The 109,597-nt window shown below is 67.9% G+C and carries 117 protein-coding genes and 1 tRNA gene (2 of these 118 running past the window's edge); 46 read left to right on the plus strand and 72 right to left on the minus strand.

All coding sequences use genetic code 11. The annotated features are described in order from the left end of the window. The 3 genes in view from MNR00_RS13775 to MNR00_RS13785 are tightly spaced (each overlapping or abutting the next) and all read right to left on the minus strand, a layout consistent with a single transcriptional unit that may run on beyond the window. A protein-coding gene (locus MNR00_RS13775; RefSeq protein ID WP_241926486.1) for a DUF5684 domain-containing protein crosses the window boundary here: on the minus strand, nt 1–140 show its 5' portion. The gene continues 256 nt to the left of window position 1, outside the view; the window shows 140 of its 396 coding nt (coding positions 1–140); the start codon lies at nt 138–140; the stop codon falls past the left edge of the window. Continuing rightward, on the minus strand, nt 121–459 hold the full coding sequence (locus MNR00_RS13780) for a transcriptional regulator (RefSeq protein WP_241926487.1): 339 nt from the start codon (nt 457–459) through the stop codon (nt 121–123). The genes MNR00_RS13775 and MNR00_RS13780 overlap by 20 nt, the downstream gene beginning before the upstream one ends. Then, complete coding sequence (locus MNR00_RS13785) at nt 440–1,288, minus strand: hypothetical protein (RefSeq protein ID WP_241926488.1); 849 nt, start codon at nt 1,286–1,288, stop codon at nt 440–442. Before MNR00_RS13785 ends, MNR00_RS13780 begins: the two co-directional genes overlap by 20 nt. A 116-nt stretch (nt 1,289–1,404) precedes the next feature. On the opposite strand from MNR00_RS13785, the gene aspS reads away from it, so the two are divergent. Together aspS and MNR00_RS13795 are read left to right on the plus strand one after the other, a co-directional pair. After that, nucleotides 1,405–3,204 (plus strand): aspartate--tRNA ligase, encoded by a 1,800-nt coding sequence (gene aspS, locus MNR00_RS13790; protein ID WP_241926489.1) that lies wholly within the window; start codon nt 1,405–1,407, stop codon nt 3,202–3,204. 112 nt (nt 3,205–3,316) lie between these two features. After that, nucleotides 3,317–3,829, plus strand: a complete 513-nt coding sequence (locus tag MNR00_RS13795) for a GNAT family N-acetyltransferase (protein WP_241926490.1) — start codon at nt 3,317–3,319, stop codon at nt 3,827–3,829. 43 nt (nt 3,830–3,872) lie between these two features. Here MNR00_RS13795 and MNR00_RS13800 read toward each other — a convergent pair whose 3' ends face one another. The 4 genes from MNR00_RS13800 to MNR00_RS13815 form a co-directional block, all read right to left on the minus strand. Next, the gene (locus tag MNR00_RS13800) at nt 3,873–4,697 is read right to left on the minus strand and encodes a carbohydrate ABC transporter permease (RefSeq protein ID WP_241926491.1); all 825 of its coding nucleotides are present in this window, start codon (nt 4,695–4,697) and stop codon (nt 3,873–3,875) included. Further along, the gene (locus tag MNR00_RS13805) at nt 4,694–5,587 is read right to left on the minus strand and encodes a sugar ABC transporter permease (protein WP_241926492.1); all 894 of its coding nucleotides are present in this window, start codon (nt 5,585–5,587) and stop codon (nt 4,694–4,696) included. The genes MNR00_RS13800 and MNR00_RS13805 overlap by 4 nt, the downstream gene beginning before the upstream one ends. Then, on the minus strand, nt 5,587–6,846 hold the full coding sequence (locus MNR00_RS13810; protein ID WP_241926493.1) for an ABC transporter substrate-binding protein: 1,260 nt from the start codon (nt 6,844–6,846) through the stop codon (nt 5,587–5,589). Before MNR00_RS13810 ends, MNR00_RS13805 begins: the two co-directional genes overlap by 1 nt. Before the next feature lie 111 nt (nt 6,847–6,957). Then, nucleotides 6,958–7,779, minus strand: a complete 822-nt coding sequence (locus MNR00_RS13815; protein ID WP_241926494.1) for a TSUP family transporter — start codon at nt 7,777–7,779, stop codon at nt 6,958–6,960. 80 nt (nt 7,780–7,859) lie between these two features. Between MNR00_RS13815 and MNR00_RS13820 the strand changes: the two genes are divergently transcribed. Next, nucleotides 7,860–8,042, plus strand: coding sequence for a YegP family protein (locus MNR00_RS13820; RefSeq protein ID WP_241926495.1), 183 nt, complete (start codon nt 7,860–7,862; stop codon nt 8,040–8,042). A gap of 46 nt (nt 8,043–8,088) precedes the next feature. On the opposite strand, the gene MNR00_RS13825 is transcribed toward MNR00_RS13820, so the two are convergent. The 9 genes from MNR00_RS13825 to MNR00_RS13865 all read right to left on the minus strand — a co-directional run bounded on the left by MNR00_RS13825 (nt 8,089) and on the right by MNR00_RS13865 (nt 13,175). Next, complete coding sequence (locus MNR00_RS13825; protein ID WP_241926496.1) at nt 8,089–8,844, minus strand: amino acid ABC transporter ATP-binding protein; 756 nt, start codon at nt 8,842–8,844, stop codon at nt 8,089–8,091. Then, the gene (locus MNR00_RS13830) at nt 8,841–9,632 is read right to left on the minus strand and encodes an amino acid ABC transporter permease (RefSeq protein WP_241926497.1); all 792 of its coding nucleotides are present in this window, start codon (nt 9,630–9,632) and stop codon (nt 8,841–8,843) included. The genes MNR00_RS13825 and MNR00_RS13830 overlap by 4 nt, the downstream gene beginning before the upstream one ends. 13 nt (nt 9,633–9,645) lie before the next feature. After that, nucleotides 9,646–10,461 carry a transporter substrate-binding domain-containing protein gene (locus MNR00_RS13835; protein WP_241926498.1) on the minus strand — a complete coding sequence of 272 codons (816 nt, stop codon included), beginning with the start codon at nt 10,459–10,461 and terminating at the stop codon, nt 9,646–9,648. A gap of 141 nt (nt 10,462–10,602) precedes the next feature. Continuing rightward, entirely contained in the window at nt 10,603–10,905 is a 303-nt protein-coding gene (locus tag MNR00_RS13840; RefSeq protein ID WP_241926499.1) for a Dabb family protein, read from the minus strand. Further along, a complete protein-coding gene (locus MNR00_RS13845) occupies nt 10,902–11,171 on the minus strand; it encodes a glutaredoxin family protein (RefSeq protein ID WP_241926500.1) in 270 nt (89 codons plus the stop codon). The genes MNR00_RS13840 and MNR00_RS13845 overlap by 4 nt, the downstream gene beginning before the upstream one ends. A gap of 63 nt (nt 11,172–11,234) precedes the next feature. Further along, complete coding sequence (locus MNR00_RS13850; RefSeq protein WP_003792170.1) at nt 11,235–11,333, minus strand: AURKAIP1/COX24 domain-containing protein; 99 nt, start codon at nt 11,331–11,333, stop codon at nt 11,235–11,237. A gap of 111 nt (nt 11,334–11,444) precedes the next feature. Then, a complete protein-coding gene (locus MNR00_RS13855) occupies nt 11,445–11,930 on the minus strand; it encodes a hypothetical protein (protein WP_241926501.1) in 486 nt (161 codons plus the stop codon). A 17-nt stretch (nt 11,931–11,947) separates the two neighbouring features. Beyond that, nucleotides 11,948–12,139 (minus strand): helix-turn-helix domain-containing protein, encoded by a 192-nt coding sequence (locus MNR00_RS13860; protein WP_241926502.1) that lies wholly within the window; start codon nt 12,137–12,139, stop codon nt 11,948–11,950. Between the two features lie 109 nt (nt 12,140–12,248). Further along, nucleotides 12,249–13,175: a TetR/AcrR family transcriptional regulator gene (locus tag MNR00_RS13865; RefSeq protein WP_241926503.1), complete on the minus strand. Its 927-nt coding sequence runs from the start codon at nt 13,173–13,175 to the stop codon at nt 12,249–12,251. A gap of 85 nt (nt 13,176–13,260) precedes the next feature. On the opposite strand from MNR00_RS13865, the gene MNR00_RS13870 reads away from it, so the two are divergent. Continuing rightward, a complete protein-coding gene (locus MNR00_RS13870) occupies nt 13,261–14,202 on the plus strand; it encodes an ATP-binding cassette domain-containing protein (RefSeq protein ID WP_241926504.1) in 942 nt (313 codons plus the stop codon). After that, nucleotides 14,199–15,002, plus strand: coding sequence for an ABC transporter permease (locus MNR00_RS13875; RefSeq protein ID WP_241926505.1), 804 nt, complete (start codon nt 14,199–14,201; stop codon nt 15,000–15,002). Before MNR00_RS13870 ends, MNR00_RS13875 begins: the two co-directional genes overlap by 4 nt. 46 nt (nt 15,003–15,048) lie before the next feature. Here the strand turns inward: MNR00_RS13875 and MNR00_RS13880 are convergent, their stop codons facing one another. Continuing rightward, on the minus strand, nt 15,049–15,465 hold the full coding sequence (locus MNR00_RS13880; RefSeq protein WP_241926506.1) for a metalloregulator ArsR/SmtB family transcription factor: 417 nt from the start codon (nt 15,463–15,465) through the stop codon (nt 15,049–15,051). A 103-nt stretch (nt 15,466–15,568) separates the two neighbouring features. Between MNR00_RS13880 and MNR00_RS13885 the strand changes: the two genes are divergently transcribed. Together MNR00_RS13885 and MNR00_RS13890 are read left to right on the plus strand one after the other, a co-directional pair. Beyond that, entirely contained in the window at nt 15,569–16,999 is a 1,431-nt protein-coding gene (locus tag MNR00_RS13885) for a potassium transporter TrkG (RefSeq protein WP_241926507.1), read from the plus strand. Continuing rightward, nucleotides 16,992–17,663: a TrkA family potassium uptake protein gene (locus MNR00_RS13890; protein WP_241926508.1), complete on the plus strand. Its 672-nt coding sequence runs from the start codon at nt 16,992–16,994 to the stop codon at nt 17,661–17,663. Before MNR00_RS13885 ends, MNR00_RS13890 begins: the two co-directional genes overlap by 8 nt. 11 nt (nt 17,664–17,674) lie before the next feature. Here the strand turns inward: MNR00_RS13890 and proC are convergent, their stop codons facing one another. After that, a complete protein-coding gene (gene proC, locus MNR00_RS13895; RefSeq protein WP_241926509.1) occupies nt 17,675–18,511 on the minus strand; it encodes a pyrroline-5-carboxylate reductase in 837 nt (278 codons plus the stop codon). 78 nt (nt 18,512–18,589) lie between these two features. On the opposite strand from proC, the gene MNR00_RS13900 reads away from it, so the two are divergent. Next, nucleotides 18,590–19,561: a cation diffusion facilitator family transporter gene (locus tag MNR00_RS13900; RefSeq protein ID WP_241926510.1), complete on the plus strand. Its 972-nt coding sequence runs from the start codon at nt 18,590–18,592 to the stop codon at nt 19,559–19,561. Nucleotides 19,562–19,574: 13 nt separating this feature from the next. Then, entirely contained in the window at nt 19,575–20,465 is an 891-nt protein-coding gene (locus MNR00_RS13905; RefSeq protein WP_241926511.1) for an alpha/beta hydrolase, read from the plus strand. A gap of 27 nt (nt 20,466–20,492) precedes the next feature. On the opposite strand, the gene tadA is transcribed toward MNR00_RS13905, so the two are convergent. Continuing rightward, complete coding sequence (gene tadA / locus MNR00_RS13910) at nt 20,493–20,948, minus strand: tRNA adenosine(34) deaminase TadA (protein WP_241926512.1); 456 nt, start codon at nt 20,946–20,948, stop codon at nt 20,493–20,495. A gap of 134 nt (nt 20,949–21,082) precedes the next feature. On the opposite strand from tadA, the gene MNR00_RS13915 reads away from it, so the two are divergent. Continuing rightward, nucleotides 21,083–21,232: a hypothetical protein gene (locus tag MNR00_RS13915; protein WP_241926513.1), complete on the plus strand. Its 150-nt coding sequence runs from the start codon at nt 21,083–21,085 to the stop codon at nt 21,230–21,232. 9 nt (nt 21,233–21,241) lie between these two features. Beyond that, nucleotides 21,242–21,874 (plus strand): uracil phosphoribosyltransferase, encoded by a 633-nt coding sequence (upp, locus tag MNR00_RS13920; RefSeq protein WP_241926514.1) that lies wholly within the window; start codon nt 21,242–21,244, stop codon nt 21,872–21,874. A 35-nt stretch (nt 21,875–21,909) separates the two neighbouring features. Here upp and MNR00_RS13925 read toward each other — a convergent pair whose 3' ends face one another. From MNR00_RS13925 to nadE, 3 genes are all read right to left on the minus strand, one after another. Next, a complete protein-coding gene (locus MNR00_RS13925) occupies nt 21,910–22,680 on the minus strand; it encodes a hypothetical protein (protein ID WP_241926515.1) in 771 nt (256 codons plus the stop codon). Nucleotides 22,681–22,724: 44 nt separating this feature from the next. Further along, complete coding sequence (locus MNR00_RS13930; RefSeq protein ID WP_241928856.1) at nt 22,725–26,165, minus strand: bifunctional RecB family nuclease/DEAD/DEAH box helicase; 3,441 nt, start codon at nt 26,163–26,165, stop codon at nt 22,725–22,727. 255 nt (nt 26,166–26,420) lie between these two features. Then, the gene (nadE, locus tag MNR00_RS13935; RefSeq protein WP_277884370.1) at nt 26,421–27,233 is read right to left on the minus strand and encodes an ammonia-dependent NAD(+) synthetase; all 813 of its coding nucleotides are present in this window, start codon (nt 27,231–27,233) and stop codon (nt 26,421–26,423) included. 66 nt (nt 27,234–27,299) lie between these two features. Between nadE and MNR00_RS13940 the strand changes: the two genes are divergently transcribed. After that, nucleotides 27,300–27,857 carry a nucleoside phosphorylase gene (locus MNR00_RS13940; protein ID WP_241926517.1) on the plus strand — a complete coding sequence of 186 codons (558 nt, stop codon included), beginning with the start codon at nt 27,300–27,302 and terminating at the stop codon, nt 27,855–27,857. Nucleotides 27,858–27,860: 3 nt separating this feature from the next. Here the strand turns inward: MNR00_RS13940 and MNR00_RS13945 are convergent, their stop codons facing one another. From MNR00_RS13945 to MNR00_RS13960, 4 genes are all read right to left on the minus strand, one after another. After that, nucleotides 27,861–30,839, minus strand: a complete 2,979-nt coding sequence (locus tag MNR00_RS13945; protein ID WP_241926518.1) for an SMC family ATPase — start codon at nt 30,837–30,839, stop codon at nt 27,861–27,863. Next, the gene (locus MNR00_RS13950) at nt 30,839–32,017 is read right to left on the minus strand and encodes an exonuclease SbcCD subunit D (RefSeq protein WP_241926519.1); all 1,179 of its coding nucleotides are present in this window, start codon (nt 32,015–32,017) and stop codon (nt 30,839–30,841) included. The genes MNR00_RS13945 and MNR00_RS13950 overlap by 1 nt, the downstream gene beginning before the upstream one ends. A gap of 243 nt (nt 32,018–32,260) precedes the next feature. Next, complete coding sequence (locus tag MNR00_RS13955; protein ID WP_241926520.1) at nt 32,261–32,725, minus strand: DIP1984 family protein; 465 nt, start codon at nt 32,723–32,725, stop codon at nt 32,261–32,263. 11 nt (nt 32,726–32,736) lie between these two features. Continuing rightward, complete coding sequence (locus MNR00_RS13960) at nt 32,737–33,045, minus strand: GNAT family N-acetyltransferase (RefSeq protein ID WP_241926521.1); 309 nt, start codon at nt 33,043–33,045, stop codon at nt 32,737–32,739. Between the two features lie 339 nt (nt 33,046–33,384). Here MNR00_RS13960 and MNR00_RS13965 point away from each other — a divergent pair, with 339 nt between their 5' ends. Together MNR00_RS13965 and MNR00_RS13970 are read left to right on the plus strand one after the other, a co-directional pair. Further along, a complete protein-coding gene (locus MNR00_RS13965; protein ID WP_241926522.1) occupies nt 33,385–34,074 on the plus strand; it encodes a winged helix-turn-helix domain-containing protein in 690 nt (229 codons plus the stop codon). A 123-nt stretch (nt 34,075–34,197) separates the two neighbouring features. Further along, complete coding sequence (locus tag MNR00_RS13970) at nt 34,198–35,142, plus strand: DNA-3-methyladenine glycosylase 2 family protein (RefSeq protein ID WP_241926523.1); 945 nt, start codon at nt 34,198–34,200, stop codon at nt 35,140–35,142. 16 nt (nt 35,143–35,158) lie between these two features. Here the strand turns inward: MNR00_RS13970 and MNR00_RS13975 are convergent, their stop codons facing one another. The 4 genes from MNR00_RS13975 to MNR00_RS13990 form a co-directional block, all read right to left on the minus strand. Continuing rightward, nucleotides 35,159–35,914 carry an ATP-binding cassette domain-containing protein gene (locus tag MNR00_RS13975; protein WP_241926524.1) on the minus strand — a complete coding sequence of 252 codons (756 nt, stop codon included), beginning with the start codon at nt 35,912–35,914 and terminating at the stop codon, nt 35,159–35,161. Beyond that, the gene (locus MNR00_RS13980; RefSeq protein ID WP_241926525.1) at nt 35,911–36,951 is read right to left on the minus strand and encodes an iron chelate uptake ABC transporter family permease subunit; all 1,041 of its coding nucleotides are present in this window, start codon (nt 36,949–36,951) and stop codon (nt 35,911–35,913) included. The genes MNR00_RS13975 and MNR00_RS13980 overlap by 4 nt, the downstream gene beginning before the upstream one ends. Before the next feature lie 9 nt (nt 36,952–36,960). Then, complete coding sequence (locus MNR00_RS13985) at nt 36,961–37,971, minus strand: iron chelate uptake ABC transporter family permease subunit (protein ID WP_241926526.1); 1,011 nt, start codon at nt 37,969–37,971, stop codon at nt 36,961–36,963. A gap of 61 nt (nt 37,972–38,032) precedes the next feature. Further along, nucleotides 38,033–39,040, minus strand: coding sequence for an ABC transporter substrate-binding protein (locus MNR00_RS13990; protein WP_241926527.1), 1,008 nt, complete (start codon nt 39,038–39,040; stop codon nt 38,033–38,035). A 123-nt stretch (nt 39,041–39,163) separates the two neighbouring features. Between MNR00_RS13990 and MNR00_RS13995 the strand changes: the two genes are divergently transcribed. The 5 genes from MNR00_RS13995 (at nt 39,164) to MNR00_RS14015 (ending at nt 41,633) form a co-directional block, all read left to right on the plus strand. Next, a complete protein-coding gene (locus MNR00_RS13995) occupies nt 39,164–39,937 on the plus strand; it encodes a siderophore-interacting protein (RefSeq protein WP_241926528.1) in 774 nt (257 codons plus the stop codon). 92 nt (nt 39,938–40,029) lie between these two features. Continuing rightward, on the plus strand, nt 40,030–40,437 hold the full coding sequence (locus MNR00_RS14000) for a VOC family protein (protein WP_241926529.1): 408 nt from the start codon (nt 40,030–40,032) through the stop codon (nt 40,435–40,437). A 42-nt stretch (nt 40,438–40,479) separates the two neighbouring features. Next, nucleotides 40,480–40,887, plus strand: coding sequence for a VOC family protein (locus tag MNR00_RS14005; RefSeq protein WP_241926530.1), 408 nt, complete (start codon nt 40,480–40,482; stop codon nt 40,885–40,887). 49 nt (nt 40,888–40,936) lie between these two features. Further along, nucleotides 40,937–41,341 (plus strand): VOC family protein, encoded by a 405-nt coding sequence (locus MNR00_RS14010; protein ID WP_241926531.1) that lies wholly within the window; start codon nt 40,937–40,939, stop codon nt 41,339–41,341. Between the two features lie 58 nt (nt 41,342–41,399). Next, a complete protein-coding gene (locus MNR00_RS14015) occupies nt 41,400–41,633 on the plus strand; it encodes a hypothetical protein (protein WP_241926532.1) in 234 nt (77 codons plus the stop codon). Between the two features lie 10 nt (nt 41,634–41,643). Here MNR00_RS14015 and MNR00_RS14020 read toward each other — a convergent pair whose 3' ends face one another. Next, a complete protein-coding gene (locus MNR00_RS14020) occupies nt 41,644–42,075 on the minus strand; it encodes an NUDIX domain-containing protein (RefSeq protein ID WP_241926533.1) in 432 nt (143 codons plus the stop codon). A gap of 465 nt (nt 42,076–42,540) precedes the next feature. On the opposite strand from MNR00_RS14020, the gene MNR00_RS14025 reads away from it, so the two are divergent. Then, the gene (locus tag MNR00_RS14025; RefSeq protein WP_241926534.1) at nt 42,541–43,710 is read left to right on the plus strand and encodes an RtcB family protein; all 1,170 of its coding nucleotides are present in this window, start codon (nt 42,541–42,543) and stop codon (nt 43,708–43,710) included. 92 nt (nt 43,711–43,802) lie between these two features. On the opposite strand, the gene MNR00_RS14030 is transcribed toward MNR00_RS14025, so the two are convergent. From MNR00_RS14030 to thrC, 3 genes are all read right to left on the minus strand, one after another. Beyond that, nucleotides 43,803–45,263 (minus strand): MFS transporter, encoded by a 1,461-nt coding sequence (locus MNR00_RS14030; protein WP_241926535.1) that lies wholly within the window; start codon nt 45,261–45,263, stop codon nt 43,803–43,805. A 28-nt stretch (nt 45,264–45,291) separates the two neighbouring features. After that, nucleotides 45,292–46,644 carry a M20/M25/M40 family metallo-hydrolase gene (locus MNR00_RS14035; RefSeq protein WP_241926536.1) on the minus strand — a complete coding sequence of 451 codons (1,353 nt, stop codon included), beginning with the start codon at nt 46,642–46,644 and terminating at the stop codon, nt 45,292–45,294. 193 nt (nt 46,645–46,837) lie between these two features. Then, the gene (thrC, locus tag MNR00_RS14040; protein ID WP_241926537.1) at nt 46,838–48,256 is read right to left on the minus strand and encodes a threonine synthase; all 1,419 of its coding nucleotides are present in this window, start codon (nt 48,254–48,256) and stop codon (nt 46,838–46,840) included. A 132-nt stretch (nt 48,257–48,388) separates the two neighbouring features. On the opposite strand from thrC, the gene MNR00_RS14045 reads away from it, so the two are divergent. Together MNR00_RS14045 and MNR00_RS14050 are read left to right on the plus strand one after the other, a co-directional pair. Then, entirely contained in the window at nt 48,389–48,847 is a 459-nt protein-coding gene (locus MNR00_RS14045; protein ID WP_241926538.1) for a carboxymuconolactone decarboxylase family protein, read from the plus strand. 39 nt (nt 48,848–48,886) lie between these two features. Further along, nucleotides 48,887–49,786, plus strand: coding sequence for a sigma-70 family RNA polymerase sigma factor (locus MNR00_RS14050; protein ID WP_241926539.1), 900 nt, complete (start codon nt 48,887–48,889; stop codon nt 49,784–49,786). Between the two features lie 3 nt (nt 49,787–49,789). Here the strand turns inward: MNR00_RS14050 and MNR00_RS14055 are convergent, their stop codons facing one another. Together MNR00_RS14055 and MNR00_RS14060 are read right to left on the minus strand one after the other, a co-directional pair. Next, nucleotides 49,790–50,539 (minus strand): AAA family ATPase, encoded by a 750-nt coding sequence (locus tag MNR00_RS14055; RefSeq protein WP_241926540.1) that lies wholly within the window; start codon nt 50,537–50,539, stop codon nt 49,790–49,792. Between the two features lie 20 nt (nt 50,540–50,559). After that, complete coding sequence (locus MNR00_RS14060; protein WP_241926541.1) at nt 50,560–51,048, minus strand: methylated-DNA--[protein]-cysteine S-methyltransferase; 489 nt, start codon at nt 51,046–51,048, stop codon at nt 50,560–50,562. Nucleotides 51,049–51,141: 93 nt separating this feature from the next. Between MNR00_RS14060 and MNR00_RS14065 the strand changes: the two genes are divergently transcribed. After that, on the plus strand, nt 51,142–52,050 hold the full coding sequence (locus MNR00_RS14065; protein ID WP_241926542.1) for an alpha/beta hydrolase: 909 nt from the start codon (nt 51,142–51,144) through the stop codon (nt 52,048–52,050). Here MNR00_RS14065 and MNR00_RS14070 read toward each other — a convergent pair. The 4 genes from MNR00_RS14070 to folE form a co-directional block, all read right to left on the minus strand. Next, complete coding sequence (locus MNR00_RS14070; RefSeq protein WP_241926543.1) at nt 52,008–52,799, minus strand: pyrimidine reductase family protein; 792 nt, start codon at nt 52,797–52,799, stop codon at nt 52,008–52,010. The genes MNR00_RS14065 and MNR00_RS14070 overlap by 43 nt on opposite strands. 10 nt (nt 52,800–52,809) lie before the next feature. After that, a complete protein-coding gene (gene folP, locus MNR00_RS14075; RefSeq protein ID WP_241928857.1) occupies nt 52,810–53,688 on the minus strand; it encodes a dihydropteroate synthase in 879 nt (292 codons plus the stop codon). Nucleotides 53,689–53,759: 71 nt separating this feature from the next. Further along, on the minus strand, nt 53,760–54,899 hold the full coding sequence (locus MNR00_RS14080; RefSeq protein WP_241926544.1) for an FAD-dependent oxidoreductase: 1,140 nt from the start codon (nt 54,897–54,899) through the stop codon (nt 53,760–53,762). A gap of 52 nt (nt 54,900–54,951) precedes the next feature. Next, nucleotides 54,952–55,593, minus strand: a complete 642-nt coding sequence (gene folE, locus MNR00_RS14085) for a GTP cyclohydrolase I FolE (RefSeq protein WP_241926545.1) — start codon at nt 55,591–55,593, stop codon at nt 54,952–54,954. Nucleotides 55,594–55,666: 73 nt separating this feature from the next. Between folE and MNR00_RS14090 the strand changes: the two genes are divergently transcribed. After that, nucleotides 55,667–56,125 (plus strand): NUDIX domain-containing protein, encoded by a 459-nt coding sequence (locus tag MNR00_RS14090; protein ID WP_241926546.1) that lies wholly within the window; start codon nt 55,667–55,669, stop codon nt 56,123–56,125. Between the two features lie 10 nt (nt 56,126–56,135). On the opposite strand, the gene MNR00_RS14095 is transcribed toward MNR00_RS14090, so the two are convergent. Both MNR00_RS14095 and MNR00_RS14100 read right to left on the minus strand, forming a co-directional pair. Continuing rightward, nucleotides 56,136–56,675 carry a putative immunity protein gene (locus MNR00_RS14095; RefSeq protein ID WP_347271913.1) on the minus strand — a complete coding sequence of 180 codons (540 nt, stop codon included), beginning with the start codon at nt 56,673–56,675 and terminating at the stop codon, nt 56,136–56,138. After that, the gene (locus MNR00_RS14100; protein WP_241926547.1) at nt 56,672–57,115 is read right to left on the minus strand and encodes a DUF6194 family protein; all 444 of its coding nucleotides are present in this window, start codon (nt 57,113–57,115) and stop codon (nt 56,672–56,674) included. The genes MNR00_RS14095 and MNR00_RS14100 overlap by 4 nt, the downstream gene beginning before the upstream one ends. 60 nt (nt 57,116–57,175) lie before the next feature. On the opposite strand from MNR00_RS14100, the gene MNR00_RS14105 reads away from it, so the two are divergent. Next, on the plus strand, nt 57,176–57,904 hold the full coding sequence (locus MNR00_RS14105; protein ID WP_241926548.1) for a MerR family DNA-binding transcriptional regulator: 729 nt from the start codon (nt 57,176–57,178) through the stop codon (nt 57,902–57,904). Here MNR00_RS14105 and MNR00_RS14110 read toward each other — a convergent pair. Both MNR00_RS14110 and MNR00_RS14115 read right to left on the minus strand, forming a co-directional pair. Continuing rightward, entirely contained in the window at nt 57,888–58,166 is a 279-nt protein-coding gene (locus MNR00_RS14110) for a hypothetical protein (protein ID WP_241926549.1), read from the minus strand. The genes MNR00_RS14105 and MNR00_RS14110 overlap by 17 nt on opposite strands. A gap of 43 nt (nt 58,167–58,209) precedes the next feature. Beyond that, nucleotides 58,210–60,546 (minus strand): arylsulfatase, encoded by a 2,337-nt coding sequence (locus MNR00_RS14115; protein ID WP_241926550.1) that lies wholly within the window; start codon nt 60,544–60,546, stop codon nt 58,210–58,212. A 185-nt stretch (nt 60,547–60,731) separates the two neighbouring features. Between MNR00_RS14115 and MNR00_RS14120 the strand changes: the two genes are divergently transcribed. After that, nucleotides 60,732–61,046, plus strand: a complete 315-nt coding sequence (locus tag MNR00_RS14120; protein WP_241926551.1) for a hypothetical protein — start codon at nt 60,732–60,734, stop codon at nt 61,044–61,046. A gap of 57 nt (nt 61,047–61,103) precedes the next feature. Here MNR00_RS14120 and MNR00_RS14125 read toward each other — a convergent pair whose 3' ends face one another. The 4 genes from MNR00_RS14125 to MNR00_RS14140 form a co-directional block, all read right to left on the minus strand. Next, complete coding sequence (locus MNR00_RS14125; RefSeq protein WP_241926552.1) at nt 61,104–63,365, minus strand: LuxR C-terminal-related transcriptional regulator; 2,262 nt, start codon at nt 63,363–63,365, stop codon at nt 61,104–61,106. A 122-nt stretch (nt 63,366–63,487) separates the two neighbouring features. Continuing rightward, complete coding sequence (locus MNR00_RS14130) at nt 63,488–64,582, minus strand: AI-2E family transporter (RefSeq protein ID WP_241926553.1); 1,095 nt, start codon at nt 64,580–64,582, stop codon at nt 63,488–63,490. A gap of 69 nt (nt 64,583–64,651) precedes the next feature. Beyond that, nucleotides 64,652–65,413, minus strand: coding sequence for a 23S ribosomal RNA methyltransferase Erm (erm, locus tag MNR00_RS14135; RefSeq protein ID WP_241926554.1), 762 nt, complete (start codon nt 65,411–65,413; stop codon nt 64,652–64,654). Between the two features lie 260 nt (nt 65,414–65,673). Then, nucleotides 65,674–67,422, minus strand: a complete 1,749-nt coding sequence (locus tag MNR00_RS14140; RefSeq protein ID WP_241926555.1) for an FAD-binding protein — start codon at nt 67,420–67,422, stop codon at nt 65,674–65,676. A 70-nt stretch (nt 67,423–67,492) separates the two neighbouring features. Between MNR00_RS14140 and MNR00_RS14145 the strand changes: the two genes are divergently transcribed. Beyond that, nucleotides 67,493–68,440: a LysR substrate-binding domain-containing protein gene (locus tag MNR00_RS14145; protein ID WP_241926556.1), complete on the plus strand. Its 948-nt coding sequence runs from the start codon at nt 67,493–67,495 to the stop codon at nt 68,438–68,440. Between the two features lie 79 nt (nt 68,441–68,519). Here the strand turns inward: MNR00_RS14145 and MNR00_RS14150 are convergent, their stop codons facing one another. Both MNR00_RS14150 and MNR00_RS14155 read right to left on the minus strand, forming a co-directional pair. Next, on the minus strand, nt 68,520–69,608 hold the full coding sequence (locus MNR00_RS14150) for an acyl-CoA desaturase (RefSeq protein WP_241926557.1): 1,089 nt from the start codon (nt 69,606–69,608) through the stop codon (nt 68,520–68,522). Between the two features lie 478 nt (nt 69,609–70,086). Continuing rightward, entirely contained in the window at nt 70,087–71,586 is a 1,500-nt protein-coding gene (locus MNR00_RS14155; protein WP_241926558.1) for an arylsulfatase, read from the minus strand. Between the two features lie 165 nt (nt 71,587–71,751). On the opposite strand from MNR00_RS14155, the gene MNR00_RS14160 reads away from it, so the two are divergent. Together MNR00_RS14160 and MNR00_RS14165 are read left to right on the plus strand one after the other, a co-directional pair. Further along, nucleotides 71,752–72,882 (plus strand): MerR family transcriptional regulator, encoded by a 1,131-nt coding sequence (locus tag MNR00_RS14160; RefSeq protein ID WP_241926559.1) that lies wholly within the window; start codon nt 71,752–71,754, stop codon nt 72,880–72,882. Between the two features lie 9 nt (nt 72,883–72,891). Continuing rightward, a complete protein-coding gene (locus tag MNR00_RS14165) occupies nt 72,892–74,115 on the plus strand; it encodes an MFS transporter (protein ID WP_241926560.1) in 1,224 nt (407 codons plus the stop codon). A gap of 2 nt (nt 74,116–74,117) precedes the next feature. Here the strand turns inward: MNR00_RS14165 and MNR00_RS14170 are convergent, their stop codons facing one another. Genes MNR00_RS14170 through idi form a run of 8 tightly spaced genes read right to left on the minus strand, consistent with a single transcriptional unit; the run spans nt 74,118 to nt 81,209 of the window. Further along, nucleotides 74,118–75,593, minus strand: a complete 1,476-nt coding sequence (locus MNR00_RS14170) for an SDR family oxidoreductase (RefSeq protein ID WP_241926561.1) — start codon at nt 75,591–75,593, stop codon at nt 74,118–74,120. Beyond that, on the minus strand, nt 75,590–76,480 hold the full coding sequence (locus MNR00_RS14175; protein WP_241926562.1) for a prenyltransferase: 891 nt from the start codon (nt 76,478–76,480) through the stop codon (nt 75,590–75,592). The genes MNR00_RS14170 and MNR00_RS14175 overlap by 4 nt, the downstream gene beginning before the upstream one ends. Continuing rightward, the gene (locus MNR00_RS14180; protein WP_241926563.1) at nt 76,473–76,808 is read right to left on the minus strand and encodes a lycopene cyclase domain-containing protein; all 336 of its coding nucleotides are present in this window, start codon (nt 76,806–76,808) and stop codon (nt 76,473–76,475) included. The genes MNR00_RS14175 and MNR00_RS14180 overlap by 8 nt, the downstream gene beginning before the upstream one ends. Further along, on the minus strand, nt 76,805–77,143 hold the full coding sequence (locus MNR00_RS14185) for a lycopene cyclase domain-containing protein (protein ID WP_241926564.1): 339 nt from the start codon (nt 77,141–77,143) through the stop codon (nt 76,805–76,807). Before MNR00_RS14185 ends, MNR00_RS14180 begins: the two co-directional genes overlap by 4 nt. Beyond that, nucleotides 77,140–78,735, minus strand: a complete 1,596-nt coding sequence (gene crtI, locus MNR00_RS14190; protein ID WP_241926565.1) for a phytoene desaturase family protein — start codon at nt 78,733–78,735, stop codon at nt 77,140–77,142. The genes MNR00_RS14185 and crtI overlap by 4 nt, the downstream gene beginning before the upstream one ends. Continuing rightward, nucleotides 78,732–79,598 (minus strand): squalene/phytoene synthase family protein, encoded by an 867-nt coding sequence (locus MNR00_RS14195; protein WP_241926566.1) that lies wholly within the window; start codon nt 79,596–79,598, stop codon nt 78,732–78,734. The genes crtI and MNR00_RS14195 overlap by 4 nt, the downstream gene beginning before the upstream one ends. Further along, nucleotides 79,595–80,674: a polyprenyl synthetase family protein gene (locus MNR00_RS14200; RefSeq protein ID WP_241928859.1), complete on the minus strand. Its 1,080-nt coding sequence runs from the start codon at nt 80,672–80,674 to the stop codon at nt 79,595–79,597. Before MNR00_RS14200 ends, MNR00_RS14195 begins: the two co-directional genes overlap by 4 nt. Then, nucleotides 80,667–81,209: an isopentenyl-diphosphate Delta-isomerase gene (gene idi, locus MNR00_RS14205; protein WP_241928860.1), complete on the minus strand. Its 543-nt coding sequence runs from the start codon at nt 81,207–81,209 to the stop codon at nt 80,667–80,669. Before idi ends, MNR00_RS14200 begins: the two co-directional genes overlap by 8 nt. Nucleotides 81,210–81,313: 104 nt before the next feature. Between idi and MNR00_RS14210 the strand changes: the two genes are divergently transcribed. The 3 genes from MNR00_RS14210 to MNR00_RS14220 all read left to right on the plus strand — a co-directional run bounded on the left by MNR00_RS14210 (nt 81,314) and on the right by MNR00_RS14220 (nt 83,128). After that, nucleotides 81,314–81,871: a MarR family transcriptional regulator gene (locus MNR00_RS14210; RefSeq protein WP_241926567.1), complete on the plus strand. Its 558-nt coding sequence runs from the start codon at nt 81,314–81,316 to the stop codon at nt 81,869–81,871. Nucleotides 81,872–81,898: 27 nt separating this feature from the next. Continuing rightward, the gene (locus tag MNR00_RS14215; protein WP_241926568.1) at nt 81,899–82,285 is read left to right on the plus strand and encodes a UBP-type zinc finger domain-containing protein; all 387 of its coding nucleotides are present in this window, start codon (nt 81,899–81,901) and stop codon (nt 82,283–82,285) included. Nucleotides 82,286–82,390: 105 nt separating this feature from the next. Continuing rightward, a complete protein-coding gene (locus MNR00_RS14220) occupies nt 82,391–83,128 on the plus strand; it encodes an SDR family NAD(P)-dependent oxidoreductase (RefSeq protein ID WP_241926569.1) in 738 nt (245 codons plus the stop codon). Nucleotides 83,129–83,222: 94 nt separating this feature from the next. On the opposite strand, the gene MNR00_RS14225 is transcribed toward MNR00_RS14220, so the two are convergent. Continuing rightward, nucleotides 83,223–84,284 carry a hypothetical protein gene (locus MNR00_RS14225; RefSeq protein ID WP_241926570.1) on the minus strand — a complete coding sequence of 354 codons (1,062 nt, stop codon included), beginning with the start codon at nt 84,282–84,284 and terminating at the stop codon, nt 83,223–83,225. Between the two features lie 54 nt (nt 84,285–84,338). Between MNR00_RS14225 and MNR00_RS14230 the strand changes: the two genes are divergently transcribed. Genes MNR00_RS14230 through MNR00_RS14245 form a run of 4 tightly spaced genes read left to right on the plus strand, consistent with a single transcriptional unit; the run spans nt 84,339 to nt 86,269 of the window. Further along, on the plus strand, nt 84,339–84,737 hold the full coding sequence (locus MNR00_RS14230) for a VOC family protein (protein ID WP_241926571.1): 399 nt from the start codon (nt 84,339–84,341) through the stop codon (nt 84,735–84,737). Continuing rightward, a complete protein-coding gene (locus tag MNR00_RS14235) occupies nt 84,730–85,026 on the plus strand; it encodes a hypothetical protein (RefSeq protein ID WP_241926572.1) in 297 nt (98 codons plus the stop codon). The genes MNR00_RS14230 and MNR00_RS14235 overlap by 8 nt, the downstream gene beginning before the upstream one ends. Before the next feature lie 36 nt (nt 85,027–85,062). Then, nucleotides 85,063–85,788 (plus strand): tyrosine-protein phosphatase, encoded by a 726-nt coding sequence (locus MNR00_RS14240; protein WP_241926573.1) that lies wholly within the window; start codon nt 85,063–85,065, stop codon nt 85,786–85,788. Nucleotides 85,789–85,819: 31 nt separating this feature from the next. Then, nucleotides 85,820–86,269: a GNAT family N-acetyltransferase gene (locus tag MNR00_RS14245; protein WP_241926574.1), complete on the plus strand. Its 450-nt coding sequence runs from the start codon at nt 85,820–85,822 to the stop codon at nt 86,267–86,269. A gap of 1 nt (nt 86,270) precedes the next feature. Here the strand turns inward: MNR00_RS14245 and MNR00_RS14250 are convergent, their stop codons facing one another. Then, nucleotides 86,271–86,885 (minus strand): hypothetical protein, encoded by a 615-nt coding sequence (locus tag MNR00_RS14250; RefSeq protein WP_241926575.1) that lies wholly within the window; start codon nt 86,883–86,885, stop codon nt 86,271–86,273. Nucleotides 86,886–87,150: 265 nt separating this feature from the next. Between MNR00_RS14250 and MNR00_RS14255 the strand changes: the two genes are divergently transcribed. From MNR00_RS14255 to hrpB, 4 genes are all read left to right on the plus strand, one after another. Beyond that, nucleotides 87,151–87,582: a MarR family transcriptional regulator gene (locus MNR00_RS14255; protein ID WP_241926576.1), complete on the plus strand. Its 432-nt coding sequence runs from the start codon at nt 87,151–87,153 to the stop codon at nt 87,580–87,582. A 121-nt stretch (nt 87,583–87,703) separates the two neighbouring features. Next, the gene (locus tag MNR00_RS14260; RefSeq protein WP_241926577.1) at nt 87,704–89,050 is read left to right on the plus strand and encodes an HNH endonuclease signature motif containing protein; all 1,347 of its coding nucleotides are present in this window, start codon (nt 87,704–87,706) and stop codon (nt 89,048–89,050) included. A gap of 181 nt (nt 89,051–89,231) precedes the next feature. After that, nucleotides 89,232–90,803 carry an SPFH domain-containing protein gene (locus MNR00_RS14265; protein WP_241926578.1) on the plus strand — a complete coding sequence of 524 codons (1,572 nt, stop codon included), beginning with the start codon at nt 89,232–89,234 and terminating at the stop codon, nt 90,801–90,803. A gap of 76 nt (nt 90,804–90,879) precedes the next feature. Further along, nucleotides 90,880–93,432, plus strand: coding sequence for an ATP-dependent helicase HrpB (gene hrpB, locus MNR00_RS14270; RefSeq protein WP_241928861.1), 2,553 nt, complete (start codon nt 90,880–90,882; stop codon nt 93,430–93,432). Here hrpB and MNR00_RS14275 read toward each other — a convergent pair. The 8 genes from MNR00_RS14275 to dgoD all read right to left on the minus strand — a co-directional run bounded on the left by MNR00_RS14275 (nt 93,407) and on the right by dgoD (nt 99,891). Next, complete coding sequence (locus tag MNR00_RS14275; protein ID WP_241926579.1) at nt 93,407–94,141, minus strand: ABC transporter permease; 735 nt, start codon at nt 94,139–94,141, stop codon at nt 93,407–93,409. The genes hrpB and MNR00_RS14275 overlap by 26 nt on opposite strands. Then, the gene (locus MNR00_RS14280) at nt 94,138–94,944 is read right to left on the minus strand and encodes an ABC transporter ATP-binding protein (RefSeq protein WP_241926580.1); all 807 of its coding nucleotides are present in this window, start codon (nt 94,942–94,944) and stop codon (nt 94,138–94,140) included. Before MNR00_RS14280 ends, MNR00_RS14275 begins: the two co-directional genes overlap by 4 nt. A 50-nt stretch (nt 94,945–94,994) precedes the next feature. Then, nucleotides 94,995–96,488 (minus strand): L-serine ammonia-lyase, iron-sulfur-dependent, subunit alpha, encoded by a 1,494-nt coding sequence (locus tag MNR00_RS14285; RefSeq protein ID WP_241926581.1) that lies wholly within the window; start codon nt 96,486–96,488, stop codon nt 94,995–94,997. A 114-nt stretch (nt 96,489–96,602) separates the two neighbouring features. Next, nucleotides 96,603–96,675, minus strand: a tRNA-Arg gene (locus MNR00_RS14290). Nucleotides 96,676–96,743: 68 nt separating this feature from the next. Continuing rightward, complete coding sequence (locus tag MNR00_RS14295) at nt 96,744–97,388, minus strand: asparagine synthase (protein WP_241926582.1); 645 nt, start codon at nt 97,386–97,388, stop codon at nt 96,744–96,746. Between the two features lie 30 nt (nt 97,389–97,418). Continuing rightward, complete coding sequence (locus tag MNR00_RS14300) at nt 97,419–98,066, minus strand: GntR family transcriptional regulator (RefSeq protein ID WP_241926583.1); 648 nt, start codon at nt 98,064–98,066, stop codon at nt 97,419–97,421. Between the two features lie 47 nt (nt 98,067–98,113). After that, complete coding sequence (locus tag MNR00_RS14305; protein WP_241926584.1) at nt 98,114–98,758, minus strand: bifunctional 4-hydroxy-2-oxoglutarate aldolase/2-dehydro-3-deoxy-phosphogluconate aldolase; 645 nt, start codon at nt 98,756–98,758, stop codon at nt 98,114–98,116. Next, nucleotides 98,752–99,891: a galactonate dehydratase gene (gene dgoD / locus MNR00_RS14310; protein ID WP_241926585.1), complete on the minus strand. Its 1,140-nt coding sequence runs from the start codon at nt 99,889–99,891 to the stop codon at nt 98,752–98,754. The genes MNR00_RS14305 and dgoD overlap by 7 nt, the downstream gene beginning before the upstream one ends. Before the next feature lie 85 nt (nt 99,892–99,976). Between dgoD and MNR00_RS14315 the strand changes: the two genes are divergently transcribed. Both MNR00_RS14315 and MNR00_RS14320 read left to right on the plus strand, forming a co-directional pair. Then, nucleotides 99,977–100,765, plus strand: coding sequence for an SDR family oxidoreductase (locus MNR00_RS14315; RefSeq protein ID WP_241926586.1), 789 nt, complete (start codon nt 99,977–99,979; stop codon nt 100,763–100,765). Beyond that, nucleotides 100,762–101,439: an FCD domain-containing protein gene (locus MNR00_RS14320; RefSeq protein ID WP_241926587.1), complete on the plus strand. Its 678-nt coding sequence runs from the start codon at nt 100,762–100,764 to the stop codon at nt 101,437–101,439. The genes MNR00_RS14315 and MNR00_RS14320 overlap by 4 nt, the downstream gene beginning before the upstream one ends. Nucleotides 101,440–101,451: 12 nt before the next feature. On the opposite strand, the gene MNR00_RS14325 is transcribed toward MNR00_RS14320, so the two are convergent. Beyond that, entirely contained in the window at nt 101,452–102,522 is a 1,071-nt protein-coding gene (locus MNR00_RS14325) for a LacI family DNA-binding transcriptional regulator (RefSeq protein ID WP_347271914.1), read from the minus strand. A gap of 98 nt (nt 102,523–102,620) precedes the next feature. On the opposite strand from MNR00_RS14325, the gene MNR00_RS14330 reads away from it, so the two are divergent. The 4 genes from MNR00_RS14330 to MNR00_RS14345 all read left to right on the plus strand — a co-directional run bounded on the left by MNR00_RS14330 (nt 102,621) and on the right by MNR00_RS14345 (nt 107,658). Beyond that, a complete protein-coding gene (locus MNR00_RS14330; protein ID WP_241926588.1) occupies nt 102,621–103,535 on the plus strand; it encodes a sugar ABC transporter permease in 915 nt (304 codons plus the stop codon). Nucleotides 103,536–103,644: 109 nt separating this feature from the next. Further along, complete coding sequence (locus MNR00_RS14335; protein ID WP_241928863.1) at nt 103,645–104,454, plus strand: carbohydrate ABC transporter permease; 810 nt, start codon at nt 103,645–103,647, stop codon at nt 104,452–104,454. Nucleotides 104,455–104,508: 54 nt separating this feature from the next. Continuing rightward, on the plus strand, nt 104,509–105,873 hold the full coding sequence (locus MNR00_RS14340; RefSeq protein ID WP_241926589.1) for a sugar ABC transporter substrate-binding protein: 1,365 nt from the start codon (nt 104,509–104,511) through the stop codon (nt 105,871–105,873). A gap of 66 nt (nt 105,874–105,939) precedes the next feature. Next, nucleotides 105,940–107,658 (plus strand): beta-galactosidase family protein, encoded by a 1,719-nt coding sequence (locus tag MNR00_RS14345; protein WP_241926590.1) that lies wholly within the window; start codon nt 105,940–105,942, stop codon nt 107,656–107,658. 22 nt (nt 107,659–107,680) lie between these two features. Here MNR00_RS14345 and MNR00_RS14350 read toward each other — a convergent pair whose 3' ends face one another. The 3 genes in view from MNR00_RS14350 to MNR00_RS14360 are tightly spaced (at most 49 nt apart) and all read right to left on the minus strand, a layout consistent with a single transcriptional unit that may run on beyond the window. Then, the gene (locus MNR00_RS14350) at nt 107,681–108,745 is read right to left on the minus strand and encodes a DUF916 domain-containing protein (RefSeq protein WP_241926591.1); all 1,065 of its coding nucleotides are present in this window, start codon (nt 108,743–108,745) and stop codon (nt 107,681–107,683) included. Nucleotides 108,746–108,758: 13 nt separating this feature from the next. Beyond that, complete coding sequence (locus tag MNR00_RS14355) at nt 108,759–109,394, minus strand: hypothetical protein (RefSeq protein ID WP_241926592.1); 636 nt, start codon at nt 109,392–109,394, stop codon at nt 108,759–108,761. Between the two features lie 49 nt (nt 109,395–109,443). Next, a protein-coding gene (locus tag MNR00_RS14360; protein WP_241926593.1) for a family 43 glycosylhydrolase crosses the window boundary here: on the minus strand, nt 109,444–109,597 show its end. 4,118 nt of this gene lie beyond the right edge of the window; only the last 154 of its 4,272 coding nucleotides appear in the window; its start codon lies off the right edge, out of view; the stop codon is at nt 109,444–109,446.

Here is a 109,597-nt window from a genome sequence, read left to right on the forward strand (position 1 = left end):
GCCTTGCTGAAGACCTTCCACAGTGCGACGGCGTAGAGCACGTAGAACACCAGCGCGACCACTCCTCCCACACCCGAGAAGATCAGCTCGTACATGCGGTTGACGGCGTCAGTGGCGTTCTCAGTCAGGGCGACGTGCATGAGTGTGAGTGTAGTCGGCCGTGTCCACTGCGCCGATGATGGCACGCAGGGCGTTCATGTGCCGCTCCAGCGCACGACGCCCCTTCACCGTCGAGGTCACCCAGGTGCGCGGCCGAGCGCCGGCGTACCCCTTGGTGACCTTCACGTAGCCGAGGTTCTCGAGGTGAGCGATCCCCTTCGACACCACGGAGTCGTCGGCTTCGATCAGGTCACGCAGAGTCGCGAAGTCGAGCTCCTGGTCCTCCGCTAGTGCGGCGAGCAGCGAGAGGCGCACCGGCGTCATCAGCGCCGGGTCGAGGTCATGCCTGGGGTGCGCCATCGCCGTGTCCGGGAAGGAAGGCGGCGCCGACGAGGGGCATCGCGGCGAGCGCCGCCGCGACGCCTGCCATCAGGAGTGTGGCCGCGACACCGGCGACCATGAGGACGGCGAAGAGGAACATCACCCCGGCCGCGACGCCGAACGCCGTCCACTGCGCCCACGCCCATTCGTAGCCGACGTGATGCAGACTCCAGGTGGTGCCGCGCGCGGCGAGGACGATGATGGCACCGAGGAGCACGAGCATCGTGATCGCCCACATCAGCACGGGCACGAGCACGCTCAGACACAGCGCACCGAATCCGACTCCGAGCAGCAGTGTGATGACCCGGACGCCGCGGGACAGTGGCCCTGGTTCGAGCCTCACGCGCGAGCCACTTCCCCCTCGCGCGATGAGCATCAGCGGGCGGGCCCCGAACACGGCGAATGTGGCCGCGGCGTAGACGAGCGACAGCCACCACGGATAGCCGACGCGCAGTCCCCACAGCAGCACAGCGAGGAGCGCCGCCGCAAAGACGCCGATCGCCCACCACTGCCCTCCGAGAATCCGCGACCGGCGCCTGTGGCGCTCGCCGGCACCGCTGATCAGCGCCGAAGAGATGATCATCGGGGGCAGCACCATCGCCATGGTGTTCCCTCCCAGCACAGCACGACCGCCGTCGATCGATCCCGTATAGACGAAGATCCCGACGTATGCCGCGAACATCACCGAGTACAGCAACTGCAGCACGGCATCACCGCGGGGCTCCTGGGCCACGCGCGCCCGCACCCGCTCGACCGCGCGCACGGCGTCGACAGCATCCGCCCTGGGCAGTCCAGAATCACTTTCCATCTGGAAACTATATGCCGCACGGCAAGTAGGTACAACCCGCATGCCCCCCCCAGCAGCGCGGTTCGCACCGCCACGTAGACTGGGCAGGTTCCATTTCCCGATCAGGAGGAAGTTCCGTGCTTCGCACACACACGGCAGGCTCATTGCGAGCCGAGCACATCGGTCAGACCGTCACCCTCACGGGTTGGGTCGATCGTCGCCGCGATCACGGAGGCGTCGCGTTCATCGATCTTCGGGATGCGTCGGGAATCACCCAGGTCGTCATCCGCGACGAAGAGGTGGCGCACCCGCTGCGCAGCGAATTCGTGCTGCAGGTGACCGGCGAGGTCTCGCGTCGCCCCGCCGGCAACGAGAACCCGAACCTCCCCACCGGAGAGATCGAGCTCATCGCATCCGACGTCGTCGTGCTCAACGAGTCGGCGCCCCTGCCGTTCCAGGTCTCGAGCGGTCTCGCCGAGACCGACCCGATCGGCGAGGAGGTGCGCCTCAAGCACCGCTACCTCGACCTGCGTCGCCCCGCCCCTGCCGCCGCGATGCGCCTGCGCTCGAACGTCTACAAGGCGATCCGCGATGAGCTGCACAAGCGCGAGTTCGTCGAGGTCGAGACCCCGACACTGACCCGCTCCACCCCTGAGGGCGCGCGTGACTTCCTGGTGCCTGCGCGCCTGCACCCCGGCAGCTGGTACGCACTGCCGCAGTCGCCGCAGCTGTTCAAGCAGCTGCTGATGGTGGGTGGCCTGGAGAAGTACTACCAGATCGCGCGCTGCTACCGCGATGAGGACTTCCGCGCCGACCGCCAGCCCGAGTTCACGCAGCTCGACATCGAGATGAGCTTCGTCGACCAGGAGGACGTCATCGAGATGATGGAGTCGCTCATCGTCGCGATGTGGAAGACCATCGACGTCGACGTGCAGACCCCGCTGCCGCGGATGACCTACGCCGATGCGATGGCCAAGTACGGCTCGGACAAGCCTGACCTGCGCTTCGGGCTCGAGCTCGTCGAGGCCACCGACTACTTCAGCGAGACCCCGTTCCGCGTGTTCCAGTCGGAGTACGTCGGCGCGGTGCTGATGCCCGGCGGCGCCTCACAGCCCCGCAAGGTGCTCGACGCCTGGCAGGACTGGGCCAAGCAGCGCGGCGCTCGCGGTCTTGCGTACGTCCTGTTCAACGAGGACGGCACGCTCGGCGGTCCCGTCGCGAAGAACCTGTCCGAGGCTGAGCAGGCGGGTCTCGCCGAGCTCGTCGGCGCGAAGGCTGGCGACTGCGCGTTCTTCGCCGCCGGGTCCGCGAAGGACTCGCGCGCTCTGCTCGGCGCCGCACGCGTCGAGATCGGTCGCCGTCTCGGCCTGCTCGACCCGAACGTCTTCGCGTTCACCTGGGTCGTCGACGCACCGATGTTCGAATCGGCGTCGGATGCTGTCGCATCGGGTGACGTCGCCGTCGGCGCCGGCGCCTGGACGGCCGTGCACCACGCGTTCACCGGCCCGAAGCCGGAGTTCGCCGACACGTTCGACACGGATCCTGCTTCGGCTCTCGCCTACGCGTACGACATCGTCTGCAACGGCTCTGAGCTCGGCGGCGGCTCGATCCGCATCCACCGCGAAGACGTCCAGAAGCGCGTGTTCAAGGTGATGGGCATCAGCGAGGAGGAGGCTGACGAGAAGTTCGGCTTCCTGCTGGAGGCGTTCAAGTTCGGTGCTCCCCCGCACGGCGGGATCGCGCTGGGCATGGACCGCGTCATGCAGCACCTGACCAAGACGGAATCGATCCGCGAGGTCATCGCGTTCCCGAAGTCGGGCAACGGCTTCGACCCGCTGACCGAGGCGCCCGGCACCATCACGCCAGAGCAGCGTGCCGAGGCCGGCGTCGACTTCATGCCAGAGGACGAGACCGAGGAGGCTCCGGCCGGAGCCTGACGCCGACGCGCAGCATCCGCTTCACCGAGACCCCCAGTCGCCGCGCTGGGGGTCTCGGCGTCTGCGGGCGAGCTGAGAGACTGAGCGGCTGAGAGACTGAGAGACTGAGGGCATGCTGGCATCCCTACCCGTTCCCCACCCGTTCGACTCGCGGGCCGGGCGCGCAGTGCTGCGTCGCGCGGAAGTGGCTGACACCGATGCGATCATCGGGCTGCTCGCAGACGATCCGATCAGCGCAGCGCGGGGCGATCAGGCGGTCGAGGCCGATCGGCCGGCCTATGCCGCCGCGCTCGGCGAGATCCTCGACGACCCGTCCAATGACCTCGTCGTCATCGAGCTCGACGGCACCGTCGTCGGCACCCTGCAGCTCACGCTCATCCCCGGGATGGCCCGACGCGGCGCCAAGCGCCTGCTCATCGAGGCGGTGCGGGTGCGCAGCGATCTGCGCTCATCGGGCATCGGATCGGCATCGATGCGCTGGGTCTCAGAAGATGCCGCGCCCGCACTCGGTGCCGCATTGATCCAGCTCACCTCGGACGCCGCCCGCACCGACGCTCACCGCTTCTACGAGCGCCTCGGCTACACCGGATCGCACATCGGGTTCAAGTACGCCGTTCCGCGCTGAGACGGAGGTAGTCCGAGCCGCACTCGCGACGACATCGGTGGCGTCACTTCATCGCGCCGGCGACCATTCCCTTGATGAAGTTGCGCTGCAGGAACAGGTAGGCGAGCAGCACAGGCACGACCGACAGCAGGGACGCCGCCGCTGCCGCGCCCGGATTGCTGCCCTGCGAGGCGAAGAAGTTCGCCACTGCGGGGGCGATCGTGCGCGTCGCGGGCTCGCGCAGGAAGTACGTGCTCAGCGCGAACTCGTTCCAGATCGCGACACCGGCGAGGATGGCGACCGTCGCCGTGACGGGCTTGAGCATCGGGAACACGACGCGGAAGAGCACCTGCAGCGAGTTCGCGCCGTCGACGGTCGCTGCCTCTTCGATCGAGATCGGCAGGCTGCGCATGAACGCGGTGTACAGGAACACCGCCAGCGGCAGGTTGCCCGTCACCATCACCAGGATGATCCCCCAGTGCGTGTTCAGCCCGCCGATGCCCTTCATCAGCGTGTACAGCGGCACCAGCACTGACAGCGGCGGGATCATGATCAGCGCGATGATCCCCGCATAGACCAGCTGGTTCCCGCGGGTGATGCGACGGGCCAGCGGGTACGCGGTGAGTGCGCCGAGCACGCACACCAGCACCGTCGAGATCACCGTCACGATCGCGCTGTTGCCGATCGCGGTGAGGATCTGCCCCTGCTCGAGAGCCGTGGCGAAGTTCTGCCAGTAGATGTCGCTTGGGAGAGTCCAGGGCGAGGACAGATCCGACTTCGGCTTGGCCGCCGTGGTGATGCCGAAGTAGAAGGGCAGCAGCTGCAGCAGCGCGACGAAGCCCAGCGCGATGTAGATCAGCACCCGTGAGGGCGTCGAGGCGTCCTTCACTGCTCCACCCGCTTTCGGTTCAGCAGACTGTTGAGCACGAAAGTGGCGACCGCGATCAGGATGAACAGCACCACACCCATCGACGCGGCGTAGCCGGCGGCCTGACTGGAGAAGTAGGTCTCGCCGATCAGCGTCGACACCGAGTGGGTCGAACTGCCAGGGCCTCCCCCGGTGAGCACTTGGATCACGTCGAACAGCTTCAGTCCGCCGATGAGGTTCAGCACGATGCTCGTCGCGAAGGCCGGCTGCAGCAGGGGCACGGTGATGCTGCGGAACCGCTGCCACCACCCTGCTCCGTCGAGCTGCGCCGCCTCGTAGTACTCGGTGGGAACGGCCTGGAGCCCTGCGAGATAGATGACCATCGAGATGCCGACGAACTGCAGCGAGTTCACCGCAACGATCACAGTGACGCCCACGGACGCATCCGCGAGCCACGCCACCTTGTCGGCACCCCACAGGGCCCGCAGGTCGTTGAGCGCCCCGTTGTTGTACCGGAAGATCAGGTAGTACATCGTGCCGAGCACGACGGGCGAGACCATCACCGGAAGGTAGATGATCGCGCGCATCAGCGATGCCCCTCGAACGATCCGATCGAGCACCACGGCGAGCCCGAGTCCCAGGATCTGCTGGATGATCGTGCTGCCGACGCCGTAGATGAACGTGTTCAGCAGCGCGGTTCGGAACACCTCGTCGCTGAGCAGCCGTGCGTAGTTGTCGAACCCGACGAAAGCCCTGCTCGGGCTGTAGCCGTTCCAGTTCGTCAGCGACAGGCCCATGCCGCTGATCAGCGGATAGATCGAGAACACCGCGAACAGCAGCAGCGCAGGCGCATACAGCCAGTTGAGCCTGCGAGGGAAGAGGGTGTGTGCTCGAGGGCGCCCCGACTGCACTACTTCTGCCCGTACAGCGTGCCGAAATCAGCCTTCGTCTGCGACACCGCGGAGTCCACCGTGGTCTGCCCTGTGATGATTCCGCTTGTCGTCGTGATCAGCGTGTTCCACATGCCGTTCGGCAGGTACGCACGGTCGAAGTACGGAACCATCCGCACATCTCCCGGGGTGAAGAACTGGGCGTAGCTGTCGGAGAGATCGCCCAGATCGACATCAACCCCGGTGAGCCCGGCCGGATTGCCGTCGTCGCCGGCGAACTTGCCGATGTTGTCCGGCTGGGCGAGGAAATCGAGGAAGTCGAGCGCCTGCTCCTCGTTCTTGCTGTCCTTCCACACGCCGAGCGCGACGCCCTCGCCGCCGATCAGGTACTCCGGATCGCCGTTGACGGCCGGCACCGGGATGAATCCGAGCTGGGCGTCGGGCACGAACTCCTGAGCGCTGAGGACGAGGTTGTTCTGGATCATCACGAACGCTGTGGTTCCCTGACCGAGCGCAGTGGCGATGTCATCACTGGTGGCAGCAGAGAAGTCAGGGTTGAAGTAGCCCGCCTTGGTCCACTCCTCGATCTTGTCGAACATCGCCGTGAAGCCGCTGTCCACGAAGGTGCCGTCGGCGAGCTCGTCGGACTCCTCGTCGTTGAATGAACCTGAGCCCAGCCAGTCGGCGATGTCGCCGGCGAACCAGTTGTCCTTGCCCGAGCTCGAGATGGGAACGATGTCGGCGGCCTTCGCCTTCGCGAGGGCGTCGTCGAAGGCGTCGATGGTGCCGAGCGAGGCCGGGTCGACGCCGAGATCCTTCAGCACCGTCTTGTTGTAGAGGATGCCGGCGACGTCGGTTGTCAGCGGCAGCGCGAAGAACTCGCCGTCGTCGTTCTTCATCGTCGTGTCGAGCACGGGGTTGAGCTTGTCGGCCCAGGGCTGATCCTGCAGCGGCTCGAGGAACTCGCTGTAGCGCAGCAGCGACCAGCCGTGCGTGGCCCAGATGTCGGGCAGATCCCCCGAAGCCATCCGCACCTTCATGTCGCCCTCGTAGTCCTTGCCCATCGGCGCGACATCGATCTTGACGTTCGGGTTGTCGGCCTCATAGGCCTTCGCCAGCGCGCTGAGGGACTCGAACCGTGGCGAGTCCGCGGCCATCGCGGACTGCAACTCGAGAGTCACGTCCCCGCCGCCATCACCGGAACTCGAACATCCGCTCAACGCGATTGCTGCGACGATGACGCCGGCCACCCCGACCATCATCTTCCTGCCCTGCGACATCATTGTCCCTCCTCGATCGGCTGACGATAGCGCTGCCCCTGCGCACGCTCCGGAGTCTACGCGGGGAGACTCGCGCCGGATAGCCCCGTGACGCGCGAGTCCGATTCCGCATCACATGCCGAGCGCAGGCACGATGTTCTCGTTCCACACGTCGACTCCGAGCTTGCCGATCAGCGCCACCACGACGATCAGGAACACCACGCGGATGAACTTCGTGCCGTTCGAGATCGCCATGCGCGAGCCAAGGTAGCTGCCCGCCATGTTGGCGAGGGCGAGAATGCCGCCGAGCAGCCACAGCACGGCGCCGTGCGGAATGAACAGCAGCAGTGCGCCGAGATTGGTGGCGAGGTTGACGATCTTCGCCTTTGCGCTCGCCTGCAGGAAGTCGTAGCCGAGCAGACTCACCAGGGTGATCACGAGGAACGTGCCGGTGCCAGGGCCGATCAGCCCGTCGTAGAAGCCGATCATCAGTCCGGCCGCACCCGCGGCGATGTGGTGCTTATGCCCGTGGAAGCGCAACATCGTCGTCGCGCCCATCTGGGGCCGGAAGGCCGTGAACAGCGCGACGGCAAGCAGCGCGATGACGATGATCGGCTTGAACGCGGATGCCGGAAGCACGATGGCCACGGCGGCTCCGCCGAACGATCCGAGCAGCGCGATCAGTGCCATCGGAATAGCTGTGCGCAGATCGGGCTTCGCGCGACGGTAGAAGGTCGCAGCGCTGGTGCTCGTGCCGAACACCCCTGCCAGCTTGTTGGTCGCCAGCGCCTGCACGGGGCTGATGCCGGGGATCAGCAGCAGCGCCGGCAGCTGCAGCAGGCCGCCACCGCCCACGACGGCATCCACCCAGCCGGCTCCGAATGCGGCGATGACCACGAGCGCGAGCACGCCCCACGTGAGCTGTTCCAGGCCGAGAAGCGCTCCGATTTCCATCACCTCTCAGGATGCCAGATCCGCTAACGTGAGCGCAGGAGCGAAGATGCTCCGCACCCGCGAGAGACGAGGTGCCCTTTATGGCAGGCAAATTCGAGCTTTACACAGACAAGGACGGCGACTGGCGCTTCCGGCTGAAGGCAGGCAACGGCGAGGTCATCGCGACCGGTCAGGGCTACGCCTCGAAGTCGAGCGCTCTGAACGGGATCGACTCCGTTCGCCGCAACGCCGCCGACGCAGAAGTCGTCGAGACCGAAGGTTGAGAACAGCGGAGGGCGGGATGCTGTCGCATCCCGCCCTCCGGCATGTTCACAGCACGCGTGAGAGGAAGTCCTGCGTCCTCGGATGCTGAGGATTCCCGAGCACCTCGCGCGGGTCGCCCTGTTCGAGGATGTGGCCGCCGTCCATGAAGATCAGGCGATCGCCGACTTCGCGGGCGAAGCCCATCTCATGCGTGACGACGAGCATGGTCATGCCCTCTTCTGCGAGTGAGCGCATCACCTGCAGCACCTCGCCGACGAGCTCGGGGTCGAGCGCCGAGGTGGGCTCGTCGAACAGCATCATGTCGGGGCGCATGCACAGCGCACGCGCAATGGCCACACGCTGCTGCTGTCCACCGGAGAGGTGACTGGGGTAGGCATCCGCCTTCTCAGCCAGCCCCACCCGCTCGAGCATCTCCTTCGCGATCTGCTCGGCCTCTGCTTTCGAGCGCTTCTTGACCCGGCGCTGCGCGAGCGTGAGGTTGCCCAGCACGTTCAGGTGCGGGAACAGATTGAAGCTCTGGAACACCATCCCGATGCGCGTGCGCACCCGATCGATATCGGTGTCCTCGTCGGTGATGTCGATGCCCTCGATGAGGATCTTGCCGCCGGTCGGATCCTCGAGCAGGTTCACCGAGCGCAAGAGCGTCGACTTGCCAGACCCCGACGGGCCGATGATGCACACCACCTCACCCGCCGTGACGGTCAGGTCGATGCCCTTGAGCACCTCGTTGTCGCCGAAGGACTTCACGAGGCCCTGCACGTCGATCGCCGGGGCGCTGATGTCGATCATGTCGGTTGTCATCGCTGCCTCGCCATCCTTCGCTCCAGCCACGCGACGTAGCGCGTCAGCGGGATCGTCACCACCAGGTACAGCAGCGCCGCCATCACGAACGGCGTCGAGTTCGCGAACTGAGAAATGCCGTCGCGGGCGAAGGTGGTGAGCTCCTTCGTGAACAGGGTCGATCCCGCGATGAACATCAGGGACGTGTCCTTCAACAGCAGCACGAACTCGTTGGTCATCGGCGGGATGATGATGCGGAAGCCCTGCGGCAGCACCACCCAGAACATCGTCTTCATCGGAGACATGCCCAGCGACCGGGATGCCTCGCTCTGCCCCTTGGGCACCGCCTGGATGCCGGCGCGGATCGTCTCGGCCATGTACGCCGACGAGACGCAGATCAGACCGATCAGACCGGCGCCGACCGAGCCGCCGGGAAACTGCACCTGCAGCGCGATCGGCAGCATGAAGGCGAACGCGAAGATCGTCATCAGGGCCGGCAGTCCTCGGAACAGCTCGATCCAGACCGTGGCGATCCACCGGAACGGCCCGACGCTTGACAGCTTCATCAGCGCGAGCACGATGCCGAGCAGAAGGCCACCGACGAAGGCGACCAGCGTGAACACGATGGTGTTCTTCAGGCCGATCGTGATGATGCCTGGCAGCATCTTCATCGCGATCTCGGGGTTCGCGAACTGCTGCTGCACCGCCGACCAGTCGGTCGCGAGCAGCATCCAGATCAGCAGCCCGCCGAGGACTACATAGACGGTGCCCTGATAGAGCCGGCTCCGTGTTCGCTTGCGCAGCGCCATTGCCGCCTCCGGATTACTTCGCGCTGAAGTACGAGTCGTAGATGGTGTCGTACTCGCCGCTGTCGCGCAGCTCGCCGAGAGCCTCGTTCACAGCCTCGCGCAGTTCGGTCTTCTTGTCCTTGGCGAACGCGAAGCCGTACTGCTCGTCGGTGTTGTACTCCTCGACGATCTGGTACGTCGAATCAGCCTTCTCGTGCTCGATGTTCACCGGCTGGTCCTGCAGGATCGCGTCGATCTGCTTGGCCTGGATCGCCGGCCACAGCTCACCGTCGGAGGGGAACTGCACGAGCTCAGCACCCTTGGCGTTCTCCTTGGCGTAGTTCTCGCCGGTCGTGCCCTGCTGCACGCCGACCTTCTTGCCGTCGAGATCGTTGATGCTCTTGATGCCGGAATCCGTGCGCACCAGCAGCGACTGCAGCGAGTCGTAGTAGGGGTCGGCGAAGTCGATGTTCGCCTTGCGCTCATCGGTGATCGTCATCGCGGATGCACCGAGGTCGCACGTGCCGGCAGCCAGAGTCGCGCCGGACTGCAGGGCGTCGAAACCGGTGTCGATCACCGCGAGCTTCAGATCGAGCTTCTTGGAGATGGCGTCGAGCAGGTCGATGTCGAAGCCGGTGTAGCCGGTGCCGTTGTCACCGCCCTCGAACTCGAACGGCGCGTAGGGGATGTCGGAGCACACGGTCAGCGTGCCCGCGGTGACCAGACCGTAGTCCGGGCCGGAGGGCGCGGTGTCGCCACCGGCGCCGGCATCGTTGCTGGCGCAGCCGGTGAGGGCGAGAACGGCGGTGGCCGCAATGGCAGCACCGAAGAGAAGAGGACGGCGGTTCATGGCCACTCCTTCGTGACAGGGGGCTTGCGCCCACAGACGGGTAGGTCTCATCTTGTCACGCGGTGCGCGGCATCGACGCACGAGGAGCGGACTCGGTATCACATTTGCGTTGCGAACCCGCACATGTTCCGAAGCGACCGGTCAGACCTCGAAATCGACAGCGACGCGCGAAACCACGACGGACTTGATGTAGCCGCCGACTTCCTGGTGCGCTGGATGCACCTGATAGGCCGCCAGGTCGTCGAGCGAGTCCACGTCGGCGACCAGAGTGACATGCCAGTTCACGTCGGGATGAGCGATGTTGGCTCCGGCCGACACCGCGCGCAGCTCTGGGATCACGCCCATCAGCGCGTTCAGCCGGCGGGCGACCTCTGCGGCCTGCTCACCCCGCACAGCAGCATCCGATTCGGCCAGCTTCCAGCTCACAACGTGACGAATGCTCATGCGAGCTTCTCCTTCAGCGCAACGCGCAATCGGTCGGGCGAGACGCGCCAGTGCGCGTGCAGCTCGCCATCGATCAGGACTACGGGGATCTTCTCCCACCACTTCTCGAACAGAGTCGGATCTTCGGCGATGGACTGCTCGACGATCTCGAGGCGGTCGGCCTCTGCATCCGACAGTTCGGCGACGACGGCGTCGACGACATCGTGAGCGACGTCGCAGAGGTGGCAGTCGGGCTTGCCGATCAGGGTCAGTGTGGTCGATCCCATGGGGTTCTCCTGCGGCCGAACACAAAGCGCCCGTCCGAGGACAGGCGCTTGGTGTCGTGCCGCTTACTTCTTGTTGCGGCGCTGGTGGCGAGTCTTGCGAAGCAGTTTGCGGTGCTTCTTCTTCGCCATGCGCTTGCGGCGCTTCTTGATGACTGAACCCACGGAAACCTCACTAAGTCAGGGGTTGGATGCCCGGAAGGCGGCACCCGGGTACGGGCATGGATAAAAATGCCTCGGATGATTCTAGCAAACGGAAAGCGCGCGCCCGCACCTTCACTCGTCCACGCGGTCTGTGACCATGAACCGCCACACCAGAGCATGCCCGAGCGCGACCAGCACGATCAGCAGCAGCGCCTCCACCTGGATCCCCTTCAGACCCAGCGGCTCGGCAAGCTGAGGGGCGGCCCCGATGACGGCGATCGCCGCGTACACGACGGTTATGCCGATCTGGGTCCACAGGACCGATGCGGTGGCGCCGTCGCGACGACCGAGCGAGACGAGTCGCAGCATCGACAGTCCGCCGACGATCGCGATGACGACGAACGACATCCGCCAGAGCAGAGGGCTTTCGGTGCCGCCGACCTGCGCGAACAGCCCCATCAGAGCCGGCAGCAGGAACGACAGGTAGATGCCGCCGATCGTGCGTCGCATCGGCGGATCGGAAGTCCAGTCCTTGCGTGCGCGGACGACGTTCCACCAGAGCCCCGTGAGCGTGAAGCAGGTGGTGGAGAAGAGTGCGTAGAACGTGCCGACGTCCACGATCTCGTCCCGGTCGATCAGCCTGCGTCGGCGATCGGCTTGTTCATCACGTCAGCGACAGCGGACTCGGGCACGCGATAGCTGCGCCCGAAGCGAATGGCCGGCAGCTCCCCAGCATGCACGAGTCGGTACACGGTCATCTTGGACACGCGCATCAGCTCGGCGACCTCGGCCACCGTCAGGAATCGAACATCTTGAACCTCGGGCATCCCACGTACCCCTTTCTGCTGAACCACAGCATATGGGTTGGGTGCGACGCGTGTAAACAGGCGTGACGTGTGTGATTGCTGTGATCAGCTTGTGCGGATGCTGAAGGCGTCACTTCGGCGCGTCGCGCGTGACCCGTGCCCTGGCATCGCGCAACGCGACGCGCTCCTCCTTGCGGGCGGTGCGCAATGCCTTCTCGGCGTCGCGCACGGCCTTGCGCGACTCGCGCACGCGCTTGTCGGCGAGCACCTGCTCCGCCTCGCCCTCGACCCATGCGGCCTCAGCCTCGGCCGGTTCGCCATTCTCGCGTCGGTCGATGTACGTGGCCACACCATCGAGGATGCGCTGCAGGCCGAACCGGAACGGATCGCCCTCGTCGGTGAAGACCCCGGCGTCGATGGCGTGGCGCAGCGCAGGGAACTCCTCGTCCGTGATCACCCGATCGAACAGTGCGGCCTCCCGCGCCGAGACGTCCTCGGGCGACAGGCCGGTCAGGCGGGCCTGCTCGGCATAGCCGGCGAGCACGATCCCGTACCAGCGCGACTGTCCCATCACACTTAGAGCCGTCGCCAGACGCTCGGTGTCGCTCAGGGGTGTCCCCTCGAGAACGGCCAGGGCGGCGTCGAGCCATGCGGAGCTGCTCGGAGTGATCGGCGCGCCGGTGATGGGCAGCGACAGGATCCACGGGTGCTCGAGGTAGACGAGCACCTGCGCCTCGAAGAGGGCGGTCATCTTCGCCTGCCACGTGTCGTGGTCGCGATGCGCTTCAGGTGGCAGGCCGGTCGCCTGCTCCTGCATGAGCAGCAGTAGGTCGTCCTTGGCGCTGACGTAGCGGTACAGCGACATCGGCGTGAAGCCCAGTTTTGCCGCCACCGCCGCCATCGAGACCGCTCCGATGCCGTCGGCGTCCGCCAGGGCGACGGCGGTCTCGACGATGCGCTCGACGCTCATCTCGCGCTTCGGGCCGCGCTGCGGATTGGCAGCGACTCCCCACGCCAGGGCGATGCCGCGGGGAAGCTCCGTCTCGTCAGCCGTCATATCTTCAGCATAGGTTGTGTACGTGATAAACAGTGTGTTAGCGTCATAAACAGTTTCGTACATACACAGAAGAACGGAAACTGCGATGCCGATGCCAGACACCTCACCGCCGGTGATCCGCACCACCGCGCTGCGCAAGACCTACAACGGCCATCCGGTCCTCGACGCACTGGATCTCGAAGTGCACCCCGGCGAGATCTTCGCCCTGCTCGGCGCGAACGGCGCTGGCAAGACGACGACCATCAACATCCTCACGACACTGATCGCGCATGACGCCGGTGCCGCACAGGTCGCCGGCTTCGACGTGGCCTCCGCACCGGACGAGGTCAGACGCCGCATCGCGCTCACCGGACAGTCGGCTGCCGTCGACGACATGCTGACCGCGGCGGAGAACGTCACGATGTTCGCGCGCCTCAGCGGCATGAGCACCCGTGCGGCCCGACGTCGCGCGACCGCCCTGCTCTCGGATTTCGACCTCATCGACGTCGCCGCCCGGCGGGTCAGCACCTTCTCGGGTGGCATGCGGCGCCGCCTGGACCTCGCCGTGAGTCTCGTCGTGGCTCCCACGGTGCTCTTCCTCGACGAGCCCACCACCGGCCTCGACACCCGCAGTCGACGGGCACTGTGGCAGACGATCCGCTCTCTCGCGACGGCCGGCACCACGATCTTCCTCACCACGCAGTACCTCGAGGAGGCCGATCGGCTCGCTGATCGGATCGCGGTGCTCGACGCCGGCAGGATCGTCGGCCTCGGCACACCGCAAGAGCTCAAGTCACGGGTCGGCGGAACCTCCGTGCAGCTGCACGGAGCCGACGGAGAGGTCCTGCGCTCGGTCGCGACCGACGGCTCGGTCGGCGGCATCAGAGCTGCACTCGACACCATCGACGACACCGGGATCACCGGCACCGTCAGCCTGCACAGCCCCACGCTCGACGACGTCTTCCTCACTCTCACCGGTGACCGTCCGCACGACTCATCGGTCGCCGGCACCTCGTCCGCTCCCACTCGAATCGAGGAGTCCGCATGAGCGCCACCGCCCTCACCCCAGCGCCAGCGACACGTCCGCGACTGCGCGGCATCGCCGCCGAATCGGTGTTCGTCGGACGCAGTCTGCGCCGCTCGCTCCGGGACGGCGAATCGCTGCTGATGGCGATCCTGCTGCCGGTGATCCTCATGCTGATGTTCACGTGGGTCTTCGGCGGAGCGATCGATCCTTCGGGCGGGTACGTCGACTATGTCGTGCCCGGCATCGTGCTGACCTGCGCCGGTTTCGGCGCATCCTCCACGGCCGTCTACGTCGCCACCGACATGTCGGCCGGCATCATCGACAGATTCCGCACCCTGCCGGTGCGCTCGTCAGCCGTGCTCACCGGGCATGTCGTCGCGAGTCTGGTTCGCAACATGATCGCCACCGCGATCGTCGTGGGCGTGGCTCTGCTGGTCGGCTTCCGACCGACAGCATCCGCTCTGGAATGGGTCGCGGCCGCCGCGCTGATCGCGCTGTACATCCTCGCCCTCACGTACCTGTTCGCGGCGATCGGACTGGCGGCCGGCAGCGCCGAAGCCGCCAACGGGTACGGCTTCATGCTGCTCTTCCTGCCGTACATCTCCAGCGGATTCGTGCCGGTCGAGAGCATGCCGGCATGGCTGCAGCCGATCGCCACCTATCAGCCGCTCACGCCGATCATCGACACGATCCGCAGCCTGCTGCTCGGCACGCCGATGGGCTCCTCCGCGATCTGGGCGGTGGCGTGGTGCGTCGGCATCCTCGCCGTGGCCGTCGTATGGGGCAGCACGCAGTACCGGCGTCGCGGCGGGCGTCGGTAGTCGCGTCAGGCCTCGGCGGCCGGCCCGGCTCCGCGCAGCGCCCGGGTCAGTTGCCGAGTCGCTTCAGTGCCGACGTGACGGCATGCTTCGCGGTTGCCGCCACTCGGCCGACTGTCTCCGCCGCATGCACGGTCGCCGACGGCAGCGGTGCGAACGAGATGTCGATGTCAGGTGCCTGGTCGCCGTACGCGTCGGGGAGGAACGGCACCAGCCAGTCGTCGACCACCTCGAGCGGGGCGACGGCGATGCTGTAGAACCGGCGCTGACCGTCTTCGCGCACGGTCACCAGCTGCGCGTCGCGCAGCACCTTCAGGTGCTTCGAGACCGTCGGCTGGCTGATGCCCAGTTCACTCACGATCTCGGTGACACTGGTGCCGTCCTCGCTCCGGCCGGACGCGTCGAGCAGCAGTCGCAGGATGTCACGCCGCGTGCCGTCCGCGATCACATCGAAGATGTCGGTCATGCCATCAGGGTAGTCGGCACAGGCACGGAGTACCATGACGAAGGCTCGGCGATCGACGTCACGCCGGCCGAAGACGCAGCGGGAGCAGCCAGAAGGGGGATCGATGTCGGGCATAGTGTCGGCGTCCTCTCCTCGAAGCAACCTGCACAGTGCGGGTCGCCGACTAAAGCACATCGTCACCTCATCGCCTTCGCGGTTCGCGATCGTCATCTTCGCGGCGCTGATCCTGCTGTTCACGGCGCTGCTGTCGCTGCCCATCGCATCGGCCTCGCGCACCATCACCCCGCTCAGCGATGCGCTGTTCACGGCCGTGTCGACGATCTGCGTGACGGGCCTAGCCACCGTCGACATGGCGAACCACTGGTCGGCGTTCGGCCACGTCGTCATCTTCATCGGCGTGAACATCGGCGGTCTGGGAGTGCTCACCCTGGCATCCCTGATGGGCATGGTCATCTCCAAGCGCCTTGGGCTGCGCGCCAAGCTGCTCGCGGCCGGCGACACCAACCCGCTGCGTGCGCACGGCGGCCCCGTGAACGAGAGCCAGACTGTGCGCCTCGGCGAGGTCGGCCAGCTGCTGACCACCGTCGCAGTGTCGGCGGCCATCATCGAGATCGCCCTCGCTGTGCTGCTCTACCCCGCACTCGTGCTGGCCGGGGTGAACCCGATCGCTGCACTGTGGGAGGCACCGTACTTCGCCGCGATGGCGTTCACGAACACCGGCTTCGCCCCCAACGACGGCGGCGTCGCGGCTTTCGCCGACGACTACCTGGTGCTGATTCTGTTGATGACCGGCGTGTTCCTCGGCAGCATCGGATTCCCGGTGATCTACGCCCTCGCCAAGAACGTCTGGCACGTCAAGCGCTGGTCGCTGCACACCAAGCTCACTCTGATCACGACCGTGCTGCTCTTCGTGCTCGGAGCGGTGGTGTTCCTCGTGCTCGAGTACAACAACCCGGAGACGTTCGGGTCGATGGACGCCTCCGAGACCACGATGAACGCCTTCTTCCTGTCGGCGATGACCCGCTCGGGCGGGTTCAGCGTGATCGACATCTCCGATCTCAACGGCTCGTCGATGCTGGCGGCCTGCATGCTGATGTTCGTAGGCGGCGGCTCAGCATCCACCGCCGGCGGCATCAAGGTGACCACCCTCGCGGTGCTCGCCATCGCCGTCTGGTCAGAGGCCAGGGGCCGTCAGTCGGTCGAGGCCTTCGGCCGTCGCATCCCGAGCGATGTGCAGCGGGTGGCGCTCAGCGTCGTCGCGTGGGGTGCCACGATCGTCGCCCTGTCGACGATCGTGATCGCCCAGATCACGAAGTCGCCCATCATCGACGTGCTCTTCGACGTCATCTCGGCGTTCGGCACCGTCGGGCTCTCGTCCGGCCTCACCGAGACGCTTCCTGACAGCGCCTCCTATGTGCTGGCCGCGACCATCTTCATGGGGCGCGTTGGTACAGTGACTCTCGCCGCGGCGGTCGCCGCGACGTCCCGATCGCAGCTCTACTCGCTGCCAGTGGAAAGGCCGATCGTTGGTTGAGATGGTGCGGGGCGACGCCCCAGTGCTCGTGATCGGACTCGGCCGCTTCGGCGCGGCCTGCGCCGGAGAGCTCGACCGGCTCGATCGCGAGGTGCTCGCGATCGACGAGAGCCTCGAGCTGGTGCAGAAGTGGTCGGATCGCGTCACGCACACTGTGCAGGCGGATGCCAGGAACATCGATGCCCTGCGCGCCATCGGCGCACAGGACTTCCAGGTCGCGGTCGTCGCCGTCGGGTCGCTCATCGAGGCATCCGTGCTCATCACCGCCAACCTCGTCGACCTGAAGGTGCCGCAGATCTGGGCGAAGGCGGTCTCGCAGTCGCACGGCAAGATCCTCGCGCGCGTGGGTGCGAACCACGTCATCTACCCCGAGCGAGAGGCGGGCGAGCGCGTCGCTCACCTCGTCAGCGGTCGGATGCTGGACTTCATCCGCTTCGACGATGACTTCGTCCTGGCGAAGATGTATCCGCCGAAGTTCATCCGCGGCGTCGGCCTGAACGAATCGGGCGTGCGCACGAAGTACAAGGTCACGGTGGTCGGCGTGAAGAGTCCTGGCAAGCCGTTCCGCTACGCCGAGGCCAACACCATCGTCACCAACCACGACCTGATCATCGTCTCTGGCACCAACAGCGACATCGAGCGCTTCGCGGGTCTCGACCGGTAACGATCGGCTGGTCAGCCGGCGGCGAGCTCCTTCGCGCGGGCCAGCGCAGCGGCGGTCGCCCGGGCGAACATGTCGTCGAGACCGGCGTCCTGCATCACCGCGATCGCGCGTTCGGTCGTGCCCTTGGGACTCGTCACGCGTCGGCGCAGCTCGGCGGGGTCGACATCGGATGCCTCCAGCAGGGCCGCCGCGCCGATGAATGTCTGCTCGGCCATGAGGCGCGCGTCAGCATCCGAGAATCCCATCCCGCGCGCCGCCTTCGTGAGCTGCTCGATGAGCAGGAACACGTAGGCGGGGCCCGATCCCGACACCGTCGACAGCGCGTCGATCTGCGATTCGGGCACCTCGATCACCGCACCGACGGTCTCGAACAGGGCGCGCACGAGCGCCATGTCGTCGGCGGTCGCTGCGGCGCCTGCGGCAAGGCCCGTGACAGCACGCCCGACGGTGGCCGGCGTGTTCGGCATGGAGCGGATCGCATGGACGTCAGCGCCGAGGGCATCCGCGAAAGTGGCCAGGGTGACGCCGGCGGCGAGGCTGACGACGATCGCGTCATCGCGCAGGACCGGCGCGATCTCGCGGAGCAGGTCTGGCACCATCACCGGCTTCACGCCGACGAGGATGATGCGGGCGGATGCTGCCGCCTCGAGGTTCCCGTCGGGATTCTCTGCGAGCGCGATGCTGCGCACGCCGGGGAGCGTCGCCAGGGCATCCGATTTCTCGCGCGAGCGGTTCGTCGCGACGATGCCGCCGTCGACCGCCGCCCCAGAGGCGACGACCCCCTGCAGGATCGCACCTCCCATGGAACCTGCGCCGAGGAATGCGAGGGAGGGAAGCGTGTCGACCATGCCGCCATCCTACGAGGCGCCCCGTGCCCGTCCATCGCGCTCCCCGGCCTGTGCGTCCGGTCGTCGTAGACTCTGAGCATGAGCGCAACGGGTGGCAGCAAGGCGATCATCGCGGCACTTCTGGCGAACATGGGCATCGCCCTCGCCAAGTTCATCGCCTGGGCGCTCTCCGGCTCCGCGTCGATGCTCGCAGAGGCCATCCACTCGGTCGCCGACTCCGGCAATCAGCTTCTTCTGCTGCTCGGCGGTCGCAAGGCCAAGCGCGCGGCCGACCGCGACCACCCGTTCGGCTACGGCCGCGAGCGGTATGTGTCTGCGTTCGTCGTGTCGATCATCCTGTTCTCGCTCGGCGGTCTGTTCGCGGTCTACGAGGGCGTGCAGAAGCTCATCGACCCGCATGCGCTGGATGAGAAGTGGTGGTGGCTGCCGCTGGCCGTGCTGGTGATCGCGATCGGCCTGGAGTCGTTCTCGCTGCGCACCGCCATCAAGGAGAGCAACCTGGTGCGCGAGAAGGGCCAGTCGTGGATGTCGTTCATCCGCCGGTCCAAGGCGCCGGAGCTGCCCGTCGTGCTGCTGGAGGACACCGGCGCGCTGGTCGGCCTCGTGTTCGCGCTGTTCGGCGTCGGGCTCACTCTGCTCACCGGCAACTCGATGTACGACGCTCTCGGCACCCTGATGATCGGCCTGCTGCTGATCCTCATCGCGATCGTCCTCGGCATCGAGACCAAGAGCCTGCTGGTCGGCGAGGGCGCGAATCAGGCCGACTTCGATCGGATCGTGGACGCCATCGCCGGCGGACCGGACGTGCAGAAGATCATCCACATCAAAACGCTGTACCTGGGCCCTGACGAGCTGATGGTGGCGGCGAAGATCGCATTGAAGGCCGACAAGACGGTACGTGAGGCGGCTGCAGACATCGATGAGATCGAATCGCGGATCCGCGATGCCGTGCCTGCTGCGCGCGTGATCTACCTGGAACCCGACGTGTATCGGCCGTCACTGGATCCCGAGCCGCCCACAGACGCGTTCGTGCTGAAGTCGTCCGACTGATTTCTCGGTCGACGTGATCGACGCACTTCGCGCTGAGCTTGCGCGCAGCGATCTGCCTGAGGCGACCCGGCACAAGCTGCAGCAGGTGCAGACTGTGCTCGACGGCGATCCGCAGGCGCGTCTGCAGTCGTTCTCGACAGCCGGCGGCGAGCCTCGAGCCGTGGTCTCGTTCGGCGATGTCGAGCGGGCCGATCTGGTGGTGTACCTGCTGCACGGCATCGACACCGGGCTGGACGATTTCGGCCCGTGGGCGGGTGCCGCCCAGCGCGTCTGCGCGGATGTCATCCGCGCATGCGTGCTGAGGGGCGAACCGCGCGACGTCGCGACGATCGCGTGGTTCGCGTGGGACTCCGGCACGCACGTGTCGGCACTGGCCACACGGCACGCCACGGTGGGCGCAGCGCAACTGGCCGTCGACATCGACAAGCTGGTGGCGCGCAATCCCACCGCGCACATCGCGCTGGTCACCTACTCGTACTCGTCGACCCTGCTCGGCGAGCTGTTCGCCATGAACATCGCGGGCGTCGTGCGCACCGCGTTCTCGTTCGCGTCGGCCGGTGTGACGCATGCGGCCAGCTCTGCGCTCGGGCAGGCGAACACCCGCGGCGACCTCGTCCTGTACGCCACCGAGGGTGCAAACGACAGCATCGCTCCCCTTGGTCGACTGGGACAGCATCCGATCGACCCCCGCGACATCCCCGGCGTCATCGGCTTCGACTGCGACGGGGGCGAAGCGCCGGGACCGGACGGCTCGACCGTGGTGGGCGTGCCAGTCGAAGGGCATGCCTCGCAGAGCACGGTCGATGAGCACGGAGTGCGGCACATCGGGTACTACGACGGGCGCGCGCAGGGATATCTGACGATGGTCTCGCTGCTGGCGGATGCTGCAACCGGCGGGCGCTGAGAGGTTCTGCCCGCGATCGTCCGGCGTTCAGCGCCTGGCGTCGAAGAACTCCTGCAGAAGGGCGATGGCAGCATCCGACTGCACCCCGCCGACCACCTCGGCACGATACGGCAGGCGGCGGTCGCGCAGCAGATCGTGCATCGAGCCTGCGGCGCCGGCCTTCTCGTCCCATGCGCCGAACACGACCCGGCCGATGCGCGCCTGCAGGATCGCCCCTGCGCACATCACGCACGGCTCGAGCGTGACGACGAGGGTGTGGCCCTCGAGGTTCCAGCCGCCATGCGCCTCGGCGGCGGCGCGCAGTGCGACGACCTCGGCGTGGGCCGTGGGATCGTGCGTCTGCTCACGCAGATTGCGTCCCTCGCCGATGATCGTTCCGTCGGCGTCCAGCACCACTGCGCCGACCGGCACGTCGCCCGCTGCGCCCGCCTCAGCGGCCAGCACGAGCGCGCGGCGCATCGGGCTGTCGTACGCGGAGGTCATGCGGTTGAGCCTAGTTGGGAAGAACACCCGGTGCGCAGCATCCGCCTCGCGGGGGACGAGGCGCCGCGGGGGGACGAGAAGTTTCCTCCGGACGGGGGATGCCCGAGTCGCGCATCCTCCGTAGCGTCGAAGACATGGAAAACCCCGGTCTGTACATCATGATGATCGTCACCCTTCCGGCGCTGCTGGTCGCAGTCATCACGACCCTCAACGCCAAGAAGACGAACGCGATGTGGCGCGCCCGTCGCGAAGCTCGTGCTGCTGCGAAGGCCGCAGGCCAGTAGCCTGTATTCATGCGCGTTCATGTGGCCGATCACCCGCTCATCACTCACAAGCTCACGGTGCTGCGGGATGAGAACACTCCGTCGCCCGTCTTCCGTCAGCTGACCGAAGAGCTGGTGACCCTGCTCGCCTATGAGGCGACGCGCAACGTTCGCGTCACGCCCGTCGAGGTGAAGACTCCGGTGACCACCACCATGGGCGTGAAGATCTCAGAACCGCGCCCCATCGTGGTGCCGATCCTGCGCGCCGGTCTCGGCATGCTCGAGGGTCTTGTGAAGCTGCTGCCGACCGCCGAGGTCGGATTCCTCGGCATGGTCCGCGACGATGAGACCTTCGAGCCCACGACGTACGCAGAGCGGCTGCCGGTGGACCTCAGCGACCGGCAGTGCTTCGCCATCGACCCGATGCTCGCCACCGGCGGCTCGCTGGGCGCGGCGATCCAGTTCCTGTTCGACCGCGGGGCGAAGGACGTCACTGCCATCTGCCTGCTCGGCACCCCGGAGGGACTCGAGGCCATCGAGAAGCTCGTCGGAGACCGCGACGTCACGCTCGTGCTCGGCGCCGTCGACGAGCGCCTCAACGAGAAGGGCTACATCGTGCCCGGCCTCGGCGACGCCGGCGACCGGCTCTACGGCACCGTCTGAGTCCTTCTCGGCGCCGTGTGCACGGCGCTGGTGCGCTAGACCGTTAGCCGGTAGCCGCGCTCGTCGCCGTAGTGCGCGAATCCTGCGCGGGCCAGTATCGGGGCTGACGTCGAGATCCGCCCCTTCACGAGCGCCGTCTTCGCGCCGAACTCGGCGCCGAGGCGCATGCGATCGGCCAATACGGCGCGATACGCGCCCCGGCCGCGGGAATCCGCAAGCGTCGCTCCTCCCCAGAGCCGCACGAATCCGTCGATCACGGTGCATCCGCCGGTGCTGACGGCGACGCCGTCGACCTGGGCGAGGATTCGCCCGCCTTCGCCGGATGCCAGTGCGGCCTCGACCTCGGCAAGCTCGTCGGCGAGGCCCCGCTCGGTCAGCGGATCCTGGTGCTCCCACACCGCGACGTTGATGGCGTCGAGCTCACGGATCTGATCGAGAGTGCTCACCACTTCGGATGTCACATCCGTCGGCACGTCGATCGGCGTGCCGACGATCGGGCGGGCGAGCACGGCGAGCGTGTCGAAGTGCTCGGCACCGCGCCGTCGCAGCTCGTCTTCGAGATCCGGCCGGTCGGACGCGTTCGTCCAGAACATCAGCTCGGTCTCACCCCACGCCCGCGTGCGTGCGATGGCGTCCTCGAGCACAGCCTCAGCGTCGAGGTCGGAGTCGACCTGCGAGGCCTTCACGCCACCGCCGAAGCGAGCGGGATAGCGGACAAGCTGCAGTTCGCCCTTGTGCTGCTCGCTGCCACGGGGGAACCACACCCACGCGGCGGAAGCCCGCATGACGTCATCAAGGCTGTGCATGCTAGCAATTTAGCATTCGCCGAGCTCAGTGCACTCCGACGGGCTCAGTGCACTCCGGCGAGCACCTCACTGTCACGATCCGCTCCGACCAGGTGCGCGAACGCGCTCAGCCTTGCCACGCCCTCGGCAGTCCAGGGCAGATCATCGAGCAGCGCAGGTGAATGCACCAGGTACGCCACGCTCATCGCCCGCGAGATCGCCACGTTCAGACGGTTCTGCAGCAGCAGAAACTCCGGGCCGCGGGGCGCGTCGCGCCCGCTGGAGGCTGCCAGCGACGTGATCGAGACGACCGCCTCCTTGCCCTGGAAGTTGTCCACCGTGCCGACCGCCACTCCCCCGTACCCGGCGGCCATCAGCTGCTCATGGATGAGCTGCTTCTGGGCGTTGTACGGCGCGACGACGATGATGTCCGCCTGTTCGAGCGGCCTCGGCGCAGCATCCTCCATCCCGTCGACGTATTCGCGGCCGATCAGATCGCGCACGATGCGCACGACCTCCTCCGCTTCTTCCGGCGACTGGGTCGCGTTGCCGCGGTGCCGCACTGACACGACGTGCAGGCCGGGCGCGATGCCGTCGACCACGCGCGTCTCGGCGCCGGCCGCTGACGCCAGCCGTCCGGCGTAGGCGAGGTGCGAGACGGGAGCGGCGACGGCCGGATGCATGCGCCAGGACTGCGCGAGGAAGTACCCGTATGCGGGGTCGATGACGGACGAGCCGTCCATCACCCAGCCGAGCGCCGACGTGTCCACCGGCTCGGGGTGGACGCCCTGGCTCACCTGCGGCAGCTGCTGGGGGTCGCCGAGCAGCAGCAGCCGCTTCGCCCCGGCCGCGACGGCGATGGTGGATGCCAGCGAGAACTGTCCCGCCTCATCGATCACCAGCAGGTCGAGCCCTCGCCTGTCGACGCGACGGGTGTTGCTGAAGTCCCAGGCCGTCCCTCCGACGACCGCACCGCCCAGCGGATGCTCGGCGAGGAAACCGGCCATGCCGTCCTTGCGGATCACGGTGTAGCTGGGCGCTGCGGCATCCGGGTCCTTGGGCGCCTTCGCGACCTGCGTGGCGGGCACGCCATCGGCGACGACCCGCTCGAGCAGGTTCTCGACGATCGCGTGCGACTGCGCGACCACGCCGATGCGGAAGCCGTGCTCGCGCACGAGCCGCGCGATCACCCGTGACCCGGTGTAGGTCTTGCCGGTGCCAGGGGGACCCTGCACGGCCAGATAGCTGTCGTCGAGGTCGAGGATGCCGCGCACGATGGCGTCGATGGTGTCGTCGCCGGCTTCGGGGAGCCCGGCGCCCGAGAGCGTGCGCGGGGCGATGCGCCGAAGGATGTCAGTGGCGGCGCCTCGGGGGAAGTCCGGTGCCGCCTGATGCACCGCCCCCGCCCACTCCTCGATCGCCTGCTGCTGCGAGGCGACGCGCGGTGGGGCGGCCGGGGCGAGAGCAAGAGGCAGTTCATCCCAGATCTGGCCATCGATCGCGCGCTCGCGCACCACGTAGCCGTCGTCGAGAACCTCGATCACCTCCACGGCATGCGGCACATGGATCACCCGCGACGGGGCATCCGCCGCGAACGGCGTCGGCACGGCGTACAGGGCGAACGGACTGCCGCCGGCGCTGATCGTGCTGCCCGGTGCGATTTCGCCCCGCAGACGGATCACGCGGGTCTGCGAGCGCTGGCGCTCGCCCACACCCCAGTCCTCGTCGACCGAGCTCGCTCCTGCGTCGATGCGCAGCACGTCACGCGTGGACTCCCAGATCGAGAGCGGTTCGCGCAGCCGCTGGAAGTGTCCCTGCCAGAAGCTCTTCGCTTCGCGCGGGTAGTAGTCGATGGCGGCCGCCGCGACGCGGAACTCGGCGCCGCTGCGTCCCTCGTGCTCGGCACGCAGCGCCTCGGCCTGCAGGGCGAGCGAGAGCGGCGAGGGCTCGTACGCTGCGGTCTCGGGATCGTCCGGCGGCGCGGGAAGCACACCCTCCTGCTTGGCGAGGCCGATCAGCCAGTCGCGCAGCCGCCTGGTCGAGACGCAGTCGTACCGGTTGTAGTCGGCGAGGTCGTCGAGGATCCGCTGCCCATCGGCCTGCTGTCCGGTCTCGATCAGCCCTCTGGCCTGCACGTACTGAACGATCGAGTCGTCGCCCTTCTGCACGTCGCTGGTGCGCACCTCTTCGCCCATGTACAGCGGCTCGAGCTTCTTGATCGAGTACGAACGCGACCCGATCCGCACCGAGCGCAGCACGATCGGATACAGGTCGACGAACACCCCTTCGCGCAGCAGCCGGTCGACATCGGCCTCGCCCACACCGTGCCGCGCGGCCATCGCCGCGAGGTGAGAGGTCTCGTACGGCGCGTAGTGGTAGATGTGCAGGTCGGGATGGGTCTGCCTGCGCAGCTTCACGAACTCGAGGAAGTCGAGCAGCGCCTGCTTCTCGTCGGCGAACGTGTGCGCCCACAGCGCCGAGTACTGCTCGGCGTTGTCGGTCCAGCCGAACAGGTAGTCGATTCCCCACTGCGCGTTCTCGCCGTCGGCAACAGGCTCGGTGTAGAGCGGATCTCCTTCGAAGTCGAAGAAGATGTCGCCATGGCTGGGCCGGGGCATCAGCCCGATCGCGTTCGGCGAGATGAGTTCGAACGGTGGCACGTCGGATGCCACAGGCACGCCGACCTGCAACCGTGCCTGTGCGCGCAGCGCCGCGAATGCGTCGTAGTTCATCCCCTGCGGCGCGTCGGATGCCATCGCGAGATCATCGATCGTGGTGATGCCCGCGGCACGCAGCCGCTGGCGCTGCGCCGGCCGCATGCGCGCCACCATCAGCAGGTCGCGGTGTCCGATCACCTGCTCGTCGCACGTGGCGCAGCGGCCGCAGGCTGTGATCTGCAGGTCGCCTCGGTCGTCACCCCAGGCGAGCGGCTCTCCTGTCGCGCCGGCGTCGGCATCGCGATCGGCGATCAGCGCGCGCAGGCGGGCGCGTCGCACGTGGAACAGCGGCAGCAGGTCGTCGACGCGGTGCGTGCTGATCGTGCCGTCGCCGAGGATGAGGTCGACCTCATCGCTGCGCGGGATGCCGAGGCGGTCGAGCTGGTCGACATATGCCCCCAGCTGCATGAGCGCGGTGGCGCGGGCCGTTCGGGCGAGTTTGGAGTCCTGGACGCGCCATCGGCCGTCGGCGTCGCGCAGCAGGAAGTCGGCGAAGCCGACGAACTCCGGGGTCGAGAATGCGGCCTGGAAGATGACTGTGGCTTCCGTCGACAGTGCGCGCTCGGTGTCGGCGACGACGGATGCCAGCGCCTCGGCATCCGTCGAATTCACCTTCGGCAGCACGGCGACACCCGCACCGCCGTCGACCGACTCGCTGTGCTCGGTCAGGTAGTTCTGCAGCACGGCCAGCTCGTAGGCGTCGCCGAGCTTGGCGGCGCGAGCGAGCGTGGCGTCTTCGGGCTCTTCGACCGCAGGAACGCGGCCCAGCTTCGCGTCGAGCGCTCGCATCCACGCGAACTCGCACTCCGCCGCGAGTTTCAGGTCGCTGGCGCTCCAGACCACGCGATTCTCTGCTGCAATGACCCGCACCGTGCCACCTCTCCCTTGCCTGCTCCGAGACTATCCCCGGCCGCCGACACTGCCCGGCCCACTACCTGCGTGGCCACTACTCGCCGTACTCGCGTCGCATATGGTCGCCAGACATGCCACCAGACGACAATCTGCGACGCCATTGCCTCCCGCGGGGTGAGCAACAGAAGCGACTCAGCGCCACCAGGTGTCGTGCGGGGTGACAGGCAGGTTCCGCTTGTGGCGCGTGGCCAGGTACTTCGACTCGATGCGCGCGGCCGCCTCGGCCGGCACGTCGCCGCCCTCGAGGTACGTGTCGATCTGCTCGTAGGTCAGTCCGAGCTCGTCCTCATCGGCGCGGCCGGGCTGCCCGTCGAGCAGGTCAGCGGTGGGCACCTTCAGATACAGCCGCTCGGGGGCGCCGAGGTGCTGCATGAGGGCACGTCCCTGCCGCTTGGTGAGCCCCGCGAGTGGCAGGACGTCGGCGGCCCCGTCGCCGAACTTCGTGTAGAAGCCGGTCACCGCTTCAGCGGCATGGTCGGTGCCGATGACCAGCATCCCGTCGTGCCCGGCCAGTGCGTACTGCGTGACCATGCGGATGCGAGCCTTGATATTGCCCCGATTGAAGTCCGAGATATCCGAGTCGAAGGCGTGCTCGATGTCGGTCTCAACCCCGTCGACCCCGTGCTGGATGTTCACCTCTACCGCACGGTCTGCGGCGATGAACGCCAGCGCCGCCTCAGCATCCGCCGCATCGGCCTGCACCTTGTACGGCAGGCGCACGGCGAGGAACGACGCCGCACCGCCACCGGCGCGCACGCGCTCGACCGCGAGCTGGGCGAGCCGCCCGGCGAGCGTGGAGTCCTGACCACCCGAGATGCCGAGCACGAATCCCTTCGCGCCGGTCGAGCGCAGGTACTCCACGAGGAAGTCGATCCTGGCATCCGATTCCGCAGCCGGATCGATGTCGGGCTGCACGCCAAGGTCGGCGGCGATCTGCTGCTGCATGCTCACGGATTGTCCTCTCGTCGGGGCGTTCACCTGCACCCAGTCTCCACCTGAAAGGATGGACACGTGAAACTCCTCGTCGCCGCCCTCGCCTCCGAACTGCAGGCCTTCCCCGCCGAGCTGCCCGGGTTCGACCGGCTCGTCACCGGCCCAGGCAAGATGATGGCCACGTACGGCCTGACCCGCGCGCTGGACGCTGCGCAGTACGACGAGATCGTCGTCGTCGGCACGGCCGGCACTGTGTCGGATGCCGTCGCCTCTGGCATCCACGATGTCAGCGCCGCGATCCAGCACGATGTGCAGGATCTCGATGGGGTCATCGGCCAGCACGTCTCGCTGCCGGCACGAGTGGAGACGGGGCGCGCCGGCGTCACGATCGCGACGGGCGACATCTTCGTCGACGACGCGGATGCTGTCGCGCGGATCAGCTCGCTTGGCGGCGTGCTCGTCGACATGGAGACGTTCGCGTTCGTCTGGGTGGCGCAGCAGTTCGCGGTGCCGATCCGCGTGGTCCGCGTCGTCTCCGACAGCGCGCAGGACGGCGCGACTCAAGTGTGGGACGAGGTCGTCGCAGCCTGCAGCGCGCAGCTGTGGGACTTCATGCAGCGCGAGTACGCGCTCTGACGTTCAGCCCCTGGCCCCTTCGATCACGCTCGGCCCGTCGGGCAGCGCCCGCACCGTGAGCTGTGCCGGGATCTGCTCCTGCATGGCCTCGACGTGACTGATCACACCGACCGTGCGGCCGCCCTGACGGAGTTCGTCGAGCGTGCGCATGGCGGTCTCGAGAGTGTCGGCGTCGAGCGAGCCGAAGCCCTCGTCGATGAACAGCGTGTCGAGTCGGATGCCACCGGCGCGCGCCGTGACGACCTCGGCGAGGCCGAGCGCGAGTGCCAGCGATGACAGGAAGGTCTCGCCGCCCGAGAGCGACTTCGCCGGTCGGGTGTGCCCGGTGAACGCGTCGAAGACGACGATGCCCAGCCCCGATGCCGCACCTCTCGCTGCCAGCGCGTCGGAGTGCTGCAGCTGGTAGCGTCCCGCCGACATGTCATGCAGGCGCAGGTTGGCGGCGGCGACGATCTCTTCGAGCTCAGCGGCGAGCACGAAGGTCTCGAGGTTCATCTTGTGCGTGTTGCCGGAACGCCCGGCCAAGGCGTCGGCGAGCCCTCGGAGCACCTCGAACTCCTCCGCGACGGCCGCTGAGGCTGCATGCTCGGATGCTGCGGAGTCGACGGTCGCCGCCAAGCTCTTCTGCACGCCTCGCGCCAGACTGTCGGCGTCGACCGCTCGCTGCCACGTCGCTCGGGCAGAGGCGGCGGACTCTTCTGCAGGGGCGAGGGCGATCGGCTCTTCGGGCAGAACGCGCATCTCGAGGTCGAGCAGCAGTGCGCGCTCCTTCTCGCGGGCGATGCGATGCGCGGTGACCCGGTCATCGAGGGCGGCGATCTCCGCAGCGCCGAGCAGCGACTGCTCAGCCGCGGTCACATCGTCGAAGATCGACGCCGTGAGCGCCTCGTCGCGCTCGTGCAGCCCAGCTTCAGCCCGTTCCGCGAGGTCGAGATGTGCGTCGATCGCGTCGGCGGCAGAGTTCGCCGCCCCGATCTGACGCCGTGCCTCGCCGAGGCGCTCGGCGACGGTCGCGTGGTCGCCGCGGGCGGTCGCGATGGCTCTGTCGGCGTCGGCAATCCGCTGCTCGACGAGCGAGAGCGCCGTGCAAGCAGCGCCCAGTGCGTCGGATGCCACGGTGCGGCGCTCTTCGAGATCAGCCTGCCGCAGCGTCAGTGCCTCGAGATCGCGGGTCAGCGCGGCGGCGCGCTCGGCCGCCACGACCGCCGCGTCGTTGGCGGTGCGTGCGGTCTTGAGCTCAGCGGCCGCCTGCTCCACGCTCAGCCCCGCGGAACGCTCCGCTGCGGCAGCGAGCGCAGCGGTGTGGGTCGCGAGATCGCGAGAGACCGCGCGCTCGGCCTCAGCCGCCGCATCGCGGATGCGCTCTGCCGCGGCGACGTCGTCGGCGGAGACCGGGTCGGCGTGCTCCGCCGGTGCTGGGTGCTCTGTCGATCCGCATACGGCGCACGGCTCACCCGGCACGAGGGCCGACGCCAGCTCTCCCGCATATCCGTCCAGCCGCCGCCGTCGCAGCTGGGCGAGTTCGGCCTGCGCGCTGGTGTGCGCCTCGGTGGCGTCAGATTCTGCACGCGCGGCGACGGCGATCGCCTCGGCGAGCCGCGTGCTCTCCTGTGCCGCAGAGCTGCGCTGCTCAGCCAGGGCGACTGCCTGCGCGGCGGTTTCGACGCGGTCGGCGTCGCGCCGTGCGGCATCGCGCACCGCGGTGAGATCGGCGACTTGCGCGGGGATCGTGTCGCGCTCGGTGTCGAGAGCAGCAAGGGTGTCGGATGCTGATTCTGCAGCGCGCTGCGCAGAGGCCAGTGCTGCCGCACGCGCTGCCGTCGACGATTCGAGGTCGGCGGCCTGCTGCCAAGCTCCGCTCTCACGCGTGCGCTCTGAGGCGAAGGTGCGGAATTGCTCTGCGCCGTCCGCCTGCACACCGGCTGCCGACGCCGCGGCGACAGCATCCGTCTCCGTCTGTGCAGCCGCGGCCACCGCTGCCGCTGCCCGCGTCGCGGCGGTGATCAGACTGCGCAGCGACTCGGCGGCACGCCCGCGGTCACGCCGCGCAGCGGCAGCCGAGATCTCGTCGGCTTGCCCGTCGAGAGCCGCCAGCGCCGCCCGCGCCCGATCGCGATCCTGCTGCGCCTGCCGCTGCTCCTTCAGCACTGCCAGGGCGGTGTCGGCCGCGGCATGCGATCTCTCAGCCTCAGCGCGCTCGGTGCCAAGACGCTCGACCTGGTAGTCCGCGCGGGTGATCGCGCGGCGCAGCAGGGCGATCCTGGCATCCGTCGTATCCGGTGCAGCATCGGAGTCGTCACCCCACAGCTCAGCCTCGGCGACGACGCGCTCGGCCTCGTCCAGCCTGGCATCCACCGTCGCCCGACGTCCGCTGAGGGCCTGCTCGGCCGCACGTCGGCGCTCGTCGAACCGCGATTGGAAGTCAGAGAAGCGCCCGGTGCCGAACAGTCGCCGCAGCAGTGCCTGGCGCTCTTTGCTGTCGGCCAGCAGAAAGTCGGCGAAGCGATTCTGCGCGAGTAGGATCACCTGCAGGAACTGCTCCTGACTGAGTTGCAGGATGTCATCCAGCTCGGTCGCGACGTCGACCACTCTGGCCGCGAGGCCGATCCACTCGTCGTCGATGAGCTGCTCCAGCAGCGCCGACGGCTGCTGGGTGGTCATGCCGCCACCGCGCTTGGCCGGCCGCTCGTACGCGGGTGACCGCGTGACGCGGTAGCGCCCGGCGACGGTGCTGAACTCCACGACGATCTCGGTCGGATCCTCTGGTTCGCAGTGGTCGCTGCGCAGGCGCTTCTCGCCGCCGTCGTAGCGCGGCACTCCGCCGTACAGACCGAAGCACACCGCGTCGAGGATGCTGGACTTGCCCGCGCCGGTGCGACCGGCGATCAAGAAGATGCCGTCATCGGCATATGTGTCGAAGTCCACGACTTGACGCGTGCGGAACGGTCCGAAGCCCTCGACTTCGAGACGGTGCAGCCGCATCAGACGAGCGCCTCGGCGCGCACCCGGTCATCCAGCACCTCGCGGATCAGCTCGGCCTCGCGCTCAGTCGCGCCGTGGCCGGCGCGCACGTGCACGAGGAACGCCTCGATGCGCTCGATGTCGGTGACCGCCGTGCGCAGCCGCTGCGCGTAGGAGCGCTCGTCGGCGGCCCCTGACGTCTCGGGCTGGTGCTGCACCAGCGCGCAGAACGGGAACCGCTCGCGCAGCCGCCGCATCGGCTCGTGCTGCGGCACGGCGTCGGTGTAGATCGCGCACACCCAGTCATCGGCATGCTGGACGACATTCGCGTCGGCGAGGATCTCGTCGAGGGTGCCGGTGAGTGTCGCCAGCGCTCGAGGCACCGGCAGCGCCAGCCACTCGGTCGACACAAGGCCGTCGGCGTCGAGATCGATCAGCCACGAGCCGCGCTCCTTGTGCTGCTCGCCGAAGCTGTAGTGCAGGGGTGCCCCCGAGTACCGCACGCGGTCGCTGAGCTGCTGACGTCCGTGGATGTGACCGAGTGCCACATAGTCGGGGCCGTCGAAAGACGTCAGGGGCACCAGGTCGAGTCCGCCCTGACGCACCTCGCGCTCGAGTCCTGCGGTGACATCGACACCTGCGGCGAAGCAGTGCGCGACGGCGACCGACCGCCCGGGGTTCGCTGCCATTCCTGCCCGCACCAGATCCATCGCGTGGTGCATCACCTGCGCCTGCGTGCGCAGCGCGGGCGCCTCGCCCGTGGCATCCGATTCCGCCCGCCAGTGCTGGCGGACGATGGCCGGCTCAAGATACGGGATGCCGAAGAACTGCACCGGTCCGTGTGCATCGTGCACGGTGATCGGCGTGGAGATCGCGAGAGGGTCGGTGAGCACATGGATGCCGTCGCGCAGCAGCCGGGAGTGGAAGCCGAGTCGCGCGGCCGAATCGTGATTGCCGCTGGTCATGATCACCGTGGCACCGGTCTCGTGCAGCGCGAGCAGCGCCTCATCGAGCAGCGTGTACGCGGGCGCTGCGGGCGTTGCGGAGTCGAACACATCGCCGGCGACGATCACCACGTCGACCGCGTTCTCGCGAACCTGGGCGACCAGGGCGCCCAGCACGCCGGTCAGCGCCACGAGCGTGGAGTGCCCGTGGAACGTGCGACCGATGTGCCAGTCGGAGGTGTGCAGGATGCGCATACTCACACGGTACGGACGGCCTCTGACATTGCCCCTGAGGCGTGCCGTCCGAGCGGAAGGTCCCCTGACCCACCCTCATCACGACGACCGGCACGAGGTGATGCGACGTGCGCTGTGCGCTGTCACCGGTGCAGGGTGCGGGGCTGCATCATGCGATGGATGGGCTGCCCTCCGCCCTGCAGACCGACTTGCCCCGTCGGTCAAGGGGGTGTGCCCGCTTCGTCTTGACTACCGACTTCCGCTCTATGCCAGGTCGTTCCCCCAGTTCGCCTGTTGGATCCGACTGTCGAGTTCGCGCAGTTCGCGCGCGACGTCGTCCGCGCGGGTGCGCAGCTCTGCCACCGGCAGCGCCGAGAACTGGCGGAGCTCCGAGCGCATCTGACGCATGTAGCCGCTGCCCGCACCGGATGCGGCGGCCGCAGCATCCGTCAACAGCGAGTGCCGCATGCGCAGCACGTCGCGTGTCGCCAGCGCATCGGTCATCGTGCCATTTTCGTCGACGACGACGCTGCTGTTGGTCGCGTTGATGCGGCGGATGAGATCGCGCAGCTGGTCGAGTGCAGCATCCGCCTCCGCGAGCAGCGCCGCGGCGTCCTCGGCCGGCTCCTCGCCCTCTTGGTAACGGGCGTTGTCGCCGATCCGCGCGCGCAGCTGCTCGATGCGGCGCTGCAGGTCAGCGCGGGCAGCAAGGGCTTCGGCGAGTCTCATGGGCCGCTCCTTCATCGGGTGCGCAGCAGGTGCTGCTTCTCGGGGTGGTCTTCGAACCATTCGGCCACGTACCAGCAGACCGGATCGACACGACGGTCGCCACGGGTCTCGATATCGGCGACGGCGCCGGCCGTGACCATCGCAGCGTACCCGTGGCCACGGTAGGTCGGGATCGTGAACGCACGCGTCAGAGCCACGGTGGATCCGTCGTCGCGGTAGTCCAGCACGCTCACCAGCACCCCACCTCTGGTGAGGGTGAAACGACCGGCATCCTTCTCATTGACAAGCACGAAATCAGTAGCAGCAGCGGGAGATGTCACGCCTCCACGTTACGTCGTGTTTCCGACACTGGATCGTCACGTTTTGACACGGCGGGTTAATTTCAGTCATAATCGCCCCCATGACCACCAACGCACGCCCCATGTCCGCCCAGGAGGCGAACGGGACTGCCGGGATGATGATGCCCGGTCGCGTTGGCATGTGTTGCCGAATGTGTTGCTAAGGCGCAACCACCCAGCCTGACTCGCTGTTGATCCCTTCATCTGAGGGACGAGTCTCGAGCGCCCACCCTTCGCGCTCATTCCCTACCGGCTCCGCCCGGTCATTCGTGCATCACATCCAGAGCCGCCGGCTCTCGCATCCTTGAAGGATCCATCATCATGTCGACCACCGCACTTCTCGATCGCCCCGTCACCGCTCCCGTCCGCGTCATCTCCCCCGCCGACGCCGCAGCCGACCTGCCCTCCGTCAGATCGCCCAGAGGCTTCGCCCTGTACGTCGGCATCGACGAGATCAAGGCCGCCGCAGCCGGTGTGAGCCTTCCCGTCCTCGTCGACGCTCTGCGTCGCACCATCGCCGAGCTCGCCCCTGGTGCCGAGACCCACGCGACCGTGGCACTCGCACCGCAGGCATCCGGCGGCCGCGACCTCGACGTCGTCCGCCTCGCCCTTCACGAACCAGGCGCGATCGCCCGCGCCAAGGCCGCCGTCGAAGAGGAGAAGGACGAGGATGCCGGCGTCGTCGTCGACATCTCCCGCAAGCGCGTGCTGCTCGATGGCGACTCCGCCGCATTCACTTACAAGGAGTTCGAGCTGCTGCAGTACCTCGTCCTGCGCGAGGGGCGCACCATCGAGCGCAGCGAGCTGGTCTCGGCGCTGTGGCAGGCATCGTCCGACGAGGAGGCCCCTGGCGAGCGCACCATCGACGTGCACGTGCGTCGCCTTCGCGCCAAGCTCGGCCGCCACGAGGACATCGTGCGCACCGTGCGCGGCGTCGGCTACCGCTTCGACCGCCACGCCGACGTCGTCATCCGCTACGGCCACGGCACCCCCTCGCCCGACCGCTTCTGACCCGTCCGGCTTCAGTTCCGCCGAGACCCCCAGGTGTTGTCGACACCCCCAGCTGCGGACGTCCGCGAGCAGGGGTGTGGACGATAGGCAGGGGTGTCAGGAACCGCGCGTAGGGTTGCCGACATGACTCAGACGGCGGATGCTGCGCAGCACCAGCACGCGCAGCAGACCGTCTACCGCCCTGGGCATCCGCTTGACCTCCTGCAGACAGTCGGGATACTGGTGCGCGGCCCAGGGGATCCGACCATGGTCATCGACGGGGCGCGAATCTGGATGGCGTTCCGCACGGATGCCGGGATCGCGACGCTCTGCCTGCGCCAGGCATCCGACGGCGTCCATGCCGCCGCGTGGGGCGACGGTGCCACCGAGGCCCTCGACGCCGCGCCCAGGCTCTGCGGGTCCGACGACGACCCGACCGGGTTCGATGTATCGCAGCATCCGATGCTGACGGACGTGGCGCGCCGGAATCCGGGCATCCGACTGCCGCGCACCGACCGCGTCTTCGACGCCGTCGCCGGCGCGACGCTCGAGCAGAAGGTCACCGGGCTGCAGGCGTTCGGCGCGTGGCGACACGTGGTGAGCCGTTTCGGCGAACGCGCGCCGGGTCCAACGCCGCGACCGATGTTCGCGGCGCCCCCGCCCGAGATCTGGCGCACCATTCCATCGTGGGCATGGCAGCGCGCCGGTGTCGAGCCGCCGCAGTCGCGCACCATCGTGCAGGCCGCCGCACGTGAGCCGAGCATCGTGCGGGCGCTGACGCTGGCATCCGACGGCGCCGGCCGCGACCGGGTGCTGACGAGCCTGCCCGGCGTCGGCCTGTGGACCTCGGCCGAGACGCGCCTGCGCGCGCTCGGCGACCCCGACGCCGTCGCCATCGGCGACTACCATCTGCCGCACGAGGTCGGCTTCGCTCTGACCGGTGCGCGCACGGATGACGCCGGGATGCTGGAACTGCTGGCGCCGTGGGCAGGGCACCGGCAGCGGATCATCCGGCTGATCTATGCCTCCGGCATTCGCGAGCCCCGCCGCGGCCCTCGTCTGGCCCCCGAGGATCACCGCCGCCGCTGAGCGAAACGCGGACGCGTCAGTAGTAGACGGCGAGGGGCCCGTGCGGGCCGTCGACCACCTGCACCGGGGTATCGAAGACGCCGGTCAGCACGGCGTCGTTCATGATCTCGGCCGGCGGGCCGAACTCCACCACTCGTCCGTCGCGCATCGCGCAGATGTGATCCGCGTATCGTGCGGCGAAGTTGATGTCATGCAGCACGATCACGATCGTGCGTCCGAGTTCGTCTGCGGCACGTCGCAGCTGCGTCATCATCGTGACGGCGTGCTTCATGTCGAGGTTGTTCAGCGGCTCGTCGAGCAGCACGACCTCGGTGTCCTGCGCTAGCACCATCGCGACGTACGCCCGCTGACGCTGCCCGCCCGAGAGCTCATCGAGGTAGCGACCCTCCAGCTCGCTGAGCGCCAAGAAGTCGATCGCACGGCTGATGATCTCCTCATCAGCCGTGTTCAGCCTGCCCTTCGTGTAGGGGAAGCGTCCGAAGCCGACCAGCTGCCGCACGGTCAGCCGCGTGACGAAATGGTTCTCCTGCCGCAGGATCGAGACGATCTTCGCCAGGTCAGCCGACTTGGTCTTGGTGATGTCGTATCCGGCCACCTCGATGGCTCCGGCATCCATCCCCATCAGCCGCCCGACCATGGTCAGCAGCGTCGACTTGCCGGCACCGTTCGGACCGATCAGCGCCGTGATCCCCCCTGCAGGGATGATCAGGTCGACGGGCCCGATCGTGACCTCGTCGCTGTATTCGCGGCGCACGCCCTCGATGGTGATCACAGTCGGCCCTTTCTGAGGATGACGATGAGGAACACGATGCCGCCGACGAGCTCGATGATGATCGAGACGACGCCCTCGGCGTAGAACACGTTGCGCATCAGGAAGTACGCACCCGCGATGATCGTGAAGGCCGTCAGCACGGCCACTGGCAGGATCAGTCGATGATCGTGCGCGTCGACGAACTGGTACGCGAGCGTCGCGACGAGGAACCCGAGGAACGTCATCGGCCCGACCAGCGCCGTCGAGGTCGCCATCAGCACAGCGACGAGGAACAGCACGATCATCAGCTCACGACGGTGGTTGATCCCGAGCGAGTTCGCGGTATCGGAACCGAGCGCCATCACGTCGAGTCGTCGCGCGCGCATCCACAGCAGAGCGGATGCCCCGACGCACAGCGGTATCGCGAGAGGCAGGTACGACGCGTCGGCGTTGGAGATGTTGCCGAACAGCTTGGCTGCCAGCACGTCGAACTCACTCGGCGTGAGCAGGCGCTGCATGAAGGTGGCGATCGCGCCGAGTCCGCCGCCTATGACGATGCCGATCAGCAGCATGACCTCGAGGTTCGCGTAGCGCCCGGTCAGCAGCCAGCCGTACAGCAGCATCGCGAGACCCACCATGATCGCGACCTGCAGTCCGAACTGCCACAGCCCCTGGAACGCCACCAGCCCCGCGATGCCGAACAGGTACACCGAGCCGGTCTGCACCACGCGGTACAGCGACTCGAAGCCCATGATCGACGGGGTGATGATGCGGTTGGTCGTCACGGTCTGGAAGCTGACGGTGGCGACCGCCTGGCAGACGGCGACGACCAGCATGACCGTCACGTTCGTGAAGCGCAGCTCGGCGATGCGCCAGAATCCGTCGGTGCCGAACGGCATCGGGTTGCCCCAGGCGAGCAGGCCCACAGCGAAGAACACCGACAGCGCGATGAGCACCGAGAGCACGAGAATGTACCGGCGACGCTTGGCCGGGGTCGCGAACGTGCCGGCACGACCGGAGTGGGCACGTGCCGGCATCCCATTCATCTTCTTCAGCATCCGCGCCACCTACCCGCGCCGCCGCTGCTTCAGAAGAAGAAGCACGAAGACGATGGCGCCGACGACGCCGAGGATCAGCGAGACGGGCACCTCGAACGGCATGATGATGGTGCGCCCGATCAGATCGCAGACCGTCACGATGGCGATGCCGAGCAGTGCCACCCACGGCAGGTTGCTTCGCAGGTCGTCACCGCGCACCATCGAGACGATGTTCGGCACGATCAGTCCCAGGAACGGCAGCATGCCGACGACGACGGTCACCACTCCCGTCACGACCGCGATCAGGACGGTGCCGAGCAGGATGATCCGGTTGTAGTTCAGGCCGACGTTGGTGGCGATCTCCTCACCGAGGCCGGCGACGGTGAGCCGATCCGCGACGATGAAGATGACGACCGCCGCGATCGCGACGATCCAGAGCATCTCGTACTGTCCGCGCAGCACCGATGTGAAGCTGCCGGCGAACCAGACGCCGAGGCTCTGCAGCATGTCGGTCGCGAGGGCGAGGTAGGTCGAGATCGCCCCGACCACCGCGCCGAGCATGATCCCGACGATCGGCACGATCAGTGACGAGCGCAGCGAGACGCGGCGCAGGAACAGGAAGAACACCATTGTGCCGATGAACGCGGCGATCACCGCGGCGGTCATCCGCAGCGGGATCGACGGCTGCGGCACGAGGATCATCACGGTGAGCAGCCCGAGGCCGGCCCATTCCGTCGTGCCCGTGGTCGTCGGCTCGACGAAGCGGTTCTGCGTGAGCAGCTGCATGACGAGGCCGGCCATCGCCATCGAGGCGCCGGCGAGGACGAGCGCGATGGTGCGCGGAACGCGGGTGATCAGGAACATCTCGCCGCCGTCGCTGCTGCCTGCGATGTCGTAGACGCCGGTGAACAGCGACGCGACCAGCAGGGCTGCGACGAACAGGATGCCAATCAGCAGTTTGACGTCGAAAAGCCGCCCCTTGGTCGATCGGGGCGGCGGCGTGGTCGCGTCCTGCGACGCGATGGCACTTGTCGTGGTCATGAGATGTGGCGACGGCATCCGATACCGAGTGCTTCCCGGTCGGATGCCGTCGCCGAGCGTGTCAGTTCTTCGCAGCCTTCTCGCCCGACTTCTCCAGCGCGTCGGCGAAGTCGTTGAGGAAGGTCGTGTACGTCTGGATGCCCTCGTTGAGGTACGTGTCGGTGGGCATGTAGACGATCTGGTCGCTACCAACGGCGGTGACGGATGCCAGCGCCTCGGAGTCCTCGAGGATCTCGGCGGCCTGCACGTAGCTCGCGTCATCCGCGGCGAACACGGCGTCGCGGTCCATCACGAGGATCCAGCTCGGGTTCGACTCGGCGATCGCCTCGACCGAGATGTCGTCGCCCTGGTGGTCGTCGGTCGCTCCCTCGACCTCGAGCGCAGGCGTGAGCCCGATGAGGTCGAAGATCGGACCGAGCGTGCGGCCGACGCCGGGGGCGATGTAGCCGATCTCTCCGCCCGAGGTGGTGACGGCCATCACCGTGTCGGTGTCGCGGTAGGCGGCCTTCGCGCGCTCGACGGCGGCATCGAAGTCATCCGTGAGCTTCTTGGCTTCGTCCTGCTTGCCGAAGACCTCGCCGAGCACCGTGATCTGACGCTTGAGCTCGGCGTCGAGGGGCTCACCTTCGCGCGGGTCGAGCTGCAGCACCGTGGCGTCCGGCACGAGCTTCTCGAAGTCCTGCTGGTACTGCGTGAAGCGCTGGCCGTTGATGATCAGATCGGGGGCGGCCGCGACGACGGACTCGAGGTCGGGCTCGTTGTGCGTGCCGAGGTCGATGATGTTCTTGTCATTGACGTAATCGACCGTCTCGGGCATCAGCGCGACGGCTGCTGCGGTCAGCTCGATGCCCCAGTCCGACAGCGTCTGGAACGTGCGGTTGTCGGTGGCGACGACCGACGTCGGCGGAGTCGCGATCTCGTGCGAGCCGTTGTTGTCCTCGACGGTGACCGTGCTCGCCTGTTCCGCCTTTTCTGCGGGTTCCTCGGCGGTCGCGCCGGCACAGCCGACGAGTGCGAGCAGGCTGACGAGGCCGAGACTGGTTCCGGCGAGGATTCGAGGCACGGACATGCGGGGAACTCCGTTTCTGCTCCGAGGAGCGGGGGCGGGGTGCGCTGGCACGGGGCACTAGGCACGGATGCGGCCGGAGTTAGGGCACCCTGACTTCGGCCAGAATTAGGTTAGCCTTACTTTATGAGCGAAGTGAAATCGAGTTTCATGCTGGAGCGTCACGGACTGGATCTGCGGTTCAGATTCGTCACGCTGAGCGCGCGCGAATGGCTGGCGCCGAACTACGTGCGGGTGCGGCTGACCGGTGCGGATCTCGAGGGGTTCGCTTCGCTCGGCTCCGACGACCACATGCGACTGTTCTTCCCAGCGGGCGGCGCCGAGCCGACATCTGTCGACGAGATGCGCGCCGCACCGAGCCGCGAATACACTCCGCTGGCCTGGGGCGATGACTGGCTCGATGTCGAGTTCGCCGTGCACGGCGATCAGGGCGTGGCGGCGCCATGGGCAGCATCCGCGCCCCTCGGTTCGCTCGTCGGCGTCGGTGGCCCTCGGGGCTCCGCGGTGCTGCAGGGCGAGCCTGGTTCGTGGATGCTGGTCGGCGACGAGACGGCGATCCCGGCCATCCGCCGCTTCGCAGTTCTGATCCCGGCTGGCGTGCCGGCGCGGGTCGTGATCGAGGCGCCGTCGGCCGCGGATCAGGTGCCGCTCGACGCTCCCGTCGAGGTGGAGTGGGTTCACCGTGGCGAGGCTCCGGCCGGCTCCGCGCTGGTCACGTTCCTGGACGGGCTGACGGCGTCGGATGCTGTCGGCGAGGATCCGTTCTGCTTCATCGCTGCGGAACAGGCCATCGTCAAGCCCGGCCGCGCATTGCTCGAGCGGTGGGGCGTCGACGTGTCGAAGGCGGTCGTGAAGGGGTATTGGAAGCGCGGCGAAGAGGAGTACCACGCACCGCACTGAATGGGCTTGTATCGGCCGGCGCCCGGGGTGAGAATGATGCCCTGCCGCAGTCGCGGCGGGCATCCACAATTCTGGCGCCGAAGGAGCCGACCGTGGCCATTCTCAACCCCTATCTCTCGTTTCGCGACAACGCGCGCGAAGCCCTCGAGTTCTACCAGCGCGTGCTCGGCGGCACGCTCGACATCTCCACTTTCGGGTCGATGCCCGGCATGGGATACGACCCGAGCGAGGCCGAGCACGTGATGCACGGACAGCTCATCACCGACGACGGCATGGTGCTGATGGCATCAGATACCCCGAGCAGCATGGAGTACCAGGCCCCGCAGGGCGTCTCGGTGTCGCTCAGCGGCTCCGAAGCCGACCGCCTGCGCGCAGCGTGGGATGGACTGTCGGACGGCGCATCGATCACCGTGCCGCTCGCCGCCGCGCCGTGGGGCGGCGACTTCGGCATGCTCACCGACCGCTACGGCGTGGCGTGGATGGTGTCGGTCGACGGTTGACGCTCGATTGTGATCGCCCACGGCATCAGGAATACTGCCTGAATGCCTGTTCTCGATCACCTCGGAATCACCGTCACCGACCTCACCCGCGGCATCGCGCAGTTCGACCCGGTGCTGAAGGCGCTCGGGTTCGAGTGGGAGGGCTCGAAGGTCGACTCGGCCGCCTGGTACCGCGAGGGTGAGACCGAGATCATCGTGTTCGCGCCGCGCGACGAGGGCGCGGACCCGCACGTGCACGGGCGAGTCGGGTGGCAGCACCTCGCGTTCGCGGTGGACTCGCGCACTGAGGTCGAGCGGATGCATGCGGTCGCGCTCGACGCCGGGTGGACGGCGGTGCGCGACCCGAAGCTCTACCCCCGCTTCAACGAACGGTACTACGCGTCATTCGTCGAGGACGCCAGTGGCATCCGCATCGAGTTCATGCACAATCCGCCACGCGACGACGGGTGAGTTATCGGCTCAGGCGTCGAATGTCGGCGGCATCCGACACACTGTGATGATGGCGACAATAGATCACCTCGGCATCAGCGTCGATGACGTTCCCCGGGCATCCGCGCAACTCGATCCGGTCTTCTCGGCCCTGGGATACACCCGCGCGTACAACGCACCCGACCACGCGTACTGGCGGCAGCCGGGGCAACCCGAGCTACTCCTGTATCCGGCGCGGGAGCCCGGCCCGCACGTGCACGGAAGGATCGGCTGGCAGCACTTGGCATTCGCCGTCGACTCCCGCGACGAGGTCGATCAACTGCACCAGGTCGCACTGGATGCCGGGTGGACAGCGGTGCGAGAGCCCAAGGAGTACCCACGGTTCACCGAGCGCTACTACGCCTCATTCGTGGAGGACGACAACGGCATCCGCATCGAGGTCATGCACAACCCGGCCGGCTGGGACGGGAGCTGACTCGGCGCTCCGATCCCCCTCGGTAGCGGCCTCGACCCATCGATGCAACGATGAGGGAGTGGAGTTCACGAACGATGCACAGATCTGGACGATGATCGGCGCTTTCTGCGCGCTCATGTTCGGCATGCTGACCGTGGTCTCCACACTTTTCGTCCGCGTCCTGCGTGCGGAGATCGGCGGAATGCGCACCGAGATGAATGCCCACTTCGATGCGGTCAACACGCGAATCGACGGGATCGACCGCGACGTGCAGGCGCTCGTGAAGCGCACCTTCGGCCTCGACCGCGAGTAGTCGCCTTCACTCAGCTCAGTCCGCGCGCGATCTCGACGATCCCTTGCGGGTAGAACGGCAGCGTGTCGTCGCCGAGGTCATCGAGGCGGAACCATCCCGCGACCGCGCGACTGTCGAGCACGCGTCGCCGCTCCTCGACCGGCATCGCCTCGAGCTCCTGGCAGCGGATCGCGAAGACGTGCACGATCTCGTGACCGCGTCGCCCTGCGAGCGTGAAGCGGTTCTCGGTGACAGCCAGTAGCCGCGTCTCGCTGAGGTCGACCCCGAGCTCCTCGGCGAACTCCCGCCGCACGGCATCCTCGGCGAGCTCGCCGAAGTCGATCCCACCACCAAGCGCACGCAGAAAGCGCGGATGCTGATCGGTCGCCGCATACTCCTCGGCCAGTACCCATCCCTCACGGACGATCAGCCCGACGGCGATGTTGCGGATGCGCTCATTCACCGCGCCAGCGTAGCGGGTCAGGCTCCTGGTCCTCCGCTCGCCCCGCCCGCAAGCTCCGTCGCAAGCACGGCACCTCGCCGAGTGCACGGGAACTGCGCGTCAACAGGCCGTGCGCTCGCCAGCATCCGGTGCACTCGGCGGCTGCGGGGCATCGGGCAGGCGGCCGCGCACCGGGCGGACGGCCGTTGGCGGAGGCTTGACTCAGCATCCACCCCTCCCCTATGGTCGTAACTCTGCGCCGACCGGTGCAGCCCCAGCCGAGGAGACGACGGAATGACCGCTCTGCGGAACCTCCCCACGGTCCTGGCCTTCCAGCAGAAGAGCCAAGACCGCTACGAGTCGTACCCTCCGGCGCGCGCCGTGTGACAGCATCCGCTGTTCTCCGCCCCGCACCGTCAGGTCCGGGGCATTTTTCATGAATCCTCCGTGACCTGTGGCTGACACACAACACGAAGGAAAGGAATCATGGAGAGGCTCTCCGCACGGCTGCTGTCGTGGGCGTCCCTGATCGACGAGAAGACGCTCGATCAGGCGCACACCACGGCCCGCATGCCGTTCATCCACCCGCACCTGGCACTGATGCCGGATGCGCACCTCGGCAAAGGGGCGACAGTCGGGTCGGTCATTCCGACGCTCGGCGCGATCATCCCTGCCGCCGTCGGCGTCGACATCGGATGCGGCATGATCGCCGTCCGCACGCAGTTCACGGCCGCGCAGTTCGAGAACCGCGACCTCGCTCCACTGCGTGAGGCGATCGAGCGCGCCATCCCGCTCTCGGCCGGGCACTACAACCGCAAGGTCGTGGCCACTGCCGAGCCGCGTGTGGCAGAGCTGGCCGAGCTTGCCGAGAAGAAGGGCTTCGACCCGGCGTCGTACGCGGGCAACTGGCAGCTGCAGCTCGGCACGCTCGGCTCGGGCAACCACTTCATCGAGGTGTCGCTGGATGAGCAGGATCGGGTGTGGCTGTTCCTGCACTCCGGCTCGCGGGGCGTGGGCAACAAGATCGCTCAGCACCACATCGGCGTCGCGCAGAAGCTCGCGAAGCAGTGGTGGATCGAGCTGCCCGACCCCGACCTGGCCTACCTGGTCGAGGGGACGCCGGAGTTCACGCGCTACATCCGCGAACTGCGGTGGGCCCAGCACTTCGCGCTGCTGAACCGGGAGGAGATGATGGACCGGGTCGTGCGCCAGGTGTCGGAGTTCGCCGGCACTGCGGTGGACGAGCAGGAGCGCATCAACTGCCACCACAACTTCACCGAGTCGGAGAAGCACTTCAGCAAGCAGGTCTGGGTGTCGCGCAAGGGCGCGATCCATGCCGACGCCGGTCGGCCGGGGCTCATCCCCGGGTCGATGGGCACGGCGTCGTACGTCGTGGAGGGCCTCGGCAACCCTCTGTCGCTGAACTCGTCACCGCATGGCGCTGGTCGGGAGTACTCCCGGTCGGCGGCGCGGCGCACGTTCACCCACGCGCAGTTGCGCGAGGCGATGACCGGCATCGAGTTCCGTGACACGGATGCCTTCATCGACGAGATTCCGCAGGCGTACAAGCCGATCGATCAGGTGATGGCCGATGCCGCCGACCTGGTCACGATCCGCCACACGCTGCGGCAGATCGTCAACGTGAAGGGCGATTGACCGGCCGCCCGCCTCTCGTTCCCGTATGAGTTTCTGTCGCCTGTGCTGCGTCCAAGCGACAAGAACTCATACGGGAACGGGGAGCGGTGCGGTCAGACGACGGCTGCGGGCTCGTCAGCGGGGCGGTCGGTGAAGGCCTGCTTGGGCACGAAGACGAGAAGCACGGCGGATGCCAGTGCCGTGACACCGCACACGACCCAGACCGTCATGTAGCCGGCGAGCGAACCCGCCGTGCCCTCGGCAGCTCCCGCCGCGGTCCCGGCGACGCCGTTCAGCAGTGCGATGCCGAAGATGCACGAGGCGATCGCGCCTCCGACCGTCTTCACCGAGTTGGTCAGGCCGGTCGCGACGCCGGTCTGCGTCGAGGGTGCGGCGGATGCTGCCGCAGCCGGCAGCGCCGCCACGAGCGCTCCGGAGCCGAGCCCCGCGAGCACCATGTTGGTCGTCACCTGCAGATAGCTGTCATGGAACGGCAGGAACAGCAGGAACCCGATCCCCACGAGCACGGATGCCCCGATCAGGGTGAACCGCGGCGTGCTGAGCCGCGCAATCAACGGGAACAGCAGAGCACCCGTGATCATCGCGATCAGGTAGATGCCGATGATCAGGGAGGTGGCGAAGCCCGTGGTGCCGAGTCCGTACCCGTACACGGCAGGATCGGTGCGGGCGAAGGTCGACAGCGGCGCCTGCGCGCCGAGCACGCTGACGCCGAACAGGCCGGCCGTGAGGAACACCGGGCCGAGCGCCGGCGAGCGGAACATGCGCACGTCGATCAGCGGGTCGTCGTGCTTCAACTCCCACAGCACGAACGGGATGATCAGCAGCAGCCCGAGCAGCACGACGCCCCATGACCAGACGCTGGTCAGCCCGCCGGGCAGGCGCAGCATGCTGAGACCACCGGTGAAGGCGATCAGCGCGAACGAGATGAGCACCAGGCCGACGGTGTCGAGCTTGCCGCCGGTCGTCTCGGGCGATTCCTTGACCCCGAACAGGATCACGAAGAAGCACACGATCACCAGCAGGGCGGGAATCAGCAGCACGATCGTCAGCGGCAGCACGTCGATGAGCGCGCCGCCGGCGAGGGCACCGAGAATCGCACCCGTCTCGAGCGCGGCGACGAGCATCCCGGCCGCGCGGGCCGTGATCACCGAGCGGCCCTCCATGGCGCGAGAGCGCGACCAGATCAGCGCGATCTCGAGAGGCAGCCAGACGACGTAGAAGCCCATCAGCGCCCAGCCGACCAGGAACACCGCGAACGAGTCGGTGAACGGGAGCACGAGCGCGGCCGCCGCGGTGAGGGCGGTCGAGATCAGCAGCATGCGCTTGTGCCCGATCATGTCGCCGAGCTTCGCGAACGCGGGCACGACCAGAGCCGAGAGCATGAGCTGCGTGCCTTCGAGCCAGTTCACATCGGCGTCGTGGATGCCGAGATGCCGGGCGATATCGGTGAGCATGGGCGTGTAATAGCCCTGCAGCACACCGCTGGTGAACTCGACGAACGCGAGGAATCCGACGACGCTCGCAAGCGCGCCGAGAGTGACGGAGCGCGTCATCGCGCCTCCCTTTCAGTTACGGGTGGAATCACACTAGCCGCTGCAGAAGCACGCGATGAAAGAGCTCGCCCCGCTCGAGAGCGGCGATCTCGACGTTCTCATCGACACCGTGGATCGCCGCGCGCTGGGCGTTCGACATCTCCAGCGGAGCGAAACGGTACACCGCAGGGGTGAATCGGTGGAAGTGCCGCGAGTCGGTGGCCGCCATCATCACATACGGCACGGCCGGGGCATCTGGATGGGAGACCCCGAGCGCCTCGGCGATCAATGCGAACTGCGCGTTGTCGGTCGCCGACTCGGGCGAGGGCTCACTGCCCTCGAGCACCTCGATCGACACCAGCGGGTCGCCGATCCGGTCGCGCACGCGCAGGATCGTGGCATCCACCGTCTCGCCAAGCGCGATGCGCAGATTGACGGTGGCGGATGCCTGTGACGGGAGCACATTGGCGGCGGTGCCGCCGGACTGCATCGTCGGCGCGACGGTGGTGCGCACGAGTGCGGCCGGCTCACCGCCGAGGGCGGCGAACACCCGGGCGGTGAGGAAAGGCACGGCTCCCAGCACGCGCAGCAGATGCCGGGCTGGGCCCGGTGTCTGAGAGGACAGCTGGATCAGCATCCGAGAGATGGCGCGCGGTGCGCGGGCGGGGAACATGCCCGGTCCCAGCCGGTCGACCGCGCGCGCGATGCGGCGCACGGCGGTCAGGGTGGGCGGCGCCGAGGCGTGCCCGCCGTCGCCGCGAGCAGAGAGGCGGATACTGAGCACGCCCTTCTCGCCCACGCCGACCATCGCGGATCGGCCCGGCACGAACGGCAGCGGTGCGTCCACGACGGCGCCGCCCTCATCGATGACGATCCACGGCGTGATGCCGCGCTCCTGGAACGACGCGCTGATGGCCTGGGCTGCGGCGCCGAAGGTCTCCTCGTTGCCGCCGAACGAGAGGTAGACGTCACGAGCCGGAGTGAAGCCGTCGGCGAGCAGATTCTCGACCGCTTCGAGGATGACGATCAGAGGACCCTTGTCGTCGAGGGTTCCGCGGCCATAGACGCGCCCGTCGGCGATGCGCCCCTCGAAGGGCGGGTAGGTCCAGGCATCCGATTCGTCTACCGGGACGACGTCGTAGTGGGCCATGAGAACGGCAGGGTCCGCGTTCGGCTGCGCGCCCTTCCAGTGGAACAGCAGACCGTAGTCGGTGTGCTTCTCGAGGGCGAGGTGCTCGTGCACGAGCGGGTACTGCTCGGCGATGAGGCGCTCGAAGGCGGCGAACGGCGCGTGTCCGCGCTGCTGCAGCTCTGCCGACACGGTCGGCAGCTGGATCATCTGCGAGAGTCGCTCGGCAATGCCGGGTCGTACGGTCGCTGAAGCATCGGTGCTTTCGGGCATCCGGTGATCCTTGCATGTCCGCGATCGATCATCGCGTCGTCCTGCGCCCACCGACAGGCCCGCGGCACACACAGCCCCGCCCGATTGGCGATCTCACACAATCGACGCCGACCACCACAGCGGCTCCCGCATGAGTTTCTGTCGCTGAACCATCGATCAGGCGACAGAAACTCACACGGGAGTGAGAGGCGGATCAGCGGAGGGCGTGCTCCGTGACGAAGTCGCGGAGCACCTGCTCGTCGTCGGCCATCTCGGTGACGTGCTGCGGCGCGGCCATCATCTGCTGCAGCGCGGGTGAGAGCGGCAGCTCCACCCCGATCGCCTCCGTGATGGTCTCGGCGAACTTCTCGGGCTTGGCGGTCTCGAGCACGAGCATGGGCACATCCTGCTCGACGTACTCGCGTGCGACCTTGACGCCGTCGGCGGTGTGCGGGTCGATGATCTCGCCGGATTCCTCGTACACCGAACGGATCGTTGCGAGTCGGTCGGCGTGCGTCGAGGTGTCGCTGACGATGCCGAACTCGCTCTCGAAACGCGGCTGCTCGGCCGAGAAGTCGAAGAAGCCGTCAGCATCCAACGACTTCCATGCGTCGACGACGCCGCTCGCGTCGCGCCCGACGAGATCGAAGATGAAGCGCTCGAGGTTCGATGCCTTCGAGATGTCCATCGACGGGCTCGACGTCGCGTGCGTGTCGGCGGCCGAGCGAGGGCGGTAGATGCCCGTGCGGAAGAACTCGTCGAGCACGTTGTTCTCGTTCGCGGCGAGCACGAGGCGGCGGATCGGCACGCCCATGCCCTTGGCGAAGAAGCCAGAGAGGATGTTGCCGAAGTTGCCAGACGGCACCGTGAACGACACCTCGAACTCGGAGCGATGCTCGGGCTCGACGCCATCCGTCACGCGCATCCAGGCCCAGAAGTAATAGACGACCTGAGCCGCGATGCGCCCGAGGTTGATCGAGTTCACCGCACCGAGGTTCTGCGCGCGCTTGAAGTCGAGGTCGCCGGCGAGCTGCTTGACGAGGTGCTGGCAGTCGTCGAACACTCCCTCGACGGCGATGTTGTGCACGTTCGCGTCGTCGAGCGAGTACATCTGCGCGCGCTGGAACGGGCTCATCCGGCCCTGCGGCGACAGCATGAACACCGACACGCGGTCCTTGCCGCGCAGCGCGTGCTCGGCAGCGGATCCGGTGTCGCCCGAGGTCGCGCCGACGATGTTCAGCACGCGGTCCTTCTTCTCGAGCACGTACTCCAGCGCCTGCCCGAGGAACTGCATCGCCATGTCCTTGAAGGCCAGCGTCGGGCCCTCCGACAGACCGACCAGCGTGATTCCGCCGCCGATCGAGCGCAGCGGTACGACGGCATCGGGGAAGTCCGCGTACGCGGCATCCGTCATCCGAGCCAGGTCCTCGCGCGGGATGTCGGTGGCGAACAGCCCCAGCACCTCTGCGGCCAGCTGCGGGTAGGTGAGCGCGCGCCAGCGCTCGAGGGTCTCCGCATCCACCTGCGGCAGCTGCTCTGGTATCGCCAGCCCGCCGTCGGGCGCGAGCCCTTCGAGCAGCGTCTCGCTGAAGGGCTGCGGCGTCATGCCGCCGCGAGTGGAGATGTACAGCACGGATGCTCCTCAGGTCGGGCTTCCATTGTCGCAGGGTCGTCCGGATGCCGGAGCCGGATGACGCTGTCACACTTCCGCGCTGCCGAACGACAGATATGTGACGGCATCATCGGATGCCATGGAAGGAACACCATGACCAGAATCGACATGTCCCGCACGAACCGTCTCGGCTACGCCGCAGTGATCGGGATGGAGGCGTATTCGAGCAAGGCCGTCGAGAAGCGGCTGTACGAGCTGATCAAGCTGCGGGCCTCGATCCTGAACGGCTGCGGATTCTGCGTCGACATGCACGCGACCGATGGCGCCAAACGCGGCATCCCGCAGCGGACCCTGCACGCGGTGGGAGCGTGGCAGCACGCCAAGAACCTGTTCGAGCCGAAGGAGCTGGCGGCTCTCGCGCTCACTGATGCGATCACCAAGCTCGGTCCCGACACGGTCACGGATGAGATCTGGGATGCAGCCGCGCAGCATTTCGACGAGGGCGAGCTCGGCGCCATCGTGATGGCGATCTGCACGATCAACGTCTGGAACCGGATCGCCATCTCGACGCAGATGGCGCCGCCGGTCGATGCGAAGCACCCCATCGTCTGATCCGGCATCCGCAGTCCGGCGGGCAGTAGCGTGAAGTCCATGACCACCGTCACGCCCGCCGTCCGCGCCTGGCGATCCGAGCACGACCGGCTGGTCGGCATCGCGTACCGGATGCTCGGCGACTTCGGCCACGCCGAAGACGTCGTCTCGGAGGTCGCGCTCGAGGCTGTCAAAGCCGAGCGGGCAGATGCCGGCGCCGTGCGCTCCTGGCCGGCGTGGCTGACCACGACGTGCGTTCGCCGGGCGATCGACCGGGTGCGTTCACTGGCATCGGTGCGCGAGGAGTACGTCGGGCACTGGCTGCCTGAGCCGGTCGCGACCGAGCGACTGCCGGAGGATGCCGTCGTCGATCGCGAGATGCTGTCACTGGCGCTGCTGCATCTCGCCGAGCAGCTGACCCCGGAGGCGCGCGCAGCCGTGGTGCTGCATCGGGCCTACGAGATGACCGCAGTGGAGATCGGCGAGATCGTGCAGAAGTCCCCTGCGGCGGTGCGGCAGCTGATCTCACGCGGCGAGCGCCGCCTTCGGCTCGACGGCGATTCGGCGTCGCCGCAGCCGGCGGATGCGAAGGCGCTCGCGGCGCTGGTGGGCGCTGTGCAGGGCGGCGATCTCTCGATCGTGCTCGGGCTTCTCACCGATGATGCGATCCTGTGGAGTGACGGCGGTGGGGTGGTGGCAGCCGCCCGCAATCCGATCTTCGGAGCCGAGAAGATCGGGCGCTTCTACGTCGGGGTCCTGCAGAAGGCGACCGCGTACGATCCGCTTCATCCGTTCGTGCTCACGCCGATCGCGATCAATGGCGAGCTGGGCCTCGCCCTGGCTCATTCCGGCCGCACCGACGTGCTGACTCTCGAATTCGACGGGGCGGGAAGGGTCTGCGGCATCCGCCAGGTCTGCAATCCGCACAAGCTGACGCGCGCATTCGAGGCGGCAGGCTGACGCTCAGTCGAGAAGGTGCCGCAGGTAGCGGTCGGGGTCCCCGAGGAACGAGCGCCAGTGGCGGACGAGTTCGAGGTCTTCCCATTCGGCCTCGCGCAGGCCCCACTCGCCGACCTCGAGGATCTTCGCTCCAGGCAGCGATGCCAGCACCGGGGAGTGCGTCGCGCAGAGCACCTGGCCGCCCTCGTCGGAGATGCGGCGCAGCACCGAGATGAGCGCCAACGTCGAGTTGAACGACAGCGCCGCCTCGGGCTCATCGAGGCAGTAGAAGCCCGGCTCGTCGAAGCGCGAGTCGAGCAGCGCGAGGAACGACTCGCCGTGGCTCATCTCATGGAACGGCACGTCTCCTCGCGGCGACGGGTTCTGCTCGAGGTACGTGTAGAAGGAGTGCATCGTCTCGGCCCGAAGGAAGAATCCCCAGGAGTTCGAGCCGACGCCGCGCCGGATGCGCAGCCACTCCGACAGCGGAGACTCCGTCGGTCGGGTGCTGTGCATCGCCTGCCGCGAACCGCCCTCAGGCGAGAGTCCGTACGCGAGGGCGATGCCCTCGACGATCGTCGACTTGCCGCTGCCGTTCTCACCGACCAGGAATGTCACGCCCGGCGGGAGTTCGAGCCCGTCCTGCAGCAGCTGTGCGACGGCGGGGATGCTCGTCGGCCACCGTTCGCCCGGCTCCGGCGCATCATCGTGCGGGTGCACAGAGACCACCGGGTGCTGTCGCAGCATCCGCCCCGATTCCCAGAACTCCACCATGATCGATCGTCGCCTGTCGCTCAGAACAACGCGGTCGGCAGGGCCCCTTCATGCTCGAGCAGCCACCGCTTCGTGACCAGCCCCTCACCTTCGGCGCCGCCCGAGTAGCCGCCGAGGCCATCGCTGGCTACGACCCGGTGACACGGCACGATCAGCGGAACAGGATTGGCTCCCATGATCGAACCGATGCCTCGGGCCGGCACCGTCGTTCCGCTGCGCGCAGCCAGTTCACCATAGGTGACGGTCTCACCGTTGCCGACGGTCTCGTACAGCGCCATCAGCACCGCCCTGGTGGCATCGGTCTGCACGCCCAGGTCGAACGGCACGTCGAAGGTCTGCAGATCACCGACGAAGTAGTCGGCCAATTGGGCGAGAGCGCGGCGCACGACAGCATCCGATTCATCAGTCGCGAACGCACCCCTCGGCCATGACACACGCGTCACCGCGGTGCCATCGCTCTCGACGGCGACGACGCCGACCGGCGTCTCGATCGCACCGCGGAATCCCATAGGGCGAAGATACCCGTCGCGACCGACATCCTCGCACCCCGACCTCGCCACGCTGAAGTGTGATCGGATGGATGCGACCCGAAGGAGCCACGAATGCCCGACTCCCCCGAGATGCCCGGCGCCGGCCTGCTCGACCAGGACGTGTTTGTCGAGACCGCGGACGGTCGGATGCTGCGCACGATGATCAGCAACGGAGGGCTCAGTCATGCAGAGCTCCGCGGCGAGGGCGACGATCTGATCGTGCTCGAGGCGGGTCTTGGCATGAGCGGCCTGAGCTGGGGTCCGGTTCAGCAGCGCATCGCGCCGCACGCGCGCGTCGTCGCCTACGAGCGTGCAGGCTACGGGGCGAGCACCCCCGACACCGCGCCGCGCGACCTCGACCGACTCACCGACGACCTGCTGGCCGTCATCCGCAGCGTGCCGCACCGGCGGCTGGTGTTGGTCGGCCACAGCTGGGGCGGCGCGATCGTGCGCAGCGCGGCCGCTCGCCTGCTCGCAGACGGCGCGGACGTCGCGGGGCTCGTCCTGGTGGATCAGAGCGATGAGAACGCCGCGGTGTACTTCTCGGCTGCGTTCCGATTCGGTGTCGGGATGCAGCGCGGCCTGCTTCCGCTGCTCGCCCGGCTGCGTGCGCTCCGTCCGATGATGAGCAGCATGGTGGCCGCCGTCGATGAGCCGCTGCGCGATGCCGTGCTGGAGGCGAGCACGAGCACGGCGGCCGCCCGCGCGGCTGCAGAGGAGTACCGGCGCGTGGTCGCCGGCCTCACGACGCTGCGTGACAGCCCGCTCGACCTGGGTCGCATTCCCATCACGGTGATCTCGGGACTCGGGCGCCCGAAGCACGGGGCCCGGCAGCGCGCCGAGATCGTCGCCGCGCATCAGGTGTCGGCGTCACAGCATCCGGGTGCGAGGTTCGTCGGCGCGGAGCGCTCGGAGCATCTGATCCCGTTCACCGAGCCTCAGCTGGTCGCCGACGAGGCTCTCGCGCTGCTCGCGCGCTGAAGCAGGTACTGCAGCAGCAGCTCGTCGCCTGAACGCAGGATGGATGCCAGGTGCGCGCCGACCGGCACCGCAGGGTGCCCCCGTGCGATGCGGCCGGCCTCCCCGGATTCCATGGTCGGCGCGAGCGTGAGGTGCAGGGCATCCACGACTCTGGCTGCCAGCAGTGCGCCGAACAGGTGCGGCCCGCCCTCGGAGTGGATGCGCCGCAGTCCGCGGGCGGTGAGATCGTCGCGGACACGGCGCAGGTCAGCATCCGACTCCCCCACCTCGACGATGTCGGCGACGCGGCCCAGCGCGACCCGACGATCGCGAGGAGCGGATGCCACGGTGTAAACCACAGGGCGCGCCGGCGCATCGGTGAACAGCGGCGACGCCGGATCCAGCGCCAGGCTGCGGCTGACCATCGCGAGCGCCGGGTGCTCTGTCATGCCGTGCGCGGTCCGCCACGCCACCGCCTCAGGCGACACCCGGAACCCGCCGTACCCCTCGTCGCGCAGCGTGCCCGCGCCGACGAGCACGACGTCGGCCTCGTAGCGCAGCAGATCGAACATGCGATGGTCGGCCTCGTCTCCGAGGCCGCCGGAGCGCCCGTCGCGGGTCGCGGCGCCGTCGATGCTCGCGATGAAGTTCACCCGCAGCCAGGTGCGCTCGGCCGGGAAACCGACGAGTGAGAGCAGATCGGTATCGGAGAGGTCGGATGCCGGGTCCGGCCACACCCGGTCGATCACGGCGTCAGCGGAGTCAGACATGTCCGTCCCCTCAGACATTGTGCGTCGGATGCCTGTTGTGCTCGAGTCGGGCCGGCTCGCGCATCCCGAGGATCGCCTCTGTCATGCGCACAGCGTCGACGGTCTCGGCGATGTCGTGCATCCGCACGATCCGCGCGCCACCGAGGATGCAGGCGGTCATCGCTGCGAGTGACCCCGCCAGCCGCTCGCCCTGCGGGCGGTCGATCGACTCGCCGATGAAGTCCTTGTTCGACACGGCCACCAGCAGCGGGGCGCCGAGATCGGCCAGCTCGTCGATGCGGCGGGTGATCTCCAGCGAGTGCAGGGTGTTCTTGTCGAGGTCGTGCCCTGGATCGACGATCAGCCGCGAGCGCGGCACTCCCGCAGCCTCAGCACGCGCCATGCGCTCGACCAAGAACCCACGCACCTCGCCCACCACGTCGTCGAAATGCGCCGGCGGCTTCTCGGCCCGCGGCGGCCCGACGCTGTGTGTGATCACGACGTGCGCGTCGCTGCCGGCGAGCACCTCGGCCATCCGGGGATCACCGAGTCCACTGGTGTCGTTGATGACGGCAGCGCCCGCGGCGATCGCGGCCGCCGCCACCTCGGCGCTGTTCGTGTCGACCGAGATGACCAGCTCGGGGCGCGCTGCAGCGATGGCATCCACCACCGGCACGACGCGGTCGATCTCTTCGGCGGTCGACACTGCGGGCCCTCGTCCGAACGGCACGCCGCCGATGTCGACCCAGTCGGCGCCGATGTCGCCCGCCCGCAGCGCGCTCTGCACCGCGCGATTCAGCGCGAAAGTCGCGCCCTTGTCGTAGAACGAGTCCGGAGTGCGGTTGATCACCGCCATGATGGCGACCTGCCTGGAGAAGTCGAAGTCGCGCTGTCCGATGCGGCGCAGCATCCGGGTGTCCGACAGCGCAGCATCCAACGGCGCAGCATCCGCCGCCGCCAACGAGACCGACTCAGCCGCGGTCACCGTTCCGTCCCGACGCTGTCGCGCACCGCGTCCGACGAATCCCAGTCGTTCGCGTGCATCGCCGCCTGCACGACGCCGTCCTTCACCCAGTAGGCCCGGAAGGCGCCGCCGTGCGCGACGTCGGTGTCGCCCTCGATGTCGACCCGGTCGTATCCGTCGGGTCCGACGCTGCCGAAGTACTCCATGCCGAGATCGTACTGATCCGTGAAGAAGTACGGCAGGTGCGTGTACGGCTCACCTTCGCCGAGCAGGTTATGGGCGGCGACCTTGCCCTGCTCGATCGCGGTGTCCCAGTGCTCGACGCGAATGCGACGGCCGAGCACGGGATGCTGCTGCGATGCCACATCGCCGATCGCGTAGATGTCGGGGGCTGAGGTGCGCAGGGTCTCATCGACCAGCACGCCGCCGTCCACCTCGAGACCGGCATCGTCGGCCAGCTGTGTGAGCGGCATCGCGCCGACGCCGACCACCACGGCGTCGGCGGAGGCGAGCGCGGCCTCATCCACGGGGGTCCCCAGGCGCAGATCGACCCCGTGGAAGCGGTGCAGATCGGCGAACAGCTGGGCGATCTCCGGCCCGAGCACACTCACCAGCGGCAGGTCGGCGACCTCGTACACGGTCACCTCGGCGCCATGATGGCGGGCGGCGGATGCCACTTCGAGGCCGATCCAGCCGGCGCCGACGATCACGACCGTGGCGCCGGGCTTCAGCGCCGCAAGCAGGCGGGCGTTGTCCTCGACTGTGCGCAGATAGAGCGGGTCGGCGACGCGGTCGGCGAGGGGGAAGTGGCGCGGTACAGAGCCGGTGGCCAGCAGCAGCTTGTTGTAGGAGTGCTCCGAGCCGTCACCGCCGGCGACCGGCTCGGTGCGCAGAGTGCGGGTGGTGGGGTCGATCGAGACGACCTTGACCCCACGCTCGAGACGCACGCCGTTCTCGTCGTACCAGGTCGCGTCGTGCACCTGGGTGGAGCCGGCGTCCGCGTCGCCGAGCAGCACCGCCTTCGACAGCGGCGGACGCTCGTAGGGCAGATGGTCCTCGGCCGAGTAGATCACCACTTCCCCGTCGAAGCCGTGGTCGCGCAGTTCGGTTGCGGCAGTGGCGGCTGCGAGGCCGCCACCGACGATGGCGATGATCATCTCGGTTCCCTTCGATCGTGCAGTGATGCGTTGCGAGTTGGACGGGCAGGCCTCAGCGTCCTCCGGCGAGCGCGAAGAACTCCGCGCGGGAGCGGGCATCCTCGCGCAGGGTGCCCCGCACGGCCGAGGTGGTCGTCGCCGAACCGGTGGCGCGCGCACCGCGCTGGGTCATGCAGGTGTGGGTGGCCTCGATGACGACGCCGAGCCCGCGGGGCTGCAGACGCGCCTCGAGGGCATCCGCGATCTGCACCGTCAGCCGCTCCTGCGTCTGGGGCCGACGTGCGTAGTGGTCGACCATGCGCGGGATCTTCGACAGCCCGACGACGCGGTCGGCCGGCAGGTAGGCGACGTGCGCGATGCCGGTGAACGGCAGCAGGTGGTGCTCGCACAGCGAGTGCACCGGGATGTCGCGGATCAGCACGAGCTCGTCATAGCCCTCGGTGTTCTCGAAGGTGGTGAAGTCGAACGGCTCGGATGCCAGCAGCTCGGCGTACGCCTCCGCGAAGCGTCGCGGTGTGCGCGCCAGGTCGGGGGCATCCGCGGCATCCGGATCGATGCCAAGCGCCCGCAGGAACAGCCGGCCGGCATGCTCGGCCGCCACGAGGTCGACGGGCCGCGGGGCGGCCATTATGCGCACTCGGTGCGGGCCGGTCTCGTGTGACTCGCCGCTGTCCTCGATTGCCGTGATCGTCATGTCGACCTCCTGTGCGTGTACTTCCATGAGACACCCGATTGACTTCTAAATGCAAGCCCATTATTTTTTAGAAGTGCACTCGTTCGCTCTGATCCCCGCCTCGTACGTCTTTCTGCGCAGCCCGAAGGGCGTGATGCTGCAGCTGCGCCAGAACACCGGCTATATGGACGGATACTGGTCGGCCGGCGCCGCCGGCCACATCGAGTTCGGCGAGACCGCCGTGCAGGCCGCGATCCGCGAGGTGCGGGAGGAGCTCGGCGTGGTCGTCGAAGCGGATGCCCTGCACTGCGCCGCCGTGATGCAGCGCACCGACGGCACCGACCGCCCGATCGAGCAGCGCGTCGAGTGGTACTTCACGTGCGAAGACTGGACCGGCGAACCGACCGTGCAGGAGCCGGCGAAGTGCGGCGGTCTCGACTGGTTCGCACTGGACGCTCTGCCCGAGATGGTGCCGCCGCACGAGCGACGCGCGCTGGAGGCGATCCGTCAGGGCACGTCGGCGTCGCTGCTCTCGGTCGGACCGAACTGGTAGATCGCTTCGGTCAGAGCCGTGCCTGCAGACGGCGGATAGCCTCGCCCAGGTCGCCGGATGCGAGGAGGCCGGTGCCGAGTGGGCCGGCGGAATCGGATCCGAGTGCCGGCAGCTGCTGCAGTGTGAGCCGTACTGTCTCCGACGCGTGTGAGAGCTGCCAGGCGAGTTCCGCCGCGAACGCGGCTTCGCCATCGGATGCCGCCGATGCCGCCGACTTCACCGCCTTCGCGGCATACGCCGCAGCGCCCAGCGCGTGCGCGCCCATGTGCGCGACGCCGGCCGATTGCGCGGCCGCTCGAGCTGCAGCGACAGCGGACGGTGTGGCCACGGCCGAAGCTGCGCGACCTGCAACGAAGCGGCGCTGGATCTCGCCGGCAGCGTCAAGCTCCCCGCGCGAGAACGCCCGGGCACGGGCGATCGCGTCGCGGGGGCGATCATCCTCCGGAGCCTGCTCTTCGAACAGCGCCAGCACGCGCTCTGCACAGTCCGCCGCCCACGCGGCGACGACCCGGCGGTCGGCCAGGCTGAGGGACTGTGCAGACGCCATCATTCCCCCGACTCCGCACGACGCAGCGTGCGCGCGCGGGCCGCGTCGTGCGCTTCGCGCAGCAGATCGAGCACCTGCTGGGCCGTGTTCGCCGCCGGGTTCACGACGCAGACCCAACCCATCGTGCCGTAGAGCGGGTGCGGCAGGAAGGCATCGGTGCCGGTCGGCTGCGCGCCAGCATCCGACAACTCCGCCGCCTTGTCACGACCGACATGGAGGTTCACGCGGAACCGGTCTGGGCCGAGCCTGAACGCCGTGTCGTCCTGGTAGTCCTTCGTGGTGATCGTCCCGTACGGCTGCGTGCGCTGTGGCATCACCCCGTCCGGGGCGAAGTAGAAGAAGGCGTCTCCCCACGCCAGCTCTGGATAGGGGTCAGTATCGGGCACGACGGCGAGCGCGCCGTCGAATCCACGGACGGCCTCGATGATCTGCTGAATGTCCATGACTCAATCATCGACTTCTCGTGCTTATGTGGACTTACGGTTGGAATGACAGGGATATCGATGCGAAACCCTCCAGAGCACATCTTCACAACGGCCGCGCTGGCGCGCCTCGTCGGCTACTCGACGCAGCAGGTGCGCGACCTCGAGCGGCTCGGCGTTCTGCCGCCCGCTGAGCGCGCACCGAACGGGTATCGACGGTTCGGACCGAGCCACGAGATCGCGCTCCGCGCCTATCGCTCTCTGGCGGTGGCCGTCGGCCCCGTTGCCGCGCGCACTCTCGTGCCGGCGCTGCGCACAGCATCCATCGACGCCGCTGCGGAGCGCATCGACCTGCTGCACGTCGAGATCGCTCGGCAGCGCGAGCGCGTGCGCGAGGCGCTGAGCGCGTTGGACGCCATCGTCGACGACACCGCCGACTCCTTCGACGCGAACGACAGCATGACGATCGGAGAACTCGCCGAGGCACTCGGCGTCCGGGCATCCGCCTTGCGGCATTGGGAGGATCAGGGACTCCTCTCCCCCGAAAGGGACCCACGCTCGGGGGCACGCCGCTATGCGGCCGACGCGCTCGGGGCCGCTCGCATCACCGCCGCGCTGCGCGTCGGCGGGTACCCGCTGCCGCCGATCGCGCGCGTCATCGACCTGATCCGCACGCACGGCGACAGTGATGAAGCGCGGATGCTGCTGCGGCGGCGTCTCGCCGATCTCACCGACCGCAGTGTGGCGCTGCTGTCCGCCTCAGGTGATCTGCACGCCCTGCTCGCGACGTCAGCTACTCCGGCTCGGTGAGCGCCAGGCGCTCCTCGATATCGGCGAGCTCGGCGCGGATCCTCTCGACGGATACCGGCGCGAATCTGCGCACCGGCATGGACAGGATCACCTCCGCATCCATCTCGCCGATGTCGAACGCCTCGCGCAGCGCACGGTTGAGGTCCTTCTCATCACCGGGCGTCGCCGCGCAGACCTCGAGGATCCGCGGCGCCTGCTCTGCCGCCATCAGCATCACGCCGACGATCCACCGTCTGCCCAACAGATTCTGTCTGTCGTCCATGCGTAGACCCTAGCGCGGACCCGCCCAGACACCCAGGACCCGCTCACCCCGCGTACGCGATGTGCACCCGATCGATCCGCCCGTCGAACGCGAACGGCATCCGCTCGGCGTACGCCCGCGAGACGGCACCACCATAGGCGCGGCCGATGTCGAGGCAGTCGTTGGCCGAGAACAGCAGCGGTGCGCTGACCGGAACGTGTCCGGATGCGACCTCCGCACCGTCCACCCGCAGCACCACGTTCAGCGGACCACCGGGTTTCGGCTCGATGTAGCTCGTCTCGATCTCGACGGTGTGCTCGCCCGCTGCCAGCGCGCCCGGCGCAGTGATGACGGTGCGCTGCACGAGGAACAGGTTGTACTCGAACGTCAGCACACCCGCATCCATGAAACAGGTGAGCCCACCGCCGGCGCCGCCGAGCTTGTAGAGCACACCGCTGGCGGCATCCGACGTCGTCATCGAGATCGTCACGGTGTTGGGCCGGTTTCCCAGCGCGGGCGCGCAGAACTCCGGAACCCGCACCGTGTCGCCCGTCATCTCCCACTCGGTGTACGGCGGACTGATGCGATCCTCGGGATGCATCGCGACCACCCACAGCCCGCCGCCGATGGGCAGGGCCTCGTTGCGCGCCGCCTCCATCGCGAACAGCTCCTTGAGTTCAGCGAGCTTCTGCGGCTGCTCCTTCGCCAGGTCGTGCGCCTGGCTCCAGTCGTGGTCGAGGTCGTAGAGCTCCCAGACGTCCTGGTCGGGGGTCCACGTGCGGATGCCCGCCGGGATGCCCGGTACCCATGGCAGCCGCGGACCGGTCGCCGAAGCCATCCACCCGTTGGCGTAGATCGACCGGCTGCCCATGATCTCGAAGTACTGCGTGCGGCGCCGGCCGTCGGCATTCGCATCGTCGATCGCGTACGCGAGGCTCACACCGTCGATCGGATCCTGCGGGATGCCATTGACCATCTCGGGATGCGAGATCCCGATGATCTCGTAGAGCGTCGGCACGATGTCGATGACGTGGTGGAACTGCACCCGCGGAGCGAGGTCGGGGGCGATGCGCGCCGGCCACTGCATGACCATCGGGTTGCGGGTGCCACCCAGATGGGATGCCATCAGCTTCATCCCCTTGTACGGGGACGATCCCGCCCATGCCCATCCGGCGTGGTACATATTGTCGGTCGTCGGAGTGCCGAGGGCGTCGAGTCCGCCGAGCTCATCGAGGGCTGAGATGTGCTGGTCGATGGTGGTGGGGATGCCGTTCTGTGCGAGCAGTTCGCTGATCGTGCCGTTCTGTCCCTCACCGGATGAGCCATTGTCGCCCCAGATGTAGAGGACGATGGTGTTGTCGTCGTACCCGAGCCGCTGGAGCTCGTCGAGCAGCCGTTCGGCCTGTACATCAGCGTGCTCCCCGAAACCGGCTGCGACCTCCATCAGGCGCCGCTGGAACGGACGCTGGTTCTCGGGGATGTCCTCCCACGCCGGCATCTGCGGATCGCGCGGTGTGAGCTCGGCGTCCTCGGGCACCCACCCCAGCGCCTTGGAGCCCTCGAACGCACGCTCGCGATAGACATCCCAGCCCTCGTCGAACTCACCGGCGTACCGATCGGCCCATTCCTTCATGATGTGGTGCGGTCCATGGATCGCCCCGGTCGCCCAGTACATGAAGAACGGCTGCTCGGGAGCCAGCGTCTTGTGATCGCGCAGCCATGCGATGGCATCGTCGGCGATGTCCTCGCTGAGGTGGTAGCCCTCTTCAGGGCTCTTCGGCGGGAGCACGGTCGTGGTGTTCCGCACCAGGTTCGGCTCGTATTGCGATGCCTCGCCGGCAAGGAAGCCGTAGAAGTACTCGAACCCGTATCCGGTCGGCCAGCGGTCGAACGGCCCCGCCTTCGTCGTCTCCTCAGCGGGTGTGTTGTGCCATTTGCCCCACGCGCCGGTCGCGTAGCCGTACTGCCGCAGCACCTCGGCGACGGTGGCGCTGCTCTTGGGAATGTGGCCGGAGTAGCCGTCCCAGTCGTTGGCGAGCTCGGCGATCTGGCCGTTGCCGACGCGATGGTGGTTGCGGCCTGTCAGCAGCGAAGCACGAGTGGGTGAGCACATCGCAGTGGTGTGGAATCGGTTGAAGCCGACGCCGCCGGCACGCACCCTGTCAAGAGCGGGCGTGCGGATCGCTCCCCCGAATGCAGTCGGCAACGCGGGGCCCGCATCATCGATGAGGATGACCAGCACGTTCGGGGCGTCAGCTGGCAGGTGCCGGACGGGTGATTTCGGCGAGTACGTGGATTCCTGGATCGTGCGTCCGGCGATGCTGCCGGACGCCTTCGGGGGGAAAGGGAGGGTACGTGCCGGTGGCAGCGGTGCCCCGATCACCGTGTGCGCGTCGGCCATGTTCGTCTCCTGACGATTTATGAAGTCACCCAGGCCAGCAGGTTAGCCCCCGAGTCGGATTCCACGCATCATGCACATCACGTGAACCGATTGTGCGCGCGACCGGATTCACTTGTCTTGAGCGCGCCATCGACTCGACTCCGATTCTCGGCATGTCGACCCATGGCCACAGGAAGTGTGTCACCGTGGACTATTCAGAGCAGCTGCGCCGGCTCAGCATCGACGACGAACAAGCCGCCAAGGCACCAGGCAGCCATCCGAGCGAGCTCGCGAAAACACTCTGCCTGGTGCGCATCGGAGCACTCGTCGCGGTCTCCGCGGCTGCGGCGTCGATCCACCAGGAGATCGACCGCGCCTTCAGTGCGGGCGCCAGTGCCGAAGACATCGTGGAGGTGCTCGAGACCGTCATGCCGATCGTCGGACGCCCCCGCGTGGTCAAGGCCGCGCCGAAGGTGGCCCTGGCACTCGACGTCGATCTCGATCTGCTGGGCGATGAATGACACGACTCGTCTGATGACGCGGCGTGCTCGATGACGCGGCGCAGCATCCGATCCGCGTCACTCCCCCAGCAGACCGCCGGCGATCGCCTCGTCAACCGCCGCCGCGCGCGTCGTCACTCCGAGCTTGCGATAGATCGAGCCGACCTGTGAACTCACAGTGTTGCGGGAGACGAAGAGGCGCTTGCCGATCTCGGCGATCGTCAGATGCGTCTGCAGATATGGCAGCAGACGCAGTTCTGCAGGCGTGAGCGGGACGCTCGCGATCCTCGCCGCGCTCTCACTCAACTTCGCGCGGAACTGATCGATCTGCTCGGCGAGGACGCCGACGTGTGGGCGGCGCGCGCGCAGCTCGTCGATCTCCCGCAGCATGTGCAGCGCGGCAGCATGATCGCGCTGCCCCGCGAACACCATCGCGAGCTGAAGCCGCGACCGCATCGCAAGATATGGCAGCACGTGCGTGCAGTGCACCCTGGCACGCATGGCGCGGGTGAGGTAGCGATCGGCGGCGACCGCGTCGCCGCGCCGCAGCGCGACGCGCGCTTGAACAGCCAACGCGAGGGCGGTGGTGGGGTATCCCTCCATGTTGCTGTCATCGATCGCGCGCACCGCGGCGTGCGAGTGGATCTCGGCATCGGCCCACCTGCCGTCGTCGATGCAGAGGATCGCCAATTCCGCCTCGCTGAGCACGACAGTATCGGCATGGTCGGCATCCCGCGCAGACGCTGACGCCCGCATGAATGCATCGCGCGCCCGGATGGGTTCACCGACGAGCAGCCATGCTGATCCGAGCAGGTGCAGCGCCTGGTCTCGCCACGCGCTCCATTCCGGCTCGCTTGCGACGGCGAACAGCGCATCCTGCAGTGCCTGTCGCGGACCACCCGTGCACATCGCCGCTCGGATCATCGCACGGCCCGACTCGAAGGTGAGGAGCTCTTCGGGTGTGCCGGCCGGCGTCATCCGCTCAAGCACCGCAGCCCACCGCTCCGATGCCGGAGACTTGCCCTGCAGTATCGCCGCCCACGCGGCGATGATCGCCGCGTCCGGCGATGTCTCCACCACCGAGTCACCCAGCTTCGCCAGCCAGCGTTCCACGAGCGCGACCTGCCCGTCCTCGTAGGTGCGCATCGCCAGGTCGGCCACGAGCACGATCGCCTGCTCGCTGGCACCGGCGACCAGCAGATGCTCGATGGCAGCTGCCGGTGCTCCTTCGTGCAGCAGCCAGTCGGCAGCGCGACGGTGCAGGTCGAGTCGGATGCCATCGTCGAAGCGCTGCAGCTCGGTGAGCAGGAACTCGCGGAACAGCGCGTGATACCGAAACCACTCACGGTGTCTGTCCAGCGGCACGAGGAACAGGTTCAGTTGCTCCAGCCGGCGTAGGATCTCGCGGGACCCCTCGGTGCCGAGCACGGCGTCGCAGAGCGGCCCGGACAGCTGTTCGAGCACCGCCGTGCGGCGCAGGAACACCCGCAGGTCCTCGGGAAGCGTCGCGACGCACTCTCGATACAGATAGTCGGCGACGAACCGCTCGTCGCCGGTGAGGGTGCGCACATCTGCGCCGGATCCGACGGCGAGCGCGCAGAGGAACAGGCCGGTCGGCCAGCCTTCGCAGTGCTCGACGGCGATGGCGACGTCAGCGGCGGACGCATTGACGTTCGCCGCCGCGAAGATGGCCTCCGCGCCGGCCTGATCGATGCGCAGGTCGTCGGCGACGATCTCTCGCATGCCACCGGCTGCGCGCAGCCGAGCGAAGTAAGGCTGCTCATGTCGGCTGGCGAGCACCACCTGGGAGCCTTCGGGAACTCCGGCGAGCACGACCTCCAGCACGTCCTGACATTCCACCGTTCCTGCGGCGTGGATGTCATCGATGAACAGCACGAACGGTTCGGGCGCCTGAGCGAGCACGGCAGCGAGCATCGGCGCCGCCCGGCCGAGCACCGAAGCGCCGACGCCGCGCATCTGCGACACGACCTCACCGGCACGCGGCGACAGAGTCGCACATGCTGCCGCCAGAACGGTCAGCATCGACGCCGGATCGTCGTCGAACCGATCAATCGAAGCCCAGCCGACATGACGCTGCTCGATCGACGCCCACTCCGCGAGCATGGTCGACTTGCCGTATCCCGCCGGAGCCGTGACTCCGACGATGCGAGCCGCGCTCGATCGGGATGCGCGGATCAGGGCGCTCCTGCTCACCGCCCGAGGGCTCGTCGCGCGCACCCGAAGCTTGCCGTCGAGCAGCAGACTGCTCAGCGTCGGGGTCTTCGGCGCCTTGCGGGTCGGGTCTGCGTCAGTCGAGGCCCTGCGGGTCGGGTCGGGCACGCTCACATGATATGGATGTCCTCTGTCGAGCTCAATGACGGATCACCCTGTCTGTGTGATGCCGGCGCGCCGTTGTCAGGTGAGGCAGATCCGAGGAGCCTCTCGCGGACACCGCCGTCGAGTCAGGTCTTCCGGTCCTGTCGCGGCACGACGACCTCGCGTACCACGAGCAGGATGGATGCGATCACCGGCAGTGCCACCAGAACGCCGAGCACTCCCATCAGCGCGCCTCCTGCCAGTGCGCCGATCAGCACGAGTGCCGCCGGGATCGCGATGGCACGGTTCATCACACGCGGGCTGAGGATGTAGGACTCGATCTGGATGTAGACGAGGTAGAGCACCGCGAAGATCAGCGCCTGCACAGGGCTCGTGAACAGTGCGATGACCGACGCGAAGATGAGGAAGATGACCGAACCGAACAGCGGGATCAGCGTGATGACGAACGCGATCACGGCCATCAGCGCAGGGAACGGCAGCCCGATCGTCAGGTGCAGCACGAACACCGCTGCCGCGTTGAAGGCAGACAGCGTCACCGACCCGATCAGCGACGCACCGATCGAACCCGTGATCCGCTCGGTGAAGTACGCGAGGCGTTCACGGTTGCGTGCGGGCGCGAGGGCGTAGAAGGCGCCCTTGATCGAGGTGAGGGATGCCAGGAAGTAGAGCGTCAGCGCGACCACGATGAACGCGGCGGATACGAAACTGGCGAATCCCATCCCGACCTGCAGCACCCCGCCTCCGATGGCGAGCAGTGTGTTGGGGTCGACGGCCGTATCAGCGATCTGCGCGAGCCCGCTGTCGATACCGGCTTGGGCATGAGCATCGAGCCCGAGGTACCAGTCGGACTGCTTGACCGACTTGAGCGCCTCAGGGACGGACTCGACCAGTGCGATGACCTGACCGATCACCGGCGGCACGACGAAGATCGCGAAAGCCACCATCACGAGGGCGAAGCCGCCGAACACGATCGCGATCCCGGCGCCGCGCTTCATCCCGTGCCGCTGTAGTCGCGTCACGATGGGGTCCAGTGCGAGTGCGACGAACATCGCGAGCACGATGTAGACGAGGATCGTCGAGATCTGACCAACCGCACTGGCGAGCACCAGCGCGCCCAGCACGCCGAGAGCACCCGCGAAACTCAGCGCGAGCGGATGCTCGATCGCCGTGAGGAAGCGTGAGCGCGGTGCCGCAGACGGATCAGCATTCTCAATGGCCATGCCTGACAGTAGCGCGCTCGGTGCCTTCGCGACACCATGCGATCTGCACGATGTCTGGCATGCCGAGGTTCAAGATCGCAACCCGTGCCACAGCGCCGCCCACTGCCTGGCGGTCAGGTCGCGCGGCAGCCCTCGTTGGTCGATCCCCGCCTTGATGAGCGCGCGCTTCGCCACGGGGATGCCGACCCGGGTGACACGTGCGGCGATGCTCGCCAGGCCCGTCCCTCGTCCCGTGAACACCCCGCGCACGAAGTTCTCGTAGGCGCGCCGTTCGGCGTGCGCCACCAATGACGAACCGCGCCGGGTGATCGACAGCAGTCCCCCATCGACGGCCGGCCGGGGACTGAAATGGTGAGCCGCGACCCGTCCGCAGAGCTCGAACTCGAACCACGGCGCCGATTGCGCCGTCATCATCGTGCCGCCGCCGACGCCGGCGCGCTTGCGCGCGACCTCCCACTGAGTCAGCAGCACGGCGCGGTGCCAGCCGCGTGCCGCCAGCAGACGGCGCAGAACGGGGGTGGTCAGATGGAAGGGGATGTTGCCGACGATGACCGGCGCATCGAGCGGATGCTGCAGCGCATCGGCGCGCTCCACCCGCACGTGCGGGAGCCGGTCGCGCAATCTCGCGACCCGGTGCTCGTCGATGTCGATCACTGTCAGCGGTCTGTGCAGTGTGGCGAGGGGCCGAGTCAGTGCACCGTCGCCGGCGCCGAGTTCGAGGATGGGCCCGGTCGTCAGCCGCACCAGGTCGGTGATGTGCTCAATGGTGGGCCGGTGAGTGAGGAAGTTCTGGCCGAGTTCATGTCGGCCGCCGTGCATGGATCGAGGCATGGGTGCGCTCCTGAGGAAGTATCGGAGCACCCCGGTGTGGAATCGGCGTCGCGAAGGCGCGACAAGAAGACCGTCCGTGCCGAGGTGCGGATGACATCTCGGATGACGGCGCGCTGCAGCGTGCGACAGACGAGCGCGCCGTCAGGCGCGGCGGTCGCGGGCGATGCGGCAGCTCCCCGTCAGGAGCGCATTGTCTATCATTCCCATGTCGAAGAGCCTAGCCGGTCATGGGACCAGTGCGTGCGGCGGACGCTCGCCGTTCACTCCACGAGCTTGCCCTCGACCGCGTCCGATGTCACCTGCTCGGCCAGTGCCCGGAACGACTCTGGTGCGTCGCCGAGCGGCTCGAATTCGACCCCGCCGTCCGGCGTCCAGATCATGTTGCCGCGCAGTGCCGGGTCGGTTTCAGGGAAGTCGGCGCGGTTGTGGCATCCGCGGGTCTCGCGCCGCTCGATCGCGGACTCGAGTGTGGCGCGCGCGGCGAGCAGCGAGCCGAGCAGATCGAAGGCGTGCGCGAGGTCGTCGAAGCCGGCGATGTCCGGATGCGCGGTGACGTTCTTCGCACGTGCCTCGAGGGCGGCGAGCTTCGCGAGCCCCTCACGTAGGGACTCCTCGGTGCGGATGACGCCGGCGTGCTCGGTCATCACATCGCGCACGGCGCGCTGCAGGCGGCGGGGCGTCTCGGTGCCCGTGCTGTGCAGGAAGGCCTCCAGCTCGGCGCGCGCCGCGGCGACCGCCGCTGGATCACGGTGCACCTCGATGCGGCCGCGGACGTACTCTGCCGCGGTCTCGCCGGTGATCCGGCCGTAGACCATCAGCTCGATGAGCGAATTGCCACCAAGGCGGTTGGCGCCGTGCAGGCCGCTGGACGCCTCGCCGATTGCGTACAGTCCTTCGACGCCGGTACCGTGGTCCTCCGCCCGCACCCACACGCCACCCATCGAGTAGTGCGCAGTCGGCGCGACCTCGATGGGCCGCTCGGTGATGTCAAGCATCTGCAGGTCGATCAGCGCCCTGTACAGCCGCGGCAGCTTCTCGAGGATCTGCTCGCGCGGCAGGTGCGAGACATCGAGCCACACCCCACCCTTCTCGGTGCCGCGGCCCTCGGCGATCTCGGTGTAGTTCGCGAGCGCCACGCGATCGCGCGTCGACAGCTCCATGCGCTCGGCGTCATAGCGCTGCATGAAGCGCTCGCCCCGCGCGTTGGTGAGCGTGCCGCCCTCTCCGCGCGCCGCCTCTGACACGAGCGTGCCGGCGGCGTCCTCGGGTTCGATCAGCCCCGAGGGGTGGAACTGCACGAGCTCGGCGTCGCGGATGCGCGCGCCGGCGAGGGCGGCGAGTCGGAACGAGTCTCCGGTGTTCTCATCGCGGCGCGACGAGGTGTACCGCCAGATACGGGTGTGCCCGCCCGCGGCGAGGATGACCGCGTCGGCGTGGATGACGACCGGTGTTCCGTCGACGACGTCGAAGCCGTAGGCACCGAACACCGTGCCGTCTGAGACGAGGATGCGGGTGATGTAGACCGTGTCGATGATCGGCACCGTGAGCTCTGCGGCGCGGCGCATGAGCGTGCGCTGGATCTCGAGGCCGGTGTAGTCGCCGGCGTAGGCGGTGCGACGGTACTTGTGCGCGCCGAAGAAGCGCTGGCTGATGCGCCCGTCGTCTTCGCGCGCGAAGGGCATCCCCCACCGCTCGAGGTCGTCGATGCCGCGAGCAGCGCCGCGGGCGACGACCTCGACGATCTCGGGATCGGCGAGGAAGTACGACTCGCGCAGGGTGTCGGCGGCGTGCTGCTGCCAGGAGTCCTCCGGGTCCATGGTGCCGAGGGCGGCGTTGATGCCACCGGCGGCGAGCGTCGTGTGTGCGTCGTGCTTGCGGCGTTTGCCCACCGCGAGCACCTGGATGCCCCGTTCAGCGAGTTCGATCGATGCGCGAAGACCCGCGCCGCCGGTGCCGATTACAAGAGCTGAGGTGGTGAGGTGCCGTTCTGCAGGCTGCGGGATGCTCATGCCTACACGCTAGGAACACGAGTCAGATCCCGCCAATGCATAATTCACCTGACTTCGATACGTTTGACGCATGAGACTTGAGGAGCTGCGCTCGTTCGAGGCGGTCGCTCGCCTCGGTCACTTCACCCGCGCCGCCGACGAGCTGTTCTTGACTCAGCCGTCACTGTCACGGCAGATCCAGGCGCTCGAGTCCGACCTCGGCGCCACCCTGTTCCAGCGTGATCGCACCGGCGTCGCGATCACGACGGCCGGCGAGGCACTGCTGCCGATCGCCAGACGGATGCTGGCGGATGCTGACACGGCCCGCCACGAGATGGATGAGCTCGCCGGTCTGCGGCGCGGCCGCATCCGACTCGGCGCACCGCCGACGCTGTGCGTGTCGGTGGTCGCCGAGGTGATCGCCGAATTCCGACGCGCGCACCCAGGCATCGACCTGCACATCACCGAAGCCGGATCGCGCGCGCTGGTGGACGCCCTCAGCGAGGGCGCACTCGACCTCGCCCTGACGATCACACGCCCCAACGTGCGCGAGGACGCATCGGTCGAGCGCGTGCCGCTGTTCACCGAGGAGCTCGTCGTCGCCTCGGCAGCCGATGCGGCGCTCGCCCCGACCGCGGGTGCGCCTGCCCGCATCACCGTCGCGGAGCTCGCACGGCTTCCGCAGGTGGCGTTCAACCGCAGCTACGACCTGCGGGTCGCCACTGACGCCGCCTTCGAAGCGGCAGGGCTGACCCCTGTGATCGCCGTGGAGGGCGCCGAGATGGACGCGGTGCTTCGCTTCGTCGCGCGCGGAATCGGAGTGGCCGTGGTGCCCGCGACCGTGCTGCTGGGCAGACCCGAACTGCACGGCAGTGCACTATGCGACCCGTCACTGACCCGCACGGTCAATCTGTCGCGGCGCACCGCCGTGCGCCCGAGCATCGCCGTCGCCGCGATCGAGAGCACGATCTTCAAGGTCGTGGTCGGCCTCGCCGACGAACGCAGCGAGCTTCGCGGCCGGATCGCCCTGGTGGGCTGACGGAGCATGAAGCTCACCGAGCCCGGCAGCCGAAGAGCCGTCAGTTGCACTGCCCCGGCCCCGACGCATCATCTGGTGATCAGATGTGACTGCGCTGGTCGATGAGAGGACAGGTGAACACATCCCGTTCGCCCAGGCCGACCCGATTGATGTACCGGATGACGATCCCGTACGACGCGAACAAGCCCGTCGTCGTATATGGCACACCCCTGTCGCGGCAGTACTCCGCGATCAGCGGCGCGGCGCGGCGCAGATGCGGACGCGGCATCGACGGGAAGAGGTGATGCTCGATCTGATAGTTCAGCCCGCCCATCGCGACGTCCAGGAACCGAGGACCGTGGATGTTGCGACTCATCATCACCTGTCGACGCAGGAAGTCCAATTTCATGTCGCGAGGCACCACCGGCATCCCCTTGTGGTTCGGTGCGAAGGCGATCCCCATGTAGAAGCCGAACAGCCCCAGCTGCACGCCGAGGAAGGCGAACGCGATGCCCGGAGAAAGCACCAGGAACACCAGCACGAGATAGCTGACCATGCGCAGGGTCAGAAAGGTGATCTCGGCCCATCGTCGTTCGAGCCGCCCCCTGACGAAGACGCGTCGCACACTCGACGCGTGCAGCGACAGCCCCTCGAAGAGCAGGATCGGAAAGAAGAACAGCCCCTGGTGTGCCCGAAGCCAGGTGACGACACGGCCGTGATGCCGTGCCGCGCTCTCTTCGGTCACGGCGATGACCGGAAGCTCTATGTCGGGGTCGGAGCCGAGCTTGTTGGGGTTTGCATGGTGGCGGGTGTGCTTGTGCTGCCACCAGCCGTAGCTCATGCCGACCAGGAGGTCGCCGAGGATGATGCTGATCCAATCATTCCACCGACCAGACACGAAGATCTGCCTGTGCGCCGCATCATGGCCCAGAAAGGCGATCTGCGTGAAGACGACTGCCAGGACGGCCGCGGTGAGCAGTTGCCACCAGCTGTCACCGATCCACACGAACACGACCAGGCAGCTCGCGACGGCGAGAGGGGCAGCGATGAGTTTCGTCCAGTAGTAGCCGTAGCGTCGTCGCATCAGACCGCGGGTGCGCACCAATAGCGCGAGATCGGTGAATGTGCTCGCCCCATGAGAGGTTCTGTCCGGTTCGTGGGTGCGGATTGTCGGACGGATGGTGTCCATGACCGATCCTTTCCGGCGTGCTATCTGCGGACAGCACCGCCTTCGTCGACCCAGTCGTCAATGCGCGCCTCGTCGTCGTCGACGACAGACGCCGAACAACGGGTGGATACGACGGACTCTGCAAGGGTGGCAACAGGTGCAGCGTCGTCTGTTCTTTTGCCGACGCTACGCCTTGAACATGTACACGCTCCCAGCTTCCCGCAGACGGACGATGTGCCCGCCTGTGAGTGCATACATCTTGTGCGCGTACGGTCTGAAAATGAGTGCAGGACCACCACAAGACGAACGTGCCAAGCTCCCGGCGCCGAAGCAGAACCCATCGGCTACGCCGACTGCGCACCGACGATCTCAGAAACCCCACCCCATTCCGTCCCGCTCACCGCGGGGCGTCCCATCCCGAGGCGAATCCACAGCGACGACGCGTCAGCCACAAAAGTAGAGGGATCCTGCCTGGTTCCGTGGCAGATGCTCGAGTGCGTCAGGAACTCCCGGAAGTCGACTCGAGCTTCGCCATCACCTGGTCGAGTGAGAACGACGCCGACTTCTGACGCTGCGGGAACTCCGCGAGCGTCTGCAGCATCCGCGCGACATACGCCTGTGCCGGGATGAACAGGAAGACGTGATCGAGCACCCAGTCCCAATAGGTGTTCGAGGTGATGTCCGCGCGCTCGTAGGGGTCGGTGCGCAGGTTGAACAGCTTCGGGAACCGCAATTCGATGTACGGCTCCTGCCACACGCTCAGCGTGCCCACCGCGCGCTGCTCGAGGAACACGAGCTTCCAGTTGTCGAAGCGCAGGGCGGTGAGGTCTCCGTCGTCGGACACATAGAAGAAGTGCCGACGGGGGCTCTGATCTACGACCCCTGTGATGTAGTCGAGCTGGTTGTGACCGTCCAGGTGCACCTTGAACGGCGTCTCGTGCAGTTCGGTGCCCGCCTTCAGGCGATCGGCGATGTCATCGTCGCCGATGGCCGCCAGCAGCGTGACGAACCAGTCGTTGTGACTGACGATGCCGTTGAGCGTCTTGCCGGCAGGGAAGCGGCCTGGCCAGCGGACCATCGCCGGGACGCGATAGGCGCCCTCCCAGTTGGAGTTCTTCTCGTTGCGGAACGGCGTCATGCCGGCATCCGGCCAGCTGTTCATGTGCGGCCCGTTATCGGTCGAGTACATGACGATGGTGTCCTCGGCCAGGCCGAGCTCCTCGAGCAGATCGAGCAGGCTGCCCACGACGTCGTCGTGGTCGAGCATGGTGTCGTGGTACTCGGACTGCCAGCGTCCAGCACGCCCCTTGCTCTCTTCCTTGGTGTGGGTGCGGAAGTGCATGTGCGTCGAGTTGAACCAGACGAAGAAGGGCGTGTCGCTCTCGGCCTGGCTGCGGATGAAGTCGGATGCTGCGTCGCGGAACTCCTCGTCGACCGTCTCCATGCGCTTCTTCGTCAGCGGTCCGGTGTCTTCGATGCGCTGCGTTCCGTCGTCGTTCGCCCAGGAGTGGATCACGCCGCGCGGGCGGAACTTCTCGCTGAAGCCGGGGAACTCCTCGTCGGTCGGGTAGTCAGGGTGCTCCGGCTCCTCCTCGGCGTTGAGGTGGTAGAGGTTGCCGAAGAACTCGTCGAACCCGTGGGCGGTCGGAAGGTGCTCATCGCGGTCACCGAGGTGGTTCTTGCCGAACTGGCCGGTGGCGTAGCCGTGGTGCTTGAGGGCGTCCGCGATAGTGGGGTCCTCGGGCTGAAGCCCCAGCTTCGCACCAGGCATCCCCACCTTGGTCAGCCCCGTGCGGTACGGGTTCTGCCCGGTGAGGAAGGCGGCCCGACCGGCGGTGCAGCTCTGCTCGCCGTAGTAGTCGGTGAACTTCACGCCCTCGTCGGCGATCCGGTCGATGTTGGGCGTGCGGTACCCCATCAGACCGTCGGAGTAGGTGCTCAGATTGCTGATTCCGATGTCATCGCCCCAGATGATGAGGATGTTGGGCTTGTCGGCCATGAGTGCTCCTTCTTACAGGCGAGGTCAGGCGGATGCCGCCGTTGGACGACACGCAAGCACGATCCCGGCGCGAAGGCCAGCCCCCGTTCATCCCAACCGGGTGAACGCCACATCAGCCATGCGGACTGTTGACCTTCATCCGGGGTGAAAGTCGATGATGGTGTCATGGACCAAGGGCGCGATGACTTCGACGTTCCGCTGCGACCGCCGCACCGGACGGCAAGGCAGAGGGCGACCCGGCAGAGCATCGGCGCATTCTCACGTGCCGTCGGGCTGAGTGCGAGCGCCCTGCGCCAGTACGGCGACTCCGGACTGCTCGCCCCCGCCGAGATCGAGGAGCGCACCGGCTACCGCTACTACGCACCCGATCAGCAGCAGCGGGCGATCTGGATCCGTCGGCTGCGCGATGCTGGCCTCGGTCTGAGCCGCATCCGCACGATCCTCGACGGCGACGCCGCCGAGGCCGAGGCACAGCTCGATGGGTGGCTGAATGATGCTGAGGATCGGCATTCATCCGCGACTGCGCTGGTCGACGATCTGAAGCTCAGCCTGCGGGCGCGAGCCGAGGCGAACCCCGTGCAGCGCACCACCGCGCGGTTCGACGGGGCGGTGCTCGCCGCCGCCGTGCAGCAGGTGTCGGCCGCGAGCGCGCCCGACGACGCCGGGCATCCGGGCTTCGCCGCGGTGCTGATCGAGCTCGACAGTGCAGGGGCAGAGGTGGTCGCGACGGACCGCTACCTGCTCATGGCACGCCTGTCCGTGGCATCCACCGTCACAGGACCCGGCGCGCGTGTGAGCATCCACGCCGACGCTGCGGCGGACTGGCTGCGCGTGCGCGCCACGGTCGATCTCGTCATCGAAGCGCCCACCGGGCGCGACGGCGTCGCCACGACCCGCGCCGAGCTCCGCGACGACAACGGAGGGAGCCTGGTTCTCGAATGCCTGCCGGACCTGTTCCCCAGCGTCCGGGAACTCGTTCCAGACGACTCGGACGCCACCAGGGTCGTGCTCCTACGGGACGACGTGCTGCGCCTGGCGAGTGGCGCGCAGAGCGTCGCGCTCAGCGCCGCGGATGGCCGAGCCGTGCTGAGGTCAGCCGTCGGCTCGGCAACCGGCTCTTCGGCGGGCCGAGCCGCCGCCGTCGAGCTGTCCGCTGACATGCTGGCCCGCATCGGGACCGCCGGTGTCCGCCAGTGGCTCACGTGTGATATCCGCGAGCCCGATCAGGCTGTGATCTGGCGGACGCCGAGCCAACCCGACTTCATCGCGCTCATCATGCCCCGGGACATCGGCTGACTCGGGCGCATGATCCGTCATCGGATGCCGCGCGGGTTCAACGCCTGGGTCGCGGCGACAGTCGGCGCGGATCTCGGCGCGGGCGTGCTCGCCTTCGCCCTGACATGGGTGGCCTCCGGGTACGGCCCGGCTGCAGCATCCGCCGTCTTGACTCTCACCGTCGCACCGACCGTCGTGTTCGGTCTGCTGGGCGGCGCGGTCGCCGACCGCTTCGGTGCGCGACGAGTCATGATCATCTGCACCGCGGCGCTGATGCTGATCAGCGCCACCCTGGCGCTCGTCGTGGGATTCTGGTCGGTGTCGCCGGCTGTGCTCATGGTCGCCGCCGCCGCGATCGGCACGGTCTCGGCGTTCCACCGCCCTGCGGTCGGCGTCTTCCCGCGGCTGTTCGTCTCGGACGGGGCGCTCGGCACGGCGATGGCGCGCGTCGGGATGGCCAGTCAGGTCGCCGGCACCCTCGCGCCGCCGCTCGGCGGGCTGCTGATCGGGATGATCGCGCTGAACGGCGTGGCCTGGATCGATGTGCTCGGATGCCTGGTGATGGTGGCCGTTCTGCTGCTGATCCATCCTCCGCTGACGCCCGACACCGCCCCCGAGGCGATGACCGTGGGCGGCATCGTGGCCGGTCTCACCGCCGCCCGCCGGACCAGTGGCGTGCCGACGCTGCTGCTGTGCGTCGGGATCGTCGCAGGAGCGGTGCTCCCCGCCGTGTTCCTCGGCATCCCGCTGGCAGCCAGGGAGCGCGGGTGGTCAGCAGCGGAGGCCGGCCTGATCGAGGCGGGCTGGATCGCCGGTGGTCTGGTGGTGGGGCTGTGGTTCTCGTGGCGGGGCACCGCTGTCAGGGCGTGGCGCCCCATGGCTGCCGGTGCCATGGTCGTGGCGGTCGGCCTGCTCGGGCTCGCCCTCTCGCCGACCTGGACGTGTGCCGTCGTCAGCACCTGCATCGTGGGCGCCGGGGTCGTGATCTTCACCGCGCATGTGTTCCCCACCTACGTGCTGTTGGCGCCGGCATCGATGCTGTCCCGGTTTCAGAGCCTGCTGATCCTGGTGCAGCGCGCACCGCAGTTGGTGATCAACCCCCTGATCGGCGTGATGATCAGCGTCACCGCGACCGGGCCGGTGCTGGCCGGCGCCGCCGTGCTCGCGCTGGTGGCGGCGGTCATCGTGGCATCCGATCGCACTCTGCGCTCTTTCGTGCCGACAGCCGGGGCCCCCCATCAGAAGAGCCGATGACATCATGACCGGGTGGGCTGCGGCGACCGTTCCGCTTCGCGGAGGATGCTGGCGGCCATGCCGTTGAAGATGATGCCGTGGAAGGGCAGCAGCACAGCCCAGTACAGTCGTCCAGACAGCCCCTTGGGGAAGTAGATCGCGCGCTGTCGGTACCGGCTTCCGGTCGCGGTGGGCTCCACGCCCAGTTCGAGCCACCCGCGGCCCGGCATGCGCATCTCGGCCCGCAGGCGCAGCATCCGCCCTCTCTCGACCGACTCCACCCGCCACACGTCGATGACATCGCCGCGGTTGACGCGGGACGGATGCCGTCGCCCGCGGCGCATCCCGACGCCGCCGATCAGGCGGTCGATCCACCCACGCGCCGCCCACGCGAGCGGGAACGAGTGCCAGCCCTTCGCGCCGCCGATCGATTCGATCACGTCCCAGACCGCGCCGGCGGATGCTGCGCTCTCACGCTCCCGCAGGTCGGTGAAGACAGTGTGTCCCGCCCAGTCCGGGTCGCTGGGGAGCGGATCGCTGGGAGCACCGGGCACGGTCGCGTTCTGCCAGCTGGTCTCGACCTGACCTGCTGCCTCGCGCGTGAGCGCGAGCCGGACGGCCGTGCGATACGGCAGCAGTCCCTCGGTCGGCGGCGGGATGACCCGATCGATGTCGTGCTCTGTGACGACGCAGTCGTTCTGGAGCGAGGCGATGATCGGCACGGCGATCTGGCGGGGCACAGGACTCACGAGACTCACCCACTGCGACGCGAGCCACGGCGTCAGCACCGGAAGCGCGGCGATATGCCGCTGCGGCAGGCCGGCCTCGACGGCGTAGCCGTTCATCATCTGGCCGTAGCGCAGCACGTCGGGCCCGCCGATGTCGAAGGTGCGATTGAGGTCTGCGTCGACCGAGGTAGCCAGAACGAGGTACCGCAGCACGTCGCGGATCGCGATCGGCTGCACCCGGTTGCGCACCCAGCGCGGTGCGGGCATGTACGGCAGCACCTCGGTGAGGTGCCGGATCATCTCGAACGAGGCCGAACCCGAGCCGATGACGATCCCCGCCTGGAAGACGATCGCCGGAACCTGGCAGTCCAGGAACACTCGTCCGACGGCCGCCCGCGACCGCAGGTGCTTCGACAGCGTCACCCCCTCGGGGTGCAGCCCGCCGAGGTAGACGATCCGCCGGATGCCCGCCGCAGCGCCGACGTCAGCGAATGTCTGCGCCGCCACCTGCTCGGCCGTCTCGAAGTCCGAGCCGGCGCTCATCGAGTGCACGAGATAGAACGCGACCTCGATGCCGTTCATGGCGCGATGGGTGGCGACAGCATCCGACAGGTCTCCCTTGAAGATGCGCACCTGATCTCGCCACGGCACGTCGTGCAGCTTCCACGGCGAGCGCACGTACACGCTCACCTCGTGCCCCGCCTCGAGCAGCTGGGGAACGAGTCGGCCGCCGATGTAGCCGGTCGCGCCGGTGACGAGCACGCGGGTCATGAGAACAGCCCTTCCTTGGCGCACAGGATGAGCAGCATCGTGAGGGCGAATCCGACCGCATAGTTGATGCCGAGAAATCGCCGCCAGGCGCGGTTCGCGTTCGCCGAGTGTGCATCGTCCACCCGCAGGTAGGGCGCCACGATGGCGATGTAGGGCAGCGCGGCGAGCGCCGCCAGGTTCGCCGGCCACGGGGTGAAGAGCATGAGCACTCCTGCCACGGTCCACAGTGCCACCGCGAGACGGACCGTGCGGGCGGCGCCGAGCACGGTGGCGATCGAGCCGATGCCTGCCGCACGATCGGGCACGATGTCCTGCACGGCGCCGAAGGCGTGGCTGGCCATCCCCCAGCCGAAGAACGCGATCATCGTCACGACCAGGGGCGGCGTGACATCAGTGCCGGCAAGGGCGAGCCCGTAGAGCGCCGGACTGACGAAGTGGATGCTGGAGGTGATCGAGTCGAGCACCGGGATCTCTTTGAATCGCAGCCCCGGCACCGAGTAGGCGAGCACGGCGAACAGGCTCACCGCGAGCACCACCCAGGACCACGGTCGATCGGATCCCAGCACCACGAGCGCGACGATGAACGGTGCGGCGAGGACAGCCGCGGCCACGAGCGTCGCGCGGTGCAGGCTCGGTGGCAGCTTCGCGCCCTCCGCCCCGCCCTTACGCGGGTTGGCGAGGTCTGAGGCGTAGTCGAAGACATCGTTCACGCCGTACATCGCCAGGTTGTACGGCACGAGGAAGAAGATGGTGCCGATGATGAGCGTCACATCGACGCGTCCAGTGGTCAGCAGGTAGGCCGCTGCGAACGGGTAGGCGGTGTTGATCCAGCTGAGCGGACGCGACGCGACGAGCAGGGCACGCAGCAGGGCAGGGCGTTCAGACATCGGCATGCTCCCCGGTTTCGCGGTCGGCGGTCAGAAGCTGCCACACTCCGGCCAGCAGCAGGGCGCCCGCGAGGGGGTAGAGGAAGTCCTCGAACGGCATCAGACCGAATCGGATGCCCGAGATCTGATCGATCCCGTAGTCGAAGAACCCTGCGGCCATCATGACGTTGTCGAAGACGGCGGTGAGCGCGAGGAGGGCGCCCGTCGCTGCGGCCCATGACGAGAAGTAGCGACCGACTGCCCCTCGGCGATGCGCGTGCGCCGCGCCGAGGAGGAAGGCGAGGATGCCCACCGCGAGGAACGGGAGTGACATGAGCAGGTAGGTCATCGCGCACTCCCCTCTTTCGAATTCGCCCGTTCGCGCCAGCGCTGCCAGCCGCTCAGCAGGATCAGCGTGAGGTAGGTCAGGAACCCGAGGAAGAGCAGTTCTTCGAGAGGGAACTCCGGCGCCAGCAGGACCCCCGTCGCCCAGCGGGAGTCGAGGTGGCGGAACACCCCGAGGCTGATGCCGACCGCATCCCAGGCGAGGAAGAACGCCAGGCCGATCAGCATCGCCACCGTCCCCGCGACGGGACGCCTGCGGAAGACGAGCCGGAAGCGCACGTCGAGCAGCACCAGGCACGCGGCGCTCACTAGCAGGGCGGCTGCGTAGACGCCGCTCATGGCTCCTCCAGCGGACCGGGCGAATGGTCGCCGCGCACGTGCTTGAGCACCAGTTCGGCGCTGATCAGGCACATCGGCAGGCCGACGCCCGGCACCGTGGTCGCACCGGCGTAGTAGAGCCCGTCGACCCGGCGGGAGCGGGTGATGCCGCGGAAGAACGCGCTCTGGCCGAGCGTGTGCGCGGGCCCGAGCGCGCTGCCGCGGAACGTGTTGAACTGGGTGGCGAAGTCGGCCGGTCCCACGGTGCGGCGCACGACGATGCGCGAGGGCAGGTCGGGGATGCCAGCCCACGTCGCGATCTGCGCGATCGCGTCGTCGGCGATCGCGTTCACCTGCGCGTCACCCGAGGTGCCGGATCTGCCGGTTTCGCCGCGATCACCGGAGCCACCGGCGTCGCCATGGCCGATCGAGGGGTCGGGCGGCACCGGCACGAGGACGAAGAGGTTCTCGTGGCCTTCGGGGGCGACCTCGGCATCGGTCGCGCTGGGCTTGCAGACGTACAGCGAGGGGTTGCGGGGAATCCGCTGCCGGTCCCCGAAGATCGCGTCGAAGTTGTCGTGCCAGTCGTTCGAGAAGAACAGCGTGTGGTGCAGCAGCTCGGGCAGCGCTCCCCTGACACCGAGCATGACGAGCACGGCACTGGGGCCGGTGACCTGTCGCTCCCACCGCGTCTGCTTGTAGGAGCGGTCGGCGTGCTCGAGCAGCACCGTCTCGGTGTGGTGCTCGTCGATCGCCGAGACGACGATGTCGGCATGCAGGCGATGCCGGGCATCCGACCTCTCGTAGTCGACCGCGCGCACGGCGCCATCGGCGCTGGTGATGGCGACGACCTCGCATCCGGTGACGATCTCGACGCCGTTCGCACGGGCGATGTCGACGAGCGACGTGACGAATCGGCGGAAGCCGCCGAGCGGGTACTTCACGCCGTCCACCAGATCCATGTGGCTCATGAGGTGATAGAGCGCCGGCGCCTCGAACGGCGAGGTGCCGAGAAAGACCGCCGGGTAGCCGAGGATCTGACGCAGGCGCAGGTCATCGAACCGACGGCTCACGAAGTTCCACAGCGGTCGGGGCAGCAGCGGCAGCACGGCGGGCGCTGCCGCGAGCACCTTCGCCGAAGCGAAGTCGCGCCAGGAGGCGAACGGGTTGTAGAGGAACGATGTCACCGCGGCGCGGTAGGCGCCGGTCGCCGAGGCCAGATATCGGCGCAGGCGATCGCCGGCCCCCGGCTCACGGCTCTCGAAGAGCTCGGCGGCAGCATCCACTCCCGATCGCACGTCGATCGGGGGTTCGGCGGCAGCCTTGGTGGGCTCGCCGTAGAGGCGGTAGCCGGGCTGCAGCGGCACCAGATCGAGCTGCTCGGCGGTGGTCGTGCCCATCAGTCGGTAGAAGTGCTCGAACACCTCTGGCATCAGAAACCAGGACGGCCCGGTGTCGAAGAGGAAGCCGTCCTGCTCCCAGGCGCCGGCGCGTCCGCCCAGCTCGTCGTTCTTCTCGAGCACGGTGACCTGATGCCCGTCGCGCGCGAGCAGGCACGCGGTGGCGAGCCCACTCACGCCCCCGCCGATGACGACGGCGCGCGACCGGGTCATCCGGTCACCTTCATGCTGAGGGCGCGGGCGAGGATTCTCGCCTTCACGGGGTTCGGCACGCGCACGCGCGTGTGCCGGAGTGTGGATGCCGGAGTCGCTTCGATGCGGTCAGTGAGCTCGCAGAACATCGTTCGCGCAGCCCAGACCGCGGCGCGGCACGGCCGAGCGAGCAGCGGGATCGACGCGTCGGCGGCGCGCAGGTCGGCGCGGATCGATGCGATGGCGGCGGCTTTCGCTGCTTCGGTGAATTCTCCGTCGGTGCCGGGCAGGTAGGAGCGGCCGAGGTCGTCGTGGTCGCAGGCGAAGTCGCGCAGGAAGTTGACCTTCTGGAACGCGGCGCCGAGGCTGCGCGCTCCGTGCGCGAGTCGCTCGCGCTCATCGCCGGGGCGGATGCGACCCGACTCGAAGACGGCCAGGCACATCAGGCCTACCACTTCGGCTGAGCCGTAGATGTACTCGCTCAGTGCGGCGTCATCGAAGGCCGTCGCGTTCAGGTCGCGGCGCATGGAGGCGAAGAACGGACGGCACAGCGGCATGCCGATGCCGTGTTCGCGTGCGGTCAGGGCGAAGGCGTGCACCACGAGGTTCGTGCTGAAGCCGAGGCGCAGAGCGCGCTCGATCTCACCCTCGAGTTCGTCGAGCAGCACCGCCCGCGTGGCGATGTCGACTCCGGCCATCTCCGCCGGGCCGTCGACCAGCTCATCGGCGATGCGCACCAGCGCGTAGATGCGGGCGATGTGGTCGCGCGTCGCGGAGTCGAGCAGGCGGCTCGCCCAGCCGAACGATGTCGAGTACTCGCGGATGACGATGGACGCGCTGGCTGTGGCCGTCGCGTTGTAGAGGTCGAGGTCGGTGGTGATCATGAGTCCCGCGCGCTGCAGGCGGTGGTCAACTCTGTCAGCTGGTCCTTCACCGCGGGCGGGAGGGCTGCGCTGCCGATCAGGTCATGCACGTGTCGGCAGCGGTCCGCGATGACGGATTCCACGAAGGCCAGCCCGCCGGACTGCTCGATCACCCGCCGCAGCTCGGGAGCCTCCATGATGCTGAGTTCTCGGTCACCGAAGAGCGCCTCGACTCCCTGCCAGGACGGGTCGGATCGGGCGTAGGCGATCAGCAGGGTCTCCTTGCCCTCACGCAGGTCGCTCAGGGTCGATTTTCCGGTGGCGCGCTCGTCGCCGAACAGGCCGAGGATGTCATCGCGCAGTTGATAGATCACGCCGATCTGGCGCGCGATGGTGGTCAGCTCGGCGATGATGCTCGGTTCGCTGCCTGCCAGGATCGCGGCCAGCACGAGCGGGGCCCGAAAGGAGTATGCCGCGGTCTTCTGATCGAGCATCGCGAGCACGTCGGTCGGGCTGCTCGCCTCGAGGTGCATGCTGAGCCACACGTCGTGATGTTCGCCGGCGGCGCTCTCGAAGAGGGTCTCGTCGAACAGGTCGAGCACGGCCAGGCGGCGCTGCTGGGGAAGATCGAGCCGCGCCAGCAGGGACTGCGCGAGCGACAACAGGAGGTCTCCCGCGAGCAGCGACGAGGCCTCGCCCCAGGCACTCGCCTCGTGGCGGGTCGCGCCTCGCACCATGACCTCGACCGCGAACTGGCCGGAGATGTTCAGCTCGCCGCGGCGCAGCAGGTCCTTGTCGATCACATCGTCGTGGATCACCAACGCCAGGTGCAGCAGCTCCACCGCGCACGCGGCGTCCACGGCCGTGCGTGTGTCAGTGCCGCCGAGTGCGTGGTAGGCGCGCATCAGCATCCGAGGGCGCACCTTCTTCCCGCCGGCCGCCATCCGCTCCACCGCCTGCCAGAGCTGTGCGTAGGCGGGGGCGAACGCCCGCGATCGCTGCGTCCGCTGGGACAGCAGCTCCAGCATCCGCTCCTCCACCAGCGCCGCGTCGTCGAAGACGGCGGCATCGGCGACGTCGACCGCCGTCTCAGACATCGTCACGCCACTCGCCGACCGCACCGGAGAGGTGCGGGATGAGCTCGGCAAGGTGCTCGACCAACCAAGGGCTGAAGGCCCATGGGGCCGCCTGTGCTGCCGTCGACAATGCCGAGACGCTGGTCCATCGGGTCTCGGCGACCTCGTCGGGGTTCGGAGACAGGGGCGATGTGGCCCTCGCGATGAAGACCGGGCAGTGCTCGTTCTCCTGGATGCCGGATGCGTCTCGGGCGGAGTAGCCGAAGTCAGGGAGTGCGCAGGTGATCCGGTCGACGGTGAGCCCGAGCTCGAACAGCGCACGTCGGCGCACCGCCTCGTCGAAGGATTCGTCGGGCGCTGGGTGCCCGCAGAACGCGTTGGTCCAGACGCCGGGCCAGGTCTTCTTGCCGAGCGCGCGTCTGGTGACCAGCAGCCGTCCGTCGGCGTCGACCACGTGGCAGGAGAAGGCGAGGTGCCTGGGTGTCGCGACGCCGTGCACGGTGTCCTTGCTCTGCACGCCGATGGCGCTGCCTGCGCCGTCGACGAGGACCACCATCTCCACCGGGCACCCTCATTCCGCTCGCCCCGACATTTCTCTCGCCAAGCATTTAATACGCCTGGCGAGAGTTCAACGTAGCACAAGAAATGTATGCTGTCATCGTGTCCAGAGCAGACGACGCAGTTCACGGCAGCGCGGAGGTGCGCTACTTCTCCAGCGACTCCGACATCGTCCGCAGGTCACAGCTGTCGGAGGCTGACGCCAAGGAGTGCGTCCAGGTGATGGAGGCGCTGCACGAGTGGCAGGAGGCGTCGCGCGCCCTGTCGGAGGCGTCGAAGCGCTACATGAAGCTCAACGACAGCGACATGCGCGCGATCCGGATGATGATCCGCGCGAAGAAGCAGGGCCAGCTCGTCACTCCGAAGGACATCGCCCGCGCGGTCGGCATCTCGAGCGCATCGACCACCAAGCTCGTGGACCGTCTCGTCGAGGGCGGGCACCTGGTGCGGCTGCCGCACCCGAACGACCGACGGACGACCTGCATCGAGGTGACCGAGCAGACCCGGCGATCCGCCGAGGACACGATCGGCCGCCAGCACGCGAGACGCTTCACGGCGGCAGCATCGCTGAGTTCCGACGAGCGCGTCGCGGTGATCCGCTTTCTGAAGGCGATGGTCGAAGCCGACGAGCCGCAGGCCGAGCTGTCCGGGCACATCTGACGGATTCTGCAGGTCTAGACTCCAGGCATGAGCGACGAGGCGGTCATCCCAGCGGAGATCCTCGAGGCGGCTCCCGCGCCCTCCGGCGACGGATGCCAGGAGTGCGAGGCGAGCGGCGGATGGTGGTTCCATCTGCGCAGATGCGTGGAGTGCGGGCACGTCGGATGCTGTGACGACTCGCTCTCCCGACACGCGACCGCGCACTTCGAGGCGACCGATCATCGCTACATGCGCAGCTTCGAGCCCGGCGATGACTGGTTCTGGGACTTCGTCGACGCCCGCCTCGTGACCGGCGGTGAGCTGCCGCCACCTGAGCATCACCCTGTGGGCCAGACCACACCAGGGCCGGCGGATCGCGTGCCGGCCGACTGGCAGCAGCAGGCGGAGGCGGCGCGGGCCGGCCGGAGTGAGTGACCGTCGGCGGTGCGACGTCCGTTTTCCGCCAGCGCCCACTTGCCGACACCGCGACGATGGATGTTCAGCTGACCCGCCACAGCGGCGGGCGAAAGGACATTCGTCATGAGCAGGATCGCACTCGTCACCGGCGCCAACCGGGGCCTCGGCCTCGCTTCCGCAACAGCATTCGCTCGAGCAGGCGCGACAGTGATCGTCGCTGGACGCGACGCAAACTCAGTGCACCATGCCGTCGAAAAGATTGCGAGCGAGGGACTCGCGGCAGAAGCGTTGACGTTGGACGTGACGTCGCCGTCCGAGGTGATGGCGGCCGCGGCCACCGTTGCCGATCGTCACGGCCGGCTTGATGTGCTCGTCAACAATGCAGGCATCCTCCCTGAGGCGACCTCAAGAGCAGAAGTCGAGTTCATCGACGTCGACGCGCTCGCCCGCACTTTCGCGACGAACGTGCTGGGAGTCGCCATCGTGACCGAGAGCTTCCTGCCGCTGCTGCGATTGAGTACAGCAGGACGCATCGTCAACATCTCCTCGACGATGGGCTCCCTGAAGGATCAATCTGACCCCGACTCGCTCTTTCGACACAGTGCGTTTCCGGCGTACAGGGCATCCAAGTCAGCGGTGAACAGCCTGACGATCGAGCTGAGCAAACAGCTCGCCGACACACAGATCAAGGTGACCGCCGTGTGCCCTGGATGGGTGCAGACCGACCTTGCGCCCGGAAATCGGGAACACGCGCCGACGACCGCCGAGGAGGCGGTGAAGGTCGTACTTGCGGCGGCTTCCCTTCCAGACGATGCCCCGTCTGGGGCCTTCATCAGCAGTGCCGGTCAGGTCGCCTGGTGATGCCGCGGGGGCGCAGGTCCTTCGTCCGCGCATCGTCAACCCACACGGGCTGCATGTAATCGTGGTGTGCTTTGCGGTTGGGTGGGCCTTGAGGTCAGTCCGAATCGACCGACCATAGCTCCTGGTCGATACGGAGGACGTTGGCCCGCATCCGTTGGATGGCATCCGATGTGAACTGCATCAGGGGCGTCTGGACGATGCCCCGGGCCGCGTCCTCGTCTCCGTGAAGAATGAGCGCCACTGCCGCTGTCGCTTCATCGGTGCTGGTTGCACCGGTGATGACTTGAGCGATTTCTTCCAGCCTGTTTGCGCTCTCCACGAGCGCCTTCTGCCGGCGGTAGTTCCGACGGTGAGCTTCACCCTCATCAGCTGGAGTGCGAGCGCACGAGCGTAGTCGTGATCGTCGCTGGTCGACTTGCTGTTGAGTCAGGTCGAAGCGCAAGGGCTCGGCCGATCGCACGGGGAGCATCGCGAGCATCGCGTGAAGTTCATGGCGACCAGGCTCGAGCGGCGCCCACTGAGACTCACTGATGGTGACGTGGACCCGTGCGTATTCTCCCGGGTCCAAAGGAACGGCCGGGCTCTGCCCGCTGACGTACCCGAAGCTCGCCACCCCGGGTGCGCCCCCGGCGCGGCTGACGACCCCGACGACGACGAACGGATCACCGTCGGGCCGCCATCTCGCGGCGCCGACATTCACGATGTCGATAACGAATACACCGTCTTCCGCTTCGTCTTGACTGAGTTGCGCCCATCGAAGGGACAGGCCGCCGGCGCGCTCCGCCCGGCTGCGCCTGACAGGAAATGCCTCTGGGTGAATGCTGGTCGTGGACACCAATGCGCCGTTTTGGTCAGCGCCGATGTGCGCAATGCGCCAGGTCTGCGGCGAGGCGCTCGCGGGCGCACCTATCGTCACAGCACCAGAGTCTTGCCGATGGAGGACCCGCCATCCGTCGGCGGGGATGTCGGCACCTGGACCGTGCTCGAGTTGCACGCCCAACCGGTCGAGGAGCGCCAGGAGGGTGCCCCCTTCACCGAGTAGCGCCGAGGCGTCGACATCGAGCGGGCCGATCTGAGGACTGTCGGTGTCGGAGCTCACTTCTTGATCGTCACACACGCCGACGATTCGCACAGCGATTGTCAGCACATCAGTCATAGCGCCAAACATCATCGAGATGGATCTCACAGGCTTTGAGAGCAGGGTGGCGTCATGGATCTAAGTGACTACCCGGTGAGAGCGTCGATCGGCGTGAGGGACATCAGGCGGTCGGCCGCGTTCTACGAGGACGTGCTCGGCCTCGTCCCCGCAGGCATCGGACCGAGCGCCGACATCGAAGGAGGCGCCCGGTTCTACACCTGTGGGCAGGAGACCGTGCTCAACGTGTTCGAGACACCCACGGCGGGATCAACGCGGTCGACGGTCGCCACCTGGTACGTCGAGGACCTCGATGCGATTGTCGCCGAATTGACCGCGGCCGGTGCCGAACTCGTCCGCTACGAGGGCTTCGATCAAGATGAGCATGGGATCGGCCCTCGTGCGGGTGGCGGCCGCATCGCCTGGGTGGAAGATCCCGACGGAAACACCCTCGCCATGGAGACCGATGACTGATCAGTCACTCACCCACAGCAGCCTGCCCGACGCCACGTGCGTGTTCTGTGAGCTCGTCGCCGGGCGAATCCCCTGCGACAAGGTTGCCGAGGATGCGACGACGCTGGCCTTCATGGACACCGATCCCGGATCGGATGGCTGGCAGGCTGTCTTCCACTTTCACCTGCACGTGATCCCCCGATATCGCGACAGGAGCAAGGATCGAATGGAGTTGCCCTTCGAACCGGGCATGCCGTCGGACGCCGATGCGCGAGCGCAGTACGCGCGACTGCTTTCCGCAGCACTGTAGGCGTCGGATTAGAGGTGATTCGGCAGACTGGGAGCCATGGAACGAACGATCCGCATTGAGGGTCTCGCCAACGTCCGCGACCTCGGTGGTCTGCGCCGCAAGGACGGAACGCTCTCACCCAATGGCGTGTTTGTTCGCTCAGAACGGCTGGAACGAGTCGATTCAGACGGTTGGCAAGCGCTCCATGAATACGGAGTGCGCACCGTGATCGACCTTCGCAGGCCAGACGAGCGCACGGGAGAGATTCCCGCTTCGATCAAGCACGTTCAGGTCGACCTCGACGGCGCCGACGAGAAGGATTTCTGGGCAGAGTATGAAGCAGATGGACGGTGGGGCACGCCGCTCTACTATCTCGCCCACGTCCAAACGCTGCCTCATCGACTCGCGCTCGTGCTCGAGGAGATCGCCACGGCTGATGAAGGCGCAGTTCTTTTTCATTGTTCGGCGGGATGGGACCGCACCGGCCTCGTTGCCGCGGTCCTATTGCGCGCGCTTGATGTCACCGAGGACGCCGCGGCCGCCGACTACCTTCGCTCCTTCACGAACGCTAAGGCCATGGAAGCGCTGCACGAGCGATCCTTTGAGGTCGAGGAACGACAGCAGATCCTCGGTCAGTTCGGGCACACCGCAGAATCGGCGTTTCGAGACATGTACACGAACCTCGACCTCGATCTTTGGTTCAGCAGGTCGACCCTCGGCGCCACGACGCGAGCAGCCGTCGAGACTTGGCGGGGAGCCGCTGCCACACCCGACGAGACCTGATCACAACAAACGAACTGGCTAAGGTGTCGGGATGAGCGGAATGCCTCCGGCAGTCGAACTACTCACATCCGTCGATGACGACGATGCGAGCGAAATCGCTCGCCTGCTCGCGCAGCTGTCACGAACGGCGACCTTCGACCGGTCGCGTCTGGAATCGATCATCGAGCATGACGCCACCGATCTGATTGTCGCGCGAGACAACGGGCGGATCGTCGGTGCGGCCACTCTCGTCACGTTCCCGTTGCCCTCTGGGCTCCGTGGGCACGTGGATGACGTGGTGGTGGACGAATCGATGCGCGGGAGAGGAATCGCCCGAGCCCTGCTGGTGCGGATGACCGAGCTGGCAACGGATCGCGGGCTGCGCACACTCGATCTGACGTCGCGTCCGTCGCGAGAATCTGCTCTGCGGCTGTACGAGTCGGCGGGCTTCGTTCGACGGGACACGAATGTGCTTCGGTTCACGCCGCCAGTGATCTCGTGATTCAGCGCGGCCAAAAGGACTGAGCGCGCGCCGCGAGTTCCGGCACCAGGCTGGCGTCAACGACAAGTCGCGTCTCTTGGATGCCGAGCGCCGGCCACTGCATGACCAGCTCGATCGGACCCGCGGGCGGAAGTGGCCAGAGCCACAGGTGATCCGCCGATGAGTAGGTGCTGCCCCCTCCGCCGCCTCCCAACTGCCGACGGCTGAGGGTGTGCCCCTCGGGTTCGACCATCGGGTCGCCGCATGCGAAGAACGGCGACGCATCAGTCACCTTTGTTCCGTCCGCCAGCACGACGCCGAATCGTAGCCGCCCGGTCGCGTCGATCGGTCCGCCGAACGACATGTGCTCCGTGAACGCATTGCACAGCTCATTCCAGTCCCTCAGTGGGAGGCCGTTGCGGCGGAGACGCCGTTCCACCTGGAGTTGAACGCCGTCGCTGTGCACCGCGATCCCGATGAGCGCGACCGCCACATGGTCGGTCACCGCCAGGACCTCCGAGACGGGGAGCAGTTCAGGCAGTTCATCCTCGGGCGCCTGCCACCATCTCGGTTGCGAGGGTTCCGCCTCTTCCTCTTCGAGCTCGGGAATCTCGGGGCCTGGCGGGAAGAACGTCATGCGGCCAGCCCACCATGTGGAGCCCTGCTGGGCAAGAGCGCGCCAGAGGCGCGAACATGGCCGTCTCAAAACTTCTCGTGACCAAACCGTTGCATTCGTTACCCCGCCGTTATAGAGTAATCGCACGGTGAATGTTTGCTGTGGCATACACCGCATGTGATTGCAGGACACTCTTGGTGCAAGGGACAAGGGCCGGCCGGAAGCCTCTCCGACCGGCCCTTATGCTTCCCACGGCATGTCCGATTCCCCCGCTACGCTTTACGATATGACCGACCGTGAACTCGCCCTCCGCGCGTGGGAGAGCCTGTTCCGCGCCCAGTACGAGCTCTTCACCGCGATGGCGTCCGATTTCGAGGGCACCCCGATCACCCAGGCGGAATACGACGTGCTGCTCACCGTGACGCGCGCCCCCAAGATGACCGCACGCCTGCGCGATGTCACCGCCAACATGCTGGTCAGCCAGCCGAGCGTTTCCCGACTCGTCGACCGCATGGTCGGACGCGGTCTGCTCACGAAGACCGCCGACCCTGACGACGGTCGCGGGGCGATTCTCACCGCATCGGATGCCGGGGCCCGCGCCTTCCGCCAGGTCGCCACCTCGCATGGGCGCTCCATTGCCGAGAAGATGGCCCGCCTCGACGATGCCGAGTTGCGCGCACTGATGGGGTTGACGGAGAAGCTGCGACACGACGAATAGCCCAAAGCTGCGAAAGCAGTGAGGGAAGCGCTCAGAACATCGGATGCTGATTTTCAGGATTTCTCGAAGACTATTCGAACAAATGTTTGACACTCGGACGTACTCAATGTAAACTGAACCCATGAACGAGCACTTGGCTCCGCTGGATGAGGCGATCTCTCGCCTCCACGCGGCGTGGGCAAGCGCTCGAGACGGTTCCGACCTGACCCGACAGCAGTCGATCGCCGCGAATGAAGCACTGGGACAGGTGCGCCGGCTCACGGATTCGCTTCAGGCCGAGGTCGCGGCGGGAATCTCCAGCGAATCGCGAGCGAGTCTCGGATCGAACTCGCTGGCCAAGCAGCAGGGTTTCCGCAACGCGTCGCAGCTGATCGCCACGACCACCGGCATCTCCGCGGGTGAAGCGTCCCGCCTGATCAAGGTCGGCGAAGCCACGGCGCCGCGCACCGACCTTGTCGGCGACCGCCTGCCCGCTCGCTACCCCGCCGTGCAGAACACGTTGCGGGCCGGACTGCTGAGCGCCGCCGCGGCGGGGCTGATCATCGCATTGCTCGACCGCGTGCGCCTGAAGATCACGCCCGAGCACCTGGCAGCAGCCGAGAAGATGCTCGCCGAGCACGCCGTCAGCCTGTCCCTCGACGAGGTGCGCAAGCTGCTCACCCGCGCCGAAGCGTGGCTCGACCCCGACGGCGTCGAGCCGCGTGAGGAAGAAGCGCACGACCGGCGCCACCTCACCATGTTCGAGCGCGACGGCGACCTCCACTTCAACGGATCCCTCCCTATCGCCGACGGCGCAGCGCTGCGCGCGGCGATCAACGGCAGCGTGTCCGCCGAGTTCGCGGCCCGTGAGAACGTTCTCGACCCCGACGCCCCCGACGCCGATCACCGCACCGTGCCTCAGATGCAGGCAGATGCCCTGATCGCTCTCTGTCGGCATTCCCTGGGATGCGACAACGACGCCCCCGCCATGGCCGGCGCCACCGTCGTCGTGCGTGTCGGACTCGAAGACCTGCAGAACGGCACCGGATACGGCACCATCGACGGTTCTGACCAGCCCATCAGCATCAGCGCGGTCCGCCGCATGGCAGCCTCGGGCGGCGTCATCCCCTGCGTCCTCGGCACTTCAGGCGAAATTCTCGACTGGGGCCGCGAGAAGCGCTTCTTCACCCGATCGCAGCGACTTGCCCTCGCGGAACGCGACGGCGGGTGCGCGATGTGCACGCTTCCGCCCGACATGACCCGCGCCCATCACATCAGATGGTGGCAGCGAGACACCGGTCCCACCGACCTGTCCAACGGGGTGCTGCTCTGCGAGAGCTGCCACCACCGGATTCACGACAACGGGTGGAACATCCGCATTGATGGCACAGGCGTCGCGGCACGGGTCTGGTTCATCCCGCCACCAAGCGTCGATCCGTCCCGCACCCCGCGCCTCGGCGGACTCGCCAGATACGACCTCGCCGCCTGATCGGCAGTGTGCCCCACCGCGAGCCGGGCGCACGCCGCGCGCTCCGACTCACCCCGCCAGACCGACGCACCCCACGCTCCGCGCACTGGCCGCGAGCCCCTGCGTGGAGCGAGCCCCCCTCGTTCTCTGGCAAGGTTGCAGAAGGCCTTGTTCGAGGGGAATCGGGCATTAGGGAGACACTATGGAGATCGCCGGAGCAATCGGCATCCTGATCATCACCGGCATCGCCGTCGTTGCCGTCATCATCGTCCTGCTCATCGTGCTGCTGTTCGCACGCAGCTGGATCAAGGTCGCTCGAGCCGACGAGGCACTCGTCATCTCGGGGCGCAAGCAGAAGGTGCAGCGCGCCGTCATCAACGCCGATGGCAGCACCAGCTCAGAGCTCGCCGAGTCGCCGGTCACGGTGATCGTCAACGGCAAGTCGCTGGTCAACCCCATCACGCAGCGTCACGAGATCATCTCGCTGCGCTCGCGCCAGGTCTCGCTCAACGCCGAGGCGCAGTCGCTCGACAGCGTCACCCTCAACGTCGACGGCGTTGCGATCGTGAAGATCGGCTCCGACCCGCTGTACGTGCGCCGCGCCGCCGAGCGCTTCGCCTCGCAGGACGCGGCCATCGAGCAGTTCACCACTGAACAGCTCGAAGGTGCACTGCGCGGCATCGTCGCCACGCTCTCGGTCGTCGAGCTGATGCGCGAGCGCAAGAAGTTCTCCGACCAGATCGCCGCCGACGTCTCGCAGGAGCTCGCCGAGCAGGGTCTGATCCTCGACTCGTTCCAGATCAAGGGCATCACCGACGCCGTCGGCTACATCCACTCGCTCGGCGCCCCCGAGATCCAGGCGAAGCGTCAAGCCGCCGAGATCTCGCAGACCAACGCCGACCGTGCGATCAACCAGAAGAACATCGCCAACAACGAGGCGAACCTGATCGAGCAGACTGCCCTCGACACCAACACCGCAAACTCGAACGCCGGCATCGGCCGTGCCCGTGCCGAGGCAGAGCAGGCCGAGCACCTCGCTCGCGCGCAGGCTGAGCAGGCCGTCCTGCAGCAGAACGCCGAGAACAAGCAGGCCCAGCTCGACGCCGACGTCAAGCGCGTCGCCGACGCGCAGCGCTACGAGGCTGAGACCCGCGCCCAGGCTGACCTGTTCACCCGCGAGAAGTCCGCTGAGGCCGCCGCAATCGAGCAGGTCAAGCAGGCTGAGGCCCGCACCCGCATCGCCGAGCAGCAGGCAGAGGCCGACAAGGCCCGCGCCGCCGGTGAGGCCGCCGCACTGCGCGACAACGCGAACGCCGAAGCCGAGGCACGCCGACTGCGCGCCAACGCCGAAGCCGACGCCATCCGCGCCGAGGGTGAAGCCCGCGCGGCCGCCGTCGAGGCCGAGGCGAAGGCCATCGCCTCGAACCAGGAAGCGTTCCTCTCGCAGCGCGTCCTCGACGTGCTGCCGTCGATCATGGCCGAGTTCGCCAAGGGCTACTCGGCCATCGGCAACGTCTCGATCATCGGCGGCAACGGCGATGACGGCGCCTCCAGCGTCGTCGGCGGCGACAACGCCAGGGCCATGCGCGCCGTCTTCGACAGCGTCAACGCCGCCACCGGCCTCGACCTCGCCGCCATCATCCAGGGCCAGGCCGTCGGCCGCGGCTTCGGCGCCGGCGTCGCCCAGGTGGCGGATGCTGCACCTCAGGCGACCGCGAAGAACGCGGCCTCCACGAAGAAGGCAACCGCACCGGAGACCCCCGCCGCGGAGTGATCCACCACCAGTGACAGCGAGCCGCTCCGCCACTCGGCGGGGCGGCTCCGTCTTTACGCGGCAGACTGGACCCGTGATGACTGCAGCCTTCGACCTGGCGCGGATCGGCGACGGCCTGTCGTTCGCCGCGGCACTCGCCGACGTCACCGCGGCCCTCGACACCTCGACCTCGGTCGTCATCAGCGCCCCACCCGGCACGGGCAAGACGACCCTGGTGCCGCCACTGCTGGCATCCCGCTCCCCCGGCCGCGTCATCGTCACCCAGCCGCGCCGCGTCGCCGCCCGAGCGGCCGCCCGCCGACTCGCACAGCTCGACGGCACGCCGCTCGGCGGCCGCGTCGGCTTCACCGTCCGCGGCGAGCGCAAGGTCAGCCCCGCAACGCAAGTCGAGTTCGTCACCGCCGGAGTCCTGCTGCGTCGGATGCTGGACGACCCCGACCTCGAAGGCATCGACGCCGTCATCATCGATGAGGTCCACGAACGTGCCCTCGAGACCGACCTGCTGATCGGGCTGCTCGGCGAGGTCCGCGAACTGCGCGAGGATCTCACGCTGATCGCCATGTCGGCCACCCTCGACGCCGACCGCATCGCCGCCGTACTCGGCACCGACAGCACTCCCGCACCGGTCGTGGAGCACACCGTCCCCGCCTTCCCGCTCACCGAGCGCTGGGCACCGAGTGCGTCGCCGCGCCTTGACGAGCGCGGCGTCACCTGGGACTTCCTCGACCATGTCGCGCGCACCACAGCATCCGCCGCCCGCGTCCTGACCGACCCCGCCGCCGACGTCCTCGTGTTCGCCCCCGGTGCGCGCGAGGTGGCCGAGATCGCCCGGCGCCTTCCTCAGCCCGAGTTCGACGTGCGCGAGCTGCACGGCCAGATGCCCGCCGCGGCGCAGGATGCCGTGATCCGTGGCCGAAAGCCCGACGAGCCGCGCCGCATCATCGTCACCACCTCGCTCGCCGAGTCGTCTCTGACCGTCCCTGGCGTGCGGCTGGTCGTCGACAGCTGCCTGGCCCGGTACCCGCAGCGCGACGCCGCGCGCGGCATGACCGGCCTGGTCACCTCCGGGGCATCCCGCTCCTCGGCGATCCAGCGGGCAGGTCGCGCCACGAGGCAGGGTCCAGGCACCGTGATCCGCTGCATCGACGAGCGCACGTACGCCGCAGCGCCCGCACGCCCCGCCCCCGAGATCGCGACGGCCGACCTCGCCGATGCAGCCCTGCTGCTCGCCTGCTGGGGCGCCCCGGGCGGCACAGGACTGCGGCTGATCGACCCGCTGCCCGCCGACAGCCTGCGAGATGCGCTCGCCGTGCTGCGCGGTCTCGGCGCGATCGACGACGACGGCCGCGCCACCAGCGACGGCCGCGCCCTCGCCCGCATCCCCACCGACCCACGCCTGGCCCGCGCACTGCGCGAAGGAAGCGCGCTGGTCGGCGCACGCCTCGCCGCCGAAGTCGTCGCCCTGCTCAGCGGCGACAGCCGCCTTCCCGATGTCGACATCGCCGCCGCCATCGTCACGCTCCGCAACGGACGCGGACCCGAGACGCGACGCTGGTCGCAGGATGTCGATCGGATGCTGCGCTTCACCACACCCGGAGACCGGAAGGGCTCATCGGATGACGCGGGGCTCGTCATCGCCCTCGCCTTCCCCGAGCGGATCGCCCGCCGCGTCGACCGCACCGCAGACGGGGCGACGTTCCTGCTGGCATCCGGCACCCGCGCCGGGGTGCGCGGGTCGCTCGCGGGCGCCGACTGGCTCGCCGTCGCCGACGTCACGCGCGCGTCCGGCCGCGCGGCGGCGGGTTCTGGCGCCATCATCCGCGCCGCTGCCGTCATCACCGAGCAGCAGGTCGAGAGGGCGGCCGATCACCTGATCACAGATCGGGTCGAGGCGGAGTTCACCGGCGGGCGGCTCACCGCCCGGCGCGAGCGCAGGGTGGGGGCGATCGTGCGCTCCTCTGTGCCGGTGCGGGCGACGGCTGAAGAGGGCCGGGATGCTGTCCGTCGAGCTGTGCAGACGCAGGGGCTCGGTCTGTTCCGCTGGTCGGATGCTGCCGACGATCTCCGGCGCCGACTCGCACTCCTGCACCGCGAACTCGGGTCCCCGTGGCCCGATGTCTCCGACGATGGGCTGCTCGACGCGCTCGAGACCTGGCTCGGGCCTGAGCTCGACTCCCTGGCGAAGGGGACGTCGGCCGCGAAGGTCGATCTCGCACCGGCGCTGCGCCGCCTGCTGCCGTGGCCGGCCGCCACCGGCTTCGACACGCTCGCCCCCGAGCGGCTCGAAGTGCCAAGCGGCTCGCGCGTTCGCCTCACCTATCCGCCCCTCGACGAACCGGACGCCCGTCCCGTCGTCGCGGTGAAACTGCAGGAGTGCTTCGGCTGGGCCGAGACCCCGCGTCTGGTGGACGGCCGCGTGCCGGTGCTGTTCCATCTGCTGTCGCCGGCGGGCAGGCCGCTGGCGGTCACCGACGACCTCGCATCGTTCTGGTCGGGCCCGTACGCGCAGGTGCGCGCCGAGATGCGCGGCCGATACCCGAAGCATCCGTGGCCGGAGGACCCGTGGGCGGCGGCCCCCACCCGCCACACGAAAGCCAGGGCTGCTAGGCAGTCCGACGCCGGAGGGTGAACGGCGCCAGCACCAGGAACGCGACGGTGAACGCCGCCACGATCAGCAGCGGTCCGGCCACGTCCCAGCCCTCGTCACCGGCTGCGACGGCGCCTGTCGCGTCGATCGCATGGCTGAGCGGCAGCCAGTCCGAGATGGCGTAAAGCACGTCGGGCATCTGATCGCGCGGCATGAACAGCCCGCCGAGGATGATCTGCGGAAACACCAGGATCGGCATGAACTGCACCGCCTGGAACTCGGTCTGCGCGAACGCGCTGGCGAGCAGCCCGAGTGAGGTGCCGAGCACAGCATCCAACACCGCGACCGAGCCGAGCTGCCACAACGGCCCCTCCACGTCGAGCCCGCAGACGTACACCGCGAACAGCACGGTGACGACGGCCTGCAGCACCGCCATGGCTCCGAACGCGAGCGCGTAGCCGACGATGAAGTCACCCTTGCCGAGCGGCGTCGTCATCAGTCGCTCCAGAGTGCCGGAACGGCGCTCGCGCAGCGTGGTGATCGAGGTGATCAGGAACATCACGATGAACGGGAACAGGGCGAGGATCGCCCCGCCGAATGTGTCGAAGACGCCGTCCTGATCGGCGAACAGCCACGCGAACAGTCCCACCAGCAGGCTGGGGGCCACGAGCATCAGCGCGATCGACCGTGGGTCGTGCCGCAGCTGCTGCAGCACGCGCCCGGCTGTGGCGAACGTGCGGCGGAGGTTCATCGCTCCGCCTCCCGCCGCGAGCGCCGCGTCTCCGGCTGGGGTTGATTGCCTGCAGCACCCGCCGCACCCGCAGACCCCGCGTCCGTGTCCCGCTCGATCAGCGCCAGGAACGCCGCCTCGGCATCCGACTCCCCTGTCGTCTCGAGCAGCTGCTGCGGCGTCGTGTCGGCGATGATCCGCCCTTCACGCATCAGCAGCAGCCGGTCACAGCGCAGCGCCTCGTCCATCACGTGGCTGGAGACGAGCATGGTGGTGCCGGCATCGGCGATCCGACGGAACAGCCCCCACAACTCGGCCCGCAGCACCGGATCGAGACCGACGGTCGGCTCGTCGAGCACCACCAGTTCAGGCGCACCCAACAGTGCGATGCCCAGCGAGACCCGGTTCAGCTGCCCGCCGCTGAGGGCGCCCACCGACTGCGATGCCTGGTCGGCGAGCCCGACCTCGCCGAGCACCCGGTCGACGTCGGCGCGCGATGCGCCAAGCACAGACGCGAAGTAGCGCAGGTTCTCACGCACGGTCAGGTCGGGGTACACCGCTGCCCCCTGCGTGCCGTAGGCGACGCGGTGACGCAGGGCGGGCGACCCCGCGGGTTCGCCGAGCACCTGTACCGTGCCGCCCTGTGTGCGCTGCACGCCGACGATCGAGCGCATCAGGGTCGTCTTGCCGCAGCCGGAAGGACCGAGCAGCCCGATCACCTGGCCGTGCGGGATCCGAAGCGACAGCCCATCGAACACCGCATGCTTTCCCCGACGGACGTGCAGCCCGTCGATGATCACTGCGTCGCGCGCGTCATCCCCCACGCTGAGAACTATCCGCCTCTCAGCCCGATGGCGTCAAGAGTTCAGAGTGGTCAGCACTCGATGACGTTCACGGCGAGACCGCCCTCGCTGGTCTCCTTGTACTTCGTCGACATGTCGAGGCCCGTCTGGCGCATCGTCTCGACGACGGCATCCAGCGAGACGTAGTGCGTCCCGTCGCCGCGCAAGGCGAGCCGGGTCGCCGTGACGGCGGTGGACGCGGCGATCGCGTTGCGCTCGATGCACGGGATCTGCACCAGCCCGCCGATCGGGTCGCAGGTCAGGCCGAGGTGATGCTCCATGGCGATCTCGGCGGCGTTCTCGATCTGCCGCACCGTGCCGCCCATCACGGCGGTGAGACCGCCGGCGGCCATCGCGCACGCCGAGCCGACCTCGGCCTGGCAGCCGCCCTCGGCACCCGAGATCGACGCGTTCGCCTTGAACAGCGAGCCCAGCGCGGTGGCCGTCAGCAGGAAGCGTCGGATGCCACGGCGCCGGTTCGCCTCGGCGACGTCGTCTTCGGGCTCCGCATCGAACGGCGCCTCACCGCCGGGCGAGTGGAACCCGAGCAGCGCGCTGCCGACCAGCTCGCCGTGCGGGGTGACGGCATTGCCGATGCCGAGGCCGGAGTCCGCCAGGAAACGCCACCAGTACATCGCGACCGCCGGCAGGATGCCGGCCGCCCCATTGGTCGGCGCGGTGACGACCCGGCCGCCTGCGGCGTTCTCCTCGTTGACGGCCAGCGCGAAGGCTCCGAGCCACTCCCCTGGCAGCTCGCGGTGGCCATCGGCCTCTGAGGCCTCCAGCTGCACGCGGATGTCACCGGCGCGACGCTTGACCTTGAGGATGCCCGGCAGCGTGCCGTCGGCGTGCAGCCCCGCATCGACGCACGAAGACATCGCGTCCCAGATCGCGTCCAACCCGGCCGCGACCTCCTCTTCACTGCGGAGTGCCGTCTCGTTGGCTCTGGCGATCTCGGCGATCGTCATGCCGTTCTCATCGCACAGTGCCATCAGCTCTTCGGCGTCGCGGAACGGGAACGGCTGCTCAGCCGTGGTGACGCGCGCCTCCTCGCCGTCGCGGCGGATAAAACCGCCGCCCACGGAGTAGTACGTCTCCTCGAGCACGGCAGCACCGGCCGCGTCGAGCGCATGCAGGGTCATCGCATTCGGATGCCCTGGCAGTCGGGTGCGCGGAACGAACGCGACGTCGTCCTTGGCGAAGGCGATCGCGTGCTCGCCCGCCAGCATCAGCTCGCGTCCCTCTGGCCACTGGGTCCACAGCGCGCGCACGTCGTCGGGTTCGCAGGTCTCGGGCTGAAGGCCCTGCAGTCCTGCGAGCACGGCATCCGGTGTGCCGTGGCCGAGGCCGGTGGCGCCGAGCGAGCCGAACAGCTCGCAGGTCACCCGCGTGACGCGGTCGAGAAGACCCTCGGCGCGCAGCCGGGCGGCGAAGTCGACGCCGGCCCGCATCGGCCCCACTGTATGGGAGCTCGAGGGCCCTACGCCGATGGAGAACAGGTCGAAAGCCGAGACGTACGCAGTCACCCCTCCAGCCTACGTCTCGTACACGGGACCGGCCCGACAAGCACAGGAACGCAGCCGAAAACAAAACCCCCGTCGCTTTCGCGACGGGGGTTTCAATACTGTCTCAACACAGTGTGCGCCTCGAGGGACTCGAACCCCCAACCTTCTGATCCGTAGTCAGATGCTCTATCCATTGAGCTAGAGGCGCAAACCCGCTCAGCGGGCCAAGGAACAGCCTACAACACGATCTGGCGAGAAGTGAAATCGCCGCCGGGCTCAGCTGTTGACGGTCCGCGCGTCGCGTCGCGCACTGCGCTCAGCACGCGCCGACACCTTCGACGTGTCCTTCTCAGCGACCTTCTCGGCCGCCTTCTCACGCTTGCGCCGAGACCGCTGCTCGGACGACAGAGCCTGCAGATCGACGAGCTTGAGCGCCTGCATCCGCGCTTCGCGCATGGTGTCGTAATCGGGGTCCTGATCCGGGCGCATGCCCTCGACCCGCAGTCGCCGATCGAGATTGCTGCGCACATCACCCCAGGCCGCCGCACGGGCATCCTCCACCAGCGCGCGGAGCGCCTCTGGATCATCGGCCATCTTGCGCAGCCGCTCGGCGACACCGAGGGACTGCTTGGTGCGACGACGCAGGTTGCGCACGTCGCGGTCGCGGTAGTCGTGCGTGCCGTGCGGGTCGGAGTGCCGCCCCCGCGCGCGCTTGCGCAGCTTGGTGAGCAACTCAGCCGCCTCTTCGGACTCCTGCGCCATGGCGAGCAGCGCGTTGTGTGCCTGGGCCACGTAGTGGTCGAGGTCGAAGGTCCCGCCGCGCGCGATCGTGCCGACCAGGATCTGGTTCTTCACGGTCAGCCGAGCGGCCGCCGTGGCGATGGCTACGCCCTCGGCGATGGCATCCGCTGTTCGTCCCACGAGTACCTCCCGAGTCGAGCGTACCGGCAGTCACCGACGCGGGTGCAGCCTCTCTTCGGCGGCGGCGCGCCCTTCGGCGAGATGAGCGGGGATGAGCGCGCGGATCGCGTCGACATCATGCCGGCGCATGGCGTCGAGGATGGTGCGGTGCGCGCCGGCCATGTGTCCGAGGTCCACGTGCTGGCCGAACAGCCAGCGCAGTCGGGTGACCAGCGAGGCGGCGAGCTCCATCAGCATGGCGTTGCCCGAGAGGTGCACGGCCGTGATGTGGAAGTCGGAGGACGCCTCGTGCGCAGCATCCACGTCGCCCACGGCCGCCGCCTCCTCCTCACGTTCGACGAGCGACTCCATCTGGGCGATGCCGGCGGCATCGATGCGCGCGGTCGCCAAGGCGAACGCGAGTGTCTCGATCGCCTCGCGCACCTCCGCGAAGTCCTTCAGATCCTCGTGAGAGAACTCGCGCACCACCGCCCAGGTGCGTGGACGTGCCACGACGATGCCTTCGGCGACGAGTGCGCGGATCGCCTCTCGCACCGGCAGCCTCGACACCTGCAGCTCTGCGGCGATGTCGCGCTCGACCAGTTTCGATCCAGGCAGACGGCGACCCAGCATGATGTCATCGCGCAGGGCTGTGGCCACGCGCTCCGACTCCAGGGCAGTCCTCCGTTCGATCACCATGTTCGGATTCAATCATCCCGAACAGGGGTCAGGCCACATTCGTGACCTCAGCGTTGCGAATGGCGATGCACCGCGGCGAGCGCGGCGGACGCGCGGGCGCGCAGCGCCACGAGGTCCCCCGTGGCCACCGCATCACCCAGAAGGGGCGACCCCATCCCCAGCCCGAAGGCGCCGGCATCGAGGTAGGCGGGGATGTCTTCGATGCGCACACCACCGGTCGGGATCAGCATGATGTCGTCCAGCGGGGCGAGCACCTCGCGTACGTAGCGGGGACCGCCGAGTGAGGATGCCGGGAACACCTTCACCGCGGTCGCTCCGGCGCTCCACGCCGTCTCGATCTCGGTGGGCGTCATGGCCCCCGGGTACCAGCGCAGACCCGCATCGGCGGCCGCAGCGCCGACCTCGAGAGAGAGCGTGGGCGTGACGATGAAGGCCGCGCCGGCATCCGCCGCCATGCGCACGTGCTCGACCGTGCGCACTGTGCCCATCCCGACATCGGCTCCCCCCTCGGCGGCCAGTCGCGCGATCGCCGAGGCCGCACCCGGGGTGTTCGAGGTCACCTCGATCGCGCCGATCCCAGCATCCACCAGCGTCTCGCAGGCCGCCTGCAGATGGCGCCCCTCGCGGTCGCGCACGATCGCGACGATGCGCCCTTCGGACAGTCCTGCACCTGGATTCAGTCTCGTCACCATTCCGCCAGACTCCCGTCCTCGTGTCGCCAGACGGGCGATCGCCACTCGACGTTGCCGTCGGCGGCGCGCACGGCCGCCTCATCGATCTCGATGCCCAGCCCTGGCCGGGTGGGCCGCTCGAACCAGCCGTCGCGCACGGTGAGTGGCTCTGGATCGACGAGGTAGTCGAGCAGGTCGGGGCCCTGGTTGTAGTGGATGCCGAGGCTCGACTCCTGCAGCACCGCGTTCGGGCTTGCGAAGTCGACCTGCAGCGATGACGCCAGTCCGATCGGTCCGAGCGGCGAGTGCGGGGCGAGCCCGACACCGTAGGTCTCGGCGAACGCCGCGATGCGACGGGTCTCGGAGATGCCGCCGGCGTGTGAGACGTCGGGCTGGGCGAGCGCGATACCCGCTTCGAGCGCAGTGCGGAAGTCCCAGCGCGAGAACATCCGCTCACCGGTGGCGATCGGCACCGACGTCCCGGCGCAGATGTCGCGCAGGGCGGTCGGGTACTCGGACAGCACCGGCTCCTCGACGAACAGCGGCGGTGCGTCCTCGATGGCGTGCAGGGCGGCGCGCGCCACGGCGGCCGTCCAGCGGCCGTGCGCGTCGATGGCGACGTCGCCGCCGCGCATCGCCTCGCGTGCCGAGTGCAGTCGCTCGACCACACCGCCGATCTCGGATGCTGATTCGAGATGGCGCATCTTGCCAGAGGCGTTCATCTTCACGGCCGTGTAGCCCTGTTCAGCTCGCGCTGCGGCGTGCTCGGCGATCTCGCTCGGGTCGTCGCCGCCGATCCAGACGTAGGCGCGGATGCGGTCGCGCACGGCCCCGCCGAGCAGGTCGTGCACCGGCACGCCGAGCGCCTTGCCGCGGATGTCCCACAGCGCCTGGTCGATGCCGGCGATCGCGGAGGATCGCTCGGGGCCGCCACGGTAGAAGCCGCTGCGCGTCATCGTCTGCCAGAGGTCTTCGATGCGGGTGGCGTCGGCGCCGATGACCAGTTCGGAGAGTGCGCTGACGGCGGCGGCGACCACGTCGGCGCTGCCCTCGACGATCGGCTCACCCCAGCCGACGATTCCGTCGTCGGTCTCCATGCGCAGAAACTGCCAACGTGGGGCGACGGTGAACGTCTCGATTCGTGCGATGCGCATGGGACCTCCGCGTCGGGGATGGGTCGCTTCCGTTGCGTCCCAGAAAGTAATATTATCGTACGCAACTCTTCGAGAGGAAGCACAGATGTCGCATCAGCCCACCACCACCCACCCGCAGGCACTCGCCGACGAGGTCGTCCTCGTCACGGGTGGCGCACAGGGCATCGGCGCCGCCATCGTGGAGGAGGCGGCGCGGCAGGGCGCCGCGGTTTCGTTCTGCGATGTCGACGCCGACGTCGCGCAGCGATCCGTCGACGAGTGGGCCGCGCAGGGGCTCAGCGTGCACCACTCGGTGGCAGACGTCACCTCACCCGAGGCGGTGGATGCCTGGGTCGCCTCCGCCACCAAGACCCTCGGCACGCCGACCGCCCTGGTGAACAACGCCGGCCGCAACGCCTACCTCGACGCCGTCGCGATGAGCGTGCAGGACTGGGACACGTTCTTCGACCTCGACCTCAAGGCCGCGTGGCTCTGCTCTCGCGCCGTGCTGCCAGGCATGTTCGACGCCGGCCGCGGGTCGATCGTCTCGATCTCCAGCATCCACGCGCGGTTGACGATGGCCGGCATGTTCCCCTATGCGGCGGCGAAGGCGGGGCTGCTCGGCCTCACCCGCTCGCTCGCCCTCGAGGTCGCACCCCGCGGCGTGCGCGTGAACGCCGTCTCGCCGGGCATGGTCTGGACCCCGCTCGCCGAACACCACTACGGCGAGCGACCGGAAGAGCTCGCAGCGACCCTCGCCGTGCAGCCGATGGGGCGCCCCGCCCGACCTCAGGAGGTCGCCACCGTGGTCTGCTTCCTGCTCTCACCAGCCGCCTCGTTCGTCAGCGGCGCGGAATGGCCGGTCGACGGCGCCTACAGCGCACGACTGTCATGACCACCCGGCGCCGCGGCCTGCATGGCGCGATGGTCGACGACCTCGGGCGCCGCATCGTGCATGGCGAGCTTGCTGCGGGGTCGGCGCTGCCGCTGGATGCCCTCGGCACCGAGTACGAGGTGTCGCGCACCGTCGTGCGTGAGACCATGCGCGTGCTCGAGGCGAAGGGCCTCGTGACCGCACGGCAGAACGTGGGAACGCGCGTGCAGGACGCCTCGGCCTGGCAGGGTCTCGACGTCGATGTGATCCGCTGGCGCCTGCGCGGGCCGGGCGGCGACGACGCGCGCCGCGAACTGCTCGAGCTGCGATCGGCCGTCGAGCCGGTCGTCGCCGGGCTTGCCGCGCAGCGGGCATCGGATGCTGCCCTCCAGGCGCTGACGAGCACCGCCGTCCGACTGGAGGATGCACTCGCGGCAGGCGATGTCGATGCCTTCGTCGCGGCCGATGTCGAATTCCACGCCGCACTGTTCGCGGCGGCGGGCAACAGCATGCTCGACGACCTCGCCTCGCTGGTCGCAGAGGCACTCGGCGATCGCAGGACCGCGGCGCAGGCGCAGGGGATCTCGCCGGCCGCGATCGCCGCACATCGCCGACTGGCGGATGCTGTGGCCGCGGGCGATCAGGTTGCCGCGACCACGGCGATGAGCGACATCCTCAGCAGCCAGGACGACTGAGCCCTGCCAGGGTCAGCGTGCCGGCGCCGCCGTGCTCGCGCGCACGATGAGCTCGTTGGGGATGAGCTCGGTGCCGCGGGCATCCTCCCCGTCGAGCTCTGCGAGCAGCGCGTCGACGGCCTTCCGTCCGACCTCAGAGAAGTGCTGGCGCACGGTGGTGAGCGGCGGCCACAGGTAGCCCGCGTCCGAGATGTCGTCGAACCCGACGACGCTCACCTGAGCCGGCACCTGGATGCCTGCCTCGTGCAGGGCTCTGAGCAGGCCGATCGCCATCTCGTCGTTGCCGGCGAAGACGGCCGACAGCGTGGGGTCCTCGCGCAGCACGAGTCCGGCCTCGTACCCCGACCGCGGCGACCAGTCGCCGACCAGCGGCTCTGGCACCGTGCGACCGCGTTCCTCGAGCAGACCCTGCCACGCCTCGCGCCGCTTTCCGGCGGCATACGACTCCGGCGGGCCGGCGATGTGGTGCACGGTCTCGTGGCCGAGGTCGAGCAGATGCTCGACGGCGGCGCGCGCCCCCTGCACCTGGTCCGCGTCGACGAAGGGATGGTCGTAGCGCTGATTCGAGTCGATGACGACGACCGGCAGCCCGGTCGGGATCTCGAGCTCGGAGCCGTCCAGCTCGTGCGCCTCGATCAGGATGATGATGCCGTCGACAGCATGCTCCTCCAGGCGGGTGAAAGCGCCGCCCACGCTGGAGCGGTCGGCGTCCCCGACCGGGATCAGGGTCAGCGAGTAGCCGGCCTCTGCGGCGCGTTCGGCGATGGCATCCAGCGTGCGGTGGTTTCCGTACGGCGAGATGCTGAACATGATCACGCCGAGCGTGCGGAACCGGCCGGAACGCAAGGCCCTGGCCGCACTGTTGGGCCGGTACCCGAGGCGGACCATGGCGGCGGTGACCTTCTCGCGCGTCGCCGCGCCGACGTAGCCTCTGCGGTTGACCACGCGCGACACCGTCTGTCCGGAGACACCCGCCTCACGCGCGACATCCTCCATCGACGGATCGCGTCGCCGCGAGTGCACTGCGGTGTCGGAAGCCGCATCGGCAGTGGCGGTGGCATCGACGTTGGTGTCCACGTTCATCGGCCTTCTTTCTGTTGACGTTGACACACTACCGCGGAATCGTTTATGTTGACGTTGACACATTCCAGATCAACGGATCGATCGTGAAGGAACGGGCAATGACGACCACGACGCACGCAGCGAGACAACTTGCTGCTCCCCGCCGAGACCGGCGCGATTGGCGCGGCTGGGGATTCGTCGCGCCGTTCATGATCGTCTTCACGCTGGTGTTCCTCGCCCCGCTCGCCTATGCGCTGTACCTCAGCCTCTTCCGCGACCAGCTCGTCGGCGGCACCACGTTCGTCGGTCTCGAGAACTACGCCGCCGCGCTCGCCGACCCGCAGTTCTGGTCAGCGTTCGGACGCGTGCTGCTCTTCCTGGTCATCCAGGTGCCGATCATGCTCGCCCTCGCCCTCGGCGCCGCCCTCGCGATCGACAGCGGCCGCCTGCGCGGCGCGCCGTTCTTCCGCATCCTCGTCTTCCTCCCCTACGCCGTCCCCGCCGTCGTCGCGGTGCTGATGTGGGGATACATCTACGGCGACCAGTTCGGCCTCACCGCGAACATCAACGAGGCGCTCGGCTTCGAGATGCTCACCCCGTTCGCCAAGGAGTGGATGCTGGTCTCGATCGGCAACATCGTCACCTGGGAGTTCGTCGGCTACAACATGCTGATCTTCTACTCGGCGCTGAAGACGATCCCCGGCGAACTGTACGAGGCCGCGGCGATCGACGGCGCCGGCCAGTGGCGCATCCTGTCGGCCATCAAGATCCCCGCCGTGCGCGGCGCCCTCGTGATCGCGACGATCTTCTCGATCATCGGCAGCTTCCAGCTGTTCAACGAGCCCAACATCCTGCGTCCGCTGGCACCCAATGTGATCACGACGTTCTTCACCCCGAACATGTACGCCTACAACCTCTCGTTCGCCGGCCAGCAGTTCAACTACGCGGCCACGGTCGCCATCATCATGGGCGTGATCACCGCGATCATCGCCTACGTCGTGCAGTTGCGCGGCTCGCGAGAGGAAGTGCGCTGAGATGACGACGACAGCCACCCGCACGTCGATTCCCGTGCAGAAGAAGCGCAGCGTCCAGCCACCGCCACGCACCCGCCGCCCGCAGCGGTCGACGACCCTGCTGATCGTCATGATCGTGTACGGCCTGTACACGCTGGTGCCGCTGGTATGGCTGCTGTTCGCCTCCACCAAGACGCAGGCCGGGCTGTTCAGCTCGTTCGGGCTGTGGTTCTCGGACGACTTCGCGTTCTTCGACAACCTGATCCAGACCCTCACCTACCGCGACGGCATCTTCGTGCGCTGGCTCGGCAACACGCTGCTCTACGTGGTCGTCGGCGCCGGCGGTGCGACCCTGCTGGCCACCCTCGCCGGCTACGGCCTCGCGAAGTACCGCTTTCCCGGTCGCCGCGCGGTGTTCGCCATCGTGCTCGGCGCGGTCGCCGTGCCGGGAACGGCACTCGCCGTGCCGACGTTCCTGCTGTTCAGCGAACTGGGATTGACCAACACCCCATGGGCCGTGATCATCCCCTCGCTCATCAGCCCCTTCGGGCTCTACCTGATCTGGGTGTTCGCCGCCGACGCCGTGCCCACCGAGCTGCTCGAGGCCGCGCGCATCGACGGTGCCGGAGAGTTCCGCACCTTCTTCACGATCTCGCTGCGGCTGCTCGCACCAGGAATCGTCACGGTGGTGCTGTTCACCGTCGTCGCGACCTGGAACAACTACTTCCTGCCGCTGATCATGCTCACCGATCCCGACTGGTACCCGCTCACCGTCGGCTTGAACCAGTGGAGCGCGCAGGCCATCGGCGCAGGCTCGCAGCCGATCTACAACCTCGTGATCATGGGGTCGCTCCTCACGATCATCCCCATCGTCGTCGCCTTCCTGATGCTGCAGCGGTTCTGGCAGTCCGGCCTCGCGGCCGGAAGCGTCAAGCAGTAGTCGACACCCTCCCGTCGCCTGCCCTGGCGACACCAACCGAAAGAAGACACAGCAATGACGCACATCACATTCCGTGCCCGGCGCCTCACCGCCGTGCTCGCGATCGGCACCGTCGCCGCTCTCGGCCTCGCAGCCTGCAGCGGAGCGGCCGACGGCAGCGACGCCGACAAGCCCGGTTCGTCCACCGAGGGGTCGCTCGACTCGATCAAGGCCGCACTCGACAAGGGTGGCGAGCTCACCTACTGGTCGTGGACGCCGCAGGCCGAGGCGCAGGTCGCCGCGTTCGAGAAGGCCTACCCGAAGGTCAAGGTGAACCTCGTCAACGCGGGCACCGGCAACGACCAGTACACCAAGCTGCAGAACGCGATCAAGGCGGGCTCCGGTGCCCCCGATGTCGTGCAGATCGAGTACTACGCCTTCCCGCAGTTCACGCTCACCGAGTCGCTCGCCGATCTGTCGGACTACGGCTTCGCCGACCTCGAGGACGACTACACCGCATCCACCTGGGGCTCTGTCACGGTGGACGACGCCATCTACGGACTGCCACAGGACTCGGGTCCCATGGCGCTGTTCTACAACAAGAGCGTGTTCGACTCCGCCGGCGTCGAGGTGCCGACCACGTGGGACGAGTACTACGAGGCCGCCAAGGCCATCCACGCCGCTGACCCCAGCGCCTACATCACCAACGACATCGGAGACGCGGGCTTCACCACCTCGATGATCTGGCAGGCGGGCGGCCAGCCGTTCCAGGCCAAGGGCACCGATGTCACCATCGACCTGCAGGATGCCGGCAGCAAGAAGTGGACCGAGAACTGGAACCGTCTGGTCGGCGAGGGCCTCGTGGCCCCGTACGGCAGCTGGAGCGACGAGTGGTTCCAGGGCCTTGGCAGCGGCAAGCTCGCGACGCTGGTGATCGGCGCGTGGATGCCCGCGAACCTCGAGTCCGGTGCTCCTGACGCTTCCGGCGACTGGCGCGTCGCGCCGATGCCGTCGTACGACGGACAGCCGGCGAGCGCCGAGAACGGCGGCGGAGGCCAGGCAGTGACCGCGCAGAGCGAGAACCCCGAGCTGGCAGCCGGCTTCCTGTGGTGGCTGAACAACAGCAAGGAGAGCGTGGATCTCTTCCTGTCGCAGGGTGGCTTCCCGTCGACCACCGCGAACCTCACCGATGAGGAGTTCCTCAGCGCCGCACCGGAGTACTTCGGCGGCCAGGAGATCAACCGCGTGCTCGCCGACGCTGCCACCGCCGTCGTGCCCGACTGGCAGTACCTGCCCTTCCAGGTGTACGCCAACAGCATCTTCGGCGACACCGTCGGACAGGCGTACCAGAGCAAGGGCGACCTCAATGCCGGTCTGCAGTCCTGGCAGGACGCCCTCGTGAAGTACGGCGAGGAGCAGGGCTTCGCCGTCAACGGCTGACCTGACGATTCGCGGGGAGGGCGGCCGCCCGGTCGCCCTCCCCTTCTCATGCTTGGAGCACCTGCGATGACCACCACTTTCGCGATCGGCGAGTCCGACTTCCTGCGCGACGGCGCACCGCACCGCATCCTGGCGGGTGCCCTGCACTACTTCCGCGTGCATCCGGACCAGTGGGCCGACCGCATCCACAAGGCGCGCCTGATGGGGCTGAACACCATCGAGACGTACGTCGCCTGGAATGCGCACGAGCCGCGTCGCGGCGAGTGGGATGCCACCGGCGCGAACGATCTCGGCCGCTTCCTCGACCTCATCGCGGCCGAGGGGATGGACGCCATCGTGCGCCCCGGTCCCTACATCTGCGCCGAGTGGCACAACGGCGGACTTCCGGTGTGGCTGACCGGGATGGGACTGCCACTGCGGTCATCGGATGCCACCTATCTCACCGAGGTGACCGCGTACCTCGAGCGCGTGTACGAGATCGTCGCCCCGCGGCAGATCGATCGCGGCGGTCCTGTCGTGCTCGTGCAGATCGAGAACGAGTACGGCGCGTACGGCGCCGACGAGCAGTACCTGCGTGAGCTCGTGCGCCTCACGCGTGTCGCCGGCATCACCGTGCCGCTCACGACGGTCGATCAGCCGGTGGATCGGATGCTGGCAGACGGCAGCCTCGACGAACTGCACCGCACCGGCTCGTTCGGCTCGCGCGTGCCGGAGCGTCTCGCCACGCTGCGCAGGCACCAGAAGACCGGCCCGCTGATGTGCTCGGAGTTCTGGGACGGGTGGTTCGACTGGTGGGGTGGAGTGCACCACACCACCGACGCCGGCGTCGCAGCATCCGATCTCGACGACCTGCTCTCGGCGGGCGCCTCGGTGAACTTCTACATGTTCCACGGCGGCACCAACTTCGGCACGACCAACGGCGCGAATCACAAGGGCCGTTACCTGCCACTCACGACGTCGTACGACTACGACGCTCCCCTCGACGAAGCCGGCAACCCGACCGCCAAGTTCCACGCGTTCCGTGAGGTCATCGCGAAGTACGCGCCCGTCCCGCCGCTGGAATCGCTCGAAGCCCAGGTCCCCCCGGTGCTCGAGGTGCCCGTCAGCGCCACCGGTGGATGGGCGGATGTCGACGGCGACTCGCGCTCGCACCCCGCGCCGCCCACCTTCGACGCACTCGGAACGCTGTCCCCCCTGGTGCGCTATGAGACGGATCTGGCTGGTCGCGGTGGCCTGTTGGTCTTCGGCGAGGTCCGCGACCTGGCCTGGGTGCAGGTCGACGGTGTCTCCGTCGGGCGCCTGGCCCGCACCTTCGGCGAGCGCTCGCTCGTGATCCCCGCAGGCAAGCGGCTCACGGTTCTCGTCGAAGACCAGGGCAGGGTCAACTACGGCCACCTGCTCGGCGAGGAGAAGGGTCTGATCGGTGCGGCGACACTCGATGGCGCCGAGCTCATCGGCTGGTTCGCCACGGCGATCCCCGTCGAGGCCGACGCTGCCGTGACTCCGGTGCGTCCAGCGGCTCCGACGGCGTTCCGCGGGGAATTCCACCTCGACGCCGCGTCGGATCTCGTGCTCGACACGAGCAGCTGGGGCAAGGGCTTCGCGTTCGTGAACGGCTTCGCGCTCGGGCGATACTGGCGCAATGGCCCGACCAGCACCATGTACGTGCCGGGACCCGTGACGCGCGCGGGCGCGAACACCGTGACGATGCTGGAGATCGAGCACCCGATCGAGCCGGTCGTCACCTTCGTCGCCTCCGCGGAGCTCGGCTTCGTCGAAGAGTAGTCCTCTGAACGTCAGCGGGTCTTCACGTCGCCGGCTCCGTCAGCGCATCGCGGCGCCCGGCCTCTCGTGCATCATCGATCATGCGCTCGAGCGCTCGACGTCGGCGACTGCGCCCGGCCAGAGCACCGAACACGATCAGCCCCAGCGCGAGCAGCGCGATCAGCTGTGACAGCGGCAGCGCCCAGACCGTGAACTGCTGTTCGACGGTGTCGATCGGCGTCGAGGAGCCGTCGGGGGCGATCATGGCGGCATCCAATCGCAGGTTCGCATCGATCGCGCCGAGGGGCCAGGACTCGTAGGCCTCGAACTTCACTGTCCGCAGATCACCGGGCAGCAGCTCCAGCAGCTGACCGTCGACCGTCCCCTGCGGCCTGATCCGCTCACCACCGGCGATCTCGATGACGGGGTCCACCGTGAGTCGCACGTTGCCGGTGTTCTCCACCGTGACGCTCATCCGCACGGTCCCCGGCGTGAACGGATTCCATGCGACGCTGTAGTCGCCGTCGGCAGCGACGGCGACGCCGTGCACGACCTCACCGGCGACCCTGGTCATCACCCGGAACCCGACACGGCTGTTGACGCCGAGTTGGGCGCCGTCACCGTTCGAGAGCGTCGTGATCGACGCGGCGACGCCGGCGGCATGATCACCTGGCGTCGCATCAGACGGCACGGTCACGGTGAAGGGCACCACCGCACTGCCGTGCGATGGGACCGTCACGCTCTCGTCGATGTCGACCCAGGTGCCCGCGCCGACGGAGGTCTCGTCGGCCGCGAGTATGTTGAAGCGTCCCGTATCGGTGAAGTAGCCGTCTGCCGCCGTCAGGTCGAACGTCACCTGCTGCTCACTGTGATTTCGCACGACCAGATGGTCGGTCGCGGTGGCGCCCGGGTCTAGCTTCAGTTCGACCCAGGCGCGCCCGTCGGCACCGACGTCGTCGGCGGGTGCGACCGACCACGTCACAGGCGGGGCCGCGGCATCGTCTCCGGTGTCACCGGTGCTCGCGACGGCAGCACTCGCGAGCACCGGGACCAGGATGATGGCAGCGGCGACGCCGAACCCGGAGACGGCTGTTACCAGGCGGCGCATCTGCCGATGCCTCCTACTCGAACAGGGACAGCGTGAGCGTCGCCGAGTAGGCGCCGGCGGCGACGTCGGCAGGCGTTCGCAGGAACAGCTCGGCATCCGCCGTCCACTGCCCCTCCGTCAGAACCTCACCCGAGTCGAACGCCATCGCCAACAGCTCCTGGTCGACGAGCCCGAACGGCAGCGCGGACTCGGGGTCGTCGGAGTCCATCACCGTGTCGACGACGTCGCCCTCTGAGACCAGCCCTGAGGCGCCGCCGTCGATCAGGTTCGGCGCCCAGCCCAGATGACCGGCGTCGATCACAGGCTGTCCGGCATCACCCGCGAAATCGCTCGATGTGCCGAGGACGTACCAGTAGGCGCCGTCCGCGATCTCACCGGGCGATCGCGTGTCCGTGACGGTCACCGTGGGCAGAGTGCCGGTGAACTGTCGCTCCGTGGCCGTCGACCCGTTCTCGGTCAGGGTCATCGAGTCGGCCGCGACCGTCATGGCCAGTACGCCCGGCTCGCCGTTGTCGGCGATCTCGACATTCACACTGACGTCATCGTTGCCATGGCCCTCCTCGGCGACTGCGGCGCTGGCGACGCCGGCCAAGAGGAGGGCTCCTGCGCCCACCGCACCCAGGCGGGCGGTGAATCGGGTGTTCAACATGATCTTGCTCCTTGCATCGGTCTTGCGTGTTGTTCGGGTATCGGGAACATCAGTTGCATGTGTCACCCGTATAGGCGGCGTCCACGCTCTCCGTCACGGTCTCCCCGCCGATGACGGCCTGAAGCTGCGCGGTGATCATGCCGTCGACGACGGATGCCTTGCGTGTCGAGAACGCATGCGTGCCGTTGGCACCCGGATCGATC

It is taken from the genome of Microbacterium sp. H1-D42 (genome assembly GCF_022637555.1).
Classification (GTDB): Bacteria; Actinomycetota; Actinomycetes; order Actinomycetales; family Microbacteriaceae; genus Microbacterium.

Excerpts from the sequence above, each read along its gene's own strand:
- MNR00_RS13780 (WP_241926487.1), bottom strand. The coding sequence starts at position 459 with ATGGCGCACCCCAGGCATGACCTCGACCCGGCGCTGATGACGCCGGTG.
- MNR00_RS13785 (WP_241926488.1), bottom strand. The coding sequence starts at position 1,288 with ATGGAAAGTGATTCTGGACTGCCCAGGGCGGATGCTGTCGACGCCGTG.
- MNR00_RS13795 (WP_241926490.1), top strand. The coding sequence starts at position 3,317 with ATGCTGGCATCCCTACCCGTTCCCCACCCGTTCGACTCGCGGGCCGGG.
- MNR00_RS13810 (WP_241926493.1), bottom strand. The coding sequence starts at position 6,846 with ATGTCGCAGGGCAGGAAGATGATGGTCGGGGTGGCCGGCGTCATCGTC.
- MNR00_RS13815 (WP_241926494.1), bottom strand. The coding sequence starts at position 7,779 with ATGGAAATCGGAGCGCTTCTCGGCCTGGAACAGCTCACGTGGGGCGTG.
- MNR00_RS13820 (WP_241926495.1), top strand. The coding sequence starts at position 7,860 with ATGGCAGGCAAATTCGAGCTTTACACAGACAAGGACGGCGACTGGCGC.
- MNR00_RS13825 (WP_241926496.1), bottom strand. The coding sequence starts at position 8,844 with ATGACAACCGACATGATCGACATCAGCGCCCCGGCGATCGACGTGCAG.
- MNR00_RS13830 (WP_241926497.1), bottom strand. The coding sequence starts at position 9,632 with ATGGCGCTGCGCAAGCGAACACGGAGCCGGCTCTATCAGGGCACCGTC.
- MNR00_RS13835 (WP_241926498.1), bottom strand. The coding sequence starts at position 10,461 with ATGAACCGCCGTCCTCTTCTCTTCGGTGCTGCCATTGCGGCCACCGCC.
- MNR00_RS13840 (WP_241926499.1), bottom strand. The coding sequence starts at position 10,905 with ATGAGCATTCGTCACGTTGTGAGCTGGAAGCTGGCCGAATCGGATGCT.
- MNR00_RS13845 (WP_241926500.1), bottom strand. The coding sequence starts at position 11,171 with ATGGGATCGACCACACTGACCCTGATCGGCAAGCCCGACTGCCACCTC.
- MNR00_RS13860 (WP_241926502.1), bottom strand. The coding sequence starts at position 12,139 with ATGCCCGAGGTTCAAGATGTTCGATTCCTGACGGTGGCCGAGGTCGCC.
- MNR00_RS13865 (WP_241926503.1), bottom strand. The coding sequence starts at position 13,175 with ATGACGGCTGACGAGACGGAGCTTCCCCGCGGCATCGCCCTGGCGTGG.
- MNR00_RS13870 (WP_241926504.1), top strand. The coding sequence starts at position 13,261 with ATGCCGATGCCAGACACCTCACCGCCGGTGATCCGCACCACCGCGCTG.
- MNR00_RS13875 (WP_241926505.1), top strand. The coding sequence starts at position 14,199 with ATGAGCGCCACCGCCCTCACCCCAGCGCCAGCGACACGTCCGCGACTG.
- MNR00_RS13880 (WP_241926506.1), bottom strand. The coding sequence starts at position 15,465 with ATGACCGACATCTTCGATGTGATCGCGGACGGCACGCGGCGTGACATC.
- MNR00_RS13885 (WP_241926507.1), top strand. The coding sequence starts at position 15,569 with ATGTCGGGCATAGTGTCGGCGTCCTCTCCTCGAAGCAACCTGCACAGT.
- proC (WP_241926509.1), bottom strand. The coding sequence starts at position 18,511 with ATGGTCGACACGCTTCCCTCCCTCGCATTCCTCGGCGCAGGTTCCATG.
- MNR00_RS13900 (WP_241926510.1), top strand. The coding sequence starts at position 18,590 with ATGAGCGCAACGGGTGGCAGCAAGGCGATCATCGCGGCACTTCTGGCG.
- tadA (WP_241926512.1), bottom strand. The coding sequence starts at position 20,948 with ATGACCTCCGCGTACGACAGCCCGATGCGCCGCGCGCTCGTGCTGGCC.
- MNR00_RS13915 (WP_241926513.1), top strand. The coding sequence starts at position 21,083 with ATGGAAAACCCCGGTCTGTACATCATGATGATCGTCACCCTTCCGGCG.
- upp (WP_241926514.1), top strand. The coding sequence starts at position 21,242 with ATGCGCGTTCATGTGGCCGATCACCCGCTCATCACTCACAAGCTCACG.
- MNR00_RS13925 (WP_241926515.1), bottom strand. The coding sequence starts at position 22,680 with ATGCACAGCCTTGATGACGTCATGCGGGCTTCCGCCGCGTGGGTGTGG.
- MNR00_RS13930 (WP_241928856.1), bottom strand. The coding sequence starts at position 26,165 with ATGCGAGCGCTCGACGCGAAGCTGGGCCGCGTTCCTGCGGTCGAAGAG.
- nadE (WP_277884370.1), bottom strand. The coding sequence starts at position 27,233 with ATGCAGCAGCAGATCGCCGCCGACCTTGGCGTGCAGCCCGACATCGAT.
- MNR00_RS13945 (WP_241926518.1), bottom strand. The coding sequence starts at position 30,839 with ATGCGGCTGCACCGTCTCGAAGTCGAGGGCTTCGGACCGTTCCGCACG.
- MNR00_RS13950 (WP_241926519.1), bottom strand. The coding sequence starts at position 32,017 with ATGCGCATCCTGCACACCTCCGACTGGCACATCGGTCGCACGTTCCAC.
- MNR00_RS13955 (WP_241926520.1), bottom strand. The coding sequence starts at position 32,725 with ATGAGACTCGCCGAAGCCCTTGCTGCCCGCGCTGACCTGCAGCGCCGC.
- MNR00_RS13965 (WP_241926522.1), top strand. The coding sequence starts at position 33,385 with ATGTCGACCACCGCACTTCTCGATCGCCCCGTCACCGCTCCCGTCCGC.
- MNR00_RS13970 (WP_241926523.1), top strand. The coding sequence starts at position 34,198 with ATGACTCAGACGGCGGATGCTGCGCAGCACCAGCACGCGCAGCAGACC.
- MNR00_RS13980 (WP_241926525.1), bottom strand. The coding sequence starts at position 36,951 with ATGCTGAAGAAGATGAATGGGATGCCGGCACGTGCCCACTCCGGTCGT.
- MNR00_RS13985 (WP_241926526.1), bottom strand. The coding sequence starts at position 37,971 with ATGACCACGACAAGTGCCATCGCGTCGCAGGACGCGACCACGCCGCCG.
- MNR00_RS13990 (WP_241926527.1), bottom strand. The coding sequence starts at position 39,040 with ATGTCCGTGCCTCGAATCCTCGCCGGAACCAGTCTCGGCCTCGTCAGC.
- MNR00_RS13995 (WP_241926528.1), top strand. The coding sequence starts at position 39,164 with ATGAGCGAAGTGAAATCGAGTTTCATGCTGGAGCGTCACGGACTGGAT.
- MNR00_RS14005 (WP_241926530.1), top strand. The coding sequence starts at position 40,480 with ATGCCTGTTCTCGATCACCTCGGAATCACCGTCACCGACCTCACCCGC.
- MNR00_RS14010 (WP_241926531.1), top strand. The coding sequence starts at position 40,937 with ATGGCGACAATAGATCACCTCGGCATCAGCGTCGATGACGTTCCCCGG.
- MNR00_RS14025 (WP_241926534.1), top strand. The coding sequence starts at position 42,541 with ATGGAGAGGCTCTCCGCACGGCTGCTGTCGTGGGCGTCCCTGATCGAC.
- MNR00_RS14030 (WP_241926535.1), bottom strand. The coding sequence starts at position 45,263 with ATGACGCGCTCCGTCACTCTCGGCGCGCTTGCGAGCGTCGTCGGATTC.
- MNR00_RS14035 (WP_241926536.1), bottom strand. The coding sequence starts at position 46,644 with ATGCCCGAAAGCACCGATGCTTCAGCGACCGTACGACCCGGCATTGCC.
- MNR00_RS14045 (WP_241926538.1), top strand. The coding sequence starts at position 48,389 with ATGACCAGAATCGACATGTCCCGCACGAACCGTCTCGGCTACGCCGCA.
- MNR00_RS14050 (WP_241926539.1), top strand. The coding sequence starts at position 48,887 with ATGACCACCGTCACGCCCGCCGTCCGCGCCTGGCGATCCGAGCACGAC.
- MNR00_RS14055 (WP_241926540.1), bottom strand. The coding sequence starts at position 50,539 with ATGGTGGAGTTCTGGGAATCGGGGCGGATGCTGCGACAGCACCCGGTG.
- MNR00_RS14060 (WP_241926541.1), bottom strand. The coding sequence starts at position 51,048 with ATGGGATTCCGCGGTGCGATCGAGACGCCGGTCGGCGTCGTCGCCGTC.
- MNR00_RS14065 (WP_241926542.1), top strand. The coding sequence starts at position 51,142 with ATGCCCGACTCCCCCGAGATGCCCGGCGCCGGCCTGCTCGACCAGGAC.
- MNR00_RS14070 (WP_241926543.1), bottom strand. The coding sequence starts at position 52,799 with ATGTCTGACTCCGCTGACGCCGTGATCGACCGGGTGTGGCCGGACCCG.
- folP (WP_241928857.1), bottom strand. The coding sequence starts at position 53,688 with ATGCTGCGCCGCATCGGACAGCGCGACTTCGACTTCTCCAGGCAGGTC.
- MNR00_RS14080 (WP_241926544.1), bottom strand. The coding sequence starts at position 54,899 with ATGATCATCGCCATCGTCGGTGGCGGCCTCGCAGCCGCCACTGCCGCA.
- folE (WP_241926545.1), bottom strand. The coding sequence starts at position 55,593 with ATGACGATCACGGCAATCGAGGACAGCGGCGAGTCACACGAGACCGGC.
- MNR00_RS14095 (WP_347271913.1), bottom strand. The coding sequence starts at position 56,675 with ATGATGGCGTCTGCACAGTCCCTCAGCCTGGCCGACCGCCGGGTCGTC.
- MNR00_RS14100 (WP_241926547.1), bottom strand. The coding sequence starts at position 57,115 with ATGGACATTCAGCAGATCATCGAGGCCGTCCGTGGATTCGACGGCGCG.
- MNR00_RS14105 (WP_241926548.1), top strand. The coding sequence starts at position 57,176 with ATGCGAAACCCTCCAGAGCACATCTTCACAACGGCCGCGCTGGCGCGC.
- MNR00_RS14110 (WP_241926549.1), bottom strand. The coding sequence starts at position 58,166 with ATGGACGACAGACAGAATCTGTTGGGCAGACGGTGGATCGTCGGCGTG.
- MNR00_RS14115 (WP_241926550.1), bottom strand. The coding sequence starts at position 60,546 with ATGGCCGACGCGCACACGGTGATCGGGGCACCGCTGCCACCGGCACGT.
- MNR00_RS14130 (WP_241926553.1), bottom strand. The coding sequence starts at position 64,582 with ATGGCCATTGAGAATGCTGATCCGTCTGCGGCACCGCGCTCACGCTTC.
- erm (WP_241926554.1), bottom strand. The coding sequence starts at position 65,413 with ATGCCTCGATCCATGCACGGCGGCCGACATGAACTCGGCCAGAACTTC.
- MNR00_RS14140 (WP_241926555.1), bottom strand. The coding sequence starts at position 67,422 with ATGAGCATCCCGCAGCCTGCAGAACGGCACCTCACCACCTCAGCTCTT.
- MNR00_RS14145 (WP_241926556.1), top strand. The coding sequence starts at position 67,493 with ATGAGACTTGAGGAGCTGCGCTCGTTCGAGGCGGTCGCTCGCCTCGGT.
- MNR00_RS14150 (WP_241926557.1), bottom strand. The coding sequence starts at position 69,608 with ATGGACACCATCCGTCCGACAATCCGCACCCACGAACCGGACAGAACC.
- MNR00_RS14155 (WP_241926558.1), bottom strand. The coding sequence starts at position 71,586 with ATGGCCGACAAGCCCAACATCCTCATCATCTGGGGCGATGACATCGGA.
- MNR00_RS14160 (WP_241926559.1), top strand. The coding sequence starts at position 71,752 with ATGGACCAAGGGCGCGATGACTTCGACGTTCCGCTGCGACCGCCGCAC.
- MNR00_RS14165 (WP_241926560.1), top strand. The coding sequence starts at position 72,892 with ATGATCCGTCATCGGATGCCGCGCGGGTTCAACGCCTGGGTCGCGGCG.
- MNR00_RS14170 (WP_241926561.1), bottom strand. The coding sequence starts at position 75,593 with ATGACCCGCGTGCTCGTCACCGGCGCGACCGGCTACATCGGCGGCCGA.
- MNR00_RS14175 (WP_241926562.1), bottom strand. The coding sequence starts at position 76,480 with ATGTCTGAACGCCCTGCCCTGCTGCGTGCCCTGCTCGTCGCGTCGCGT.
- MNR00_RS14180 (WP_241926563.1), bottom strand. The coding sequence starts at position 76,808 with ATGACCTACCTGCTCATGTCACTCCCGTTCCTCGCGGTGGGCATCCTC.
- MNR00_RS14185 (WP_241926564.1), bottom strand. The coding sequence starts at position 77,143 with ATGAGCGGCGTCTACGCAGCCGCCCTGCTAGTGAGCGCCGCGTGCCTG.
- crtI (WP_241926565.1), bottom strand. The coding sequence starts at position 78,735 with ATGACCCGGTCGCGCGCCGTCGTCATCGGCGGGGGCGTGAGTGGGCTC.
- MNR00_RS14195 (WP_241926566.1), bottom strand. The coding sequence starts at position 79,598 with ATGATCACCACCGACCTCGACCTCTACAACGCGACGGCCACAGCCAGC.
- MNR00_RS14200 (WP_241928859.1), bottom strand. The coding sequence starts at position 80,674 with ATGTCTGAGACGGCGGTCGACGTCGCCGATGCCGCCGTCTTCGACGAC.
- idi (WP_241928860.1), bottom strand. The coding sequence starts at position 81,209 with ATGGTGGTCCTCGTCGACGGCGCAGGCAGCGCCATCGGCGTGCAGAGC.
- MNR00_RS14215 (WP_241926568.1), top strand. The coding sequence starts at position 81,899 with ATGAGCGACGAGGCGGTCATCCCAGCGGAGATCCTCGAGGCGGCTCCC.
- MNR00_RS14220 (WP_241926569.1), top strand. The coding sequence starts at position 82,391 with ATGAGCAGGATCGCACTCGTCACCGGCGCCAACCGGGGCCTCGGCCTC.
- MNR00_RS14225 (WP_241926570.1), bottom strand. The coding sequence starts at position 84,284 with ATGACTGATGTGCTGACAATCGCTGTGCGAATCGTCGGCGTGTGTGAC.
- MNR00_RS14230 (WP_241926571.1), top strand. The coding sequence starts at position 84,339 with ATGGATCTAAGTGACTACCCGGTGAGAGCGTCGATCGGCGTGAGGGAC.
- MNR00_RS14235 (WP_241926572.1), top strand. The coding sequence starts at position 84,730 with ATGACTGATCAGTCACTCACCCACAGCAGCCTGCCCGACGCCACGTGC.
- MNR00_RS14240 (WP_241926573.1), top strand. The coding sequence starts at position 85,063 with ATGGAACGAACGATCCGCATTGAGGGTCTCGCCAACGTCCGCGACCTC.
- MNR00_RS14245 (WP_241926574.1), top strand. The coding sequence starts at position 85,820 with ATGAGCGGAATGCCTCCGGCAGTCGAACTACTCACATCCGTCGATGAC.
- MNR00_RS14250 (WP_241926575.1), bottom strand. The coding sequence starts at position 86,885 with ATGACGTTCTTCCCGCCAGGCCCCGAGATTCCCGAGCTCGAAGAGGAA.
- MNR00_RS14255 (WP_241926576.1), top strand. The coding sequence starts at position 87,151 with ATGACCGACCGTGAACTCGCCCTCCGCGCGTGGGAGAGCCTGTTCCGC.
- MNR00_RS14260 (WP_241926577.1), top strand. The coding sequence starts at position 87,704 with ATGAACGAGCACTTGGCTCCGCTGGATGAGGCGATCTCTCGCCTCCAC.
- MNR00_RS14265 (WP_241926578.1), top strand. The coding sequence starts at position 89,232 with ATGGAGATCGCCGGAGCAATCGGCATCCTGATCATCACCGGCATCGCC.
- hrpB (WP_241928861.1), top strand. The coding sequence starts at position 90,880 with ATGACTGCAGCCTTCGACCTGGCGCGGATCGGCGACGGCCTGTCGTTC.
- MNR00_RS14275 (WP_241926579.1), bottom strand. The coding sequence starts at position 94,141 with ATGAACCTCCGCCGCACGTTCGCCACAGCCGGGCGCGTGCTGCAGCAG.
- MNR00_RS14300 (WP_241926583.1), bottom strand. The coding sequence starts at position 98,066 with ATGGTGATCGAACGGAGGACTGCCCTGGAGTCGGAGCGCGTGGCCACA.
- MNR00_RS14305 (WP_241926584.1), bottom strand. The coding sequence starts at position 98,758 with ATGGTGACGAGACTGAATCCAGGTGCAGGACTGTCCGAAGGGCGCATC.
- dgoD (WP_241926585.1), bottom strand. The coding sequence starts at position 99,891 with ATGCGCATCGCACGAATCGAGACGTTCACCGTCGCCCCACGTTGGCAG.
- MNR00_RS14315 (WP_241926586.1), top strand. The coding sequence starts at position 99,977 with ATGTCGCATCAGCCCACCACCACCCACCCGCAGGCACTCGCCGACGAG.
- MNR00_RS14320 (WP_241926587.1), top strand. The coding sequence starts at position 100,762 with ATGACCACCCGGCGCCGCGGCCTGCATGGCGCGATGGTCGACGACCTC.
- MNR00_RS14325 (WP_347271914.1), bottom strand. The coding sequence starts at position 102,522 with ATGAACGTGGACACCAACGTCGATGCCACCGCCACTGCCGATGCGGCT.
- MNR00_RS14330 (WP_241926588.1), top strand. The coding sequence starts at position 102,621 with ATGACGACCACGACGCACGCAGCGAGACAACTTGCTGCTCCCCGCCGA.
- MNR00_RS14335 (WP_241928863.1), top strand. The coding sequence starts at position 103,645 with ATGATCGTGTACGGCCTGTACACGCTGGTGCCGCTGGTATGGCTGCTG.
- MNR00_RS14340 (WP_241926589.1), top strand. The coding sequence starts at position 104,509 with ATGACGCACATCACATTCCGTGCCCGGCGCCTCACCGCCGTGCTCGCG.
- MNR00_RS14345 (WP_241926590.1), top strand. The coding sequence starts at position 105,940 with ATGACCACCACTTTCGCGATCGGCGAGTCCGACTTCCTGCGCGACGGC.
- MNR00_RS14350 (WP_241926591.1), bottom strand. The coding sequence starts at position 108,745 with ATGCGCCGCCTGGTAACAGCCGTCTCCGGGTTCGGCGTCGCCGCTGCC.
- MNR00_RS14355 (WP_241926592.1), bottom strand. The coding sequence starts at position 109,394 with ATGTTGAACACCCGATTCACCGCCCGCCTGGGTGCGGTGGGCGCAGGA.